This window comes from Pseudomonas sp. P129, assembly GCF_020312195.1.
Taxonomy (GTDB): Bacteria; Pseudomonadota; Gammaproteobacteria; order Pseudomonadales; family Pseudomonadaceae; genus Aquipseudomonas; species Aquipseudomonas fragariae.
The window spans coordinates 344457-436375 of sequence record NZ_JAGPYS010000004.1 but is presented as its reverse complement, the minus strand read 5'-3'; the positions used below and the strand labels follow the sequence as shown (position 1 = coordinate 436375).

At 59.2% G+C, this 91919-nt stretch carries 78 protein-coding genes, 1 tRNA gene and 3 pseudogenes (1 of these 82 only partly in view); 53 read left to right on the top strand and 29 right to left on the bottom strand.

Going from position 1 to position 91919, the window contains the following annotated elements; all coding sequences use genetic code 11:
* Positions 1-149: 149 nt before the first annotated feature.
* The 5 genes from KBY02_RS13875 to KBY02_RS13855 all read right to left on the bottom strand — a co-directional run bounded on the left by KBY02_RS13875 (position 150) and on the right by KBY02_RS13855 (position 3839).
* Positions 150-225, bottom strand: a tRNA-Gly gene (locus KBY02_RS13875).
* Positions 226-291: 66 nt separating this feature from the next.
* Positions 292-852, bottom strand: coding sequence for a CDP-diacylglycerol--glycerol-3-phosphate 3-phosphatidyltransferase (gene pgsA / locus KBY02_RS13870; protein ID WP_003400851.1), 561 nt, complete (start codon positions 850-852; stop codon positions 292-294).
* 32 nt (positions 853-884) lie between these two features.
* Positions 885-2708: an excinuclease ABC subunit UvrC gene (uvrC, locus tag KBY02_RS13865; RefSeq protein WP_003400849.1), complete on the bottom strand. Its 1824-nt coding sequence runs from the start codon at positions 2706-2708 to the stop codon at positions 885-887.
* Positions 2709-2710: 2 nt separating this feature from the next.
* Positions 2711-3355: a UvrY/SirA/GacA family response regulator transcription factor gene (gene uvrY, locus KBY02_RS13860; RefSeq protein ID WP_002553344.1), complete on the bottom strand. Its 645-nt coding sequence runs from the start codon at positions 3353-3355 to the stop codon at positions 2711-2713.
* A gap of 169 nt (positions 3356-3524) precedes the next feature.
* Complete coding sequence (locus tag KBY02_RS13855; protein ID WP_003400847.1) at positions 3525-3839, bottom strand: helix-turn-helix domain-containing protein; 315 nt, start codon at positions 3837-3839, stop codon at positions 3525-3527.
* A gap of 129 nt (positions 3840-3968) precedes the next feature.
* Here KBY02_RS13855 and KBY02_RS13850 point away from each other — a divergent pair, with 129 nt between their 5' ends.
* The 9 genes from KBY02_RS13850 to KBY02_RS13810 all read left to right on the top strand — a co-directional run bounded on the left by KBY02_RS13850 (position 3969) and on the right by KBY02_RS13810 (position 12181).
* Positions 3969-4202, top strand: a complete 234-nt coding sequence (locus KBY02_RS13850) for a DNA-binding protein (protein ID WP_003400846.1) — start codon at positions 3969-3971, stop codon at positions 4200-4202.
* Entirely contained in the window at positions 4180-4404 is a 225-nt protein-coding gene (locus KBY02_RS13845) for a hypothetical protein (RefSeq protein WP_141251105.1), read from the top strand. The genes KBY02_RS13850 and KBY02_RS13845 overlap by 23 nt, the downstream gene beginning before the upstream one ends.
* A gap of 64 nt (positions 4405-4468) precedes the next feature.
* Positions 4469-4609, top strand: a complete 141-nt coding sequence (locus tag KBY02_RS13840; RefSeq protein WP_158226673.1) for a hypothetical protein — start codon at positions 4469-4471, stop codon at positions 4607-4609.
* A gap of 356 nt (positions 4610-4965) precedes the next feature.
* Positions 4966-6048, top strand: coding sequence for a 3-deoxy-7-phosphoheptulonate synthase (locus tag KBY02_RS13835; protein WP_096134898.1), 1083 nt, complete (start codon positions 4966-4968; stop codon positions 6046-6048).
* A gap of 81 nt (positions 6049-6129) precedes the next feature.
* Entirely contained in the window at positions 6130-6411 is a 282-nt protein-coding gene (locus KBY02_RS13830; protein WP_002553340.1) for a peptidylprolyl isomerase, read from the top strand.
* Positions 6412-6646: 235 nt separating this feature from the next.
* A complete protein-coding gene (locus tag KBY02_RS13825) occupies positions 6647-8515 on the top strand; it encodes an extracellular solute-binding protein (RefSeq protein WP_225650573.1) in 1869 nt (622 codons plus the stop codon).
* The gene (locus KBY02_RS13820) at positions 8516-9580 is read left to right on the top strand and encodes a microcin C ABC transporter permease YejB (RefSeq protein WP_003400842.1); all 1065 of its coding nucleotides are present in this window, start codon (positions 8516-8518) and stop codon (positions 9578-9580) included.
* Positions 9580-10602 carry an ABC transporter permease gene (locus KBY02_RS13815; RefSeq protein WP_225650580.1) on the top strand — a complete coding sequence of 341 codons (1023 nt, stop codon included), beginning with the start codon at positions 9580-9582 and terminating at the stop codon, positions 10600-10602. Before KBY02_RS13820 ends, KBY02_RS13815 begins: the two co-directional genes overlap by 1 nt.
* A 1-nt stretch (position 10603) precedes the next feature.
* On the top strand, positions 10604-12181 hold the full coding sequence (locus KBY02_RS13810; RefSeq protein ID WP_225650579.1) for an ABC transporter ATP-binding protein: 1578 nt from the start codon (positions 10604-10606) through the stop codon (positions 12179-12181).
* Positions 12182-12231: 50 nt separating this feature from the next.
* Here the strand turns inward: KBY02_RS13810 and KBY02_RS13805 are convergent, their stop codons facing one another.
* On the bottom strand, positions 12232-13401 hold the full coding sequence (locus KBY02_RS13805) for a PilT/PilU family type 4a pilus ATPase (protein WP_003400837.1): 1170 nt from the start codon (positions 13399-13401) through the stop codon (positions 12232-12234).
* Positions 13402-13524: 123 nt separating this feature from the next.
* Between KBY02_RS13805 and KBY02_RS13800 the strand changes: the two genes are divergently transcribed.
* Positions 13525-13800 carry a peptidylprolyl isomerase gene (locus KBY02_RS13800; protein ID WP_003400836.1) on the top strand — a complete coding sequence of 92 codons (276 nt, stop codon included), beginning with the start codon at positions 13525-13527 and terminating at the stop codon, positions 13798-13800.
* 74 nt (positions 13801-13874) lie between these two features.
* Here KBY02_RS13800 and pgm read toward each other — a convergent pair whose 3' ends face one another.
* From pgm to KBY02_RS13775, 5 genes are all read right to left on the bottom strand, one after another.
* Entirely contained in the window at positions 13875-15521 is a 1647-nt protein-coding gene (gene pgm / locus KBY02_RS13795; protein WP_011268077.1) for a phosphoglucomutase (alpha-D-glucose-1,6-bisphosphate-dependent), read from the bottom strand.
* A gap of 163 nt (positions 15522-15684) precedes the next feature.
* Positions 15685-18012, bottom strand: a complete 2328-nt coding sequence (locus KBY02_RS13790; protein WP_032657338.1) for an ATP-dependent DNA helicase — start codon at positions 18010-18012, stop codon at positions 15685-15687.
* Positions 18013-18117: 105 nt separating this feature from the next.
* The gene (locus KBY02_RS13785; protein WP_104652739.1) at positions 18118-19524 is read right to left on the bottom strand and encodes a PLP-dependent aminotransferase family protein; all 1407 of its coding nucleotides are present in this window, start codon (positions 19522-19524) and stop codon (positions 18118-18120) included.
* A 91-nt stretch (positions 19525-19615) separates the two neighbouring features.
* Positions 19616-21118 carry a hypothetical protein gene (locus tag KBY02_RS13780; RefSeq protein WP_225650572.1) on the bottom strand — a complete coding sequence of 501 codons (1503 nt, stop codon included), beginning with the start codon at positions 21116-21118 and terminating at the stop codon, positions 19616-19618.
* A 592-nt stretch (positions 21119-21710) separates the two neighbouring features.
* On the bottom strand, positions 21711-22733 hold the full coding sequence (locus KBY02_RS13775; RefSeq protein WP_003400830.1) for a zinc-dependent alcohol dehydrogenase family protein: 1023 nt from the start codon (positions 22731-22733) through the stop codon (positions 21711-21713).
* Positions 22734-23043: 310 nt separating this feature from the next.
* Here KBY02_RS13775 and KBY02_RS13770 point away from each other — a divergent pair, with 310 nt between their 5' ends.
* Positions 23044-23958 (top strand): LysR substrate-binding domain-containing protein, encoded by a 915-nt coding sequence (locus tag KBY02_RS13770; RefSeq protein ID WP_003347707.1) that lies wholly within the window; start codon positions 23044-23046, stop codon positions 23956-23958.
* A gap of 240 nt (positions 23959-24198) precedes the next feature.
* Here the strand turns inward: KBY02_RS13770 and KBY02_RS13765 are convergent, their stop codons facing one another.
* Both KBY02_RS13765 and KBY02_RS13760 read right to left on the bottom strand, forming a co-directional pair.
* The gene (locus KBY02_RS13765) at positions 24199-29337 is read right to left on the bottom strand and encodes a RecQ family ATP-dependent DNA helicase (RefSeq protein WP_024641467.1); all 5139 of its coding nucleotides are present in this window, start codon (positions 29335-29337) and stop codon (positions 24199-24201) included.
* Between the two features lie 749 nt (positions 29338-30086).
* Complete coding sequence (locus tag KBY02_RS13760; protein ID WP_225650578.1) at positions 30087-31031, bottom strand: GlxA family transcriptional regulator; 945 nt, start codon at positions 31029-31031, stop codon at positions 30087-30089.
* 193 nt (positions 31032-31224) lie between these two features.
* Here KBY02_RS13760 and KBY02_RS13755 point away from each other — a divergent pair, with 193 nt between their 5' ends.
* From KBY02_RS13755 to KBY02_RS13720, 8 genes are all read left to right on the top strand, one after another.
* The gene (locus KBY02_RS13755; RefSeq protein ID WP_011268082.1) at positions 31225-32169 is read left to right on the top strand and encodes a choline ABC transporter substrate-binding protein; all 945 of its coding nucleotides are present in this window, start codon (positions 31225-31227) and stop codon (positions 32167-32169) included.
* A 73-nt stretch (positions 32170-32242) separates the two neighbouring features.
* The gene (locus KBY02_RS13750) at positions 32243-33130 is read left to right on the top strand and encodes a 3-keto-5-aminohexanoate cleavage protein (protein ID WP_104684296.1); all 888 of its coding nucleotides are present in this window, start codon (positions 32243-32245) and stop codon (positions 33128-33130) included.
* A 43-nt stretch (positions 33131-33173) separates the two neighbouring features.
* The gene (locus KBY02_RS13745; protein WP_104684298.1) at positions 33174-34139 is read left to right on the top strand and encodes an L-carnitine dehydrogenase; all 966 of its coding nucleotides are present in this window, start codon (positions 33174-33176) and stop codon (positions 34137-34139) included.
* A 108-nt stretch (positions 34140-34247) separates the two neighbouring features.
* The gene (locus tag KBY02_RS13740; protein WP_104684300.1) at positions 34248-34724 is read left to right on the top strand and encodes a thioesterase family protein; all 477 of its coding nucleotides are present in this window, start codon (positions 34248-34250) and stop codon (positions 34722-34724) included.
* Positions 34725-34965: 241 nt separating this feature from the next.
* Positions 34966-35685 carry a GntR family transcriptional regulator gene (locus KBY02_RS13735; RefSeq protein WP_024660041.1) on the top strand — a complete coding sequence of 240 codons (720 nt, stop codon included), beginning with the start codon at positions 34966-34968 and terminating at the stop codon, positions 35683-35685.
* Positions 35682-36695: an ADP-ribosylglycohydrolase family protein gene (locus tag KBY02_RS13730; protein ID WP_003400821.1), complete on the top strand. Its 1014-nt coding sequence runs from the start codon at positions 35682-35684 to the stop codon at positions 36693-36695. The genes KBY02_RS13735 and KBY02_RS13730 overlap by 4 nt, the downstream gene beginning before the upstream one ends.
* A 160-nt stretch (positions 36696-36855) precedes the next feature.
* Positions 36856-38325 carry a purine-cytosine permease family protein gene (locus KBY02_RS13725; protein WP_096126506.1) on the top strand — a complete coding sequence of 490 codons (1470 nt, stop codon included), beginning with the start codon at positions 36856-36858 and terminating at the stop codon, positions 38323-38325.
* Positions 38315-39241 (top strand): PfkB family carbohydrate kinase, encoded by a 927-nt coding sequence (locus tag KBY02_RS13720; protein WP_104684302.1) that lies wholly within the window; start codon positions 38315-38317, stop codon positions 39239-39241. Before KBY02_RS13725 ends, KBY02_RS13720 begins: the two co-directional genes overlap by 11 nt.
* A gap of 109 nt (positions 39242-39350) precedes the next feature.
* Here KBY02_RS13720 and KBY02_RS13715 read toward each other — a convergent pair whose 3' ends face one another.
* The 3 genes from KBY02_RS13715 to KBY02_RS13705 form a co-directional block, all read right to left on the bottom strand.
* Positions 39351-40646, bottom strand: coding sequence for a type II toxin-antitoxin system HipA family toxin (locus KBY02_RS13715; protein ID WP_058398254.1), 1296 nt, complete (start codon positions 40644-40646; stop codon positions 39351-39353).
* Positions 40639-40956, bottom strand: coding sequence for a helix-turn-helix domain-containing protein (locus KBY02_RS13710; protein WP_003400813.1), 318 nt, complete (start codon positions 40954-40956; stop codon positions 40639-40641). Before KBY02_RS13710 ends, KBY02_RS13715 begins: the two co-directional genes overlap by 8 nt.
* Before the next feature lie 103 nt (positions 40957-41059).
* Positions 41060-42265 carry an MFS transporter gene (locus KBY02_RS13705; protein ID WP_104684304.1) on the bottom strand — a complete coding sequence of 402 codons (1206 nt, stop codon included), beginning with the start codon at positions 42263-42265 and terminating at the stop codon, positions 41060-41062.
* Positions 42266-42375: 110 nt separating this feature from the next.
* Here KBY02_RS13705 and KBY02_RS13700 point away from each other — a divergent pair, with 110 nt between their 5' ends.
* From KBY02_RS13700 to KBY02_RS13690, 3 genes are all read left to right on the top strand, one after another.
* Entirely contained in the window at positions 42376-43002 is a 627-nt protein-coding gene (locus KBY02_RS13700) for a TetR/AcrR family transcriptional regulator (RefSeq protein ID WP_024660035.1), read from the top strand.
* 79 nt (positions 43003-43081) lie between these two features.
* Positions 43082-44935 (top strand): ABC transporter ATP-binding protein, encoded by a 1854-nt coding sequence (locus KBY02_RS13695; protein WP_104684306.1) that lies wholly within the window; start codon positions 43082-43084, stop codon positions 44933-44935.
* Positions 44936-44993: 58 nt separating this feature from the next.
* On the top strand, positions 44994-45866 hold the full coding sequence (locus KBY02_RS13690; protein ID WP_032657361.1) for a LysR family transcriptional regulator: 873 nt from the start codon (positions 44994-44996) through the stop codon (positions 45864-45866).
* Positions 45867-45920: 54 nt separating this feature from the next.
* Here KBY02_RS13690 and KBY02_RS13685 read toward each other — a convergent pair whose 3' ends face one another.
* The 3 genes from KBY02_RS13685 to KBY02_RS13675 form a co-directional block, all read right to left on the bottom strand.
* On the bottom strand, positions 45921-46346 hold the full coding sequence (locus tag KBY02_RS13685; RefSeq protein WP_024660034.1) for a VOC family protein: 426 nt from the start codon (positions 46344-46346) through the stop codon (positions 45921-45923).
* A gap of 178 nt (positions 46347-46524) precedes the next feature.
* On the bottom strand, positions 46525-47394 hold the full coding sequence (locus KBY02_RS13680) for a nickel/cobalt efflux protein RcnA (RefSeq protein ID WP_096134904.1): 870 nt from the start codon (positions 47392-47394) through the stop codon (positions 46525-46527).
* Between the two features lie 7 nt (positions 47395-47401).
* Positions 47402-47695, bottom strand: coding sequence for a metal-sensing transcriptional repressor (locus KBY02_RS13675; RefSeq protein WP_096134905.1), 294 nt, complete (start codon positions 47693-47695; stop codon positions 47402-47404).
* A 163-nt stretch (positions 47696-47858) separates the two neighbouring features.
* Here KBY02_RS13675 and KBY02_RS13670 point away from each other — a divergent pair, with 163 nt between their 5' ends.
* The 5 genes and pseudogenes from KBY02_RS13670 (at position 47859) to KBY02_RS13655 (ending at position 50907) form a co-directional block, all read left to right on the top strand.
* Entirely contained in the window at positions 47859-48440 is a 582-nt protein-coding gene (locus tag KBY02_RS13670) for a TetR/AcrR family transcriptional regulator (protein ID WP_011268097.1), read from the top strand.
* 56 nt (positions 48441-48496) lie between these two features.
* Positions 48497-49599, top strand: a pseudogene (locus KBY02_RS13665) (alkene reductase).
* 72 nt (positions 49600-49671) lie between these two features.
* Entirely contained in the window at positions 49672-49806 is a 135-nt protein-coding gene (locus KBY02_RS26185) for a hypothetical protein (protein ID WP_003400790.1), read from the top strand.
* Positions 49803-50189, top strand: coding sequence for a nuclear transport factor 2 family protein (locus tag KBY02_RS13660; protein WP_003400789.1), 387 nt, complete (start codon positions 49803-49805; stop codon positions 50187-50189). Before KBY02_RS26185 ends, KBY02_RS13660 begins: the two co-directional genes overlap by 4 nt.
* A 61-nt stretch (positions 50190-50250) precedes the next feature.
* Positions 50251-50907: an NAD(P)H-binding protein gene (locus KBY02_RS13655; protein ID WP_060401070.1), complete on the top strand. Its 657-nt coding sequence runs from the start codon at positions 50251-50253 to the stop codon at positions 50905-50907.
* Positions 50908-50923: 16 nt separating this feature from the next.
* On the opposite strand, the gene KBY02_RS13650 is transcribed toward KBY02_RS13655, so the two are convergent.
* Entirely contained in the window at positions 50924-52021 is a 1098-nt protein-coding gene (locus tag KBY02_RS13650) for an NADH:flavin oxidoreductase (RefSeq protein WP_096134906.1), read from the bottom strand.
* 139 nt (positions 52022-52160) lie between these two features.
* Here KBY02_RS13650 and KBY02_RS13645 point away from each other — a divergent pair, with 139 nt between their 5' ends.
* Positions 52161-53045, top strand: a complete 885-nt coding sequence (locus tag KBY02_RS13645) for a LysR family transcriptional regulator (RefSeq protein WP_058398251.1) — start codon at positions 52161-52163, stop codon at positions 53043-53045.
* Positions 53046-53071: 26 nt separating this feature from the next.
* Here KBY02_RS13645 and KBY02_RS13640 read toward each other — a convergent pair whose 3' ends face one another.
* The 4 genes and pseudogenes from KBY02_RS13640 to KBY02_RS13625 all read right to left on the bottom strand — a co-directional run bounded on the left by KBY02_RS13640 (position 53072) and on the right by KBY02_RS13625 (position 60635).
* On the bottom strand, positions 53072-54028 hold the full coding sequence (locus tag KBY02_RS13640; RefSeq protein WP_003400783.1) for a diguanylate cyclase: 957 nt from the start codon (positions 54026-54028) through the stop codon (positions 53072-53074).
* Positions 54029-54046: 18 nt separating this feature from the next.
* The gene (locus KBY02_RS13635) at positions 54047-58108 is read right to left on the bottom strand and encodes a CHASE domain-containing protein (RefSeq protein WP_225650571.1); all 4062 of its coding nucleotides are present in this window, start codon (positions 58106-58108) and stop codon (positions 54047-54049) included.
* Between the two features lie 494 nt (positions 58109-58602).
* Positions 58603-59364 (bottom strand): annotated as a pseudogene (locus KBY02_RS13630) (transporter substrate-binding domain-containing protein); the annotation flags it as partial.
* A gap of 368 nt (positions 59365-59732) precedes the next feature.
* Positions 59733-60635, bottom strand: a complete 903-nt coding sequence (locus tag KBY02_RS13625) for a LysR family transcriptional regulator (RefSeq protein ID WP_003400772.1) — start codon at positions 60633-60635, stop codon at positions 59733-59735.
* 142 nt (positions 60636-60777) lie between these two features.
* Here KBY02_RS13625 and KBY02_RS13620 point away from each other — a divergent pair, with 142 nt between their 5' ends.
* The 5 genes from KBY02_RS13620 to KBY02_RS13600 all read left to right on the top strand — a co-directional run bounded on the left by KBY02_RS13620 (position 60778) and on the right by KBY02_RS13600 (position 63922).
* Entirely contained in the window at positions 60778-60975 is a 198-nt protein-coding gene (locus KBY02_RS13620; protein ID WP_003400770.1) for a tautomerase family protein, read from the top strand.
* Positions 60976-61061: 86 nt separating this feature from the next.
* Complete coding sequence (locus KBY02_RS13615) at positions 61062-61415, top strand: putative quinol monooxygenase (RefSeq protein WP_003400769.1); 354 nt, start codon at positions 61062-61064, stop codon at positions 61413-61415.
* Positions 61416-61491: 76 nt separating this feature from the next.
* The gene (locus KBY02_RS13610) at positions 61492-62106 is read left to right on the top strand and encodes a nitroreductase family protein (protein WP_024641488.1); all 615 of its coding nucleotides are present in this window, start codon (positions 61492-61494) and stop codon (positions 62104-62106) included.
* A gap of 85 nt (positions 62107-62191) precedes the next feature.
* Entirely contained in the window at positions 62192-62776 is a 585-nt protein-coding gene (locus KBY02_RS13605) for a carboxymuconolactone decarboxylase family protein (RefSeq protein ID WP_011268111.1), read from the top strand.
* 198 nt (positions 62777-62974) lie between these two features.
* Positions 62975-63922, top strand: a complete 948-nt coding sequence (locus KBY02_RS13600; RefSeq protein WP_024641489.1) for an alpha/beta fold hydrolase — start codon at positions 62975-62977, stop codon at positions 63920-63922.
* Between the two features lie 126 nt (positions 63923-64048).
* On the opposite strand, the gene KBY02_RS13595 is transcribed toward KBY02_RS13600, so the two are convergent.
* Positions 64049-64948 (bottom strand): LysR family transcriptional regulator, encoded by a 900-nt coding sequence (locus KBY02_RS13595; RefSeq protein ID WP_024639538.1) that lies wholly within the window; start codon positions 64946-64948, stop codon positions 64049-64051.
* A 110-nt stretch (positions 64949-65058) separates the two neighbouring features.
* Between KBY02_RS13595 and KBY02_RS13590 the strand changes: the two genes are divergently transcribed.
* The 14 genes from KBY02_RS13590 (at position 65059) to KBY02_RS13525 (ending at position 78318) form a co-directional block, all read left to right on the top strand.
* Positions 65059-65688, top strand: a complete 630-nt coding sequence (locus KBY02_RS13590) for an NADPH-dependent F420 reductase (protein ID WP_024641491.1) — start codon at positions 65059-65061, stop codon at positions 65686-65688.
* Between the two features lie 30 nt (positions 65689-65718).
* Complete coding sequence (locus KBY02_RS13585) at positions 65719-66552, top strand: DODA-type extradiol aromatic ring-opening family dioxygenase (RefSeq protein ID WP_011268115.1); 834 nt, start codon at positions 65719-65721, stop codon at positions 66550-66552.
* Positions 66553-66556: 4 nt separating this feature from the next.
* Positions 66557-67228, top strand: a complete 672-nt coding sequence (locus tag KBY02_RS13580) for a phospholipase/carboxylesterase (RefSeq protein WP_003400760.1) — start codon at positions 66557-66559, stop codon at positions 67226-67228.
* A gap of 33 nt (positions 67229-67261) precedes the next feature.
* A complete protein-coding gene (locus KBY02_RS13575; RefSeq protein ID WP_003400759.1) occupies positions 67262-67663 on the top strand; it encodes a DoxX family protein in 402 nt (133 codons plus the stop codon).
* Positions 67664-67734: 71 nt separating this feature from the next.
* Positions 67735-68844 carry an S-(hydroxymethyl)glutathione dehydrogenase/class III alcohol dehydrogenase gene (locus tag KBY02_RS13570; protein ID WP_003400756.1) on the top strand — a complete coding sequence of 370 codons (1110 nt, stop codon included), beginning with the start codon at positions 67735-67737 and terminating at the stop codon, positions 68842-68844.
* A 70-nt stretch (positions 68845-68914) separates the two neighbouring features.
* Positions 68915-69493 (top strand): S-(hydroxymethyl)glutathione synthase, encoded by a 579-nt coding sequence (gfa, locus tag KBY02_RS13565; protein WP_003400750.1) that lies wholly within the window; start codon positions 68915-68917, stop codon positions 69491-69493.
* Positions 69494-69866: 373 nt separating this feature from the next.
* Positions 69867-71498, top strand: coding sequence for an ABC transporter substrate-binding protein (locus KBY02_RS13560; protein WP_225650570.1), 1632 nt, complete (start codon positions 69867-69869; stop codon positions 71496-71498).
* Entirely contained in the window at positions 71495-72445 is a 951-nt protein-coding gene (locus tag KBY02_RS13555) for an ABC transporter permease (RefSeq protein ID WP_003400748.1), read from the top strand. Before KBY02_RS13560 ends, KBY02_RS13555 begins: the two co-directional genes overlap by 4 nt.
* A gap of 4 nt (positions 72446-72449) precedes the next feature.
* Positions 72450-73382 (top strand): ABC transporter permease, encoded by a 933-nt coding sequence (locus KBY02_RS13550; RefSeq protein ID WP_003400747.1) that lies wholly within the window; start codon positions 72450-72452, stop codon positions 73380-73382.
* On the top strand, positions 73379-75022 hold the full coding sequence (locus tag KBY02_RS13545; RefSeq protein WP_116828378.1) for a dipeptide ABC transporter ATP-binding protein: 1644 nt from the start codon (positions 73379-73381) through the stop codon (positions 75020-75022). Before KBY02_RS13550 ends, KBY02_RS13545 begins: the two co-directional genes overlap by 4 nt.
* 244 nt (positions 75023-75266) lie before the next feature.
* Positions 75267-76139, top strand: coding sequence for an ectoine/hydroxyectoine ABC transporter substrate-binding protein EhuB (gene ehuB, locus KBY02_RS13540; RefSeq protein WP_011268119.1), 873 nt, complete (start codon positions 75267-75269; stop codon positions 76137-76139).
* A gap of 57 nt (positions 76140-76196) precedes the next feature.
* Complete coding sequence (gene ehuC, locus KBY02_RS13535) at positions 76197-76874, top strand: ectoine/hydroxyectoine ABC transporter permease subunit EhuC (protein WP_024641501.1); 678 nt, start codon at positions 76197-76199, stop codon at positions 76872-76874.
* Positions 76875-76877: 3 nt separating this feature from the next.
* On the top strand, positions 76878-77528 hold the full coding sequence (ehuD, locus tag KBY02_RS13530; RefSeq protein WP_024639544.1) for an ectoine/hydroxyectoine ABC transporter permease subunit EhuD: 651 nt from the start codon (positions 76878-76880) through the stop codon (positions 77526-77528).
* Positions 77521-78318, top strand: a complete 798-nt coding sequence (locus tag KBY02_RS13525; RefSeq protein WP_024660024.1) for an amino acid ABC transporter ATP-binding protein — start codon at positions 77521-77523, stop codon at positions 78316-78318. Before ehuD ends, KBY02_RS13525 begins: the two co-directional genes overlap by 8 nt.
* Before the next feature lie 67 nt (positions 78319-78385).
* Here KBY02_RS13525 and KBY02_RS26565 read toward each other — a convergent pair whose 3' ends face one another.
* Positions 78386-79090: a methyl-accepting chemotaxis protein gene (locus KBY02_RS26565; protein ID WP_412548786.1), complete on the bottom strand. Its 705-nt coding sequence runs from the start codon at positions 79088-79090 to the stop codon at positions 78386-78388.
* 201 nt (positions 79091-79291) lie between these two features.
* Positions 79292-80314 (bottom strand): annotated as a pseudogene (locus KBY02_RS26560) (methyl-accepting chemotaxis protein); the annotation flags it as partial.
* Positions 80315-80630: 316 nt separating this feature from the next.
* Here KBY02_RS26560 and mexE point away from each other — a divergent pair.
* The 5 genes from mexE to KBY02_RS13495 all read left to right on the top strand — a co-directional run bounded on the left by mexE (position 80631) and on the right by KBY02_RS13495 (position 88559).
* A complete protein-coding gene (mexE, locus tag KBY02_RS13515; RefSeq protein WP_003411228.1) occupies positions 80631-81872 on the top strand; it encodes a multidrug efflux RND transporter periplasmic adaptor subunit MexE in 1242 nt (413 codons plus the stop codon).
* A 12-nt stretch (positions 81873-81884) separates the two neighbouring features.
* Complete coding sequence (locus tag KBY02_RS13510; RefSeq protein ID WP_225650569.1) at positions 81885-85076, top strand: efflux RND transporter permease subunit; 3192 nt, start codon at positions 81885-81887, stop codon at positions 85074-85076.
* Positions 85076-86473 carry an efflux transporter outer membrane subunit gene (locus tag KBY02_RS13505; RefSeq protein ID WP_024660022.1) on the top strand — a complete coding sequence of 466 codons (1398 nt, stop codon included), beginning with the start codon at positions 85076-85078 and terminating at the stop codon, positions 86471-86473. Before KBY02_RS13510 ends, KBY02_RS13505 begins: the two co-directional genes overlap by 1 nt.
* A 142-nt stretch (positions 86474-86615) precedes the next feature.
* Positions 86616-87710, top strand: a complete 1095-nt coding sequence (locus KBY02_RS13500) for a tetratricopeptide repeat protein (protein WP_011268125.1) — start codon at positions 86616-86618, stop codon at positions 87708-87710.
* 486 nt (positions 87711-88196) lie between these two features.
* Positions 88197-88559, top strand: coding sequence for a histone-like nucleoid-structuring protein, MvaT/MvaU family (locus KBY02_RS13495; RefSeq protein ID WP_002553302.1), 363 nt, complete (start codon positions 88197-88199; stop codon positions 88557-88559).
* 473 nt (positions 88560-89032) lie between these two features.
* On the opposite strand, the gene KBY02_RS13490 is transcribed toward KBY02_RS13495, so the two are convergent.
* The gene (locus tag KBY02_RS13490; RefSeq protein WP_024660021.1) at positions 89033-89641 is read right to left on the bottom strand and encodes a DUF4946 domain-containing protein; all 609 of its coding nucleotides are present in this window, start codon (positions 89639-89641) and stop codon (positions 89033-89035) included.
* Positions 89642-89741: 100 nt separating this feature from the next.
* Between KBY02_RS13490 and gloA the strand changes: the two genes are divergently transcribed.
* Entirely contained in the window at positions 89742-90263 is a 522-nt protein-coding gene (gene gloA, locus KBY02_RS13485) for a lactoylglutathione lyase (protein WP_003315308.1), read from the top strand.
* Between the two features lie 94 nt (positions 90264-90357).
* Here gloA and ahpF read toward each other — a convergent pair whose 3' ends face one another.
* On the bottom strand, positions 90358-91919 hold the 3' portion of the coding sequence (ahpF, locus tag KBY02_RS13480; RefSeq protein WP_225650568.1) for an alkyl hydroperoxide reductase subunit F. Its footprint extends 1 nt past the window's final position; the window shows 1562 of its 1563 coding nt (coding positions 2-1563); its start codon straddles the right edge of the window (only 2 of its three bases are visible, at positions 91918-91919); it ends in the stop codon at positions 90358-90360.

The following is a 91919-nucleotide window of genomic DNA, read 5'->3' as shown; positions in this document are numbered from 1 at the left end:
TGGATGTAGGCCATAACGAAAAATGCTCCGTACCTTTCGATACGGAGCATTTTCTTTGACCGCTGCAAAGATTGCTAGGTTTTCACACAGTCTGCTAGGCGTCTTTTTTGCTGATTCACTAAGCCTGGTGGGTTTAGTGAATCAATGTTTGGAGCGGGAAACGAGACTCGAACTCGCGACCCCGACCTTGGCAAGGTCGTGCTCTACCAACTGAGCTATTCCCGCATTGTCTTGATGACGGGCGCTATTCTAGCGGTTCAGATAGCGGCGTCAAGCCTTTGATTCAAAAACTTATTTTTTTTCTGCAGTGGTCCTGAGGTGCGGCCACGCGGCTCTCAGGTATTGCACCATGGACCACAGGGTCAGCCCCGCAGCGATAAGCAGCAACGCATAGCCGAGAATGACCCACAGGGTGATGGCCGGCGGGTTGCCGAGCAGAATGACCAGCGCGAGCATCTGCGCCGCTGTCTTCCACTTGCCCATGTTGGAAACGGCAACCTGCGCACGCGCGCCGATTTCCGCCATCCATTCGCGGAGTGCAGAAATTACGATTTCACGGCCGATGATCACCGCTGCGGGCAGCGTCAGCCATAGATTGGCGTGCGCCTGAACCAGCAGCACCAATGCCACGGCCACCATCAGTTTGTCGGCTACCGGATCGAGAAAGGCGCCAAAGGGCGTGCTTTGTTCAAGACGGCGGGCCAGATACCCGTCGAGCCAGTCGGTCGCCGCAGCGAACGCAAAGACTGCACTGGCCGCCATGTAGCTCCAGTGATAAGGCATGTAGAACAACAAAATGAAGATCGGAATCAGTAAAACGCGTAGTACGGTGATCAGATTAGGGATATTCATCGGCACAACTGGCTACGAGGTGAACGAGCATTCTACTCGCTGTGCAGGTTTGCATAAATCGACTCTGCCAGCTTTTTGCTGATTCCGGGTGCTTTTGCTATCTCATCGATGCTGGCACGGGACAATTCCTGCAATCCGCCGAAATGCTTGAGCAGGTCACGACGCCGGGTCGGCCCGACACCCGCCACGCCCTCAAGGGTCGATGTGCGCCGGGTCTTGCCGCGGCGGGCACGGTGGCCGGTGATTGCGAAACGGTGTGCCTCGTCGCGAATCTGCTGGATAAGGTGCAGGGCCGGAGAGTCGCCGGGCAGCGTGAATTCATGTGCTGAGTCGTTCAGGTACAGGGTTTCGAAACCGGCCTTGCGCGTGGTGCCCTTGGCCACACCGAGCAGGATGAGCTCAGGAACCTGTAATTCATTGAGCACGTCGCGCGCCATGGACATCTGCCCCTTGCCGCCGTCCACCAGCAGCACGTCAGGCAACTTGCCCTCCCCGGCCTTGATGCGGCTGTAACGTCGGGTCAACGCCTGGTGCATGGCGGCATAGTCGTCGCCCGCCGTCACGCCTTCAATATTGAAACGCCGGTAATCGGACTTGATCGGGCCTTCGGGGCCGAACACCACGCACGACGCTACGGTCGCCTCACCGCTGGAGTGGCTGATGTCGTAGCATTCCAGGCGCATTGGCGGGTCTTCGAGCCCCAGCACCTTGGCCAGCGCTTCGAACCGCGACGCAACATGCTGACGGTTGGCCAGCCGCGCGGTCAGCGCCTGCTCGGCATTGGTAACCGCCATTTGCTGCCAGCGCGCCCGCGTGCCGCGCACGCGATGACTGATGACCATCTCGACGCCGCGCAGCTCTTCGACGGCGTCGACGAACGCAGGGAAATCGTCGTTGATGACATTGACGATGACTTCGCCGGGCAGCTCACGGTCGATGCCGCCGAGGAAATACTGAGCCAGGAATGCCGACATCACTTCGCCGACCTCCTCTTCTATGCCCACCTGCGGGAAGAAGTTCTTGCTGCCCAGCACCCGCCCGCCCCGCACGCTGATCAAGTGCACGCAGGCACCGCCAGGGTTGACGAACGCGGCGACCACATCGACATCGCCGGTGCCGCCATCCATGCTTTGCTGATCCTGGACGCGGCGCAACAAGGCCACCTGATCACGCAACTCGGCTGCGCGTTCGAAATCGAGCGCCATCGCGGCTTTTTCCATCGACGCGTTCAGCTCGTCGCTCAAGGCATTGCTGCGCCCTTCGAGGAACATTACCGAGTGACGTACGTCCTCGGCATACACCTCAGGCTCGACCAGCCCGACACACGGCCCTTTGCAGCGTTTGATCTGATATTGCAGGCAAGGACGGGTGCGGTTCTTGAAGTAGCTGTCCTCGCACTGCCGTACCTGGAAAGTCTTCTGCAGCAGACTGAGGCTCTCGCGAATCGCGCCCGCACTCGGGTAAGGCCCGAAATAGCGACCCTTGGCCTTCTTGGTGCCACGATGAATGCTCAGCCGCGGAAAGGCGTTGTCGGACAGAAACACATAGGGATAGGATTTATCGTCACGCAGGAGAATGTTGTACGGGGGCCGCCACTCCTTGATGAGGGTCTGCTCCAGCAACAGCGCTTCGGTTTCGTTGCCCGTGATGGTGGTTTCGATCTGGGCGATACGCGACACCAGCGCTCCGGTCTTGGGCGCGTGTCCGGTCTTGCGGAAGTAGCTGGCAAGACGCTTCTTGAGGTTCTTGGCCTTGCCGACGTAAAGCAGTGTGGCTTCGGCGTCGAACATACGGTAGACGCCGGGGCGACCGCTACAGGTCGCGAGAAATGCACTTGGATCAAATGTCTGGGTCATGTTCAGGCGCTGGCATCAACCATGCCGTGACGTACAGCGAGCAAAGCCAGTTCAACATCACTGCTGATCGAGAGCTTTTCAAAGATACGGTATCGGTAGGTATTAACGGTTTTCGGTGACAGGCACAGCTTGTCCGAGATGGTCTGGACTTTCTGACAGCCAACAATCATCAGGGCAATCTGGATCTCGCGCTCGGACAGCAGATCGAACGGCGAATTGTTGACCTGCGGCTGAAATGACTTCAATGCCAGTTGCTGGGCAATCTGCGGGCTGATGTAACGCTGACCGGCAAACACCAGGCGAATGGCCTGGACCATTTCAGCGAGCCCGGCGCCCTTGGTCATGTAACCGGCAGCGCCGGCCTGCAGCAAACGGGTCGGGAAAGGATCTTCTTCACAGACGGTGACAGCGACGACCTTGATATCCGGGTGGCTGCGCAGCATCTTGCGCGTCGCTTCCAGACCTCCGATACCCGGCATCTTGACGTCCATCAGCACGACGTCCGGCTTGAGCTCGCGCGCTTTTTTCAGGGATTCCTCGCCGGAATCGGCCTGTCCGACAACCTGCAGACCATCAATGTCGGCCAGCATGCGTGTGATGCCTGTCCGGACAAGATCATGGTCATCGACAACTAGCACCTTAATCAAGCAGACACCTCGCGCAACGGTCATAACGAATGCCAATCACCATAACAAAAACAACGAGGCAGACCTAGCACTGCGAACACCGTCTCACATCAATATGATGGCAGGCGCATCCGGGAGGGCTGCAAAAATCTCGACAGGACGGCGGAGCCGCGCGCGTCCCGGTCTTGTATCAGTTACCCGAAGGAAGCTTTGCAGTGCCCGGTGATGGCGCCGACAGCTCGGCAATTGTGGTGGTCAGGCGTCTGATAGCGTCCTGATCTTCCTTGCCCAGCACCCGGTAATTGCCCAGGATCTTTTCTTCGATGAGACTGAGATTGTCGATCGGCACCGGCGTTCGCGTCCCCGTTAACACATAGAGCACGTCAACACCTTTGGCCGCAACCGCAGCCAGGTAATCGGCCTTGGGCGCGCGATCGCCATTTTCATACTTACCCTGTGCGTTGGCCTCGACCCCTCCTATTTCGCCAAATGTACGCTGAGACATCCTCAGGCGCTCTCTTTCCTTTCTCAGCCGGCAACCGATTCCACTCATTTGAACCTATGATCCTGTCGAAGCCATCCTAACGAATGTTAGAATCCTGCGGAATTGAATAGATTTGAACGGTTTTGAACTATGCCCGGAATACGTAGCGCCGCACAAGCCAAGGCCTGGCTGGACCAACAGGGCAAATCTGTTCAGGAGTTCGCTCGTGAAAATTGCATTGATCCGGCGACCACTTACCAGGTACTGGCAGGACGCAAGAAAGGAAGGCGTGGTGAAGCGCATAAGGTAGCTGTACTGCTGGGCATGAAAATCGGGACGATCCCGAACTCGGAAGCCCTGCATGAAGAAGCACGTGAAGAGTAGCCGATTATTACCTGGTGAAAACTACCTGGCGACAACGCATCCCGGACAAAACGCCAAAGCCGTTGTCTTCACTCAGGTATACAGGGTTGCAGGTAAAATAGCTCGCCCGGATACCGCATGCCATCAACCGTTGAGCGGTTCGCTGTCGCTACCGGGATTCCACTTGCCTGCCTTCGCGAAAATCGATAATCCCGCTGATTGAATTTTCCAATTGAAGGCGCCTGCTTTCCTGAAGTAAGCTTGCGTTCAATCTACGGAGACCCACCATGCTGCAATTCACTTCACCGCCATTCGACGTTGCTACCGGCATTGCTTGCCGTGCACGCGCCGTGGCTGTGCAGATGGCTTCGGTGAGCGCATCCGTTGATTCTTATTATGGGTATTGGTTTAGCCACTGGCGCGCCTGATACCCATCCGGCGCCCACGTTAAGGGGACGCCAACCAGAGAATTCTCTAACCCCCGGTCGGCTTCCCGACCGGGGGTTTTGTTTTTTCAGGGAAACGTATTTCAACGGTCTGTTCCAGAACAGCCGTAAACAATCAACCTGCATCGCATCGAGGATCACGACATGAACTACGCCACTTATTACCGTAACGACATCGATTTTGCCTGGCGATTTAGCCACCTCCGTTCGGTACAGCCTGCCGCCTCCGTTCGGTCACTGCCAGGTGGCAAACACATACCCCCGGTTCTAGAAGCCCTTTGTCGAACACCCCAATAGGGTCTGCGCGGGAGCGTCCCGCCAGCCCAGGAAGCCAGAACATGAATTCGTCCGTTGCCGTAAACCCGTCCGATCTGTCCAGCCATGCCGTCAAACTGGCGGACAACAGCCCCGCCTCGAAACGCCTGCCAGGTACTCTGGAATTGAAGATGCGTCTGCCCCTCGACGCAGCGCTCACCGAACAGGTTGCCGGCCATCGCCGCGCCGTACGTGCCATCCTTGAAGGTCAAGACTCGCGACTGCTGGTCATCGTCGGCCCCTGCTCGATCCACGACCCTCGATCCGCCCTTGAATACGCTGAGCGACTGGCCGGCCTTGCCGCACAAGTCAGTGATCAGATGCTGCTGGTAATGCGCGCCTACGTCGAAAAACCGCGCACGACGGTGGGCTGGAAAGGCCTGGCTTACGATCCGCGCCTTGACGGCAGTGACGACATGGCCGAGGGCCTGACGCTGTCGCGGCAATTGATGCTGGAGGTGCTGGGCCTGGGCCTGCCGATCGCCACCGAGATACTGCAACCCATGGCGGCCGGCTACTTCGACGACCTGCTCAGTTGGGTCGCGATTGGCGCTCGGACCACCGAATCGCAGATCCATCGGGAAATGGCCAGCGGCCTGCCCATGGCCGTCGGTTTCAAGAACGGTACTGACGGCGGCGTGACGGTGGCCAGCGACGCGATGCGCTCGGCTGCGCATCCGCATCGCCACTTTGGTATGGACCGTCATGGCCACCCGGCGATTATCGAGACGCAAGGCAATCCGGATACGCACATCGTGCTACGCGGCGGCCACGGCGGGCCCAATTACGATCGCCAGAGTGTGGCCAAGGTGCAGGCGAGCCTGAGCAAGAATAATGTCGCGTCGCGAATCATGGTCGATTGCAGCCACGCCAACAGTGGCAAGGACCCGCTGCGTCAGCCAGGGGTGTTCGAGGACGTTCTGGAACAGCGCTTGTCAGGCAACACCTCGCTGATCGGCATGATGATCGAGAGCCACCTGTTCGACGGCTGCCAGGCATTGGGCGGGACGCTGCAGTACGGCGTTTCGGTCACCGACGGCTGCCTTGGCTGGGAAGGCACCGAACAACTGCTGCGTCGCGCGGTTGACCGTCTGCGTTACAGATAAACAGAGCGACGGAACTTTGTCGGGAAATACCGCACTGAATCCGGTAGGCTGTTTCTTTTTTTTCACAGGAGATTATTCCCCATGGCTAAAGCCACTGCCCGCCACATCCTTGTTTCGAGCGAAGAAAAATGCAACGAACTCAAGGCTCAGATCGAAGGCGGCGCTGATTTCGCAGAAATCGCCAAGGCCAATTCCAGCTGCCCGTCGAGCCGTCAAGGCGGTGACCTGGGTTCGTTCGGTCCAGGCCAGATGGTCAAGGAATTCGACACTGTCGTATTCAGCGCTCCGGTGAACACCGTTCAGGGTCCGGTAAAAACCCAATTCGGCTATCACCTGCTGGAAGTGACCAGCCGTCAGGACTGATCCTGCCGCGCCGGGTGCCAGACGGCTCATCTTCGGATGGGCCGTTTTTGTATGTGGTCGTTTTCAACAACACAGTGACCCGGCATGCGCGCCGTGGCTTGGCGAGGCGGCCATTTGTCTGTAGAAGATAGCGCGATGCAGGGCCATGAGCTCTGCCATGTTTTTTGTCTCCGCTGCACAGCCAGTCGCCTTTAACCCTGACGTTCGCCTGCGAACGTCAGTCAGGATTCGAGTCATGCGTTTTGTTTTTTCATCATTGCTCGCCTTGACGCTGACCTTCGTTGGCGCTGCCCAATCGCTGTCCGCAGCCCCGCAACACGCCCTGACCGTTTACGGCGAAGCTGCGCGCTATCCCGCTGACTTCAAGCACTTCGATTACGTGAACCCGGACGCGCCCAAAGGCGGCAGCATGCGCCGCTCGGCCATCGAGATCGGCCAGTTCGATCACCTGATGCCCTTCACTGACAAGGGCATGGGCGTTTCGCAGATCAACGGCATGCTCTATTCCCCACTGGCCACGCGCTCGATGGATGAGCCCTACACCGTCTACGGGCTTGTCGCCGAGAAAATGGAGCGTGGCGCGGATGGCCTCTCCCTGCGCTTTTACCTGAACCCGAAGGCACGTTTCGCGGACGGCACGCCGATTACTGCCAGTGACGTGAAGTACACCTACGAGCTGCTGATGACGCAGGGCAACCTGCAATACCGCACCCAGTTTGAAGCGGTCAAGGGCGTGGAGGTCGAATCGCCTTCGCAGGTCCGCTTCGACTTCAAGCAGAGCGATAACCGCACCCTGCCCCTCGACCTGGCTTCGCTGCCGGTATTCCCCGAACACTGGTGGAAAACCCGTGACTTCGCCAGCGGCGCCGGCTTTGAAATTCCGCCCGGCAGCGGGCCCTACCGGATCAGCCATGTGGACCCTGGCCGCACCGTTACCTTTGAGCGCGATGCGGACTGGTGGGGCAAGGACCTGCCGGTCAGCAAAGGCCTGTATAACTTCGACAGGTTCAGCATCGAATACTTCGGCGACACCGATGTTGCACGTACGGTACTCAAAGGCGGCGCCTACGATTACAACCGCGAGTTTTCGGCCACCGGCTATTCAATCCGCTATGACGGCCCGGCCCTCAGCGACGGACGCCTGCAGAAAGCCCAACTGGCCAGAGGCGCGGTGCAAAGCTCGCAGGGTTTCGTCTTCAACCTGAGCCGCCCCATGTTCCAGGACCGCCGCGTGCGCCAGGCGCTGTCGCTGCTCTGGGACTTTGAATGGACCAACCGGCAGATGATGCGCAACATGTACATCCGCCAGAACAGCTTCTTCTCCAACTCGGAGCTGGCCGCCAGCGAACTGCCCACGCCGGCTGAGCTTAAAATCCTCGAACCATTGCGCGGCAAAGTCCCCGACCAGGTGTTCGACAGCGTGTTCGAGACGCCCAAAACCGATGGCACAGGCTTCATTCGCGACAAGCAGCTGCAAGCGCTGGCCCTCATGGAGGAAGCAGGCTGGACGCCAAAGGGCGATGAGCTGGTGAATGCCCAGGGCGAACCCTTCAGCTTCACTTTTCTCAATGCACAAACAGGTTTCGAGCGGATGCTGCTGCCCTACAAACGCACCCTGGCGCAGATCGGTATCCACTTCGACATTCGCCGCATCGATGCCGCGCAATACCTCAACCGCGTCATGGCCCGCGATTACGACATGATCGTCACCGGCGACCCGGTCTCGACATCGCCCGGTGCCGAGCTGTACAGCAGTTTCGGCTCCAAAGTGGCGATGGACCCTGGTTCGAGCAATTACATGGCGCTGCAAGAACCCGCCGTCGATGCGCTGATTGCCGGCCTGCTCAAGGCCGACAGCAAGCAGACCATGACCGACTACGCCCATTGCCTGGACCGGGTACTGCAGTGGAACTACTACTGGATTCCCAACTATTATCCGCCAGGCTCTTCAACCGTCTGGTGGAACCGTTTCGGCATCCCGAAAATTCAGGCCAGCAATAACGAAGCTATCGAAACATGGTGGGAAATCAGCCCGACACCGCTGACCAACGAGCAATTTGCTGAAAAACGCGGCGCTTCAGCCATTGTTTCGGAGATGCAGTGAATGCTTGGCTATATTCTGCGGCGCCTGCTGCTGATCATCCCTACCCTGCTGTGCATTCTGCTGGTCAACTTTTTCATCGTCCAGGCCGCTCCGGGTGGGCCTGTGGAGCAGGCCATCGCTCGCCTGCAAGGGATCGGCGGTGCCACCGTGGGCGCAGGTGCCAGCGAGTCCGCCGGGGCCGGTCACTCCAAAGCGTCCCGCGGGCTGGACCCGGCTTTGATCAAGCAGATCGAACGTCAATACGGTTTCGACAAACCGCTGCACGAACGTCTCTGGCTGATGCTGAAGAACTACGCCCGACTGGATTTCGGCAGCAGTTTCTTTCGCGGCGCTACGGTGACCGACCTCATTCTGCAGAAAATGCCGGTGTCGATATCGCTGGGGCTCTGGGCGACGTTGCTGACCTACCTGGTGTCGATCCCGCTGGGGATTCGCAAAGCAGTCAAACACGGCAGCCAGTTCGATATCTGGAGCAGCACCGCCATCATCATCGGCTACGCCATGCCAGCCTTCCTGTTCGCCATGCTGCTGGTGGTGGTGTTCTGTGGCGGCACGTCGCTGAACTGGTTTCCGGTGCGCGGACTGGTCTCGGACAACTTCGAGCAACTGACCACGATCGGCAAGATCGCTGACTATTTCTGGCACCTCGCGCTGCCGGTCTTGGCGCTGGTGATTGGTGGCTTTGCCACGCTGACCCTGCTGACCAAACATTCCTTTCTCAACGAAATCACCCGCCAGTACGTGACCACGGCCCGCGCCAAGGGCATGAGCGAGCGGCGGGTGCTGTATGGCCATGTGTTTCGTAATGCCATGTTGCTGGTGGTGTCGGGCATTCCGCAGGCGTTCATCAGCGTGTTCTTTGCCGGGTCGCTGCTGATCGAGGTGATCTTCTCGCTGGATGGCCTGGGCCGCATGAGCTATGAAGCCGCTGTGTCGCGGGACTATCCGGTGGTGTTCGGCTCGTTGTTCATCTTCACCGTGTTCGGCCTGCTGATAAAACTGATCGGCGATATCTGCTACACGCTGGTCGACCCCAGAATCGACTTCAGCGCGAGGAATGCATGATGCGCAGCCTTTCGCCGCTGGCCCGTCGTCGCCTGGAACGCTTTCGCAGCAATCGCCGCGGCTGGTGGTCGCTGTGGCTGTTCTGCGGACTGTTTGCCCTGACCCTGGGTGGCGAACTGATCGCCAATGACAAACCGCTGCTGGTCAGCTATCAGCACTCGCTCTATTTCCCGGTGTTCAAGCGTTATACCGAGCAGCAATTCGGCGGCGAGCTGCCCTTCCAGCCCGATTACCGCAGCGACTACGTGCGTACGCTGATCAGCAAAGGTGACGGCTGGATGCTGTTCCCGCCTATTCCGTTCAGTGACGACACGCCCAACTATGACCTGACCACCCCTGCCCCCAGCCCGCCCTCTGCAGAAAACTGGCTCGGCACCGATGAACAGGCGCGCGACGTCATGGCGCGGGTGATCTTCGGCGCCCGGGTATCGATCCTGTTTGCGCTGGCGCTGACCTTTATCAGCGCATTGATCGGCATCAGCGCCGGGGCGTTGCAGGGCTATTACGGCGGCTGGGTCGACCTGTTCGGTCAGCGACTGCTGGAGGTCTGGTCAGGCCTGCCGGTGCTGTACCTGCTGATCATCCTGTCAGGCTTCGTCGAACCCGATTTCTGGTGGCTGCTGGGCATCATGGCGCTGTTTTCCTGGCTGACCCTGGTCGATGTGGTGCGCGCCGAGTTTCTGCGCGGCCGCAACCTCGAATACGTCAAGGCCGCCCGCGCGCTCGGTCTGGGCGACCGAAAAGTGATCATGCGCCACATCCTGCCCAACGCAATGACTGCGACGTTGAGCTATCTGCCGTTCATCCTTACCGGCGCCATCTCGACCCTCACCGCGCTGGATTTTCTGGGCTTCGGCATGCCTGCCGGCAGCGCGTCGCTGGGCGAACTGATCGCCCAGGGCAAGCAGAACCTGCAAGCGCCCTGGCTGGGGCTGACGGCGTTCTTTACCCTCGCGTTGATCCTGACGCTGCTGGTATTCATAGGCGAGGCGCTGCGTGATGCCTTCGACCCGAGGTCCTGACATGTCGGAAAACCTGATCGAAATCCGCGACCTGAGCGTCGCCTTCAACGGGCAAAAAGTGGTCAGCAACCTGAGCCTGGATGTGCGCCGCGGCGAGTGCCTGGCACTGGTCGGCGAGTCCGGTTCCGGCAAGTCGGTTACCGCGCATTCGATCCTGCAATTGCTGCCCCGCAGCGGCACCCTGACCACGGGCAGCATCACCTACCGGGGTCAACAGCTGGTGGGGGCCGACGACCGCACCCTTCGCGAGCTGCGTGGCAACCGGATTGCGATGATTTTCCAGGAACCAATGACCTCGCTGAACCCGCTGCACAGCGTAGCCAAGCAAATCGGCGAGACATTGTTGCTGCATCGCGGCGTCAGTGGGCGTGAAGCGCAGAAACGCATTGTCGAGCTGCTGGAGCTGGTCGGTATTCAGCAGCCGGAAAAACGCCTGAAAGCCTATCCGCACGAACTCTCCGGAGGCCAGCGTCAGCGGGTGATGATTGCCATGGCACTGGCCTGCGAGCCGGAGCTGCTGATTGCCGACGAGCCGACCACTGCGCTGGACGTCACGGTGCAACGCAAGATCCTCCTGCTGCTCAAGGAGCTGCAGCAGCGCCTGAACATGTCGCTGCTGTTGATCAGCCATGACTTGAATCTGGTGCACAGCGTCGCTCAGCGCGTCTGCGTGATGCGCGCCGGCGAAATCGTCGAGCAGTCCGATTGCAAGTCGCTGTTCAAGTCGCCTCAGCATCCTTATAGCCGACTGCTGCTGGACGCCGAACCTGCCGGCGAACCGCTGCCACGCGACACCCGGGAAACGGTGCTGCAAGTCGACAACCTGAAGGTCTGGTTTTCCCTGACCGGCGGCATCCTGCGGCGGCACAGGGAATACCTCAAGGCGGTGGATGACATCAGCCTGAGCATCGAGCGCGGCAAGACCCTGGGTATCGTCGGTGAGTCGGGTTCCGGCAAGTCGACCCTGGGTCAGGCGATCCTGCGTCTGCTGGAGTCACGCGGCAGTATCCGCTTTGGCGGGCAGGCGCTGGATGGCCTGAGTCAGAAACAGATGCGCCCGTGGCGTAAAGAGATGCAAGTGGTCTTTCAGGACCCTTACGGCAGCCTCAGCCCGCGCATGTCGGTGGCGCAGATCATCAGTGAGGGGCTGGAGGTGCACAGCCAGTACAACCCGGCGAAATGCGATGCAGAGGTCATTCGGGCGCTGGAAGAAGTCGGCATCGACCCGCAGAGTCGGCATCGCTACCCCCATGAATTTTCCGGTGGCCAGCGTCAGCGCATCGCCATTGCCCGGGCGCTGGTGCTGAAACCCGCACTGATTCTGCTCGATGAGCCGACATCGGCGCTGGACCGTACCGTACAGAAACAGGTCGTGGCGCTGCTGCGCGAACTTCAGGAAAAGCATGGCCTGACGTATCTGTTCATCAGCCATGACCTGGCAGTGGTCAAAGCCCTCGCCCACGACGTGATCGTGGTCAAGGATGGCAAAGTCGTCGAGCGTGGCGCGAGCCATGATGTCTTCGAGGCACCGCAACATCCCTACACGCAGGAATTGCTGGCGGCCGCGCATCCGGAATGATCTGGCCCACAACGAAGCTTCTGCCCGGGGGGCGTAGGAGCGTCTCCGATTTACGCCTGCGGACCCGGCGCGTCATCATCGACCAGCCCCCACTCGGCGGTGCTTGCCGTGCTGCTGCCGGTCGGGGCCGGCGGCGGTGTGGTGAGGCTCCCGGCGCCGCCTTCACTGTGCAGTTTGAGGCGCAGGCGCACGTTGTTCTGCGAGTCGGCGTTCTTGAGGGCTTCTTCTTCGCTGATCGCCCCTTCGACGGCCAGATTGAACAGCGCCGAGTCGAACGTCTGCATACCGAGGCTGCCGGACTTCTCCATGATGCCCTTGAGTTCGGTCAGTTCATTGCGCTGGATCAGGTCGCGAATGGTCGGCGTGCCCATCATCACTTCCACCGCCGCGCGGCGCTTGCCATCCGGTGTTCTGACCAGTCGCTGGGAGACGAATGCCTTGAGGTTGTTGCCCAGGTCATGCAGCAACTGCGCGCGACGCTCTTCCGGGAAGAAATTGATGATCCGGTCCAGCGCCTGATTGGCGTTGTTGGCGTGCAGGGTCGAGATCGCCAGGTGGCCGGTGTCGGCAAACGCCAGCGCGTGCTCCATGGTCTCGCGATCACGAATCTCGCCGATCAGAATCACATCCGGCGCCTGGCGCAGCGTGTTTTTCAATGCCGCATGGAAGCTGCGGGTATCGACCCCGACTTCGCGCTGGTTGACGATCGATTTCTTGTGGCGATGGATGAACTCGACCGGGTCCTCAATGGTGATGATATGGCCGCTGGCGTTGCGGTTACGGTAGTCGATCAGCGCCGCCAATGAGGTCGACTTGCCCGAACCCGTGGCCCCGACAAACAGCACCAGACCGCGCTTTTCCATGATCACGTCGAGCAGCACGGGCGGCAGGAACAGGTCTTCGAAACGCGGGATGTCCAGTTTGATATTCCGCGCGACGATGGACACTTCGTTGCGCTGCATAAAGATATTGATCCGGAACCGGCCGATGCCCGCCATCGAAACGGCGAGGTTCATCTCCAGTTCGCGTTGAAACTCGAGCTTCTGTTCTTCGTCCATCAGCCCCTGGGCAATGACTGCGACCTCCCCCGGCTTGAAGGTTTCGCTGCCCAGTGGCTTGAGCACACCGTTGAACTTGGCGCACGGTGGCGCTCCGGTGGAGAGGTACAGGTCCGATCCGTCCTGACTGGCCAGAATCTTCAACAGCGCCGGGAAATCCATAATCAATACCGTACAAAATGAAGTAAAGAGACCACGACCGTCAGGACAGCACGTGTGACGCGCGGGCGTCGCTCAGCAAGAGCAGGCATAATGGCAGCCTTTTGCAGCAGGTGATATTGCGACATGAAAGCCCAAGCCCGCCATATTCTGGTGAAGACCGCCGAAGAGGCAGAACAGCTCAAGCTGCGCATTGCCAAGGGTGAGGCGTTTGACGTGCTGGCTAAAAAGCATTCTAGCTGCCCGTCCGGCAAACGTGGCGGCGATCTGGGCGAAGTCAGGCCTGGGCAAATGGTCGGCGCCATCGATCAGGTGATCTTCAAAAAGCCGCTGCGCATCGTGCATGGGCCAATCAAGAGCAAATTCGGCTATCACCTGGTGCAGGTGTTCTATCGCGACTGACGCACAGGTCAAAAGCTGAAAAACCCCGAACCGAGCGCGGTTCGAGGTTTTTCGGGCATCGGCCAGCGCGCTGATCAGTTCGGCGAAATGGCGCCGTCTACCAGCACTTGAGCTTCTGCCACCAGACGCTTGAGGTGATCTTCGCTGACAAAGCTCTCGGCGTAGATCTTGTAGATGTCCTCGGTGCCTGAAGGGCGCGCCGCAAACCAGCCATTTTCGGTCATGACCTTGACGCCACCGAACGCCTGATCGTTGCCCGGTGCATTGCTCAGCACCTGCTGAATAGGCTCGCCCGCCAGTTCAGTGGAAGTCACCTGCTCCGGCGACAGCTTGCTCAGCAGTGCCTTCTGTTGCGGGTTGGCCTTGGCATCGACGCGGGTCGAAAACGGCTCGCCCAGTTCTTCAGTCATGGTCTTGTAGATCTGGCTCGGGTCGCGACCGGTACGCGCGGTCATTTCCGCAGCCAGCAAGGCCGGAATCAGACCGTCCTTGTCAGTGGTCCAGACCGTACCGTCGCGGCGCAGGAACGAGGCGCCGGCGCTTTCTTCACCGCCAAAACCCAGCGAGCCCTCGAACAGCCCCTGAGCGAAGTATTTGAAGCCGACCGGCACTTCGTACAGGCGACGGCCCAGGCGCTTGGCCACCCGATCGATCATGCCGCTGCTGACCACGGTCTTGCCGACCGCTGCATCGGCACGCCACTCGGGACGGTTCTGAAACAGGTAATCGATGGACACGGCGAGGTAGCTGTTGGGCGTCATCAGTCCACCTGACGGGGTCACGATGCCGTGGCGGTCGTGATCCGGATCGCAGGCAAATGCAACCTGATAACGGTCCTTGAGACCGATCAGGCTTTGCATCGCGTGGCTGGAGGACGGGTCCATGCGAATCTGGCCATCCCAGTCGACGGTCATGAAGCGGAACGTAGGGTCGACAAATTTATTGACCACATCCAGATTCAGGCCGTAATGCTCGCCAATCGCCGACCAGTAATTCACTCCGGCGCCGCCCAGCGGGTCGACACCAAGACGCAGGCCCGAGTTGCGGATGGCGTCCATGTCGATCACGTTCTTCAGGTCGGCCACGTAGGTGTTGACGTAATCATGGCGGTGCGTGGTATCGGCACGCAGCGCTTTTTCATGGCTGATGCGTGAAACGCCAGTGACGTTCTCGGCCAGCAGTTCGTTGGCCTTGTTCTCGATCCACTTGGTGACATCACTGTCGGCCGGGCCGCCATTGGGCGGGTTGTACTTGAAGCCACCGCTTTGCGGCGGGTTGTGCGACGGCGTAATGACGATGCCGTCCGCCAACCCTGAGGTACGGCCGCGGTTGTAGCAGATAATCGCGTGGGAAACCGCAGGCGTCGGGGTGTATTCGTCACCTTGCGAAATCATCACCTGCACGCCATTGGCGGCCAGCACTTCAAGCGCGGTGGCTGCGGCCGGGGTCGACAGCGCGTGGGTATCGGCCCCCAGAAACAACGGGCCGTCGATGCCGTTGGCCTTGCGGTAAAGGCAGATCGCCTGACTGATAGCCAGCACGTGCCATTCGTTGAAACCCAGGTCAAACGACGTGCCACGGTGCCCGGAAGTGCCGAACGCAACACGTTGAGTGGGCACCGATGCATCGGGCTGGCCGGTGTAGTAAGCCGTGACCAGTCTCGGAATATCGACCAGTAACTGCGCAGGTGCCAGCTTGCCGGCGAAAGGACTGAGACTCATACAACCTCCACGAAGAAATGAAATACGGAGAAAAAATAAAGACTTGCTGCAGCTGCCAAGATGATCGATGCCGCAGTTTACTGGCAGTTCGACAGCGCCGCTTGAGTATTGATCCCCGGCATCTGCTTCTGTTTCAGCTCAATCGCCAAAACGGCAACCGAGCTCAGGCCATCGACGTTTCGGGCCGCCACCACGCTGGAAACAACTGCTTCACCTTGTGCTCGGCAAAACGGTCATCGATGAGCATCACCACACCACTGTCACTCTGGCTGCGGATAACCCGCCCCGCAGCCTGCACCACCTTCTGCACGCCGGGGTAAAGGTAGGTGTAGTCGTAACCGGCACCGAACAGCGCCGCCATGCGCTGCTTGAACTGTTCGTTGACCGGATTGAGCTGAGGCAGCCCCAGGGTGGCGATGAACGCGCCGATCAGGCGTGCGCCCGGCAAGTCGATACCTTCACCAAACGCGCCGCCCAGCACGGCAAAACCGATGCCCTGACTGCTCAGGGTGAACCGGTCGAGAAACGCGTGGCGCTCACTCTCGCCCATCCCCCGTGCCTGCAGCCAGAGGCTGATGTGCGGGTGGGTGCGCGCCATCAGCTCGGCGACCTGCTGCAGGTAATCGAAACTGCTGAAGAACGCCAGGTAATTGCCCGGCCGAGCATCGAACTGCTTGGCCATCAGTTCGACAATCGGCGCCAGCGAAGCCTGACGATGAGTGAAGCGAGTGGAAATGCGACTGACGATGCGCACATCGAGCTGATCGTGGTGAAACGGCGATTCCACATCGATCCATGCGGTATTGGCCGGCAATCCCAGCAGGTCCGCGTAATAGTGGCGCGGGTTGAGCGTTGCGGAAAACAGTACCGTGCTGCGCGCAGCGGTCAGGCGCGGGCGGATGAAACGCGCAGGGACGACGTTGCGCAGGCTGAGGCGCGACAGAACGCGCTTGCCGCCCGCCTCGCGCCGGGTGATGTCGAAAATGAAATGCTCATCGAACAGCTCGGCGATGCGCGCAAAGCCGATGGCGTCCAGGTAGAACCCCTGCAACGTGCCATCCACGGCCTGCGGGTGCTCGTTGAAATGATCACCGATGGTCGAGATGCTCTGGTTGAGGCTGCCGATGAATTTTTCCGGTGCTGCCGAATAAGCCTGATAGGTACCGGGCTGTGCCTTGTGCAGCGCATTCCATTGGCGATCCAGGCGCTGCAAGGCTTTTTTCACCGGTTCCGGCGCTGTCTGGATCAAGGCTTTCAGCTGGCTCTGGTCAAGGCTCGCGCTGTACATCTGGCGTGCCCGCTCGACCATGTTGTGGGCTTCATCGACCAGCACCGCAACGCGCCACTGATTGAGCTGACCGAGGCCGAACAACAGCGCGCTCAGGTCAAAGTAATAGTTGTAGTCCGCGATGACCACGTCAGCCCAGCGCGCCAGTTCCTGGCTCAAATAATACGGGCAAACCTGATGCTGCAAGGCGACATCGCGTACGCCCGCCTGATTCAGCCACGGCGACGTCAACGCCGCCGAGCGAGCGGCTGGCAGACGATCATAAAAGCCGCTGGCCAGCGGACAGGAATCACCATTACAGGCCTTGTCCGGATGCTCGCAGGCCTTGTCACGCGCCACCAGCTCAAGGACCCGCAGCTTCAGCTCCGGCGCACTGTGATTGATGACTTTCAGTGCATCCAGTGCCAGGCGACGCCCTGGTGTCTTGGCGGTGAGAAAGAAAATCTTGTCGAGCTTCTGGCCGGGTGCGGCCTTGAGCAAGGGAAACAGCGTGCCCACCGTTTTGCCGATACCGGTCGGGGCCTGAGCCATCAGGCAACAGCCGGTACTGACGGCCTTGTACACCGACTCGGCCAGCACCCGCTGCCCGGTACGGAAGGACGCGTGAGGGAATTTCAGGCTGCCCAGCGTCGTGTGCAGCGCCTGCGTATGCGCCAGCTCCTGCTGCGCCCAGCCGAGGAATATCGTGCACTGTCGTTCGAAGAACGCTTGCAACGTGGCCGCACTGAACGGCTCGCGAATCAGGGTTTCCTGCTCGCTGACAATGTTGAAATACACCAAGGCCAGCGTCACTTCCTCAAGCTGCAGGCGCTGGCAAAGCAGCCAGCCGTAGACCTTCACCTGCGCCCAGTGCAACTGACGGTGGTTGGCGGGCATCGCGTCGAGTTCACCGCGATAGGTTTTCACCTCTTCCAGTTGATTGCGACTGGCGTCATAGCCGTCCGCCCTGCCCCTTACCGTCAGCTCGCGATAATCACCACTCAACGACAGCTCGGCCTGGTAATCGGCACCGCGCCGCGCGGCGACCGTGCGGTGCCCGGCAATGCCTTCCTGAGCCGTGGGTGACGGCGTGAAGCGCAGGTCGAGGTCGCCCACCTTGGCGGTAAACTCGCACAACGCGCGCACGGCGACGACATAACGTGCAGGCAGGTCGCTGGCGAGGACAGGCTCGGGATCAGGGTTTACGGGGGCGTTCGGGGTCACTGCGCTGGGGAGCCGTTGGTTGTGAATACTGGACAGGCGTCCAGTTAACAACCTTGCACCATGTCTGGCAAACACAAATGGATCGACGGCCTGCCATGTCGACGCCTATGGCAGACGAGCGTGACTTAATGCCTCTGCCAGCGCGCCCAGCAGCCTGGCAGGTTCACGGGTCCAGTCAGTCGCATAGCTGACCCACAGATGTTGCGAGTAGCGGTTCTGCAAAGTGAACAGCTCGCCAGGACTGACGACGATCGACTGGGCCAGCAACGTAACGAAGACCTGACGCATGTCCACCCGGTACGCACTCTCGGCCCACACGCCGCAGCCGCCCTCGGGCAGCTGATAGCGCAGTGTCCCGCCGGTCTGTTCATCCAGTTGCTGCGTCATCGCCTGCATGCGTCTGCTCAGCGTCTCTCGCAACGCCAGCAGATGCCTGTCCAGACGCCCGCTGCTGCATAACCTGGCGATGGCCCTTTGCCGAAGCGGCGGCAGTTCGAATGCTCGCAGGCAGAAATACTGCTGCCAATGCGCATCCAGGCTTTTGCACAGCAGGTAAGCATAGGGCGCTTCAGGCCCGAGGCTCTTCTCGAATCCGCCGATGATCACCAGCCGCTGCGGGTCGATCCAGTCGCGCAAGGGGGCCTGCCCGGCAGCAAATTGCAGCCCGGCGTGACTGTCGTTTTCCAACACCCAGACCTGATGACGATTGAGCACTTCGGCGACAGCCTGGCTGTTGTCTTGCGGACGCACACTGCCTCGCACCGGGTTCAGCAGCGAGGGCAATACGGCAAGGCCGATGTCATGGCCGCGCAATACGCCGTCAAGCCGGGCCGCATCAAGGCTGCCGGTCTCATCCAGCGGCAGCTCGATAACCCGGATGTCGAACGATTGCAGCAGGCGCAGCAACGCCCAGGCACAGGGCGATTCCACCAGTACCGTGCCACCGCGCAGCCGCAGCGTGCCAAGCACCGCCTTGAATGCGCCATGAAAGTCAGCGGCAACATAGACATTGTCAGCGTGCCAGCAATGCGCTGCATCGTGGGTGTAACGGGCGGCAATTGCCGTGCGAAGTTCCAGCTCGCCGAATGGCTGAAAAACCGGGTCCCGCGGGGGCGGGTAATGCCTGCCCAGCTCGCGCTCCATCGCCGGCAGCGGACTGTCCTGGGCGAGCAAAAGCGCCGGCTCATCGCAACCCAGCAACGCCATGCCGGGACGCCGGGCGTTGGCGTACAGGGCCTGCAAAAGATCGCCGTCTGCGTCAGGCACTACGTGACCGTGCGCATTCAAGCTGCGCGGTACCGAGTAATAACCCGATTTGGGCAGCGAATAGACGCGCCCTTCCTTTTCCAGCAATGAATAGGCGCTTTGCACCGTCGATATCGATACGTTCAGGCGCTGCGCCAGCTGTCGCAGTGACGGCATTTTCAGCGCCGGCTCGCCCTGCTGCTGGTCAACCAGACGCACCAGGTAGCGGTAGACCGCCTGATAGGCGAAATCCGTGTTGTTTTTCATGCAGGTACCCGCCGCTCAACCAGAACAGGCTTCAGAACATCGCTGCATGACCAACGCCGTTTACCGACAGCAGTCATGTTTGGCGACCGGATCAGCGTCCCGAGAGCATCTCGGCCACTGCCTGCCCCGTCGCCGGATCAACGGTCATGATCCGGCGCTTGTCGGGGTCGGCAGCGCGGATTCTGGCGATGATTGACTGCGGGTCGTCGAAGTTCACCCGCTGCTTGCCGTAGAGGTTGTGCAACGACTTGAGGCTCAAACCGCTGATATCCACCAGCCACTGCATGACCTGATCCGGCGCCGTCGAACCCGACAGCGCCTTGTGCAGATCCGGCAGCGCTACCAGCATCCCAGGGTGGCAACTGCGCAGAAACGACTCCAGCCCATGGCCATGATCCACGAACGGCGAAAACAGCATGCACACCAGTTGAGTCTCGTTCAGGCCGAAGCCCTCCTGAGCGAAGCTCGATGCCAGCTCGCGGCGCGCCTCGATGCGCGCCCGACCGGCATAAGCGCTCAGCGTCTGGTCGATCAATCGTGGCGGCATCTGCTTTCTGCGCATCAGTGACGTCGCCAGTTCAAGGTATTCGGCGATCCCGTCGGCATAAGTACGCGCTTGCAGGTACTGCGCCGTCAGGCCGCGCATGTGGGCCATCAACAAAGGGTTGGCGCAATCGGATTCACTGAAGCTGAACGACAGATCATCGAAGCGGAAATCGAGGAATTCGGTCAGCAGGTTCCAGTGTTCGTCCGCCTTGCAACTGACCAGATCGGCAATGGTGATGAACGCCGGCGAGCTGCTTTTTTCAGGCAGCGCCATGGCTCGGCTTGCGGGCGTGCTGTCATCGCCCTCACCGTACAGCTCGTGGTAGTAGGCCTGGCCAATCGTATCGATGACATTGAGCACGCTGGCCAGCGTCTGCTTGCCCCAACTGCCCGAGTATTGCCCGGTACGCTGGGCCAGACGCATGATCCAGGTCGCGTACTGACGCTGCTCTCTGAGCGAATCGCCACTGACCACCGCATCAACCCCACTGCCCCAGCTCAGGGCGCGCCCCAGAAACTCCGCCAGCCCGAGGTAACAGGTATTGCAAAACGTGGTGCGGGCGTCGCCAGCAGACAGGTGCCCACCCAGCAGCATGTCCAGACGATTCTGCTCACGCCCCGCGCTGGAAAAAGGCAGGTCCGGCTCGAAGGCCTGGGTGTACTGATTGTCGATCACCAACATCTCGACACGCGGGTCGTCGTAGAGAAACAACGCAGAATAGGTGCGGTTGATGTTATCCATCACCGCATGAGTCATGCCCGCGTGACGCCGATTGGCAACCCGCAGGCTGAATGTACCGGGCGAGCGGCAGGCAATACTCAACTGGGCAGCGCGCAAAAAGGCCAGTGTGTAGGCACTGTCCTTGCCACCACCGAACGCCACCAGCACCTTGAAGCCGGAAATTCGCTCAATGCCGCCAGCCGCCACAATCAGGCGCTGGATCAACAACTGCAGCGCAGTGCGCTCTGCTCGCGAGAAGTATCCCAACAAGCGTTGCAACACTTGCTGGTAGACATAATTCATTGCCTGTTCGTGGATAGAACTCATTGTGTGTCACCTGCCTGTCGCTCAAGACATGACACGGTGCAGACAGCACATTGAACATCAAGCTGACAACCCAATTTATAGTCGAGCATGACTCATTCCCTGAGTGGTAATTACCGACGCATTATCAGTATCTTTAAAACAATTACAATAGACAGTTTGCATTGAAAAACAGTGCAGTTCAGGGCGAACTTTCAACTGATTAAACACGCTGTTTAAAGGTGTCACCGAACGCCGGCGACAAGCGATTCCCTTTGAACTTAACAGCCTGCAACCCCAGCAGCCAGGCCGCTCAGGCGTCACCACAGGCTGCCGGGCACCCGCCGCCGTTAATATTTCATTCTGACGCGTAGGACATGATATTTATAATATCGCTTTCACTGACAGAACTCATACACTCAAATAAACAATCACGTCGACCCTGTTGCGGGTTTTTATTGTCACTGTTCATTCACAGTTCTGCACGTCTCGGCAAACTGACAGGTGCATCATTCGACGTCGTTTAATGCCTGGCGGCTCTTTTGCAATATGGAATGCAAAAAGCCTTCCGTTCGGAAGGCTTTTCAATAACCCGCGCTGACAAGGAGGTGATGAATCAGACCGCCTCGACTTCCAGCACCGCACGCCCGCCAATCGGGCAGACATCCATGTAACGGTGCGCCTGCACTACCTGGTCGAACGGAAAGCTGCGCGTCTGCAATGGCATAAGCACCTTGTCGCGAGTCATCTGGTTGATGTCCTGCAAGGCACGCTGCAGCGCTTCTTGATCCTGGGTAATGCCCAGCTCGGGCTTGCCGGTGAAATTGCCCAGGCAATGCACGTAGAACTGGATGTTCTTCTGAAATGCGGCACAGGCCGGGAACGGTGTCTGATTACCGCCTTGCAGGCCATACAGCACCAGACTGCCACGCGGCGCAAGCACATCGCCCATGATCGACATCTGCGGACCGCCAAGACCATCGAAGACGGCATCGACACCACGGTTGTCGGTGTACTTGTTGATCGCCATCAACAAGTCCTGTTCTTCGGTGACCACCACCTTGTCGGCCCCCAGGGACAGCAGGTACTCGCGGGCGTCTTCGGTCTTGGTCGCGGCGATGACCCGAGCCCCCAGCGCCTTGCCCAACTGCACGAATGCAGGGCCGGAGCAGTGGCTGGCGTCGGTGACCAGTACGGTCTGCCCGGACTTGATACGCGCCAGATCAACGTATGCAAAGTAAGCCACCAGATACGGCGTGTAATGCACGCTGGCCTGGACCGGCGTCAGCGCATCCGGATAGCGGGTCAGCGCCCGACGCGGCATGACGATGGATTCGCCATAGACCGGGTGCTGATTGGCGTCGGCAGCAGGAAAACTGGCGACCTTGTCGCCCACTTGCAGATCATCCACACCGTCGCCCAGCGCGGTAACCACGCCAGCCATCTCATAACCCAGACCGGCAGGCAGCCGGGCATGGGTAGCCGCGAGATTTTGCCGCCAAAGAACGTCGTACCAGCTGACACCGATGGCCTGAACACGCACCTGTACCTCGCCGGTGACAGGCGACGCGACAGGATGCTCTTCGACTTTGAGCACCTCGGCCGGGCCAAACTGGTGGAAACGGATCGTGCGGGACATTTAGAACCTCGCCTGGTGAACCTTGATGCCACAAACTTTATCCGGGCATTGCCGGCAACACCATCGGTGGCTATTAATAGTCGACATGCCTGTCATCGATTGTGTCCTGTGCGCTGCACGGCGCAGCCAGACAGCGTCCGGGCGTCGATGCGCGTAATGGCCGCCATTGTTCGCATGTCGACGAAACATTGCAAGCCGTGTGGACATTCAGTAACCCCCACAGTAATTTTCGCTGCGCCCGACCCGCATTTGCTCGTACTATCGCACCCTGCTCACGTCCTCAACCGACAAATGGCCCGAGATATTCCGCATGAATCGCAACGACCTGCGTCGCGTCGACCTCAATTTGCTCATCGTTTTCGAGACTCTGATGCATGAGCGCAGTGTCACGCGTGCGGCGGAAAAGCTGTTTCTCGGTCAGCCGGCAATCAGCGCTGCGCTGTCGCGGCTACGCGGCCTGTTCGATGATCCACTGTTCGTGCGCACCGGGCGCAGCATGGAGCCCACCGCCCGAGCGACGGAAATCTTCGCCCTGCTCTCCCCGGCACTCGACTCCATCTCGACAGCGGTCAGCCGTGCCTCGGAGTTCGACCCGGCGACCAGCACCTCGGTGTTCCGCATCGGCCTGTCCGATGACGTCGAGTTCGCACTGTTGCCTACCCTGCTCAAGCGTCTGCGCTCTGAAGCGCCGGGCATTGTGCTGGTGGTCAGACGGGTCAATTACATCCTCATGCCACCCCTGCTCGCCTCCGGAGAGATTTCGGTCGGCGTCAGCTACACCCAGGACCTGCCCGCCAACGCCAAGCGCAAGGTCCTGCGCAGGAGCAAGCCGCAATTGCTGCGCGCCGACTCCATACCCGGCCCGTTGAGCCTCGACGACTTCTGCGCCCGCCCCCACGCACTGGTCTCCTTCGCCGGCGACCTGAGCGGCTTCATCGACGAACATCTGGAAAAACTCGACCGCAAACGCCACGTCGTCCTCGCCGTGCCCCAGTTCAACGGCCTGGCCACACTGCTCACCGGCACCGACATCATCGCCACCGTGCCCGACTATGCGGCGCAGGTCCTGACTGCCGCGGGAGGCGTTCGCTCTGAAGACCTGCCGATTGAAACCCGAACGTTCGAACTGCACATGGCCTGGCGCGGCGCGCAGGATAATGACCCCGGGGAGCGTTGGTTGAGGTCGCGGATTCAGATGTTTTTTGGGGATCCGGATAGTCTTTAGGGGGCGTTGGGCAGGCTGTTTAGCTGGTTATTTCTGGCTTTTCATAGGTCATGGAGATGCAGTACTGCGCACGACACCTGGTATCAAAAATACGACAGCTGCACGGCAGCTATTTCCGGACGGGCGTTGTAAATACGGTATGCGATTTTGGTGTCCTGGCTCCAACCACAGATCAACTCAAATAGCATCGACAGTAGCGCTATTAGCTAAACTACTGCTCGAGGTAGATTAGCGTCAAAGTTATGTATCGCTCATTACGACCCGGCCAGCGATTCTCGGCACGACTAGCTCCCACTCTTGCGAACGATGATAAGCTCGAAACGACTCTTCACACCGGTCAGAACGCCGAACCAAAACAGCCGCCACTTCACACTCCTCAATATCAAGATCTAGGCTGAATGATTTTGCTGTGCGGCCAATAACATAACCGTTGGCGTCCTGAATCAGATATCTATCTTCATGAGCTTTAAACGAAAGCATGTCGCCAGGTTCAAGCGCTGCCAATACCTTGTGTATTGATGCCGTAGGGTTCTGACGCCCAGCATAATCAAGATCAATGTCCTTCAAAGAGAGTTGTAGGTAACGCTTCTCCAGCTCCGCAAGGTATTCTCCTTGGAAGGTTCGCGCCATGACCTCTTCCGTAAGTTGGCTGCAGAAAGGATTGCCTTCTGGGTATTCACACAAGGTTAAAGTCTGCTCGGCGCGAGTCATGCCCACGTAGTAGAGTCGACGCTCATCGCTAAGCGTTTCAGGCTGCGTGGACCAGCCGCCGTCAAGCACGACTACGTGGCGGAACTCCAGGCCTTTGGCGGAGTGGACAGTGCCCAGATAGAGACCCTTTCTAGGTTGCTGACGCAGCTCCCGGAAATAGTCATAGAGCCAATCGAGCAGGATCTCAGCACTTAGCGGACATTGTCCGAACTCGGCTGTTAGCTGATCAAAGGCGACGAGTAACATGTCGTACCATTCTGGCCCGAGCTGCCTCTTACCTAGATATGTCCATGTCTCGGAGGCACTCAGCGGTTCGGTAATCTCTCTTAGTATTTCAACAGCCTGCACGAAGCCACGTTGAGCGGTGAGAGGTAAGACACCTTCCTTGTCGGCTGCCAAACAATATGGAACGCCGTGAGCTTCACACCACGCCTGAAGGGGCAGCAGGTTTTGATGGGTGCGGGCTAGCACGGCACACCCATGCCAATCCTCGCTGTCCAAACTGAGCAGGCGCTGCAACTCTGTCATCGCTGCCTGGGCTTGCAGATTAACCCGTGCGTGGCCCTGAGCGTCTATTTTGAGGCGAAGCACGCGCCCCTCCCGCTCAATGTCGAGGGTTTCCCAGTCACCGCCTTTCGGCATTGCGCGACGAACAGTATCAATCTGAATCGGATGGTCCTTTTTCAGGCGATCTGGGTTACGACCAATAACCCGGTTAGCCGCATCAATGATGCGACCGCTGGAACGGTAGTTGTCGACCAGATAGTTCTTTGTAGCCGAATACTCATCGCGAAAGCGCTCTATATAGCGGTTATTCGTATCCCGCCAGGCGTAGATGTTCTGATCATCGTCACCGACTGCCAAAATGCACAAGCGCCCTTCTTCTTCAGACTTACGCCCGGCCAGCGCACTTACGAGCCGATACTGTAGGTCATCAATGTCCTGGTACTCATCAACGAGGATGTAGCGGTAGCCTCGCATCAATTGCTCGCGCAGATCGTCCTCCCCTTCTACCTGACGCTTGCCTTCAAGCAACTCAACAGCCTCTCCCATCACCTGGGCTAATCGCCCTTCTTCAAGCGTTTCACCTCGCTCGAAGCGAGTGCCCGTCAGGCGCATGGCCATGCGATGATACGTCATCACGTTGACCCCAAAGGCATCAGCGCCAACCAACTTGATCAGGCGCTGCTTGATCTCATTTGCTGCATGCCGGTTGAACGTCAAAGCCACGATACAGCGCGCCGGAACGCGACGAACTCGCAACAGGTAAGCGATTCGATGCACGATCACACGCGTTTTGCCGGAGCCGGGCCCAGCCAGAATCAGGCGATTCACATCATCATCATCGGACACGATGATCCGCTGAGCAGCACTAAGCTTCTCGACAATGCTACGCCAAGATTCCTCACTCGTGGCTAGCTTAAGTACCTCCTCGCGATCTACGAAGTAGCGGCGAATGAACTCCTGTTTGGCTAGTGTGAAATAGTGCTGAACGAGATCCAGGGCATAGCCCATCGAGCCAAGCCCAACCTCGGCATACTCGCGCATGACGTGAACCTGAATACGTTTTTCTCGGTAGTGCTCATCAAGACGCTGATAATCATCTTTCAGGAATCCGGTGCGCTTTCCCCCCTCGACTTCAATCGTCATAGCCCGACGCATGACTGTCATGCCGTGGTTCAGCGTAATCACTTCTTGCTTATGCAGGTACAGCAGTACGTGCTCAACGGCCTTGCGGCGCTGCGACTCTGGGATTCTAGTGCGCAGCTCAAGATCCAGATCAATCAGGCCCATAAGTTCGCCGAACGTAGTATCCACTAACAGGTCTTTGTTGCGTGAACCCGGCGGTAATTTGCCAATCAAAAACGTGAGGACGACAGCGGCCAAAGCACGTCGACGCTCTCCCAGCCCTTGAATAGCTCTCCAGTTGTGTCCGCCGCGGATGCGCAACTTGAGGAAATCCTGAGTGATCTGGCGCAGTTCGAAACTGCTGCGCTGCTGGCTATTGCTGTCGTGATCTTGGGCCAGGCTGCGCAGCAGTCGCAACACGTGAAGCGGTATCAGGTCCTTGTTACCAGAAGCTGTTTTGAGCGTCGAGGTCAACAGTGGCACGTTCAGGTCCTGCCATTCCCCACTCTCGGCCTCAGGCGCCAGTTCCTGCAGCAGGTCGAACAAGGCAGACTCGAGCTGTAAGGTAGCTTGCAGGCGTTGAGTGGAAGGGAACACGACCCCATGTCGGACGTATAAGGTCAGCTTAGAGTCGTTAACCAAAAGCCCCAGGTCCTCCATCTGACGCAGTGTCGCAGTGACTTCTTCGGACGTGAGGCTAGTCAGAGCCATCAAGGCGTCGGTGTTGATTCGCTCGTCGACATTAGCTTCGTACAGATAACTCAAGATAGCCCTGAATTCTTCGAGCCGCCTGGCCGATAACTTAACGGTGGCCAGACGCTTATCGGCCTCCTCCTTAGTCAACTTCAGGCTTGCCGGAAAGATTTGGGTCTGGTTCTCCTCCCGTTTTAAAAACTGCCCTCGCTCAAGCCAGGACACTGCCGTGGCTACCTTGGTTTCAGCATCACGTTCTCCGGCTTCAAAGCTAGTATCAACATGCTCATCCATCAGCACCTCACCGGCAGTGATGACGAGCCTGCTGCCCTTGCGTCGGTCGCTCTCCTTGCGCAACTTGCGCAGGATTTGCTGGATATCACGCAGGGTCAGTTTCGAACCTTCGCACATCCCGAACTGGTTTTCGATGTCCTGAGCGTCATACAGAAGTACGCACCGAGCCTGCCCTTGATCGCGACCGGCGCGACCGGCTTCTTGTAAGTAGTTCTCGAGCGACCCCGGAATATCAGCATGTATCACCAAGCGAATATCGGGTTTGTCGACGCCCATGCCAAAAGCGTTGGTGGCCACGATAATCTTCAGTTCCCCGCCCTTGAAGGCGTCCTGAATATCTTTTTTTTCATGTGGCTCCAGCCCAGCGTGGAAGTACTTGCAAGCCCATCCGTGGCCGATCAAAAAGTCTGCAAGCTCTTCAGCGCCTTTTCGGCTTGAAACGAATATCACCGCGCCACCCTCGCTGGTGCCTAGCTCTTCCTCAATTAACGTCTGAGCATGGTGGCGCTTTTCTGAGCGAGAACACGGCAGGACCTCGAAGTGCAGATTGGTACGCTCGTGGGTACCGATAAAGTGCTTGAAGGTTATGCCCAACTGCTCTTTGAAATGCTGTTCGATGTCCTCAAGCACATCAGGTTTGGCCGTAGCCGTGAAGCAGCCAATCGCTGCGAGCGGACCGTCCCCAGAGAACTGCTTGATGAAGCGCGATACATAGAGGTAATCCGGGCGAAAATCTGCGCCCCATTTGGACAAACAATGCGCCTCATCGAAGATCCAGGCGCCGACCTGACGCTGGGAGATCGCGCGGCGAAAAGCCATATTGCGAAACTGCTCGGGGGATACCAGCAAAATGCCCACATCGCCTAATTGGATCTTCTCCAGCACCTCTGCCCGCTCGGGCATGGTCAACAGACCATTCAAAGTTGCAGCGCATTGGACGTTACGAGCCAGTAGGCCGTCGACCTGATCTTTCATCAGCGACTGCAGCGGCGATATGATGATCGTCAAGCTGCCGTTGCGGTGAAAGCGGTTCAGCGCCGGTAACTGGTAGCACAAGGATTTTCCGCCCCCTGTCGCAAGAATCGCGAGCACGTGCTTGCCCTGCATGCCTGCCAGCACCACGTCATGCTGTAAGGAGCGTCCGTCTGGTTCGGTCCGAAAGTCCTGAATAGGAGCGAAGTAGCGCCTGAGCTCGTGGCGAGGATCATGAGTGGTGCTGCAATAGTCGCATTGGCTCTCCCCGCAGGGAATATCACGCAGTTCAGCAATCAATTTACCTGTTGCAGGAAATTGATGGCGTACCCAAGGTGCCAGAACCGAGTTGCCGCCTGACACGCGCAGCCAGGCCAGCGCATAAGCAAGTGGCCAACGCTGGCTGTCGTCCATGAGGTCGCGTTGCAACAACTGGTTCAGTCGTTTACTGCAAACCTTGGAAGTGCGCGTCAACGTTGGGTCAGTTTCCCTAAGTAGCTCTGGGATCAGGTGACGAATTTCTTTGAGGGATCTAGGCGCCTGACCAGTTATCGAGGTAAAGAACGCCCCCAGGTCGCTATCTGGCATTGGAGCGAGCAGCGCTTGGTAGCAGAGCAGTTCTGATTGCAGATTAATACTCAGATCTTTGAATGCTCGCCGCTGATCATTGAACAGTGTCAAGGTTGAGCGGCAATCGGACAGTGGTGAGTTGAGGCTGTCACGAACGAGTTTGTAATCTTTGACCAGCCGGTGATACGGGTTTTGTGGAAAGGCCAAAGGCGATAGGCGTAGGGTGTCTATCACCGGCAGCTGGTGTAATGCCAGATGCGCAGCTTGCTCTAGAAGTATGGGTAAATCATGGTCGATAACGTTATGGCCAAGTACAAAGCTAGCGCCCTGCCCTAAGCGATCAAGGGCCTCAAGCACTGCAGGCAAGTCCTTGTTGACCTTATGCTCAAGCTCCTCGTCCTTATCAGGACGCATCGCACCAACCATAAATATGCGGTCAGTTTGATTGGGTTTGCCGGGGACGACTTCCAGGTCAAAAATCAGGCTTTTAGGTTGATCCGGTAAAACCATTTGAACAGCATCCTTGTAATAAACCTCTCGCATACTGGCATTTTAACTTCAAATGGCACAGTGCGGATAGGTACGCGAGATTGCGGTGAAGTTCCAACATGGGCAGGTGGTGTCGAGGATTGGGATTTATGAAGCAAGCGAACCCGTCTCAGAAGCGCTTACCGAGAAGCTAGAGAGCAGAAATTTTCTCCCAGTCCCCTGTGTCGATGGCCAGTCATTGGGTAATCATTACGATATCCGGGTGTTCGATGTTCAACATATCAAAGTGCTCTAGTTCGATGCGGTGTTCCTCATCGGGCTGGACGAGCTCGTCGAAGCAAAGCAGACGCTGTTCGAGCGAGTCCTACATATGTGCTTCACCCGTGTGACGACTTATTTCGGCATTGTCTTTCATCAGAAGCTCCCACACAACCTGGAAGATCTCAGACCGTATCTTGAATCGCCATTCATGATCGTTCATATATGCCGTCTGACTGGGGGAAAAATTGAGGGCATATAAAGATTTTTTCAAACTGAAACCACCGGCCCAGAGCCCAGTAAAAATGTTTTTGGGGAAATCCGGATAGCCTCTAAACGAATTATCTCCCCATCGCCTACACCTCTACAGACCGCCCGCTAAACGCGCAAACATAATCACTCAAATCGGCGCTCCTGTTTCTACTGCTACCAACACCAGCCGGAGATTACAGCTATAACCAACACCAAAACCCGCCTACGCAAAGCCCAATCCCGCCCCCTGAAAACAACACTCAAATCCCCTCCCGCCGCCGATCCTCCCTCGGGCATTTCGTAAACCGTGCTCGATAGCTGCGAGTGAAATACGACGGCGATTCGAACCCGCAGGCGATGCTTACTTCCAGCACACTCAGACCGCTTTGCCGCAGCAGTTGCCGGGCTTTCTCCAGGCGCAGGCCCAGATAGAAGTTGCTCGGCGTGTCGTTCAGGTGCAGGCGAAACAAGCGTTCCAACTGGCGCCGGGTGACGTTGATCGCTTCGGCCAGGGCCAGCGTGCTGAGGGGGCGTTCGGTCTGCTGCTCCATCTCTCCGATCACGTGCACCAATTTCTTGTTGGCGATGCCGTAGCGCGTAGCGATCTGCATGCGTTGGTGGTCCCTGCGCGTGCGGATGCGCCCCAGTACGAATTGTTCGGACACCTGAATCGCCAACTCGGGGCCGTGCGCCTGGGCGATCAGGTCGAGCATCAGGTCGATGGACGCTGTGCCCCCTGCGCAGGTGATGCGGCGGCGGTCGATCTCGAACAGTTCCTGGATCACGGTGAGCTGTGGGTAGGACTCCTTGAACGCGTCGATGGCTTCCCAATGCAGGGTCAGGCGATGGCCATCGAGCAAGCCGGTTTCAGCGAGCACGCAGGCGCCAGTGTCGATGGCGCCCAGGGTCACGCCTTCATGATCAAGGCGACGCAGCCATTGCTGCAGGGCCGGGGTCGCGAACTGCAGCGGTTCAAAGCCAGCCACTACCAGCAGGGTCGCGCCTTTTTTCAGCGACTCAAGCGCCGCGTCGGCGTTGACCGACATGCCGTTGCTCGCCTGTACCGCGCCGCCATCGGCGCTCAGGACGTGCCAGCGGTACAGCTCGCCACCAAAGCGGTTGGCCACCCGCAAGGGCTCCAGCGCGGAGATAAAGCCGATGGCCGAGAAGCCCGGCATCAGCAAAAAATAAAAATCCTGGGCCATCGTGGCGCTCTCGTCGGACCTGCAGCGTGGCACGTTGATACTCCCGTTCATGAGCGCATTCAAGAGGCAGGTCGCCGCAGTGCAAAAGTGGGTCGCTGCAGTACGCTTCGGCGCCCTCCAGGCAGGGTAATTTGCTTCCACGGTGCACAAAGACGCCGGCACCCCACAATAACGATCTGCCGAGGGCCCCACCATGAACCGACTGATTGGCTGCAGCGTGCTTGCACTTGGCGCCAGCGCTCTCTTGAGCAGCAATGTAATGGCAGTTGATGCCGCTTCATGCCAGAACGTGCGCATGGGTGTGGTGAACTGGACCGACGTGATCGCAACCAGCGCCATGACCCAAGTGTTGCTCGACGGCCTCGGTTACAAGACCAAACAGACCAGCGCGTCCCAGCAGATCATTTTCGCCGGCATCCGCGACCAGCGCCTGGATCTCTTTCTGGGCTACTGGAACCCGCTGATGACCCAGACCATCGCGCCGTTTGTCGAGGCCCGGAAAGTCAAAGTGCTCGACAAACCGAGCCTGGAAGACGCTCGCGCCACCCTCGCCGTGCCGACTTACCTAGCGGACAAGGGCCTGAAGTCCTTTGCCGATATCGCCAGGTTCGAGAAGGAACTGGGCGGCAAAATCTACGGCATCGAGCCTGGTTCAGGCGCCAATACCCAGATCAAGGCGATGATCGCCAAAAACCAGTTCGGTCTGGGCAAATTCCAGCTGGTGGAGTCCAGCGAAGCCGGCATGCTCGCCGCCGTGGACCGCGCCGTCCGCCGCAAGGAAGCCGTGGTGTTTTTCGGCTGGACGCCGCACCCGATGAACGTCAACGTGGCGATGACTTACCTCAATGGCAGCGACGACGCCCTGGGCCCGAACGAGGGCATGGCCACTGTGTGGACGGTCACTTCGCCGACTTATGCCGAACAGTGCCCCAACGTGCACAAATTGCTGACTAACCTGACGTTCACCGCCGCCGACGAGAGCCGGATGATGCAGCCGCTACTGGATCACAAGGATGCTCTTGAGTCCGCCAGACAATGGCTCAAAGACCATCCGCAAGACCAGGCGCGCTGGCTGGAAGGCGTCACCACCTTCGACGGCAAACCGGCTGCGGCAAACCTTCAATCGAGCAGCCAATAACCCGATTTTGAACGGCCGTTTCGCGAGCATCCGTGGTCGCGAACGGCGTCCTCACGCCTGTAAGGAGCCCCCCATGAACCACGACGTCATCATCACCTGCGCACTCACCGGTGCTGGCGACACGACCGCCCGAAGCCCTCACGTACCGGTCACGCCCAAGCAAATCGCGGCCGCCGCGGTTGAGGCGGCCAAGGCCGGTGCCACCGTGGTGCACTGTCATGTGCGCGACCCGCACACCGGAAAATTCAGCCGCGACGTGGCGCTGTACCGCGAAGTGATGGAGCGTATTCGGGAGGCCGACATCGACATCATCGTCAACCTCACCGCTGGCATGGGTGGCGATCTGGAGATTGGCGACGGTGAGCACCCGATGGAGTTTGGTCCCAATACCGACCTGGTCGGCCCGCTGACACGTCTGGCCCATGTCGAGGAACTGCTGCCGGAAATCTGCACCCTCGACTGCGGCACCCTGAACTTTGGCGACGGCGACGCTATTTATGTGTCCACCCCATCGCAACTGCGTGCCGGCGCCAAACGTATCCAGGCACTGGGCGTAAAGGCCGAGCTGGAAATTTTCGACACCGGCCACCTGTGGTTCGCCAAACAGATGATCAAGGAAGGACAGCTCGATAACCCGCTGTTCCAGCTGTGCCTGGGTATCCCATGGGGCGCACCAGCCGACACCACCACCATGAAAGCCATGGTCGATAACCTGCCAGCCGACGCGGTGTGGGCTGGTTTTGGCATCGGCCGCATGCAGATGCCGATGGCCGCGCAAGCGGTGTTGCTGGGCGGCAACGTCCGGGTCGGTCTGGAGGACAACCTGTGGCTGGACAAGGGCGTGCTCGCCACCAACGGCCAACTGGTGGAGCGCGCCAGTGAAATTCTCAGCCGTCTGGGCGCGCGAGTCATGAGCCCGGCAGAAGGCCGCACCAAGATGGGCCTTACCAAGCGCGGCTAATGCCTCCGAGACATAAATCACCGCACTCTTCAGGAACGTCGCCATGAGCTTTATCACTGAAATCAAAACTTTCGCCGCTCTCGGCAGCGGCGTCATCGGCAGTGGCTGGGTATCCCGCGCCCTCGCCCATGGCCTGGATGTGGTTGCCTGGGACCCCGCGCCCGGCGCCGAAGCAGCGCTGCGTAACCGTGTCGCCAAGTGCTGGGGGGCGCTGGAACAACAGGGCCTGGTACCCGGTGCATCCCAGAACCGCCTGCGTTTTGTGGCCACTGTCGAAGAATGTGTGAGAGACGCCGACTTCATTCAGGAAAGCGCCCCGGAACGCCTGGAACTGAAACTGGATCTGCACAGCAGGATCAGCGCGGCGGCCAGGTCGAATGTGTTAATTGGCTCGAGTACGTCGGGCCTGTTGCCAAGTGACTTCTACGAAAGCTCCGCGCACCCGGAACGCTGCGTGGTCGGTCACCCGTTCAATCCGGTGTACCTGCTGCCGTTGGTCGAAGTGGTGGGCGGCAAAAATACTGCTCCGGCGGCCATACAGGCGGCAATCAAGGTCTATGAATCCCTCGGTATGCGCCCGCTGCACGTGCGCAAGGAAGTCCCCGGTTTTATCGCTGACCGCTTGCTCGAAGCGCTATGGCGCGAGGCGCTGCACCTGGTCAATGACGGCGTGGCGACCACCGGCGAAATCGATGATGCGATTCGCTTCGGCGCAGGGCTGCGCTGGTCGTTCATGGGCACCTTTCTCACCTACACACTGGCGGGTGGCGATGCAGGCATGCGCCACTTCATGACGCAGTTCGGCCCGGCATTGCAGTTGCCGTGGAGCTACCTGCCGGCACCGGAACTGACCGAAAAACTGATCGACGATGTGGTCGACGGCACCACTGACCAGCTGGGTAAACACAGTATCTCGGCATTGGAGCGCTACCGTGACGATTGCTTGCTCGCCGTGCTGGAGGCGGTAAAGACTACCAAGGCCAGGCATGGCATGAGCTTCGCGGAATGAACCTACGGTAGCTGGCTTGCCTTTGATGGGTGGCGGTGGATCTTCCATCGTCCTGCAAAGCACGCCAGCGCCCTCATTTTGATCAGTAATGACCCGGAATCCCCCGACATGCCTGCACTGACCACCTACACCACCCGAGTCCAATCCGACTGGGTCGACTACAACGGCCACCTTCGTGACGCGTTCTACCTGCTGATCTTCAGCTACGCCACTGACGGGCTGATGGACGCGCTGGGGCTGGGTAGCGACAACCGCGAAGCCAGCGGCCACTCGCTGTTCACCCTGGAACTGCACCTCAATTACCTGCACGAAGTGAAACTCGGCGCCGCGGTCGAGGTGCATACCCAACTGATCGCCCACGACGCCAAGCGCGTGCATCTCTATCACAGCCTGCATTTGGCAGGGGATGACATGGAGCTGGCCGGCAATGAGCAGATGTTGTTGCATGTAGATCTGACCGGCCCGCATGCAACAATATTTACCGAGGCAACAAAGGAAAGACTTAACGCTATAAGCGCTGGGCAGTCGGAGCTGCCGAGGCCCAAATTCCTTGGCCGGGTGATCGGGTTGCAGGCTGGAAAATAATCGAAAAAGCCCTCCTATTGCCAAAGCCTTGACCCACATCGGACTGCCCTGGCTGGCACTGGAGGGTGGGTGAGCGCAAGGCTCGCTTCAAAAACCTTGCAGGCGTGACCTGCAAGGTGACTTGTCGAACTGCGAGCATGATGTGCGCAGACGATGAGACCAATCCCTTAAGCACGGTACGTCGCATGACAATGTGCCACGCAAAAACAGCTTGCATTCCGATCCAACATGCAACTATAAAATGTACATGACTAGACAGGTTCGATTCGACAAAAAAACCCAGGTGATCAATGAGCTGATCCGCCGCATCGAAAGCGGCCAGATGAGCTCCGGCGCCCTGCTTCCCGGGGAAAATCTCCTGGCCCAGGAATTCAACGTCAGCCGCGGCACGCTGCGCGAGGCGTTGTCCGAGCTCAAGCGGCGTAACTTCATTGCCACGCAGACCGGCGTGGGCTCGATCGTCACCTACGACGGCTTCAGCCTGGACCAGCGTGCCGGCTGGGCCCAGGCCCTGGCCGATACGGGTGCTGGCGTGCGTACGGAAATCCTGCGCCTGGTGGCGGTGCAACGCCCCGACATGGAAGTGTGCCTGGGCACTTCCAGTCTGGTGGCTCTGGACCGCCGACGTATCGCCGCCGACGGCAGTATCGTTTCCCTGGAGCGCGCCTTGATTCCGGCGGTCGATGGCTTGGAAAACCTGCCGCAAAACGGCCTGCTGGAACAGTCACTGACGGTGACCATGGCCGCGCACGGCTTCATTGGCGACAAGGGTGACCAGTGGATCGGCGCAGGCCCCTTGAACCGTGATGACGCCGCGCTGCTGGCACGCGAGCCCGGCACGGTGTTTCTCAAGGCCGTGCGCACCACCTTTGACCGCCGTGAACGTTTTATGGAGCACGTAGAGAGCCTGTTGGACCCTGTGCATTTTCGCCTTCATCTCGCCTTCGGATCGTCCACATGAGCGCAACATTTCTGCAAGACCGAGGCCTGGGCGCCTTTTATGGCCTGGCCCTGGGCGACGCCTTGGGCATGCCGACGCAGTCGCTGCCGCGCGCGTTGATCCTGCAACGCTATGGCCGTATCACTACGCTGATCGGCGCCGATGCCGACCAGCCGATCGCACCCAACATGCCGGCCGGCGCCATCACCGATGACACCGAGCAGGCCATCCTGGTGGCACAGTTGCTGGTGGCTGGCGGCGGCAGCATTGACCCGACAGCATTGGCCCACAGCCTGATCGAGTGGGAAGCCGCGATGAAAGCCAAGGGCTCCTACGACCTGCTGGGGCCTTCGACCAAGCGCGCGATTGAAATGATCCTTGACGGCCACAGCCCTGAAGAGGCTGGCCGCTTCGGCACCACCAATGGCGCGGCAATGCGTATCACCCCGGTAGGCATCGCGGCCGACGTGAGCAACCGCGAGGCCTTCATGGCGCTGGTGGTGCAAGCCTGTCAGGTCACCCATAACACCACGCTGGGCATCTCCAGCGCGGCGGCGGTCGCGGCCGTGGTGTCCGCCGGGATCAATGGCGCGCCCCTGGCCGAAGCCCTGGAGACAGGCGCCGAGGTAGCCCTGAGTGCCGAACGTCATGGCCATTGGGTTGCGGGTGGGCGTATCGCCGCGCGCATTCAATGGGCCAAGGCACTGTGCGCTGACTGCACAGACGAACAGCTGGCCGACCGGGTTCACGATGTGATTGGCACCTCGGTCGCCTCACAGGAATCAGTGGTCGCTGCCTTCACCCTCGCCCACCGCGTGGCAAGCAGCCAGCTCAGTCCGTTCGATGCGGTGTGCATGGCGGCCAGCCTGGGCGGCGACACCGACACGATTGCCGCCATTCTCGGTGCCATGCTGGGCGCCTGCAACGGCATGCACGCCTGGCCGGCGGCGCTGATCGAGCAAATCGATGCGGTCAACGCGCTCGACCTCGCGCCTTTGGTCGAACAACTGCTGGCCCTGCGCGCCGGATGATGGACCGGGCTGTGCTCGTCCACTGTGAACGAGATCACTTTCGCCCTCAGCCTTCCGGGCGGCGATCAGGCTGACCCGATTTCGGAAAGCCAATTTGCACTGGATTGCACCTGCTGACGTACTGCCACAACCACAATAAAAGGCAATAGGAGCAACGCAAATGACTACATCGTCCCCCTCTCAAGGTGCGGGTCAGCTGGAAACCCGCGGTATCGAGCCGGTTCCTGAAAACGAGTGCAACGGCCACCCGCTGCAGTTGTTCTGGGTCTGGTTCGCCGCCAATATCAGCATCCTCGGCTTGCCGCTTGGTGCCACCCTGGTAGCGTTCCAGGGGCTGGCCATCTGGCAGGCAATTATCGTCGCCATCCTCGGTGCCGCCGGCTCGTTCGCCGTGGTGGGCGTGATCTCCATTGCCGGGCGCCGCGGGCGGGCACCGAGCCTGACGCTGTCCCGGGCCATCTTCGGGGTACGAGGCAATATCGGGCCTACGCTGGTTTCGCTGATGTCGCGTCTGGGCTGGGAAACGGTCAACACCACCACCGCCGCGTTCGTCCTGCTGTCACTGTTCGCGATCCTTTTCGGCACCCCCGTGGAGGCGAAAAACTCGCCTGGCCTGACCCTGGTGTTCATTGCCTTGTTCGTGCTGCTGACCCTGACCGTCTCGGGCCTGGGCCATGCCACCTTGCTGGTCATCCAGAAATGGGCGACTTACCTGTTTGGCGCGCTGAACCTGGTGGTCGGTGGCTTTCTACTCACCCACATCGATTGGAGCCTGGTCTTCGACGCGCCAGCAGCGCCACTGAGTGCCATGATTATTGGCGTTGGCACCATGGCCGCAGGCACCGGTATCGGTTGGGCCAATGCGGGCGCCGACATGTCCCGCTATCAGCACGCCAGCGTCAAGGCCACTCGCCTGGTGGCCTCGGCGGCGTTTGGCGCAGGGATCCCCTTGGTCTTGCTGATCACTCTTGGCGGCCTGTTGTCGGTGGGCAACGATCATCTGGCGTCAGCCACCGACCCGATCATCGCCATTCGCGAAATGTTGCCCACCTGGATGGCCGTGCCCTACCTGATCACTGCGTTCGGCGGCCTGCTGTTGTCCAACAACCTGTCGGTCTACTCGGCCGGCCTGACCACCCTGACCCTCGGCCTGAAGGTCAAGCGAGTACACGCAGTCATCGTCGATATCATCGCGATCTTTGCCGGTTCGATCTATTTCATGTTGATCGCCGACAGCTTCTACGGCCCCTTCATTACGTTCATCTCGATGTTGGCAGTGCCCATTACCGCGTGGGTCGGCATCTTTGTCGTCGACCTGCTGCACCGCCACATCTACTCCCCAAAAGACCTGCTGGACCAGACCCCACGCAGCGCTTACTGGTATCGCGGCGGCGTCGAATGGCGCGCGCTGGGCTCGTGGGCATTAGCAATCGTGCTTGGCTTCAGCTTCACCACCGTGGCCACCACCCCGGAGCATGTGCTGTTCAAAGGCTTTCTCGCCGATTCCTGGCTGGGCCATAACGGCCTGGGCTGGATCGTGACCTTCATTGTCGCCGGTGGCCTGTATGCGCTGCTCGGCGGGGCGCGTGATCGCCGTGTCGTTACCGAAGAGGCTGCCCATGCCCGCTAAATTGTTCTACACCGGCCAGGTCGTGGTTGACCTGGTGATGGCCATCGACCGCCTGCCGCCGTCGGGCGGAGATGTGCTGGCCAGCAGCGCCACGTTCGAGGCCGGAGGCGGCTTCAATGTCATGGCCGCTGCGTGCCGCAATGGCCTGCCCACCGTTTACCTGGGTCGCCATGGCCAGGGCCGCTTCGGCGACATTGCTCGCCAGGCCATGCGCGACGAAGGCGTGGAAATTTCTACGATGCCCGTTTCCGGTGAGGACACCGGCCTAGCCGTTGCCCTGGTGGAAGCCTCGGCCGAGCGCTCGTTCATCTCCTATGTGGGCGCTGAAGGTGGCTTGTCTGCCGAGGATCTGCATGGCGTGCAGGTCAGCGCCGAAGATTACGTATTTGTCAGCGGCTACAGCCTGGCCCACAAAAACAAGGTCACAGCCCTGCTCGCCTGGCTGGGCGGATTGCCCAGCGGCACTGCCGTGGTATTCGACCCAGGCCCATTGGTTGATGCGCTTCATGGCGTCGAGATGCGCGCCGTACTTCCCCTGATCAGCTTATGGTCCAGCAACCGCGAAGAAGCCCTGCGCTTCACGCAAACCCGGACGCCCGACGACGCGATCCACCGCCTGGCGTCCATTCTGCGCGAAGATGCGCTCATAGTGATTCGTGATGGCCCCGCAGGCTGCTGGATCCACCATGCTGGACAGACGCGGCTCATACCCGGCTTTGCCGTCACGGCACTCGACACCAATGGAGCCGGCGACGCTCATGCCGGTGTGCTGCTGGCCGAGTTGGCCAGGGGCAGCGATGTCGACCGCGCAGCGCTGCGCGCCAATGCGGCAGCAGCAATCGCGGTCACCCGCCGGGGGCCGGCAACGGCGCCTGGCCGTGAGGAGATAGATGCGCTGGTGGGGGCCGATGTCTAATCTGGCTTGAGCCGCGCTACACCGTGATGAAGGTAATGACAGGGCAACTTTGCGGATGCTCAAAGTCTTGCACACGGCCCTGAGCGCTCGAAGCATACGGCAGCATCGTTTATGAGAATCGCCCGTGACCGCCGTCGGCCTGACTGTGGTGTAACCGGGCTACGTTCTGATCAATGCGGCTTTGGATCATGCGCAGGGTGTCTAGAGTAATAACCTGCGGGCACAGGTTCTCGGCGATGGCTGTAAACCGGCTCGCTACATCACACATGCCGTCAATCACTCCGGTTGCAGCGTCCGGGGACATCTCGGCTTCCTCGGCAAGCCGAAGCATTTGCGCACGGGAAATCTCCAGCGCCTCTCCCATCACGTCCATCTGATGGTATCCGCTTGGCCCCTCGCAGAAGGTTACGTCGTAAGCCGGCGACAGTCGCCACTGACCGTCCTGCGACATGATGTAGGCGAAATTCTTGGGATGATCGTCTCGGTTGTTGAACGCAACGTTAAAAACGGCACGTTCGAACGCGCGTGCCATCTCTCGTACATCGTTGGTACACATCTGTGTTGCCCGCAAAAAGTTGACATAGTCCAACACACCCGGAGACTGGTAATTTGCCCCCGTAAAGGCGGCCAGGCTTTGCATGGGTATACGTAGACCCTCGCGGCGGTCAAATCGCTTACTGGCAAACGCTGCCAGGCCATCAGGCAGATTGAAGTACTGGGTGTCAGGGGTCTCGATACCGCACATGCGCAGGCACTCGGCGTAGACCATTTCGATGGCGCACACTTCTGCATGTTCTTCTTTGGCCGGAAACTTGATCAACCATGCTTCAAAGCCCGGCGTAGCAGCAGTGGTAAACCCGCCAGTTTCAGGATCGCGATAGACGAGAGCCTTGGGCCTTGCACCTTGAGGCGAGCCACCCACCAGCAGCAATGCCTGCAGGAACTCACCACCGTTTCCATGCAGTACTTGCTTCACGTCGGCGGCGAGCTGTTCCAGCGGGATGTGGACGTCAGATTCCTGCCCTTCGGGCGCCACGGGCTCAAACGACATGGCGCCCATTGCACTGCTACCGATATAGGCCAGCCGCTCCAGAGGGCCGATGCGCGCGGTGGTGCGCCCGCGGCGCCTGAAAAGACGGTCCATCAACAACATGCCCCATCCATCCGGCAACGAGTCGTAAACAGGCCCTGGCAAGTACAGCTGATGGTCCGGGAAGTCTCGACGCAACCTGTCCCCCTCCAGGGGCAGCGTATAGGAGGACAGTTCCAGGCCCCTTTGTCTGGCTTCATTGCTGTATTCGAACACGATCAGCGGGCGACCGGTCAAAGCGGTCGTCGAGACCAGCGTGCCCCACTGCCATCGCTCACCCCAGCCCTCGTAGAAGACGTTAACCTGCTCAAGCATCGCCGGACTTCCTCTTTGTACGGAGACGATTGGCGCTGTTTTCGTAGCGCCGAATGTCTTCGATGCTGTCCAGCTTTGGCAGAAACAAGCCTTCGAGCTCCTTGGTTCGACCAAGAGCCATAGCCACCCGAACGACGTTCTCGAATCCGACATTGCGTCCGGCTTCGAGGTTGGAGACCGTGTTTGTGCCGATGCCGGCACGCCCGGCGAGGTCGGCTTGTGTCATATTCAGCGCCAGTCGCTCTGTGCGCAGGCGCTCGCAAAGGCGCTTGACGATCTCACTAGGCTTGCTGAAGCTTAAATCCAACATAATGTGTATAAAGCTCGATTCAGCCATTTAATTCACAAAATTATAGAATTAACTCCCTGCATCAGCAAGCAGCTTGACGACCATATTCCGGGTCTTGATCAGATCACCCAGCCAAAACATGCTCCCGGTCCAGCCGGCTGCCCCGTGCAAAACCATGAGCACCTGCGCGCAGTGCGATCAACAGGCTCAGCAATAACAGCATCAACAAGACCCAGGGAAAGGAACCTGCTCCCCATTGGCCAAGCAACACGCCACCCAGTAACCCGCCGCCTGCGATGGCGCTGTTCCAGACCACGACGTTCATCGAAAGCGCCACGTCTGCGCCCTCGCCTGCCGCATCGGCGAGCGCAGTTTGCAGCAACGTGGCGGCGCCACCGAAGGTCAGCCCCCAGATAAAAGCGCCGATGTAAATGGCCGGTGCAGAGCCGGAAAACACGCCGAAGAACACTGACACGGCTGCGAAGGTTGCCAGACTGGCAAGTACTGTCTTGCGCAGATGGCGATCAACCAGCCGTCCCGTTACCCAGATGCCTGCCAGCGCGGCGACACCGAATGCCAGCAATACCAGGTCCACATCATTCGCCAGCCCCGCCGCGGAAACGAAGGGAGCAACGTAGGTGTAAAGCAGGTTATGCGCCAGCATCCAGGTGAAGACCACGCCCAGCACCGAGCGTACGCCGGGCGTGAAAAAGACCTGACGCAACGCCATGCGCTGTGAGAAAGACTTGCCCGGATAGTCCGGCACCTTGACCAGCACCCAGATGATCAACAGCACGGTCATCCCGGACATCAAGCCAAACGCCATGCGCCAGCCCATGAACCCGCCGAGCCAGGTGCCCAGAGGCACGCCCAGTGACAAGGCAATGGGCGTGCCGACCATCGCCACGGCCAGTGCGCGGCCTTGCAGTTGCGGCACCACCATGCGCCGTGCGTAACCGGCGATGAGGCTCCAGGCCAGACCGGCCGAGACGCCGGCGAAAAACCTTGCGATCAGGGTCAGTCCGTAACTGGACGACAACGCGGTGACGCTGTTGAAAACCAGAAAGCCGATAATCGTCACCAGCAAGACCGTTCTGCGCCGCCAGCTTTGCGTGGCGATCGTCAGTGGAATGGCGGCCAGCAATGAACCCAGCGCATAAACAGTCACCATCTGCCCGGCAAACGATGCGGACACGTCCAGCCCATCGGCGATCTGCGGCAACAAACCCGCAGGCAAGGTCTCGGTGACGATGCAGATGAACCCGGTCATTGCCAGCGCCAGCAACGCCCCCAGAGGGAGTGTTTCGCCCTGCTTCTCATCTGTAGTCATTGAAAAACCCTCACTAATATACTGATCGGTACAAATATAGGCAGATGAAGTCAGGTGGTCAATGACTTATGTATCGATTAGTATTTAATTAATTCCGAAGGAGACTCGATATGGCTCAGCTGGGGCGTCCGCGTACATTTGACCGTGATGTAGCGATCACTCAGGCGCTGCATCTGTTTTGGGAGCACGGCTACGACGCAACCTCCCTCAGCCAGCTCAAGGCAACCATCGGTGGCGGCATCACGGCACCGAGCTTCTACGCAGCGTTTGGCTCGAAACAGGCCCTGTTCAATGAAGTGATGGAGCGTTACCTCGACACCTACGGCCGGGTCACCGACAGCCTGTTCGATACGAACCTGCCGCCCAGAGACGCGATTGAACTCACCCTTCGTCGTTCAGCGAAAATGCAGTGCGAGCCCGGGCATCCGACAGGGTGCCTGGTGGCGCTGGGGCTAATGAGCGCCTGCTCGGACGAGAGCAAGGCGATTTCCGAACCTCTTGCGCGGGCGAGGGATCTGAACCGCACAGGTATCGTGGGCTGTATTCAGCGCGCCGTTGCGGCAGGCGAGTTGCCTGCAACGGTAATACCGGAAACGCTCGCGGCCGTGTTTGACAGTTTTCTTCTGGGCTTGTCTACACTGGCGCGCGACGGTGTCCCACATGCCACACTGGACGCCGCAGTGACCCAGGTGATGAGGCTGTGGGACAGCCTGGGCACTGGCGCCGACAAACATTGACCCTGAAGCTCAATCTGGAAGAGGTTCGGGAGGCGTCGACGACGCCAGACTCTTTGCACTGATTTTTTTGGAGAACACCATGCTTCGCGCGTTTGAAAAATGGCTTGACCCCTTCCCGCCTGACGAGGTGCCGCCACCACCTGACGGTCTGGCACGGTTTCTGTGGGCCTGCACGCGAGGGGCACGCGGTTACATCCTTGCGTTTGCGCTGCTGTGCGCCGGTGTGTCGATTTACGAAGCCTGGCTGTTTTCCTTCCTCGGGCAGGTCGTGGATCTGCTGTCCACCTGGAAGGCTGGCGGCGACACGGCCGCGCAGGAAAGTAGCGTGCTGTGGGGCATTGGCCTGGTATTGCTGAGCAGCATCGTGCTGGTGGCGTTGCGCACAATGGTGCAGCACCAGGTATTGGCGATCAACCTGCCCCTGCGGCTGCGTTGGGACTTCCATCGATTGATGTTGCGGCAAAGCCTGTCTTTCTTCTCCGATGAGTTCTCCGGCCGCGTCACCACCAAGGTGATGCAGACAGCGCTGTCAGTGCGCGAGGTGCTGTTCACCATCGTCGAAATCGTCCTCGGTATCGGCGTCTACTTCATCGCGATCATCGCCCTGGCCGGCGGCTTCGACCTGAAACTGATGCTGCCTTTCCTTGGCTGGCTGATGCTGTTCGGCCTGGCCATGCTGTACTTCGTGCCACGCTTGGGCAAGGTCGGCCAGGAGCAGGCCAACGCACGCTCGTCGATGACCGGACGTGTCTCGGACGCGTACACCAACATCACCACGGTAAAGCTGTTCTCCCACTCCAAGCGTGAAGCGCATTTCGCGCGCGCAGCGATGGAGGACTTCAAGCTCACGGGCCTGGCCCAGATGCGTCTGGTCAGCCAGTTCGAGATCGTCAATCAGGCACTGGTGGTCGCGCTGATCATGAGTGCTGGCGGTTATGCCCTGTGGCTGTGGCACCAGGGCCAGGTCGGCACCGGTGCGGTCGCGGCGATCACCGCCATGGCGTTGCGCATCAATGGCATGTCGCACTGGATCATGTGGCAGATGACCTCGTTATTCGAGAACATCGGCACCGTTCAGGACGGCATGGAAACCTTGACCCGCGGTCCCAAGGTTGAGGATGCGCCGGATGCGAAGGCTCTGGTCACCCGCGGTGGCGCGGTCACCTTCGATAACGTGAGCTTCAATTACAACGGCGAACGCCAGGTGCTCGATGCCCTGAGCCTGAGCATTCGTCCAGGTGAAAAAATAGGCCTGGTGGGTCGCTCCGGCGCCGGCAAATCCACGCTCATCAACCTGCTGCTGCGCTTTTATGATGTGGACAAGGGGTCAATCAGCATTGATGGGCAGGACATTGCGCACGTCACTCAAGACAGCTTGCGCAGTGCCATCGGCATGGTCACGCAGGACACCTCGCTGCTGCACCGCTCCATTCGCGACAACATCGCCTACGGACGCCCCGACGCGACTGATGAGCAAATCCGCAGCGCCGCAGCCAGTGCACAAGCCGATGGGTTCATCAGCCAACTGAGTGACAAGCAAGGCCACAGTGGCTACGACACGCTGGTGGGTGAGCGCGGTATCAAGCTGTCGGGCGGCCAGCGCCAACGCGTTGCCATCGCCCGGGTGATGCTCAAGAACGCCCCGATCCTGCTGCTCGACGAAGCCACCAGTGCGCTTGACTCGGAAGTCGAAGTGGCGATCCAGGAAAGCCTCGATGAAATGATGCAGGGCAAGACGGTGATCGCCATCGCTCACCGCCTGTCCACGATTGCCGCCATGGACCGGCTGATTGTCATGGATGACGGCCGCATCATCGAACAAGGCACCCACGCCGAACTGCTGGGCAAAAACGGCACCTATGCGCGGCTGTGGCAGCACCAGAGCGGCGGGTTTCTCGGTGAGGATCAGGGTGTGGCCGAGGACATGGGATAAGCAGCAACAACAAAATAAACAAATGTGCTTTCAGTAAAAATACAATTATTCTTTGCCGATGATCAAAGAACTGAAAACGTTTATTGCCGTGGCGAGAGAAGGCACGTTTGCTGCGGCCGGCAGCAAGATCGGGCTCACCCAGGCCGCTGTCAGTGCGCAGATGCAGCGCCTCGAAGCTGAACTGGGCGTCGAACTGTTCGACCGAAAAGGACGTTCAGCCCAGCTCAACCGCATGGGGCAGCAGGTGTTGCTGCAAGGTCAGGACCTGGTGCGCCAGTTCAGCAGCCTGGGCACTACGACAGTCGGGCTACCCGCCAGCGTACTGGTGACCATCGGCGCAATTGCCTCTGTGCAACGCTCCTTTCTGCCGGAAGCGCTCGCTCGGTTTCATCAGCAATTCCCCGCATGCAGGACGCGTGTCATCCCCGGCCTGTCCATGGACCTGGTCAATCAGGTGGACGCTGGCGAGATCGACATGGCAGCGATCATCCGCCCGCCCTTCTCGCTGCAAAGCGACCTGCGCTGGACGACGCTGGTCCGTGAGCCCTATCGCCTTATCGTGCCTGCCGACATGCCGGGGGATGACTGGGCCGAGCTGGTTTCGGCTCATCCATTCATTCGTTACGATCGATCGTCGTTCGGTGGCCGACAGGTTGACCGGTTCCTGCGCCAGACCCATGTCTCGCTGCGCGAAGTCTGCGAGCTCGATGAACTGGATGCGATCATCAAACTGGTCGCCAATGGTGTTGGCGTAGCGTTGGTTCCGGAAACGGCAACCCTGCAGACATGGCACGCCGGTGTGCGCTCTGTCGACTTGAAAGCGCATACGTTCCATCGCGATATCGGGCTGGTACATCGCGCTCGCCGCAGCCTGACCGAACCGGTGAGCGCGCTGGTGCAACTGATTAACGACCACGCTCTGACTCGTTAGCGCTGCGCCTGCTCAAGCAGGCCTGGCGCAACGTGGTGCGCGCCAGGCCTTTTACTATTTTGCGAACAGCTGACTCATGTCCTTGAACGCCTTGAACTCAAGCGCATTACCGCAGGGATCGAAAAGGAACATGGTGGCCTGCTCACCCACCTGCCCCTTGAAGCGAATGTAGGGTTCGATGACGAACTCGGTACCGAAGGATTTCAAGCGCTCGGCCAAAGCTTCCCACTGGGCCCATTCCAGAATGATGCCGAAGTGCGGAACCGGCACGTCGTGGCCGTCTACCGGGTTGCTGTGCACGCTCTCTTGAGAGGCGGTTTTAGGGTGTTCATGGATCACCAACTGATGCCCGTAGAAATCGAAGTCGACCCATTGGGCGCTGGAGCGCCCTTCGGAAAGACCAAACACTTCACCGTAAAAGGTACGTGTCGCGGCCAGGTCATAAACCGGAATTGCAAGGTGGAAAGGAGAAAGACTCATCAGGACTCCGATTGCAGCTCTTGGTGGCGTGTGAAGCCGGGCGGCTTGATCACTGCCCGGCGACTTGTTCAAGTTCCACTCATGCTAAAGCCGGGCGACACCAATAAAAATCAATATATATTTTCAAGAAACACAAATTATTTTTGTGACAGCCGCCACGCCCAAGCATCAGGCCAGCTCACGAGTACAGGCCGATCCAGCCGTTGATTCCTACATACATCCCGACACAAATAATCAGGACGCTGGACAGGTAAGGGGCGCGTCGAGCGGCGGCACTGAGCCAGGGGAAACGATTCGAGACTCTTCGCGCACCGATGGCGGCGGCCGCACCAACGGTGACCAACGTGATGGCAAGTCCCACGCTGAAACAGATCACCATCATCGCGCCCAGCGTGACCTGCTGCACCTGCAGGCACAGCAGCAGCACGGTGATGGCTGCTGGGCAAGGGATAAGCCCCCCGGTCAAGCCGAACATCAGGATCTGGCCATTGCTGACCTCTCGATGGGTGAAGCGCTTGCGGATGTCGTCGGCATGGGCCTTTTCATGGGCATCCTGGTAGCCCTCGGCGCTCAGGCTCAAGCCGCCCAGATCGCTGTGGTCATGGCTGTGACCGTGCTCATGCTCTTTGAAGTCAATGTCGTGCTCATGGCCATGGCCTGTATGCCCGTGACTGAGCCGGGCACTTTCGAACTTATACAGCTGCTCGCCACGCCAGGTGCGCCACAGCATCCACAGCGCGATGGCGATGATCACGGCAGACGACGCGAGCTGAAAATAAGGCTCCGTGGTTTCAGCATCCAGCCCCTGCCCCAGATACATCCCGCCGATGGCCACCAGCCAGACAACGGCGGTGTGCGAGACGGTAGCGGCGACGCCGAGCATCACGGCCTGTTTCAAGGAGCCACGAATGGCCACGATGAACGCCGCCATCATGGTTTTCGAATGCCCGGGCTCCAGCCCGTGCAACGCGCCCAGCAGAATGGCACTGGGGAAATACAGCCAGGCATGCGAACCACCTTGCTGCAACAGCTCGACGAAATTCGGCATGCGAGACCTAAAGGTATTTGGTGATTTGCTTGAAGGCTTCCAGCGGTGCCCGCTCGTCCTTGGCGAGTGAACCTAGCGTGTCTTCGAGGCAGTGATCGATATGATCCTGAATCAACGTGCGCTTGGCCTGGCACACCGCTTTCTCGACCGCGTGCAGCTGCTGGGCGATGTCCACACACTCGCGCCCTTCTTCGATCATGGTGATGATGCCGCGCAAATGACCGTCGGCCCGTTTCAGGCGCTTGATGACAGCTTCGTGGGACTGGTGCGTATGGCCGTGGGGATGGTCGTGTTCACTCATGGCTTGAGTTCCAGTCTGGATAATTCAGACCGGCACTCTATCCCCCCAGGGGGGATAGAGTCAAAGCCTATGCGGTATACATTTGCTGAGGTTTTTTTGCGCAAGCATATCCAGAAAAACTTACTAGACGACTGGTCGGTTTACGTTTAGGATGCTCGGCATTATGAAGAAACCAGCTCAGGACATGCGACAGCACATCATTGATGTGGCCCGCTCGCTCATGACGAACAAAGGCTATACCGCCGTCGGCCTCGCAGAGGTGTTAAGCACGGCTGGTGTACCCAAAGGTTCGTTCTATTACTACTTCAAATCGAAGGAAGAATTCGGTCAGGCGCTGCTGGAAGAGTATTTTTCCGAGTACCTGGGTCGAGTCGACGCCCTCATGGCACGCCCCGGAAGCGGCGCCGAGCGGTTACTGGCCTACTTCAACTATTGGATAGAAACCCAGGGCACCGACTTTCCCGAAGGCAAGTGCCTGGTCGTCAAGCTGGGGGCGGAAGTCTGCGATTTGTCTGAAGACATGCGTGGCGTGCTCGAGGTCGGCACAGCAAAAATCATCAAACGCATCACTGCCTGTGTCGACATGGGTGTCGCCGACGACAGCATTCATCCCGAGGGCGATCATGAAGGATTCGCAGAATCCCTCTATCAGCTCTGGCTTGGCGCTTCCCTTCTGGCGAAGGTGAACAAGTCCACCGAATCTTTCGAAAAAGCACTGACCATGACCAAACGCCTGCTGCGGTAGCGGGCATTTTTTTTGTCTTTTTAAGTAGACGACTGGTCTACTATATGGAGTATTTGATGCATGATCCCCGTACAACTACCGACCTGTTTTCCCCCGTCACCCTGGGCTCCATGGAGCTGGCGAACCGTATTGTGATGGCACCGGTAACACGCAGCCGCTATGGCGAGGATGGTGTTCCCAATGAACTGCACGCAACTTACTACGCACAACGCGCTACGGCAGGGCTGATCGTCGCCGAGGCGACAAACATTTCCGCTCAGGGTCGAGGCTATGCCGCGACCCCGGGAATCTGGAGTGACCGACAAGTCGCAGGCTGGCGCCTGGTGACCGACGCTGTGCATGCAGCAGGAGGCAAGATTGTCAGCCAGCTATGGCACGTGGGGCGATTTTCCAGTGTCGACCTGCAACCCAACGGCGAGGCACCGGTAGCGCCCTCCGCCATCAAGGCCGAGGGCAATACCTACACCGCCGACGGTTTTGTACCTGTCTCCATGCCGCGCGCACTGGAAACCGGCGAATCCCCGGCGTCATCGAGCAATACAAACACGCCGCAGAGAACGCCAAAAGGGCCGGTTTTGATGGCGTTGAAGTCCATTCGGCCAACAGTTACCTGCTGGACCAGTTTCTGCGCGACTCGACCAATCAGCGCACCGACCAGTATGGCGGTTCGATAGAAAACCGCGCTCGCCTGACGCTGGAAGTCACCCAGGCCATCGTGGATATCTGGGGCAGTGACCGCGTGGGTATTCGCTTGTCGCCCGTGACCCCCGACGCCGGTAATACGGCGCCCGACAGCAACGTCATGGGCCTTCATGGCTACCTGATCCAGCAACTGAACACATTCAATCTGGCCTATCTGCACTTTGTCGAAGGCGCCACTGCCACCTCCCGTGAAGTGCCGGAGGGTGTCGACATGGATGCCCTGAGCGCCGGGTTCAACGGTCCGTTCATTGGCAATAACAACTATGACCTGAAGATGGCGATCGAGCGTCGGGCGCAGGGCAAGATCGACGCCGTGGCTTTCGGCCGCTTGTTCATATCCAACCCCGACCTCGTCGCCCGCCTGCGCCATGGTGCCGAGCTGACCATTGCACCACGTGAGTCGTACTACGGCGGCGGTGCCAAAGGCTATATCGACTGGCCAATGGGCAAGTACTAAGCCACTGCCGGCCTCCTCCCCTTCATCAATTCCCAGGATCCCGGAAATACCGCGACAAAGGAAAAACACCACATGAATTATCTCGACAAGAAAACCGTAATCGTCACCGGCGCAGCAACAGCCAAAGCGCTTAACGAGATGGCCATTGCGCCTGAAGATATCAGCCGCGCAGTGGTCAGTTCCCAATCCAGGAGTAACACCCCATGAGCAAGAACATCAAAGCCGTCCCGACCACCGATTACAACGCAGTTATCGCAACGGCCGGCAAGTACGTAGAAGGCTTGCGTACAGGCAGCGTTGCCACTATCGAGGAAGCCTTTCATAAAGATGCGGTGATGTATGGTTTCACCAATGGTCAACTGCTGGGTGGACCGATCAGTAACCTGTACACCTTCGTCGAAACCAATGGTACCGCTCCAGACATCACAACGCGCCTGGACGTCCTTGCCATTACGCCCACCACGGCAGTGGTCCGGGTCGATATGGAAAAGGATGCTATTGGTGCGGACTACAACGACTACCTGACGCTGATCAAAATCGACGACAGCTGGAAAGTGATTGCCAAGGTCTACCATCAATTCGAAGGTTAACGTGGCTGGAATGCGCCGATATTGCTGAGCGTCGGCGCACGGCCAACCAGAGGAAGATTTCATGTCAAAAGTTTTTGTCATCGGCGCAGCCGGAAAGGTCGGCCAGCGCCTTCTGAAAAACCTTGGCGGCGGCGCTCATGAAGTGATCGCACTGCACCGTAAAGAACAACAGTCAGCGGCAATCAAAGCGACTGGCGCCATACCATTGCTCGGCAACCTCACCGATCTGGACGCTTCGCGATTGGCCGCTGCGATGACAGGCAGCGATGTCGTGGTTTTCACCGCCGGGGCTGGCGGCGCGGGCATTGAGCTGACCAATGCCATTGATGGCAAGGGCCTGGAAACCGCTGTTGATGCAGCCGTGCTTGCCGGGGTCAATCGCTTCCTGTTGGTGTCGGCATTTCCTGAAGCAGCACGCGGCACGGACACCTCCGCTGGCTTCGAGAATTACATGCGGGTGAAAAAACAAGCCGATGTGTATCTGGCCTCTTCCGCACTGGACTGGGTGATTCTCAGGCCAGGCACCCTGGTCGACAACCCGGGGACCGGTGAAGTCTGCGCAGGTCCGGCTATCGCATATGGCGAAGTACCGCGCGATGACGTAGCCGCGTTCCTGGCTGCACTGGTCGATCGACCCGGGATATCCCGCCAGATCATCGAACTGACTAAGGGCGCAACACCTATCAACGAGGCATTGCGCACGCTCAGCCAGCGCTGATGTTCGTCACAAACGACTAGACCAGCTCACTGTCCTTGATGTTGGCAATCGGCCCGAGAATGGCTGGATCGAAGTCGCGCAGTGGCGCGCCCTGACGCAACAACTCTGGCAGGTCCGGATTGGCCAGCGCACCCTTGCCCACTGCGATGATGTCCGCACCCTGGCGAAGCACCTGGTCGGCTTTTTGCGGATCGTGCAGGCCGCCATTGGCGATCAGCGCAACATCCGGCGCGTAGCGACGGGCCAGTTCGACCAGGCTGGCTTCACCCTGGGTAAAAGCCGGCTGCCATGCTTCATGTTCGGTCACATGGATGTAATCGACGCCGGCATCGGCCAGCGCGTCGAAAATGATTTCGGCATCGCTCTCGCCCCCCGCCCATTTGTGCTGAAAGTCGTTGACCTTGCCTTGTGAAAGACGCACGCCCACCGGTGCCTGCCCGGCGACTTTTTTCACTGCGGCGATGACCTCGAGCGTCAGTCGCAGGCGCTGTCCGACATCACCGCCCCACTGATCGGTGCGCTGATTGCTGTAGTCGGTCAGAAACTGATCCAGCAGGTAGCCGTTCGCACCATGTATCTCGACACCGTCAAAGCCTGCAGTGCCGATAGCCAGTTGCGCCGCGCGGGCGAACCCGTCAATGGCCTCGGCAATATCCTTGTCACTCATCGCTCGCGGAACCCGGTAGCTGCCCGCGCCGTAATAGAACGCCATCTGTTCGCCCTTGGGACGAATGGCCGAAGGGCCCGCCGACTCGCTGACGAAGCGATTGGCCTGGCTGAGTGCGCCGGCGTGCATGAGCTGCGCAATCATGACACTGCCATGCCGGTGCACAGCATCGGTCGTGGCACGCCATGCCTGCGCCTGCTCGTCATCAGTGAGCCCGGGCTGGAAGCGGTAGCCCTGGGAAAAACGGCGATCGGTGTAGTTGCCCTCGGTGATGATCAGGCCAAAACCGCCCTTGGCGAACCGCTCGTAATAGCGCGTCATGGCCTGCGTTGCACTGCCCTGCTCGTCCGCGCTCACGCGTGTCATGGGCGCCACCGCAAACCTGTTCTTCAGTTTCAGATGACCTCTGTCGAACGGGGCTGTAACGTGTTTGTGTGTCTCGCTCATGCTTCAAATCCTCACTGTGCAGACCGGCTGCGGATTGCCCGCAGTCATTGACAGAACCTGCAGTAACGGTAAGGGCTGGCGCAGCCCATTGGAACCCGGCCGTGCAGATAAGGCGCTTTAACGAAAATGGATAGAATCCATGCAAATATCTGATATAGAAGTGTTCGCCGCCATTGCTTCCAGCAGGAGTCTGTCGGAAGCGGCGCGTCGACTCGGGTTGTCGCCGATGGCCATCTCCAGGCGTCTGGCTGCGCTGGAAAACGACCTGGGCGTCAGGCTGGTGCACCGCACAACCCGCTCGGCATCACTGACGCCGGAGGGCGAAGTGTTTCTGCCGCACGCCAAAACCATGCTGCACGCCAGCGAAACCGCCCGCGCGACGCTGAAAGCCGATGCCGGTACAGCCAGTGGCGTACTGCGAGTCACAGCACCCAGCGTGTTTGGTCAGACCGTCATCATGCCGCTGCTGCCAGCCTTGATGCAGGACAATCCGGCACTGAGCATCGACCTGACGCTGTCGGACAGCATCGTGGACATTGCCGGGCTGGGCATCGATGTCGCCATCCGAATCGCTACGATACGTGACTCTGCCCTGGTGGCCAGATCGCTGGCGCCCAACCCTCGGGTCGTGTGTGCAAGCCCCGACTACCTGGCGCGGCGCGGCCAGCCATCGTTGCTGGACGAACTCCGTCAACACCCGTGCATCACCTTGCATGCGATGCCTTACTGGCCGTTCATCAGAGAGGGAGAACCGGTGGCCATCCGCGCTCAGGGGGCATTCTCGGCCAACAGCGTCGAAGCGGTGCGCACGGCGTGCAAACAGGGCCTGGGGCTGGCCATGCTGACTTATTGGGACGTTCAGCAGGAAATCCGTGAAGGCAGTCTTCAACAGATACACTTCGAGGATGTCATCCCCGAGCAGTTGTCGGTGACGGCCGTATTGCCAACCCGCCAGCGCGTACCTCACCGGGTACGCCTGTTCGTTGACCGTCTTGAGGAAGAGCTCAAGAAGAATGCGGTTTGAAGCAAGATGCCATCGGTATGGCAGACTCAAGGCGCAACCTGTATCGGCTCAAACCGGCTACAGTTTCGCCCCTCATGCTTGGCCCGGTACAAGGCCCGGTCGGCTTCCGCCAGCAACGCTATGGCGATCGAGTCAGGTGCAAGGCCGATTGCAGCGCCCGGGCTCGGGACGGGCAGCGCACCAGCCTCCAGACTTGCTACCCCCACCGACACGGTCACCCGGCCGAAGTCACTGGTTTCATGGGGCTTGTTGAGGCCATGAATGTGCTGCACGATTTCATCCGCCAGACGACAGGCGCCCTCTGCCCCGGTATCCGGCAACAGCACGGCAAACTCCTCGCCCCCATAACGAGCTACCAGATCGGTCGACCTGTGCACGCACTTTTTCAAGGCGTGGGCGATGGCAATCAGGCACTCATCGCCTTGCAAATGGCCATAGTGATCGTTGTAACGTTTGAAGAAATCGATGTCGAGCAACAGCAGCGAAAACGCACCTTGGTTGCGCCGCATGCGCAGCCATTCGCGCGCGATACTCTCGTCGAGGAAACGCCGATTGGCCAGCCCCGTCAGCCCATCGGTCTGGGCCAGCAGGTTGAGCTGGTCCATCGCCATTTTCAGGCGCAGGTGGGTCTTTACTCGCGCCGTGACGATCAAAGGCTGAATAGGCTTGCCGATGAAATCCACCGCCCCCAGCGCCAGTCCGGCTTCCTCGATACGGGTTTCGGTGTGGCTGGTGATGAAGATGACGGGAACGTCTTCCAGCAATTGATCGGCCTTGAGCGTCTCACAGACTTCAAAACCGCTCATTCCGGGCATCTCGGCGTCGAGAAGGATAAGGTCAGGACGCATTTCCCGGACCATCTTCAAGGCCTGGGCACCGCCCGTGGCAAAACGAATCTGCCCCAGACCGTTCAGAATTTTGCTCAATACGCGAATGGCGGAAATATCATCATCGACAATCAGCAGGCTAGGTACAGGTTGCATGGTGGGTGACGCTCCTTTTTATAATTCCGCACGTTCGAGCAGGTGCAGTGCCTGCTCGAACTCCAGCCCTTCAATGGTCTGCCAGAGCTGTTCGACCAGTGCCTGTCCGGCCAGCTCCTGAAGCGCCACAGCAGCCAGCGGAAACTGGTCCAGCGCGGCGATATCATGGTTTTCAAGCAGTTCACGCAAGGTCGACAATGCCTGTCGGGAAACATCGGGATCCGCATCGATACGCGGGGCCAGCGGCCTTTCCTCAAGTACCGGCGTGCGCTCCTGCAATGACCGGAAAGCGGCACTCAGGGCTCGCAACGCTTGCTCCGGGTCCGCAGCGTTGCGCAGCAGGGTTTCCGCCTGCCCGGCATGCAGGCCCACTTGCGTGGCGCCAAGCAGCAGTGCAGAACCGCGCAATTTGTGCAGATCAGCCATTGTTTGATCGGGGTTTTGTCGCGCCCGTGCCAGAACGCTCTCGCTCTCGCCGAACGCGGCAAATTCACTGAAAAAGCGCCGCAGGGACGAGAGAAACAAGGGCACATCATTGCCTAGCCGAGCGGCGACCTCCTGGGTGTCGATACCTTCGATAACCGGCCATGCAGAGCCTGTCGATGCTTCCTGCAGCAAGGTGCCGACCGCCAGCGGAGCACCTCGGACACGCTCGACGGCACGCCGTACCGCCCGAATCAGGGCTGCGGGGTCCAGAGGCTTGGTGAGGAAATCGTCCATACCCGCCAGCTCGGCCTGCCGCCGCTCTTCTGCCAGGGCGCCTGCGGTCAACGCCAGCACGGGCAAGCGTGTCAGGCCCAGTTCGCTGCGCAAGCGCCGCGTCGCCTCATAGCCATCCATTTCCGGCATCTGCACATCCATCAGCACAGCATCGAAGAAATCCGGCGTCTGCCGCAGTCGTTCAAGGGCCAGCAGACCATTGCTGCAGGTCTGGACCACAGCGCCCTGCTGCTGCAACAACAGGCTGGCAACCTCCAGGTTGATCTCGCTGTCGTCCACCAGCAGCAGGTGCAATCCACTCAACCAGAGCGTCATGGAGGTATCCATCCGCGTGGCCTGGATAACCCGTTCGGTGCTGCCCTGATACCTGGCGATACAAGCGTTGACCGCGTTGAACAGGGCCGAGCTGTCCAGCGGCTTGAGCAATACCTTGTCGACCAGAGGGTGCAGTTCTGCCCGGATCTCGGACGATGTCACCAGAATGACCGGAAGCGGCGTCGCCTCGATCAACTGCTGCACCTCCTCAACCTGCGGCTGCTGCCAGTCCACCAACAGTACATCCGGCAATGCCGCGTTAACGTGATTACGCTCCTGCAAGGCAGTGCGCAGGTCATGTTCGCCGGTCAGACTCGCCACACGCCAGCCCAGGCCGCGGCATAAGCGTTGCAACGCCATGGACGATTGCGCGTCGTCGCTGAGCAGCATGACCTCCAGACTGCTTCCCGGGCCGGACGGCTCCAGGTCGCTCTGGCTGATCAGGAACGGCAACTCCACCCAGAACTCGCTACCTGTGCCGAGTTCGCTCTCCACCCCTATACGGCCGCCCATCTGCTCGGCCAGCCCGCGCACCACCGACAAACCCAGTCCGGTGCCGCCAAACCGCCGCGTGGTGGACGCATCCGCCTGAGTGAACGGCGAAAACAACTGGCCGAGCACATCGCCCGGTATGCCGCAGCCGGTGTCCTGCACAGAGAAGCGCAAGCAGCAGGTGTCGGCGTGATCGTCCTCACGGCTGACCGTCACATCGACTCCGCCGACACTGGTGAACTTGAGCGCATTGCCGACCAGATTCATGAGGATCTGGTTGACTCGCAATGCGTCACCTATCAACTGGCCAGGCAGCGATGCCACAACGTTGACAGAAAAGCGCAGGCCTTTTTCCTGTGCCTGGGGCGTGAACAGCTCGCCCAGTTCGTCGAGCAATTGCCGGGGGCTGAAGGGGTTATGTTCCAGGCGCATCTCTCCCGCCTCGATCTTGGCGATGTCGAGGATATCGTTGATGATCCCCAACAATGTCCGGCCGGCAATCTGCAGTTTGGTCAGCAACTGGCGCTGCTGGTCGTTCAAGGCGGTGTTGTGTAGCAGATGGGAGATGCCGATCACGGCATTCATGGGCGTGCGGATTTCATGGCTCATGTTGGCCAGAAACAGACTCTTGGCCGCATTGGCAGCCTCGGCGCTGGACTTGGCCGCGTGCAACTCGGCGCTATGGTGCAGCCGTTCGGTGATGTCCTGAGCAATACCCAGATGACCGATGAGTTCTCCGTCGGCGGTACGGATCGGGGTGATGATCATCAGCACAGGCACCGTCGTGCCATCCTTGCGCACGTAGGTCCATTGCCGGGTTTCCGAGCCTTCGCGGGACGCTTTGTAGCAAAAGACGTCAATGCCTTCGATCAGGGTGCCGTATTCACGACTCAGCTCGGCGGAGCGTGCGGCCACTTCTTCAGGAAGATGAAACACCCCTGGGCCGTTGCCACTGAGCATTTCCGAATTGCTGTAGCCCAGCAGCAATTCAGCGCCCCGATTGAACACAAAGATCTGCCCCTGTGTATCGGTAGCGATGATCGAAACTTCCGAAGAAGCGTCCAGCACACCCTGCAGCAAACCCGCCACTCTGGACAGCTCTGCAGTGCGCTCGCTGACCTGCTGTTCAAGCTGTGCGTTGAACTCCATGAGGTAGCGTTCGACGCGCTTGCGGTCGGTGATGTCGTGCATCATTTTCGCCGCGCCGAGTAGGGTGCCGTCAGTCTCGCGGATGAAACTGCAGGTAATGGTCACATCGATCAACTGGCCGTTCTTGTGCAGCCGCCGGGTTTCCAGCGTCGGCCCGCGCTCACCGCGGGCCACCCTTTCCAACAGCTGTTCGTCTTCGTGAACCAGCTCTGGCGGAACCAGCAGTGGCGCCAATGGGCGGCCCAGCACTTCGTGCTCGTCGTAGCCAAACATCTGCTCGGCAGCCCGGTTCCAGGTGATGATCCGACCGTCCAGGGCTTCACCGATGATCGCGTCGCTGGAGTTTTCGACGATGGTTGCCAGCCTGGCCTGACCGGCAACCACCTGCTGTTTGCGCTGACGGGACAGTAGCAGCGTGCCGACCAGCACCGTCAACATCAGGCTGACCAGCGTGCCGATGATGAACACTCTGCCCGCAGGAACCGGATCGAGGGCCGCGATAAATGCCGGGTGAGCACCTACCTCCATGCGCCACACGCGCCCATAGATCTCCCGCTCGAAAGCATAGGTCTGCAAAACCTCCTGATCATGATCGTTTTCCGGGGTCTGGTAGATCAGTTGCCGACCTTCATTGACGTCATAAAGCTTCAAGTGCAGCCTGTGGTTCAAGGGGTCCAGATTGCTCATCACCTCCCGCATGGCCAACGGTGCATAGGTCCAGCCGATCAGGGACGTTTCACGCTGGGCGATATCGGTGGGGATTTCAGGGGTGCTGTAAACCGGTAACAGGAATAGAAACGCGCGCATGTGATCATCGTTGTCCTGCAGCAGGGTAATAGGCGCCGACAGGGTTGCAGCGCCGCTGCGCATGGCCTGAAGGGCTGCATCGCGACGATGCTCCTCCGAGGCAATGTCCAGCCCCAGCGCCTGGACATTGCGGTCCAGCGGGTCGATGAATTGAATGATGAAACGGTCTCCCTGCCGGGTGCCCGGTCCACTCAATCGACTGAGACTGAAGTCCGGCCTGCCATCCGCCCTGACACGCCTTACGAATTCGGCCTCATCGCTGGCCGCAACGCGGCGGATAAAACCGAATCCGCGCGCGCCCGGGTATTCCTTCTCGATATTGCGCCCTTTGCTGTAACGGCCCATCTGGCTGCTGTTGATATGCTGGAGGTCCAGCATGTGAACGGCACCGCGCAGACCTCGAAGGCGGTACTCATAGACCCTGAGCCGTGCCTGCAAGTTATCGCCGATCCCCTCTCCGGCCTCTTTGAGAGCCTGGCCTATGCGTGCATCAATCGACCTGCGCTGTTCATGGCTGGCGATAAAGCTGACGCTGAGCCCGGCCAACAGAACCACAGCCATCCAGCCAACGAGCCACGTGAGAGAGCTTTTCTTCATCGATCAGACACTCGTTTTCAATCCTGAATACTGTGAGGTGACCAGAGGACACCGTCCGCCTGCCCTGGCGCGTGTCTGCGACCTCAAGCGTAGATTGTCTTCGACCAAGCGCCAGTGACGTCGCCATGGCTGCCGGTTTATCGCGCGCGCGGCCGCACGGCATCTGTCAGCAGCCACCTGCAACTCATGGAATCGACCCAGCTGATGGCTAAATGATAGTTATCCTTTTTAAGGAAACCTTAGCGCCTTTATCGACTGAGCACAGGCACGACTTGACAAGCCATCAGTGCCTTATTTATGCGGGTGTGTTCGACAGGTTGCGGTGTACGACGAAGGAAGGAAGTTGATCGGGCCCGGTCATGCTGGCCAGCCCTGCGGTTTCAGCTTGAATCGTAAGCTTGTTCAGCGTAGCCAGTGCGATTGCCGCTCATGTAGTAAAACGAACCGGCATTGAGCCGGTTCGCCATTCAGTCAATACCGTCAGGCCTCTGCCATCAAGGCTTCCAGCTTCCGCCTTCGACGATGACCGCGTTGGGGTCTGTGCCCTCGGCCAGTTCCAGGCGTACATACTGGTCGTAGAGCTTGAGCAGGTATTTCTCTTCGCCCAGTCTGGCCAGTTCGGTATTGACCCAGTCGCGCAGCTCGATATTGCCTTTTTTGACTGCAGGGGCGATTGGCGCTTCGTCACCGAGTTTCTGCTCCAGCACGCGGTAGCCGGGGTTTTTCTTCGCCCAGCTGAACAGCACCAGATTGTCCTGCGCATAGGCATCGCCACGACCATTGGCCAGCGCCTGCAGCGACTCGGAGTTTTTCTCGAACTTCAGCACTTTCCAGTCAGGGTGATTTTTCGTCAGCCAGATATCAGCGGTGGTGCCGGTGGTGACGATGGTGGTCTTGCTCGCCAGATCGTCCAGGGTCTTGACCGGGCTGGCTTGCGGCACCAGCGCCTGGACTGCAACACGCAGATTCGGATGGGTGAAATCCACCGCCTCCCGACGTTCCGGCGTGACGGTCATGTTGGCCAGAATCAAATCTACCTTGTCACTCTGCAGAAACGGTATGCGGCTGGCGGGCTCGACCACCACGAACTCGACCTTCTTCTCGTCGCCCAGCAGGTCCTTGGCGAAACGCTTGCCCAGGTCAGTGTCGAAACCGACGTACTGGCCCTGCTCGTTGACGAAGCCAAAAGGCGGTTTATCGCTGAACACGCCGACAATCAGCTTGTCACGGGCCTTGATGGTTTCCAGGTAGCTGCTGGACGGTGAAGGGGCAGCCTTGGCCACGGGCTTCTGTTCGGAATGCGTAATCGAAGGTCATTGCTGGCCTTCCACATCGGGATAAACGGACAGAAAACACATCAGGCAGGGCCTTGAACTTACGTATTGATATATAGCTTAACCTTATGTTTTACATAAAATTAATACCTTTTTAGCATAAGCATAGCGCGAAAAAGGTGCCTGCCTGGGCGCCCCATACGCGTCACGTGCCAGTATCAAGTGGAATGAACACTTGCCCAATCAGTATGTGTGGGGCTCCATGAATTGGCGGTAGCGGGTTTTGCAAAACCGGATTGGCCCGAGGTGATGCAGGGCGTCTGCCTGGCTGGAATGTCTTCGCGAAGACGCTACTGCCAGTGCTCACACAACCGCACCAGCTCATCAACCACATACCTCACCTTGGGCCGCAAGTGAGAAACCCTGGGCCATACGGCATGTACTTCAACGGGCTCTGGTTCATAGCCTGCCAGCACCTCAACCAGTCGGCCCGCGTCAATGTCGTCCTTGAACAGGCAGCGCGGCATCTGGCACAGGCCGACGCCGGCGACGGCTGCCAGGATCATGGCCTCGCCATCGCCGATCTGATGTGCGGAAGGTGGCGCGTAGCGAACGGTTTCCTGATCTTCATTGACTCGCCAGGAGAGTGGTTGGCCCCGTCGATGGCCGACGATGCAATGGTGACGATTCAGATCTTCCAGGGTGTCAGGTACGCCAAAACGGGCCAGATAACTCGGCGCGGCGCAAATAGCCCAGCGTTGTCGCGCAAGCCGGCGAGCAACAAGGCCGCTGGTATCCTTGAGTTCTCCAAAACGAACCAGCAGGTCGATCCCCTCTTCAATCGGATCGACCAAGTGGTCAGAAAAAGTCATATTCAACTGCAGCGCGGGATACTTGTTAGCGATTTCAAATAACAACGGGGCGACAACCCGGCGCCCGAATGCCACGGGTATATCGATGCGCAATCGTCCGGACGGTTCGCGGGTTCCCGGAGCCAATCCGCTTTCAGCCGCACCTATTTCTTCGAGCGCGTTCGAGCAGGCGATGAAATAGGCATCGCCATCAGCAGTCAGAGATATTCGACGGGTAGAGCGATGAAACAGCTGGACGCCCAGTCGCGCTTCAAGCCGGGCTATGGATTTGCCGACGGCCGATTTCGAAATACCCAGTCGCCCGGCTGCCTCGGTAAAGCTATTCGAACGCGCTGCCACCACAAAGGTGATGACGCCTTGGAACGAGTCTATGGGAATCATAACTGCCCTGAAAAGTAGACAATAACTCTACCCACTTTAGAGTTTCAGGCAGTTTATCGCCAGACACTTCTACCCTAGCATGGAGGTATGTCTCTGGCTGATCACATCAGACCGAGTTTTCAATCCCAAACAGGAATACATCATGCCCGTCGTACGCGTCAGCTGGTTCGAAGGTAAAGAGCATGCTCAGAAAGCCGCCGTAGCTGCTGAAATCACCGAAAGCATCGTCAAAAACACGGGGACTCCCGCCGAATACATCTACGTCATTTTCGAAGACGTAGCACCGTCGGATTGGGCAGGTGCGGGCAAATTGTTCGGTGAAACTCCCGCCACGCCCTGAACCTGCACACTGCATAAATGCAACGACTGGATCAGCGTTGCATCCTCACCTGCCCCCCTTGGGGGCCGACCGTGGAAGAGATCACCATGCATCCACATATTTCCTGCTTATTCTCGCTTGCAATCAAACCCGGCGACTTTGCCGAGTTCAAAGCGCTGATCGCCCAGGTCGTTGCCGCCACCCGGAAAGAGCCCGGCACCCTGGTTTACGAGTACAGCGTGAATGAAGATCAAAGCGTTGCGCATATCCTTGAGCGCTATAACGTCGAATCCGTTGTCAGCCACGTAGACATCACCTTCGCCCCATTCGGCAAGCGCTTCCTCGAACTGTGCACCATCACCAGTCTGGTTGTGTACGGCACACCAGATGCCGAGATCCGTAAACGCCTGGATCCGTTCGGTGCTGTGTACATGACGCCGTTCGACGGCTTCAGCCGCTAACCGATTTGATCTGCGCAGACTCGACTGCAAAAAACCGGGGCTGCACTTGTTTCCCCCTTACGGCACAGAGAGCACCATGTCTATTATCGCTGACCTCATCAAGTCCCGAATTTCCGCCAACAACTACGACACTGAGCGCAAACTCTCAGATCAAGCGATCACTGATCTGATTGATCTGGCCACCCATGCGCCGTCCGCCTTCAACCTTCAAAACTGGCGTTTCGTAGCCATACGCAGTGAAGAAGCAAAAGCACGTTTGCTGCCCTTGGCCTATGGACAAAAGAAGGTGGTGGATTCAGCCGTGACATTTATTGTGTGTGGCACCCTGAATCCGCATCAAACGATTGCAACGTCGCTGAAGCCTTCGATGGATGCCGGGGTCATCGACAAGGCCATTTATGACATGTGGGTGGGCGCCGTTCAGGGTATGTACGCTGAAAATCCACAACTGCAGCGCGATGAAGCCATCCGTTCAGGCTCGCTGGCCGCCATGACGCTGATGCTTGCAGCTAAAGGCCAAGGCCTTGATTCAACCCCCATGATCGGCTTTGACCCAGCGGCGGTTGCAGAAGCATTCAATCTTTCAGCTACTGAAATCCCCGTGATGCTGGTGACCGTCGGTTATCCAGGCGAGAGCAACTGGCCGCAAAAGCCGCGTAAAGCCGTTCGCGAAGTGCTTGAGTTTATCTAGCACACAAAGTGCGGACGACGCATCGCTTAAACAACCCTGTCAAACCCGACATCACGACGACCAGATCACTCTGAAGGAGCGTCCCATGGCCAACCCGACCGGCCCGCATGACAACATCAGTTCCAAAGTTGAAATCGAGTATCCCGATTTTACAAAACTGCCTGATCAGGTACGGGAAAAATTCGAGAAGCTTCCAACGAAGGTCAACTTCTTTCGAATGCTGGGTTACAGCCCCGGAGCATTTATTCCTGTCATCGACCTGACCAACGCAATATTCAGGGACCTCACCCTCTCCGACTATCATAAGGAGATGATGGTATTGCTGCTGGCTGCGCATGAGAACGTCGCCTATGAGTGGGAGCAGCATGTTTCCATCGCTCAAGTTGCGGGGGTTCGTCCTGATCAGTTCGTCGCCATCGCAGAAGGCTGCCTGGAGGATGCCACAGCGTTCAAAGAGGACGAGCGCGTCCTGCTTCGGTTTGGCCAGGCCATTATCGACAAAGGCAAGGCCCCGGGTGTGCTGTTCAAGCATACCTTGCAGCACTTCTCGCTCCAGGAGCTGAGCGATGCCATTCTCGTCATTGGTTTTTATCGGATGTTGTCAGGCTACATTCAGACCTTCGATATCGCCGTTGATGCCCAGTCGGATGGGAACTGGATCAAAGGCTGATACCGACGTATGCCTGCTTCCTGAAGCATGGATCGATGGCTGTACCGCCATCGACCCACCTCCTCCTTTCAACGGTCGCGGCACGCTGAATGATCGAGCCTGGTCTGCGTGGGCAACGATCAACCCGTACGGCCTGCCAAAGGCCTGGGGCGATGCCAGGACCTGTCCATCACCCTTTTTAATTGCAGGTGTTCCTTCTTGAAATACCCATTAAAAGCCATATCGCTCAACGCATTGCTTGATGAAGATTTCTACTTTCCTCATGAGATCATTGGTCAGCCCTTTCGTACCTCCGACTTTACTGATCTGAAGATAAGCAGCTTCACCACCAGCGACGGCGTTAATCTCGGCTATTGGGAAGCCGGCGCCGGGCAACCGTTGATCTTCATCCCCGGCTGGTCGGCCAACGGCGCAATGTACTTTCACCTGATGCACATCCTGAGCGAGCACTACCATGTGTATGTGCTGGACGTGAGAAATCAGGGCCTTTCCGAGCGGGTCGACTTCGGTAATCGCATTTCACGGTACGCCATGGACGTGAAAGAGTTCGCCGGCCATTTGGGCGTTTCGCAGGCCGACTACTGCGGCTGGTCCATGGGCGCATCGGTGATGTGGGCCTACATCGATCTGTTTGGCACGCAAGGCATTCGCACCCTGAGCATCATTGACCAGGCACCCTCGATTTATTGCCACGCCGACTGGACGGAGCAAGAACGGCTCGAGGCCGGGGCGTTCACCACGTCGCCCGAGCGAATGATCGCATCCTATGCGCAAGGCATCGCCACCAACAGGCTGGTTTCCGCAAGCCGGGTTGTCGAGCGAGCGATGGCGATGGACTCGCCCTACTTCCATAACGTCATCAGCCTCGTGCAAGAGGTGGTTAAAGATGACATGGCATTTACCAGGCAGGTGCTTTTCGATCACACAACCAACGACTGGCGAGACGTCATTCGGTCAAAGATCAATGTGCCGACCGCAATCTTCACCGGTGAGTACAGCGACTGGCTGGAGAGTCAGCACTGGATGAGCTCGGTTATCCGGGACTCGGTACTTCATGTGTACACCAAAGCCGAGCAAGGCGATCACTTCCTGGCGTTCAAGAATCCAGTGAAATTTGCGGCAGACCTGCGCAGCTTTTTGCAGTAACGGCGATTCGGTGGGTGGCCGCACTTCCGGGTTTCTGTGCGTACGGACGTTCCTGATACAGCGCTCCTTTTATCCGGCTGATACCTTCACTGCCCCTTATATCAGCCGGTTTTTTCCAAAGGTCTGTCACTGCTCCCATACTGGATGGGCGAATCGCTCAACCAGAAAGTTGATCAGCGATCTTACCTTCGCGGGTAAATGTTTACGGGTTGGATACACCACGTAGATCCCCAACTCGACCGATTGATACTCGGGAAGTATTTCGACCAGATCGCCTCGGCGTAGATCCTGCGCCACCATAAAACTCGGCTGCAACGAAATGCCACCACCGGCCAATGTGATGGCGCGGCAGGTATCCCCGTTATTACATCGAACCACCGAGCGCGTGTGCACGCTTTCACTGCCTTCGGGCCCCTCGAATTGCCATTCAGTACCGCTGGCAAAGTTGCTGTAGGCCACTACCCCGTGCTCTGCCACATCCGATAGTTTTTCAATGGGTGCGTGGCTGGCCAGATACGCAGGCGACGCACACAGGCACATCCGGGTACTGGCCAGGCGTCTGCCCACCAACGACGAATTATCCATGCGTGCGATACGCACCGCTGCATCAATACCTTCGTCAACCAGATCCACCAGACGATCGCTCAAGCTGATTTCCAGCTCGACCTTGGGGTAGGCGCTCATGAAATCGGCCCAGATCGGAGCCAGGTGCAGCACGCCAAAACTGACCGGGGCGTTGACTCGAAGCACTCCGCTGGCCTCCGGCGAAGCAGACGATACAGCCTTCTCTGCCTCATCCATCATGGCCAGCACCTCACGGGCCTGGTGATAGAACTGACGCCCCTCATCCGTCAAGGAAAGCCGCCGAGTCGTGCGGTGCAACAACCGCGCGCCGAGACGCTCCTCCAGCGTGCTCACGTAACGCGAGATGGCTGCCTTGGACATGCCGAGTGGCTCGGCTGCCCCGACAAAACTGCCCTTATCAACAACGGTGCAGAAGACCTGCATTTCCAGTGCACGATCCATGATTGTCTCACTTAGTGGAACTATTCATCACATTCAGCCCGATTTATCCCTGCCTGGCAATCTATAAACTGGGCCCATCGAAACGCAACTCCACTCAGAGAGAGGCAGTCATGAAAATCACAGTAATCGGTACCGGCAACATGGGCTCAGCCTTTGCGAAACAGCTTTCTGCCGCAGGGCACAGCGTCCGCATCACTGGCCGTGACATCAGCAAGGCGCAGGCCCTGGCCGACCAGCACGCGAATGTCAGCGCTTATGCAGCGTCCGAAGCGTTGGGTGACAGCGAAGTGATCGTGGTGGCCACCGCCTATGCCGATGCGACCGCTGCACTGCAAAGCCTGGGTGACCTGACCGGTAAAGTGGTGATCGATATCACCAACCCGCTGAGCGCCGACTACATGTCATTGACCGTCGGCCACGTCACCAGCGCCTCGGAAGAAATCGCCAGGGCTGTGCCCCAAGCCAACGTTGTGAAAGCGTTCAACACCCTGTTCGCTCAAGTGCTCGCCGATGGTCCGAAGTTCGCCAACGACCAGACCGGCAGCGTATTTGTCGCCAGCGACAGTGAGCGCGCCAAGCAAACCGCTATCGCGCTGGCTCGCAGCCTGGGCTGGAACACCGTGGACGCTGGCGGCCTGGTTAACGCTCGCTATCTGGAGCCACTGGCGGGTTTCAACATCTACCTCGGCTACGGCGCGGGTCTGGGCACTTCGGTCGCTCCGGTCTGGCTGAGCAAGTAAGCAACACATCATCAATCAGGAGCAGTCACCATGAACACTTCATTCCCCCTGCTGTTTGTGTCTCATGGTGCTCCCACGTTCGCCATCGAGCCCGGCCTGGCAGGCCCGAGACTGGCCAGGCTCGGTCGTGAGCTGCCAAAACCTGATGCCATCGTGGTTGTCTCGCCGCACTGGATGACCCGTGGCGAAGTCAGGGTTACGTCGAGCACAGCACCTGAAACCATTCATGACTTTGGTGGTTTTCCGGGCGCTTTGTATACGTTGTCCTACCCGGCTCCGGGCGCACCAGCGTTAGCGAGTCATATTGTTGAGCTGCTGCAGACGGCGGGCTGGCAATCGCGGCTCGATTCCGCCCGCGGCCTGGATCACGGTGCCTGGATACCACTTATGTATCTGGCACCCGACGCAGACATACCGGTCGTTCAGGTGTCCATGCCCGCCACGCTTGATACACGCAGCGCCTGGCAGCTCGGCGCAGCACTCAAGCCACTGCGTGAGATGAACGTATTGATCGTGGCGTCAGGCAGCCTCACCCACAACCTGTACGAGTTCCGCGGCGCAACAAGCCACGGCGCCGACTACGTCAAACAGTTCGCAGCATGGACCGCCCTGACCCTGCAGGCAGGAAACATTGATCAGTTGCTCGACTACAAGCAGTACGCACCTTCAGCCGAACGTGCACATCCGACCGATGAGCATTTCCTGCCGCTGGTTATTGCGCTCGGGGCAGCTGGTCACGGTTATCAGACACAGGTAATGGACGGCGGTATTACCCACGGCGTTCTGGCGATGGACAGCTACCTGTTTACCTCAATTGATAGCGAACGATTCGAGTCAGCTCAAACCGTTCAAGGTGTGAAATAACCTCATGCAAAACATCAACTTCTCTGAACCCGCACGCGAGTCCGAGTCGGGTATTTTTTTCCGTAAGGCATGTAGCACTGTCAACCCAAAGGCACGGTTGCTACTGCTTCACGGAGTAGGATCGAACGAAGCCAATCTCGCCAGTCTGGCCGCGTCGCTGCCCGAAGAGATCGAAATCCTGTTGCTCCGCGGCCCGCTGCAACTGGGTCCTCAAGGCTTCGCCTGGTACCAGGTCAACTTCACCAGCGATGGGCCTTCTTTTAACCAGGAGCAGGCTGAGTCCAGCCGCCAGTTATTGATCCGGTTTATTCAGGCGCTTCCCCCGCTGCCCACTGTGATCGCCGGGTTCAGCCAGGGCGGCATCATGAGCTCAAGCGTCGGCGTCACACAACCTGAGCTGGTAGCAGGTTTTGCGCTGCTGAGCGGGCGGATGCTGCGAGAAATCGAGCCAAAGATTGCGCCACGTGATCAGTTGCAAGGCGTCTCAGCCTTCATCGCTCACGGCCAGCAGGACAACGTACTGCCGATTGACTGGGCACATGAAGCTGACGCCTGGCTCAGCCGGATCGGTGTGCAGCACCAGACTCATTTTTACGACATGGCCCACGAGATCATTCCGCAGGAACTGGCTGACTTCTCGCAATGGCTGGACCGGACACTTTCGCTTTCCAACTGAACCCCACTGCTTATTTAACACAAGGAATTTTCCATGATCGATTCACGCACCGCGCCTTACGCTGCTTTTGTACTGCGCCTGGCATTGGGCCTCATGTTCATCGCCCACGGCCTGACCAAAGTATTGGTCTTTACTCCGGCAGGTACTGCTGGCTTTTTCGAATCCATTGGCTTTCCAGGCTTCCTTGCCTATCCGGTTATGGCCTTCGAAGTGATCGGCGGTTTGATGCTGGTACTGGGGGTCTACGCCCGCTGGGTTGCTGCAATCGCTGTTGTTCAACTGTTTGTCGCCGCCACCGTGCATTTCGGCAACGGCTGGAGCTTCACCAACGCTAACGGTGGCTGGGAATATCCGATCTATCTGTCCGTCACAGCGCTGGTCCTCGCTCTGCTGGGTGATGGCGCGTTTGCTGTGAAATCTTCCAGAACGCAGTGACAGGCACCTATCGATGCTCGGCCCAAAGACAACGATCAAAGGCTCGAGCATCATCAATTGGAGAAAATCACATGAAGTCTCGTGCTGCAGTTGCATTTGAACCTGGCAAGCCGCTCCAGATCGTCGAGATCGACGTCGAGCCGCCACGCAAGGGCGAAGTGCTGATCAAGATCACCGATACCGGTGTATGCCATACGGATGCTTTCACACTTTCGGGCGATGATCCGGAAGGCCTGTTCCCGGTAGTACTGGGCCATGAAGGCGCCGGCATCGTCATGGAAGTAGGCGAAGGCGTGACCAGCGTGAAAGTCGGTGACCACGTCATTCCGCTGTACACCGCCGAATGCGGCGAGTGCCTGTTCTGTAAATCGGGCAAAACCAACCTGTGCACCGCTGTGCGCGCCACTCAGGGCAAAGGCGTGATGCCGGACGGCACTTCACGCTTCTCCTACAACGGCCAACCCCTGTACCACTACATGGGTTGCTCGACCTTCAGCGAGTACACTGTTGTCGCTGAAGTTTCTGTCGCGAAGATCAATCCAGACGCCAACCCCGAGCACGTCTGCCTGCTCGGCTGCGGCGTGACTACCGGCATTGGCGCGGTGCACAACACGGCCAAAGTCCAGCCTGGCGACACAGTCGCGGTATTTGGCCTGGGCGGCATCGGTCTGGCGGCGATTCAGGGTGCGCGTCAGGCCAAGGCAGGACGCATCATCGCTATCGACACCAACCCTGCCAAGTTCGAACTGGCCCGTTCGTTTGGCGCTACCGACTGTGTGAATCCAAAAGATCACGAACAGCCGATCCAGCAGGTGATCATTGAGATGACTGGCTGGGGTGTCGACCACTCCTTCGAATGTATCGGTAACGTGCATGTGATGCGCGCTGCGCTCGAATGTGCCCACCGCGGCTGGGGCCAATCGATCGTCATTGGTGTTGCCGGTGCCGGTCAGGAAATCTCGACCCGTCCCTTCCAGCTGGTCACCGGCCGTACCTGGAAAGGCTCGGCGTTTGGCGGCGTAAAAGGCCGTAGCCAACTGCCGAAGATGGTTGAAGACGCGATGAAAGGCGAGATCGAGCTGGCACCTTTTGTCACTCACACCATGGGCCTGGATCGCATCAATGAAGCGTTTGACTTGATGCACGAAGGCAAGTCGATCCGCACCGTCATCAAATACTGATGTCGTCCACTGTTCCGGGGCAGTTGCCATGGAACCTGTTCCAAGTCACCCCTATAGCTGGAGGTACACTGTGAGCGATGTAAAACTTCACCCTGCGCTGGATAACGGCATCAAATCCGCTGCTACCGACTTTGCAGGCGGCACTCTGCAGTGCCTTTGCCCGACCGACAAGGTTGAGGTCAAAGTCGATGCTCAAACACTGCATAACCACGCCTGCGGTTGCAGTAAATGCTGGAAACCAGCGGGCGCCAGGTTTGCCGTCATCGCGGTAGTCAATCGCGACAAAGTCAGCGTTACCGTCAACGCAGCCAAACTGACCATCATTGATGCAAGCGCTACCATCCAGCGTCACGCCTGCAAAGAATGTGGTGCCCACATGTATGGTCGCATCGAAAACCAGAACCACGCGTTCCACGGTCTGGATTTCGTGCACACCGAACTGTCTCCTCAGACAGGCTGGGCTGCGCCCGGTTTTGCCGCGTTCGTCTCGTCGGTCATTGAAACGGGTACGCCGCCAGCTGAAATGGACGGCATTCGCGAACGTTTCAACACGATGGGTTTGCCAACCTACGACTGTCTTTCCCCGGCACTGATGGATGCCTTGGCAGCACACGTAGCGAAGCAAAATGGCGTTCTTCAGGCGAGCTGAGATAATCCCTGGCGGGCATCACCCACCTTACCAAGCGTGGTGATGGCTTATCCGGAACGCATGCACTGAACCATACAGCACTCACAAAGCCCTCCTGACTCGAGGGCTTTGTCGTTTCCGGGGCGCGCTGCAGACCCGTTACAGAAATTGGCCATGCACCATAAAATACCAATAGAGCATAATTACTAACTTTATAAATCATAAAAACCTATATTAGATTAGAAGAAAAAAGACTTTTACAGCGCGTAATCATAAGAATACGGTCTTAAGAAATCAGTGCTGAAGCACTGTGCCCGACTTGAAGAGGACCTTCCATGCGCCGTACACCACCTTCGACTTTCTCAGATGGATTCGTGACTCGGAGCACAATGCGATGACCCGGCGCCCGCTCCTATCGCGCCTGCTGTTTACCGCCGTCACAGCCATAACCCTGCTTGGCTGCTCACCTTCCGGCCAGGACAGCCAGGCAGCCAAGACACTCAAAGTGGCGTTCTTCAGAGACAACACCACGCTGGTCAGCCTTGACCCGTTTCAGGTGTACTGGCTGGAGCATCGGGTGGTGCTGCGCAATATTGCCGAGTCCCTGACCGATCAGGACCCGCAGACCGGCAAGATCATTCCCTGGCTGGCGGAGCGCTGGGAAATCAGTGACAACGCGCTGGAGTACACCTTTCACTTGCGCAAGGACGTGACCTTCAGCAACGGCACACGTTTCGACGCTCAAGCGGTGAAGACGGCCTACGACGCGGACAAGTCGTTCGCCGCACAATTGCCAGCCACCTTCGGCGCCACTTACCTCAAAGGCTACGACCACGCCGAGGTAATGGACGACTTCACCATCAAACTGGTGCTGGCCCACCCCAATGCGGGCTTTCTGCAAGCCACCTCAACCACCAATCTCTCCATTCTTGCTCCAGAGTCCTACGCACTCAGCGTCAAGCAGCGCTCGCTGGGTGCAATCATCGGCACCGGGCCATTCGTGCTGGAGCGCTATACCCCGGAAAGCGGTTTGCGCCTGATCAAACGCAAGGGCTATGCCTGGCCATCGGCCAATGCGCAGAACAAGGGCGAAGCGCATCTGGACGCAGTCGAGGTCAGCTACGTGCCGGAAGAAAGCGTACGTAACGGCCAGTTCGTTCAGGGGCAGGTCGATATTCTCTGGCCGCGCAACCCGTTCTCCGAGGTGGATCTCAACCTGTTCAAGTCCAGGGGCGCGACCATTCAAAGCCGGTCGCTGCCAGGACCGGCACTGAACCTGTACCCCAACACACGCGGCAATCGCATTCTTGCCGACCGTAACGTGCGCCAGGCTTTGCAAAAGGCAATCGACCGCAAGACCTATGCAGCGACGGTCTACAACCCGCAGTTCCCGGTGGTCTCCGGTGTCTTCGACATCACTACACCGTTTTACAAAAACCAGGCCGACAAGCTTGCCTATGATCCTCAGGGTGCCGAGCGCTTGCTCGACCAGGCTGGCTGGCAAAAAAATGCCGACGGCTATCGCTACAAGGAGGGCAAACGGCTGAAGCTGGCCTACAACCTGTCACCCGCCGAAACCGCTGGCGATGTACTGATCCAGGATCAACTGCGCAAGGTGGGCATCGAGCTCAAGCTCAACGTGGTGACCACCGCCGAATGGGCCGCTGCCAATGCGGCAGGCAATTATGACCTGACGTACAACTACATGACCCGCGCCGACCCGATCATCCTGCAGACCATCATCGACCCGCGCAGCGCCAACAGCTCGACTCTGGCGACCAACCTTTACGCGCCGGAAACACTGCCCAGAGCCCTTGCGCTGTTCGACGCCGGACTGACCGCCACGCAAAGCGAGCAGCGTGCCCGGGCCTATGGCGAGTTGCAGGACTTGCTGATCGACGAAGGCTCGGCGTTCCCGGTCTACGAGCGGGTCTGGCAAGCCGCCACGGCGAAAAACGTACGCAACTTCCACTGGACGGCGGAAGGCTTTGCGCTGTTCAACGACATCGAGTTGGCAACGCCATGAGCCGCTATATCCTCAGTCGCATCGCGCAAGCGCTGCTGGTACTTTGGGGTGCCTACAGCGTCACCTATTTCATTCTGTACCTGCTGCCCGGCGACACTCTGTCGATCATGCTCAGCGCCTCGGGTGTCGAAATCGACTCACTGTCCGCGCAGGACCTCGCCAAGGCCAAGCTCTATTACGGGCTGGACCGGGGCATCTTCGAGCAATACGTCGATTTGCTGTGGGGAGCCATACACGGTGACTTCGGCAACTCGCTGACGCTCAATCGCCCGGTATCGGAGTTGCTGATCGAACGTCTGCCGCAAACCCTGAGCCTCGCGGGGCTGGCCATTGTTCTGTCACTGATCGGCGGGACAGGTCTGGCGTATCTCACTGCCTACGTACGCTGGCAGCCCTTGAAAGTCGCCTTGTCACGCCTGCCGTCGCTGGGCTTCTCGGTGCCGGTCTTCTGGCTGGGCCTGCTGTTCATTCAACTGTTCGCGTTCACCCTTGGCTGGTTCCCGGCGACCGGCAATCAGGGTTTCTCAAGCCTGATACTGCCCGCCGTCACGCTGGCGATCCCCAGCGCTGCGGTGTATGCCCAGGTCCTGCAACGCGGCTTTCAGGGCGTCTGGAAAGAGCCCTACATCATAACCGCCTACGCCAAGGGCCTTACCCGCGCGCAGGTTCAGGCCCGCCATGCGTTCAAGAACGCTGCCCTGCCGCTGCTGACACTGATCGGCCTGCAGGTGGGTAACACGGTATCCGGCGCGGTGCTGGTGGAAACCATTTTCGCCCGCTCCGGGGTCGGTCGACTTGCCCAGGAAGCCGTGCTGCGCCAGGACATCCCGGTGGTACTTGCCATCGTTGCGGTCTCCGCAGCTGCGTTCGTCGTGGTCAATCTGATCGTTGACCTGCTGTATCCCGCGCTGGATCCGCGCATCGCCCATACGCCAAAGGTCTCCTGAAGCCATGACTATCTTCGACAACCGCCTTGCGCGCCTGGCTCGCCTGGTCGTTTCCAGTGAAACCATTGCGGGTAAAACCGCACCTGCCCTGCAGTGGCGACGGCGCAGCAGCCTGAGCCGGATCGTGGAAGCGACGCGCCCCCTGTTGCGGCGCCCTGGTTTTCTGCTGGCCGTGGCAATCGTCGCCTTTGCGCTGCTGGCCGCGCTGGCACCCAACCTGCTGAGCAGCTACGCACCTTATGCCACCTCGCCTGCCGACAAGCTCACCGCGCCCAATGCCGCGCACTGGTTCGGCACCGACGAGTTGGGCCGTGATCTTTATACCCGCGTGGTGCATGGCTCCAGCCTCTCGGTACAGGCGGCATTGCTGGCTGTCGGCATCGCCATGGCCGGCGGCCTGAGTCTGGGGGTGATTTCCGGTTTCGCAGGCGGGCGCATCGATGCGGTGATCATGCGCCTGATCGATGTATTGCTGGCCCTGCCCGGTCTGTTACTGGCGCTGGCGATTGTCACTGCTATCGGTTTCGGCACCCTGCCGGTGGCCATTGCGGTCGGTGTGGGGATCATCCCCGGCTTCGCGCGCACCACCCGCGCCGAAGTGCTGCGGGTCAAAACCCTGCCGTACGTCGAAGCCGCGCGTCTGGGCGGTGCAAGCTGGACGCGAACCCTGCTGCGCCACATCCTGCCGAACGCCTGGGGCCCGGTGGCGGTGTTGGCCACGCTGGACTTCGGCGCGGCGATTCTGGCCACTGCCGGGCTGAGTTTTCTGGGTTTCGGCGCCGAACCACCGGCCGCCGAATGGGGCACGCTGATTGCCAACGGTCGTCATTTTCTGATGACTGCACCCTGGGTGTCGCTGTTGCCGGGGCTGTTCGTGGTCGGCGTGGTGTTCAGCTTCAACCACATCGCCCGCACGCTGGAGGAGACTCAACGATGAATGACACCGCTCAACTGATCGACATTCGTCATCTGAGTGTCGCCTACCGCTTCGATGGCCAGATCAACCAGGCCGTGCGCAACGTATCCTTCCAGGTCGCCCGAGGTGAAACCGTGGCGATTGTCGGCGAATCCGGGTCCGGCAAGTCGACGATGGCCAACGCCATACTCGGCCTGCTACCGGACAACGCCGCCATCACCGGCGGTGAGCTACACGTCGATGGACACGATCTTGGCCATGCTGGCGAACGCGAGAAACGGCGAATTCGCGGCGGCACCATTGGTCTGGTGCCGCAGGACCCGATGGTCAGCCTCAACCCGACCCTGCGCATCGGTCGGCAAATCGCCGAAGCACTGCTTCTGGCTCACGGTCGACGTTATCCGGCAGTGGATGCCGATGTGCTGGAATTGCTGCAGCAGGTCGGTCTGGACAAACCGGTATTGCGCGCTCGTCAGTACCCGCACGAGCTGTCCGGCGGCATGCGCCAGCGCGTGTTGATCGCCATCGCCCTGGCCGGCAATCCTCGCCTGATCATCGCCGACGAACCCACCAGCGCTCTGGACGTGACGGTACAGCGCAGGATCCTCGATCATCTGCAACGTCTGGTGGCCGAGCGTGGTATTTCCCTGCTGATCATCACCCACGATCTGGGCGTGGCGGCCGACCGGGCCGATCGAGTGCTGGTGATGAACAAGGGCGAGCTGGTCGAACAAGGCCCTCCGCAACAGATACTCATCGCGCCTCGCCATGCCTACACACGTGCGCTGATCGCAGCAGCACCCGCGTTCGGGCAACGCAAGAGCCCGGCAACACCGCGCCCGGTAGCGAGCAGCGCCAGGCCACTGCTGACCTTGAACAACATCGGCAAGACCTATCGCCTGCCCTACGTAAAAGGCGAAGACACAGACTTCCAGGCGCTGCAGGACGTCAACTTCAAGGTGTATGCCGGCCAGACCCTGGCCATCGTCGGCGAGTCCGGCTCGGGTAAAAGTACTGCGCTGCGCATTGCGCTGGGCCTGGAAAAGCCCACTCACGGACGAGTTTTACTGGACGACCAGGATGTCACCGACCTGGGCTGGCGCGAATTCAGGCCGCTGCGACGGCGTATTCAGCTGGTGCAGCAAAACCCGTTCGCAGCCCTTGACCCACGCTTCACGTTATTCGAAAGCATCGTCGAGCCACTGGTTTCGTTCGGTCTGCTCAAAGGCCGCGAACTGGAGCAGGCGGCACGCCGATTGATAGAGCGAGTGCAGTTGCCCGTGGCCTATCTGGACCGCCTGCCGCGCGAGCTTTCCGGTGGACAGCGTCAGCGGGTTGCCATTGCCAGAGCACTGGCCCTGCAGCCTGATCTGCTGCTGCTCGATGAGCCAGTCTCGGCACTGGACGTGTCAGTGCAGGCGCAGATTCTCGACCTGCTGGTCGAACTGCAAGCCGAATCGGGCATTGCCTACGTGCTGGTGTCCCACGACCTTGCAGTGGTCGCCAGCGTTGCCCACCAGGTACTGGTGCTCAAGCATGGCAAGACTGTCGAGCAGGGTCTGGCCGAGGATGTTTTTGCCAGACCTGAAGCGGCCTACACCCAGGAGTTGATTGCCGCGATACCTGGCCGGCGTCTGGAGTTGCGAACAGGGACGCACTGACAAATACCTGGTCTTGCATCAATAGGTCGCACGACGCTTGGCATCCATAACGGCGGCGACTGCGTATATGCATATTCTTTATTGATATTTAAATTATTTTTTTAATAGCTATAGAGTTGCACCTTATGCACCAAACGTTGCCGAAGCAGGATGCAGGCAAGACCAGGCTACCTTGCGCACCTGACCCGCATGCTCAGGCCGTATCAGCAAGAAGCCCTATCCCTCCCTACGTCGAGCACCCGCAATGAAAGGCATAAAAACCCTGTCGTTCCCAGCCCTGATGGGTTCAGCGCTGCTGTTGAATGCCGTCATCTCATTCCCTGCCCTGGCCGGACTGCTGGAAAAAGGTCGCACTGACGGCCTGACCGCTGGCATCGCCAATGAACAGCCCTATGCCTACATCGGCACCGATGGCAAAGCCACCGGGGCCAACGTCGAGATACTGCGGGCGATTCTCGAACCGCTGGGCATCAAGCAGATCGAGACGCCTATCACTGACTTCGGTTCGCTGGTGCCGGGTCTGGCGGCAGGTCGTTTCGACTTGATTGGTGCGGGCCTGTTCATCAATCCGAATCGTTGCAAGGTCATCGCGTTCTCCAACCCGGTTACACGATCCGGTGGTGCGTTCATTGTCAAAACCGGCAACCCGCTGAACCTGCACAGCCTCAAGGACGTCGCCAGCAACGCCAAGGTGCGCCTGGCCACTCAACCTGGCAGTAATCAGGTCCAGGAAGCCAAAGACAGCGGTATCGCCAACGGCAACGTGGTGTTGTTCGACAAGGACACCGAGGCATTGGCCGCCTTGCAGGCGGGTCGCGTGGACGTGGTGTATTTTCCCGACGCCGAAGTCATCAGTCTGATCAAGAAAGCCAACAGTCCGGACATCGAGCGCGCCTTGCCTTTCGAGCAGATTCCGGACGCCAGTGGCAAACCGGGCTGGAATTACCACGCCTACGGCCTGCCGAAAAACGACCCGGCTTTTGAACAGGCTTTCAACGAACAACTGGCGAAACTCCGGGCGTCGGGCGAGCTGCTGAACATCCTGCAGAAGTACGGCTACACCGAAAACGAACTGGCTGACCCGGCTATCACCGCAGCCCAACGCTGCAACCCATGACCTGCCGCGCCCCGCGAGGGCGCGCAGTAAACGGCCCTGACCCACACGAGTACGGCCATGCCTGTTGATGCCGCAACACTGGAAACCGCAGGCTTCATTGCCAGACAACTGGCCCACGGCGCCTGGATCACCCTGCAGATCACCGTGCTTGCCGAACTGCTGGTACTGGTGCTTTCGTTTGTAATCGCCCTGATGCGCCTGTCGCCGTTCAGGGCGCTACGCTGGTTCGCTACTGTGTATGTCGAGGTGCTGCGCGGCATCTCGGCATTGGTGCTGCTGTTCTACCTGTTCTTCATCCTGCCGCTGTTCGGCATTCGCCTGTCCCCCATGACCACCGGCGTGCTGGGGCTGGGCCTGACGTTTTCGGCGTATGGCGCGGAGATCATTCGCTCGGCGCTGATCAACGTCAGCCAGGGCCAACGCGATGCGTTGCGTGCGCTGGACTTCGGGCCGATAAACGCGTTTCGGCGAATCATTCTGCCGCAGGCCCTGCCGTTCATGATCCCGCCGATGGGCAATCAATTGGTCGAGCTGCTGAAAACCACATCACTGGTTTCGCTCATCACCCTCACCGACCTGACCTTCACCGGCAGTCAATTGATCACCACGCTGGGCCAGCAGACGCTGATCTGGAGCATCGTGCTGGTCTGCTACTTCGTGATGGCCTGGCCACTGAGCTGGCTGGTCCGACGCTATGAGCAGCACGCCACCGCGTGGCGCAAGGCCAGGGGATGAACGATGGAATTTGATATCGCATTCGCCTGGTCGATTCTGCCGGAGCTGTTTCAGGGTTTGCTGGTGACCGTGCAGGTCGTGGTCCTCGGGTTCATGCTCGCGGTGTTGCTCGGTCTGTTCCTGGCCCTGACACTACGCTCGCAGATAACCATCGTGCATCGCCTGAGCAAAGGCTACTTGAGCTTTTTCCGCAATACGCCGCTGATGGTCCAGTTGTATGTACTGTTCTTCGCCCTGCCGCTGGCGGGCATTACCTTTCCGGCGATCACCACCGGTGTGATCGGCCTTGGCTGCTATTACGCGGCCTACATTGCCGAAGCGTATCGCGGAGCCATTGACGACATCCCGGCCGGACAATGGGAAGCCGCACGCGCCCTGGACTTCAATCGTAGCGACACCTGGCGGCGCATCATCCTGCCGCAGGCGTTGAAACCCATGCTGCCGGTGCTCGGCAATTACCTGATCGGCATGTTCAAGGAAACCCCGCTCCTGGCGGTGATTACCATCCCTGAACTGTTTCAGGCCGCCAAGCAGATCGCCGGCATGACCTATCGTTACAACGAACCGTACACGGTGATGGCGCTGATGTTTCTGGCAATCAGCGTACCGACTTCGTTGCTGTTCAAATACCTGGAAAGACGCAGCCATGTCTGATCTCGCACACACCGCAATCCCGCCCGTCACCACCGCGCAGATACAGCTGAAACACGTGGTCAAGGACTTCGGCCACAACCGGATTATCGACCACTTGGACCTGAGCATTCCTCAAGGTCAAAAAGTCGCCTTGATCGGCCCCAGCGGCTCGGGCAAATCAACGGTATTGCGCCTTATCAAGGGGCTGGAAAACTACCAGCAAGGCAGCATAGAAGTCGCAGGCCAAGCAGTGCCCGCGCGCGCATCCGGATGGCGCTGGCCTGGCGCGCGCAAGGCTCCGGTAGAACATCGGGTAGGCATGGTGTTCCAGCAATTCAACCTGTTCCCGCACCTCACCGTGCGGGAAAATGTCACCGAAGCGCCGTTACGGGTACTCAGACTGCCTCGCGAAGAGGCCCTTGAGCGCGCGCACCAATACCTCGGGCTGGTCGGGCTTGCGCACAAGGCAGATGCCTATCCGAGCCAGCTTTCCGGTGGTCAGCAACAACGTGTAGCGATTGCCAGAGCGCTGGCCATGCGTCCGCAGGTCATGTTGTTCGATGAGGTCACGTCAGCGCTCGACCCCGAGCTGGTCGGCGAGGTCCTGGCGGTGATTCGCTCGATTGCCCACGAGTTTCAGATGACCATGTTACTGGTAACCCACGAAATGAAATTCGCTCAGGATATCGCTGACCGGGTGCTGTTCATGGAGGGAGGCCGCATCGTGGCGGACGGCACCCCGAGCGAAATTCTGCTGAATCCGCAAAACGAGCGGACCCGAAGGTTTCTGCAGCGGGTGGAGCAGCGCTGATTGCCAGCGCCGCTCTTTTTACAGGGTGAGACGTTTGAACTTCGCAACGATTTGAAAGTGGCGACCATCAGATCCGGAAGCGCGCAACCATTTCCTGCAGGTTGCTGCCCAGGCGCGCCAGTTCCACGGTAGACGCCGCGCTCTGCTCAGTGGCCGTGGCCGACTGATCGGCAATATCGCGTACGCTGATGACACTGCGATTGATTTCGTCGGTCACGGCGCTCTGCTCTTCAGCGGCAGCAGAGATCTGTTGACTCATCTGCTCGATGGTCACGATCGAATGAGTGATTTCAAGCAGCGATTCTTCGGCCTGCCGCGCCAGCGCCACGGTGCCTTCAGTGCGTTGACGGCTGGCATTCATCAGCTCCGACGCTGCGCCGGTGCCATCCTGCAAGGACTTTATCAGCGCCTCGATTTCAGTCGTGGATGATTGTGTACGCTGAGCCAGCGAGCGCACCTCATCGGCCACCACGGCAAAGCCACGGCCCTGCTCACCTGCACGTGCAGCTTCGATCGCCGCATTGAGGGCCAGCAGGTTGGTTTGTTCTGCCACCGCCTTGATCACATCGATGACGCCGCCGATCTTGTCACTGTCCTGAATCAGGCGCTGCATGGCCTCGCCCAGTTGTCCCACTTCACCGGCGAGCTGGCTGATTTCACGCGTGGCGTGTTGCACCACGCTGCTGCCATGGGCGGCACGATCGCTGGCCTGTCTGGCGGCCTGCGATGCATCTTCAGTGTTCTGCGCCACTTCCTGGACGGTGGACGCCATCTGGTTCATGGCGGTCGCCACCTGATCGACTTCCAGTTTCTGCTGAGTGACACCCGCGCTGGTCTGCTCGCTGACGGCTGAAAGCTCCTCGGCTGCCGTGGCAATTTGTGTCACGCCATTGCTGATACCGCCAATCAGGGTGCGCAGCGATACAGTCATGTGCTGCATAGTGTTTTGCAGCAGGCCCAGCTCATCCTGGCGACTGGTGCTGAGGTCGTTGGTCAGATCGCCGTCGGCAATCCGACGCGCCGCGATCACAGTCGAATCGAGCGGACGGGTGATCTGACGGGTAATCAGGATCGCCGCGAAGATACCCAGCAGCAATACGATCACCGCCACCGTGAGCAACTGGGTTACCGCGCTGTCTTTTTCTTTATTGGCACTGACCACCTGACCCGCCATCAGTTTTTCCGCACTGGTGACGATGTCCATTGACTGCTGGCGAAGGCTGTCGCGAATCTGATCGTTCTGTTGCATCAGTTGCGAGATGGAGACCATCAACGACTTGTACTGTTGCAGCGCCGCGAGCGCCTCATCCACCGCCGGGCCGGCCTTGTTCGGCAATTGATTGCGCGCGCTGCCCACCTGAGCGATCAGCGAGTCGGCAGCGTCGAAAGTAATCTGCCTGTTTTCAGCAGTCGGGATACTGATATAACGGCGAAACACCAGGCGAAAGTTGGTCATGCCATTGCGCAGGTCGCCGGCAATCTTCACCTGATCGATGCCGCTCTGGTCCAGCGAGCGGGAAACGTCGTCAAAGGTCTTTTGCAGCAGTGTTTCGAAACTTCCGCTGACCTGTTCGGAAATGGTGATGAGCGGCTGCATGGCCTGATCAATTTGCCGATTGTTATCGACCAACTGGCTGAACGTTTGCTTCAAGACACCCGCCTGGTCGCGAATCCCTCTGAGCATATCGGCGTTGACCGGAACGGTCAGAATCTTCAGGCCGTCCTCGATGGTCTTGCCCAGGTTGTCCAGAGCCGACGTGTAGCCCTGCGAATTGCTCGCGTCAGGCTTGGCGGTGTAGGTCTGCGCAGCGATCCTGAGGCTCAGCGCATCGGCCTTCACCTCAGAAACCTTGGCTGCCTTGCCCAGCCGTTCGATCAGCAGGTTGGTACTGAGGTAACCGATCGCGGTGACCGTCAGTACGCCCAGCAGTATCAGACCGAAGCCTACACTCAGCTTTTTGCTGACCTTCAAATTGTCCAGCCATGTCGACTTCATAAATTTTTCCTGGGGATTTATCGTGATACCCAAGGATCGACTGTCCGCGGAACAACTTAATAGTCGCGGCGATTGCAAAGATTGATCGACGAGATAGCAATATGACATGAGCTTTTTTGGCGCTCTGTCAGGGCATCACTTTCAGCTCCAAATACCTGGCCGAAGTCCACTTTCAGGTTCGCTCGGCCAGGGAGTTTCACAGACCTATAGGTACTCATCATTGTCGGTGATAGTAACCTTCGGTTTATTCGATTCGTTAATAACACCCCGTGCGCAACAGAATCCGCCCCATTCTTCACTATTGGCGGAACTTCCCATGCACCAGACAATCAGCCATCTGCGCTATCCTCTCACCGCCCTCGCCTTGATCGTCATCAGTGCCTGCGGCCGTGCGCCGGAAGCCACCAGTGCGCCTGGCGCGGCCAAGGTCAGTGTGGCCAAGGTACTGGAGCAGCCAGTCAACGAGTGGGATGAATTCACCGGTCGTCTCGAAGCACCTGAAACGGTCGAAGTGCGTCCAAGGGTCTCCGGCCAGATCGATCAGGTAGCCTTCACCGACGGCGCGCTGGTCAAGAAAGGCGATCTGCTGTTCCAGATCGATCCTCGCCCTTTCCAGTCGGAAGTCCGCCGCCTCGAAGCCCAGTTGCAACAGGCCCGCGCAGTTGCTTCGCGCAGTGACAGCGAAGCGCAGCGCGGTGAGCGTCTGCGCAGCAACAATGCGATTTCCGCCGAGCTGGCCGAATCGCGTACCACCTCGGCGCAGGAAGCCAAGGCCGGTGTCGCGGCCATCCAGGCGCAACTGGATCTGGCTCGACTGAACCTCAGTTTCACCCGGGTCACCGCACCGATTTCAGGCCGCGTAAGCCGTGCCGAAATCACCGCTGGCAACATTGTTACCGCCGATGTCACCGCCCTGACCAGCGTGGTTTCCACCGACAAGGTCTACGCCTACTTCGACGCAGACGAGCGCGTGTTCCTCAAATACACCGAACTGGCCCGCAAAGGCCAGCGCGGTCAGACCACGCCGGTGTACCTGGGGCTGTCCAACGAACCCGGCAACCCGCACCTGGGCCAGATGAACTTTGTCGACAACCAGGTCAACCCGAGGACCGGCACCATTCGTGGCCGCGCCGTGTTCGATAACGCCGACGGTGCGTTTACCCCCGGCCTGTATGCACGCCTGAAACTGGTGGGCAGCGGCACTTACTCGGCCGTGCTGATCAATGACGAAGCAGTGGGCACCGACCTGGGCAAGAAGTTTGTGCTGGTCATGGACAAGGACAACAAGCCCGCTTACCGGGCTGTCGAGCTGGGGCCGAAAATCGAAGGCCTGCGCATTGTACGCAATGGTCTGGCCAAGGATGACACCATCGTCGTCAAAGGCTTGCAGCGCGTTCGTCCCGGCCAGCCTGTGGACCCTGAAGTCACTCCGATGGCCAGCGCCGACACCCTCGCCGCACTGCTCAAACAACGCCAGGCCCTCGAAGCCAGCAACCTGCCACAAGTGGCGCCCAAAGCGGCCGTCAAAATCGCCAGCGCTGCCGCGCCGCGCGGCTAAGGGACTCGTCCGATGAACTTCTCCAAATTCTTTATTTCACGGCCGATCTTCGCCGCAGTGCTGTCGCTGCTGATCCTGATCGCCGGTGCCATCTCGCTGTTCCAGCTACCGATCAGTGAATACCCGGAAGTCGTGCCGCCAACCGTGGTGGTGCGCGCCAACTTCCCCGGCGCCAACCCCAAGGTGATCGGCGAAACCGTGGCCTCGCCACTGGAACAGGCGATTACCGGTGTCGAAGGCATGCTCTACATGTCCTCGCAGGCCACCGCTGATGGCAAGCTGACCCTCACCATCACCTTCGCACTGGGTACTGACCTGGACAACGCGCAGGTGCAGGTGCAGAACCGCGTGACCCGCAGCGAGCCGAAGCTGCCTGAAGAAGTGACACGCATCGGCATCACCGTGGACAAGGCCTCCCCCGACCTGACCATGGTTGTGCACTTGACCTCGCCGGACAAACGCTACGACATGCTGTACCTGTCCAACTACGCCGTGCTCAACATCAAGGATGAGCTGGCGCGACTGGGCGGCGTCGGTGACGTGCAACTGTTTGGCATGGGCGACTATTCACTGCGGGTCTGGCTTGATCCGAACAAGACCGCCTCACGCAACCTGACCGCCACTGATGTGGTCAATGCGATTCGCGAGCAGAACCGTCAGGTAGCCGCAGGCCAGCTGGGCTCCCCGCCCTCCCCGAATGCCACCAGCTTTCAGATGTCAATCAACACTCAGGGCCGTCTGGTCAGTGAGGAAGAGTTCGAAAACGTGGTCGTGCGCGCCGGTGCCGATGGCGAAATCACTCGCCTCAAGGACATTGCCCGCATCGAGCTGGGTTCCAGCCAGTACGCGTTGCGCTCGCTGCTCAACAACCAGCCTGCGGTCGCGATCCCGATCTTCCAGCGTCCCGGCTCCAACGCCATCGACATCTCCAACGATGTACGGGCACGGATGGCCGAGCTCAAGCAAAGCTTCCCGGAAGGCATGGACTACAGCATCGTCTATGACCCGACGATCTTCGTCCGTGGCTCCATCGAGGCGGTGATTCACACGCTGTTCGAAGCCCTGATTCTGGTAGTGCTGGTCGTCATCCTGTTCCTGCAGACCTGGCGCGCGTCGATCATCCCGCTGGTGGCCGTACCGGTCTCGTTGATCGGCACCTTTGCGGTCATGCATATGTTCGGTTTCTCGCTGAACGCGCTGTCCTTGTTCGGCCTGGTACTGGCGATCGGTATCGTGGTCGACGATGCCATCGTGGTGGTGGAGAACGTCGAACGGAACATCGAGCTGGGCCTGGAACCGGTCGCCGCCACGCACAAGGCCATGGCCGAAGTGACGGGGCCGATCATCGCGACGGCGCTGGTGCTGTGCGCCGTGTTCGTGCCTGCGGCGTTTATCTCCGGGCTCAGCGGACAGTTCTATAAACAGTTCGCGCTGACCATCGCCATCTCGACGGTCATTTCCGCCTTCAACTCGCTGACCCTGTCGCCTGCACTGGCGGCGGTATTGCTCAAAGGTCATGACGCGCCCAAGGATCGCTTCTCGCGGTTCCTCGACAAAATGCTCGGCAGCTGGCTGTTCCGCCCATTCAACCGCTTTTTCGAGAAAGCCAGCCACGGCTATGTCGGCACGGTCGCCAGGGTCATTCGCAGCAGCGGTATTGCCTTGCTGGTCTACGCGGGCCTGATGGTTTTGACCTGGATGGGCTTTGCCAGCACACCAACCGGTTTCGTACCGAGCCAGGACAAGCAATACCTGGTCGCATTTGCCCAGTTGCCGGACGCCGCAAGCCTGGACCGCACCGAGGATGTCATCAAGCGCATGTCGGAGCTGGCCCTTAAGCAGCCTGGCGTGCAGGATGCGATTGCCTTCCCGGGGCTGTCGATCAACGGCTTCACCAACAGCCCGAATAACGGCGTGGTGTTCGTGACCCTCAAACCGTTCGACGAACGCAAGGACCCGAGCCTCTCGGCCAACGCGATTGCCGGTGCACTGAACGGTCAGTTCGCCTCGATTCAGGAAGCCTACATGGCGATCTTCCCGCCACCACCGGTACAAGGCCTGGGCACCATCGGCGGCTTCCGTCTGCAAATCGAGGACCGTGGCAACCTCGGCTATGACGAGCTGTACAAGGAAACCCAGAACATCATCACCAAAAGCCGCAGCGTGCCGGAACTGGCCGGACTGTTTACCAGCTACACGGTGAACGTACCGCAAGTCGATGCCGCGATTGACCGCGAGAAAGCCAAGACCCACGGCGTGGCAGTCAGCGATATTTTCGACACCCTGCAGGTGTATCTGGGTTCGCTGTACGCCAACGACTTCAACCGCTTCGGCCGCACCTATCAGGTCAATGTCCAGGCTGAACAGCAGTTCCGTCAGGATGCCGATCAGATCGGTCAGCTCAAGGTGCGCAATAACCTGGGCGAGATGATCCCGCTGGCGACCTTCGTCAAGGTCAGCGATACCGCAGGCCCTGACCGCGTCATGCACTACAACGGCTTCATCACTGCTGAAATCAACGGTGCAGCGGCACCGGGCTACAGCTCTGGCCAGGCTCAGGCAGCAGTCGAGAAACTGCTTCGCGAGGAACTGCCCACCGGCATGATCTACGAATGGACCGACCTGACCTATCAGCAGATCCTTTCGGGCAATACCGCGCTGTTCGTGTTCCCGCTCTGTGTGCTGCTGGCGTTTCTGGTGCTGGCAGCCCAATACGAAAGCTGGAGCCTGCCGCTGGCGGTGATCCTGATCGTACCGATGACCCTGCTCTCGGCGATTGCCGGGGTGATGATCGCTGGCAGCGACAACAACATCTTCACTCAGATCGGCCTGATCGTACTGGTAGGCCTGGCGTGCAAGAACGCGATTCTGATCGTCGAGTTCGCCAAGGACAAACAGGCCGAAGGGATGAGCCCGCTGGATGCGGTACTGGAAGCCTGCCGCCTGCGTCTGCGTCCGATCCTGATGACCTCGTTCGCCTTCATCATGGGTGTCGTGCCGCTGGTGCTGTCCAGCGGTGCAGGTGCCGAGATGCGCCATGCCATGGGTGTCGCGGTGTTCTCCGGGATGCTGGGGGTCACCTTCTTCGGCCTGCTGCTGACGCCGGTGTTCTACGTGCTTATCCGTAATTACGTCGAACGCCAGGAGGCCCGCAAGGCCGCCAGGGTAAACAGCCAGCAAAACCTGCCTGCGGAGATGCATTGATGAGTGCGTACAAAGTCTTCATCCCGAGCCTGCTGGTCATGGCACTGGCGGCCTGCGCCGTAGGCCCGGACTACCAGGCGCCGGCCACGGCGCCAGCGAAACTGGCCTCCGCCGCCCAGGGCAACTATGACCGCAGCAAAGTGGACAGGGTCTGGTGGCAGCAGTTCGAGGACCCGACCCTCAACAAACTGGTAGCCCGGTCACTGGACGGCAACCGCGATCTGCGCGTCGCCTTCGCCCGGCTCAAGTCGGCGCGCGCCATTCGCGATGACGTCGCCAACGATGTGATGCCAGTGGTGACCAGCCGCGCCAGCAGCGACATCGGCAAGGGTCAGCAACCCGGCATCACCGAGCGCCGGGTCAACAGCGAGCGCTATGACCTGGGCCTGGACATGGCCTGGGAAGTGGACCTGTTCGGACGTATACAGCGCCAGCTGGAAGCCAGCGATGCCGATCAGGACGCTGCAGAGGCCAACCTCTATCAGCTGCAGGTCACGCTGATTGCCGAGGTGGTCGACGCCTACGGTCAACTGCGCGGCGCACAACTGCGTGAAGCCATTGCCCGCGACAACCTGAAAAATCAGCAGAGTTCTCAGGACGTGACCACGCAATTGCGCGATGCGGGCGTGGGCAACGAGCTGGATGTGGTGCGTGCCGAGGCACGACTGGCCGCCGTCGAGGCGACCGTTCCGCAGTTGCAGGCCGAGCAGGCTCGCCAACGGAATCGCATCGCCACGTTACTGGGCGAGCGTCCGGAAAACCTCAGCGTCGACTTGAGCCCTAGCAAGCTGCCGGCCATCGCCAAGGCCTTGCCGATTGGCGACCCGACGCAAGTGTTGCGCAATCGGCCCGACATCCGCGCAGCCGAGCGACAACTCGCTGCCTCGACCGCCCGTATCGGCGTCGCGACTGCCGATCTGTTCCCAAGGGTCAGCCTGAGCGGGTTTCTGGGCTTTACCGCCGGACGCGGCTCGCAGATCGGTTCGTCAGCGGCCAGAGCCTGGTCGCTAGGCCCCAGCATCACCTGGGCGGCCTTCGATCTGGGCAGTGTCCGGGCGCAGATTCGCAGTGCCGACGCCGATGCCGAGGGTGCACTCGCCAACTATGAGCAGCAGGTGCTGCTCGCGCTGGAAGAGTCGGAGAACGCGTTCAGCGACTACGACAAACGCCAGCAGCGGCTGGTCTCACTGATGCGCCAGAGCGATGCGAGTCGCTCGGCGGCCAGACTGGCGTCGGTGCAGTATCGCGAAGGCACGGCGGACTTTCTGGTCCTGCTGGATGCCGAGCGCGAGCGCCTGGCGGCCGAGGACGCTCAGGCGCAGGCAGAAATCGAGTTGTACCGTGGCATTGTGGCCATCTACAAGGCACTGGGTGGCGGCTGGCAACCTCAGGCCTGAACCTGAAAAGCCGGTAAACCCGCCCCGCGCCCGATCAGGCCGCGGGGCTTTTTTTGCCTGAAATCCGGCTGCATCATGATTGCCGTTTGACAGCTGCCAGCCACTCCCCGAAGCTGCAACCCGTCAAGCATTGGAAATCGATATGCCCAGACTTTCTACCACGGGGTTATCGCCTCAACCCACTTCTCGACGTCGCTGGCTGATCGGCGCAGCGGCTGCAGCGCTGCTGGTGCTTTCGCTGGTTTTCTGGTGGTGGCGCATGCCCGTCCAGACGGCCCCGGCCAAGCTCAGTCATACCTATGCCCAGGCGCTGGAGCAGGCACATGACGGCAAACCCGGTGCCGCGCGCGTGCTGTACCAACAACTGGCGCGGACTGACCTGTCTGACGCACAACGCATCAGCCTGCTCGCCGAACTGAGCGACTACCCCAGCCCCCAGGCCCTCAAGTTGCTCGATGCGGCCTTGAGTAACCCGTCCGCGCAAGTGCGCGAAGCGGCCATCGATGTCAGCGTCAGGCTGGTCTCCAACAGCCAGCGCAGTCTGTTGCTCGGCCCGCTGCTGGATGACGCCGAACAATCCGTCAGGTTTCGCGCCACCGGCGCCCTGCTTGGCCTCTCCCCCGATGAGCTGGGCCTGTACTTTGCCGTTCTGCAGCAAAGTGCCGAGGCGTTTCAGGAATCACTCAAGAGCCAGCCGCAAAACGCCCAAAACCAGCTGCAACTGGCCAGGCTGTATCTGCAGACCGGCGACCTGGAACCTGCGCTCGCGGCCCTACAGCGGGCCACCGCGCTGGACCCGGGCAATATCGAAGCAGCGCTGGCGCACATCGAATTACTGGACCGCAAGGGCCAGGCCGAGCAGGCGCGCGGCCTTTTCGCACAGCTGCTGGAGCACAATCCTGGCTCGTCCCTGCTCCAGCATGCGCTGGGCATGTGGCTGCTGAACCACGGCCAGGCTGAATTCGCCGTGCTCAGCCTGGCCAAGGCCACGGAACTGGCACCCGATAACAATGACTATCGCTATGACCTGGCGGTGGCCCTGCACTCGTTGAACGAGCTCGAAGCGGCACAGCGCCAGTTGACCCAGATCGTTCAGAACCAGCCCGCCAATCGCAAGGCCAGGGTGCTGCTGATCCAGTACTGGAAAGAGAACGGCCAGTTGCAAAACGTGCAGATTCTGCTGGCCGAGCTCGAGCAGCAGAACCCGGATGACCCAGTGCTGCAACAGGGACTGTAGGGTCACAAACGCAACGCTGAGACGGGCGAAAGGCCATCTTTGAAGGGTCTACGCGCCTTTCAGCACGTGGCCTTCAGACATTCCGGCCATTTCCTCACCCAACACTCCTTTTGCCTGTGGGATATTTCTTTTTCTAAGCCCTCCACTCTCTCATGGCACGTTTTCCATCCGTGGCTAATATCGGAAATAACTTACAACACCCCTCAGCCTACAACACGGACATCACCCCCTATATCCAACATCGTTCCCCCATGCCATTTAACGAATTTGAGAAAGGCTATTTTCTAACTGAAAAAAAAAGTGCATCATTTGCGGGCGACTGAGTTATAAATACCCTCTATCTGCACAACGACAAGCCGCAAAGGCCAAGTTTCAGCATAGAAACCGCAGGTATCGGGCACCCTCGAGTGAGCGAATCGACCCATCAGTTTTGTCTCATCGCTTTATAGGGCTGACAACAGCCATTACATTGTTGGAGTATATTAATTGTCCAGACTTGCCGAGTTTCGAGCAGCAGAGAAAGCCCTTCAGGAACAGCTTGCACAGCTGGAATCGTTGAAGAATGACGCCGGATTGAAGAAGGAGATCGAATTCGAGCAAAAGCTCCAGGACCTGATGGGCACCTACGGCAAAAGCCTGCGTGACATCATCGCCATCCTTGACCCTTCGAGTGCCACCTCGCTGGTTGCACCCGCAGGGCCCAAGCGTCGCCGTGCACGCGTGGTCAAGGTGTACCAGAACCCGCACACCGGCGAGCTGATTGAAACCAAGGGCGGCAACCATCGCGGCCTCAAGGCGTGGAAAGAGCAATACGGTGTAGACACTGTTGATTCATGGCTGCGTGCCTGATTGCAAGTTGTCACTTGAAGCCCTGCACGTGCAGGGCTTTTTTATCTCCGGCACTGCAGATGAACACCTGCGCATTGCAGCGCTGCGCTCAGGCGTCATCACACAGTGCCTGCCGGTCCGCGCCGGGAATTCATATACATGATTAGGTGAACTGTCCGGTTCGTATACTTCAATGCACCGGGTAAATGCCGCGGGAATAATGACGCCAATAAATCCGGATTATGCGATTCAGCACACAGTTACAAACCTGAACAGTTGCTGAAGTGTGTAGAGTAATTATTCAGGTCGACAGCATGATGAGATACAGCACTATTTGTTTCTCAATGATTCGGTGCGCTGAACAGCATCGAATGCGCAGCCCAGCGCAGCTTCACACTTTTTTCACATGGACTCTCGGATGATGAAGACCGCTAAAGGAATAGCGCCCCATGCCCGCCTCGGCGGGCTTCTTTTTGTCTGCGAAAAGGCAGATGTCACTGCGTAACGTCCAGACGCAGACTCTCGCGAATACGCAGTGCCTCATCCTTGTTGCTCGCATAGCCGTCTGCCGATCCCGCATAAGACAACGACCAGGCCAGATCCTTGCTGGCGGCCGCGACCAGTGTCTGGGTCAGCACGTGCACACCGTTCTGGGTAATGGTGCAGGTGGTTTCGAGCGCGGGCACCACGCTGAGCCGGCTTTCGCGGACATGCGTGCAGGCGCTCTGCAATCCGCTGCGGGCAAAATTGACCTGAACCGACTTGCGCATTTCCAGCAGAACGCCCTGGACGTTGACCTCATGCCCCGGCGTCAGGCGCGTCTGGGTGAGCTCCATGACCATCAGCGGATTTCCACTTTGATCGTTTTTAACCGCGCGCTGTCTGACCTGCACGGAAGGTTGAACGGGCTCGCCCGACTCGGTCGGTAACGACTCGACCTCCCAGCCTGCGGGCCAGACGATCATTGCATCGGCGGCATGGACCTGGGCAGCGCCCAGCAGCAGGAACAGGCACAGGCTTGGCACGGAGCGTCGGTAGTGCGAAAGGATCATGATCGGGTCGCCAGAACGGTTGACCGGAAATTCTGAGCCTGTTGTCGGCATCGAGCAAGGCCGACGCGACGTTATCCAAGCCGGGTTTGGCACTGCTCGCCCTGCCCCGTATCATTTGGCATTATTTGTACATTCTGTTGGAGACACATTGATGAGCTTGCACGAACTCAACACCCTACCGGGCGTCACAGCCAATCCTGAAGCGGCCACCCGGCAGTTTGTGTTCAACCACACCATGCTGCGCGTCAAGGACATCACCAAATCGCTGGACTTCTACACCCGCGTACTGGGCTTCAGCCTGGTCGAAAAACGAGACTTCCCGGAAGCCGAATTCAGCCTGTACTTCCTGGCGCTGGTCGACAAGGCGCAGATCCCGGAAGACGACGCTGCGCGCAACGAATGGATGAAGTCGATCCCCGGCATTCTGGAGCTGACCCATAACCACGGTACCGAAAGCGATGCCACAGCGTCATACCACAACGGTAACAGCGACCCGCGCGGCTTTGGCCATATCTGCGTGTCGGTGCCTGACGTGAAAGTCGCCTGCGAGCGATTCGAAAGCCTGGGCGTCGACTTCCAGAAGCGCTTGTCCGACGGCCGCATGAACAGCCTGGCCTTTATCAAGGACCCGGATGGCTACTGGGTAGAGATCATCCAGCCTACACCGCTCTGAGACTGGCGGTGATCGCTCCGGCAAGGAAGCGATCAGCCTGAAAAACAAAAAGCCCCGTGATCGCTCACGGGGCTTTTTGTTTACCGCTGTCCGATCAAGCCGGTGCGGAGGTACGGATCAGGTGGTCAAAAGCGCTCAGGGAGGCCTTGGCACCTTCGCCCAGGGCGATGATGATCTGCTTGTACGGGGCGACTGTCACGTCACCGGCAGCGAAGATACCCGGCACCGAAGTTTCTCCACGGGAATCGACCACGATCTCGCCACGCGGCGACAGCTCGATGGCACCTTTGAGCCATTCGCTGTTGGGCAGCAGACCGATCTGCACGAAGATACCTTCGAGCGGCACGGTGATCTCTTCGCCTGTGGTGCGGTTCTTGTAGCGCAGGCCGTTGACCTTCTGCTCATCACCCGTCACTTCAGTGGTTTGCGCACTGGTGATCACGGTCACGTTCGGCAGGCTGTGCAGCTTGCGCTGCAGCACCGCGTCGGCACGCAACTGCACGTCGAACTCCAGCAGTGTCACATGGGACACGATACCGGCCAGGTCGATTGCAGCCTCGACACCCGAGTTACCACCACCGATGACAGCGACGCGCTTGCCTTTGAATAACGGACCGTCGCAGTGCGGGCAATAAGCCACGCCCTTGTTACGGTACTGCTGCTCACCCGGCACATTCATCTCCCTCCAGCGTGCGCCGGTGGCAAGGATCAACGTCTTGGCCTTGAGGCTGGCACCGCTGGCAAACTTCACTTCATGCAACTCGCCGGCTGCGCCAGGGATCAGCTTGTCGGCGCGTTGCAGGTTCATGATGTCGACTTCGTACTGCTTGACGTGTTCTTCAAGCGCCACGGCCAGTTTCGGCCCCTCGGTATGCTGTACCGAGATGAAGTTCTCGATGGCCATGGTGTCGAGCACCTGACCACCGAAACGCTCGGCGGCAACACCGGTGCGGATGCCTTTGCGGGCAGCGTAGACCGCCGCCGCAGAGCCCGCGGGGCCACCGCCCACGACCAGCACATCGAAAGCCTGCTTGGCGTTGAGTTTTTCCGCCTGACGCGCACCGGCACCGGTGTCGATTTTGGCCAGAATCTCTTCCAGGCCCATGCGGCCCTGGCCGAACAATTCACCGTTCAGATAGATGCTCGGTACCGACATGATCTTGCGATCGGTGACTTCGTCCTGGAACAGCGCACCGTCGATAGCGACGTGCTTGATACCAGGGTTCAGTACTGCCATCAGATTCAGTGCCTGGACAACGTCCGGGCAGTTCTGGCAGGACTGCGAGAAATAGGTTTCGAAATGGAATTCGCCCTCAAGCGCGCGAACCTGTTCGATGGTTTCCGCACTGACCTTGGGTGGATAGCCGCCGACTTGCAGCAGCGCCAGGACCAGCGAGGTGAATTCGTGACCCATGGGGATACCGGCAAAACGCAGGCTGATATCGTGGCCAGGGCTGCTCAGCGAGAACGACGGAGTACGTGCGTCGGTGCCGCTGTCATTCAGGGTGACGTCCTTGGAAACGCTGATCACATCATTGAGCAGTGCAAGCGTTTCCTGGGACTTCGCGCCGTCATCAAGGGACGCGACGATCTCGATGGGGCGAGTAACCCGCTCCAGATAGGATTTCAACTGGGCTTTAAGATTGGCGTCCAACA

What these genes read in the sequence shown, in the direction of transcription:
- pgsA (WP_003400851.1), bottom strand. Translation starts at nt 852, where the DNA reads ATGAATATCCCTAATCTGATCACCGTACTACGCGTTTTACTGATTCCG.
- uvrC (WP_003400849.1), bottom strand. Translation starts at nt 2,708, where the DNA reads ATGACCCAGACATTTGATCCAAGTGCATTTCTCGCGACCTGTAGCGGT.
- KBY02_RS13855 (WP_003400847.1), bottom strand. Translation starts at nt 3,839, where the DNA reads ATGTCTCAGCGTACATTTGGCGAAATAGGAGGGGTCGAGGCCAACGCA.
- KBY02_RS13850 (WP_003400846.1), top strand. Translation starts at nt 3,969, where the DNA reads ATGCCCGGAATACGTAGCGCCGCACAAGCCAAGGCCTGGCTGGACCAA.
- KBY02_RS13845 (WP_141251105.1), top strand. Translation starts at nt 4,180, where the DNA reads ATGAAGAAGCACGTGAAGAGTAGCCGATTATTACCTGGTGAAAACTAC.
- KBY02_RS13840 (WP_158226673.1), top strand. Translation starts at nt 4,469, where the DNA reads ATGCTGCAATTCACTTCACCGCCATTCGACGTTGCTACCGGCATTGCT.
- KBY02_RS13835 (WP_096134898.1), top strand. Translation starts at nt 4,966, where the DNA reads ATGAATTCGTCCGTTGCCGTAAACCCGTCCGATCTGTCCAGCCATGCC.
- KBY02_RS13830 (WP_002553340.1), top strand. Translation starts at nt 6,130, where the DNA reads ATGGCTAAAGCCACTGCCCGCCACATCCTTGTTTCGAGCGAAGAAAAA.
- KBY02_RS13825 (WP_225650573.1), top strand. Translation starts at nt 6,647, where the DNA reads ATGCGTTTTGTTTTTTCATCATTGCTCGCCTTGACGCTGACCTTCGTT.
- KBY02_RS13820 (WP_003400842.1), top strand. Translation starts at nt 8,516, where the DNA reads ATGCTTGGCTATATTCTGCGGCGCCTGCTGCTGATCATCCCTACCCTG.
- KBY02_RS13815 (WP_225650580.1), top strand. Translation starts at nt 9,580, where the DNA reads ATGCGCAGCCTTTCGCCGCTGGCCCGTCGTCGCCTGGAACGCTTTCGC.
- KBY02_RS13810 (WP_225650579.1), top strand. Translation starts at nt 10,604, where the DNA reads ATGTCGGAAAACCTGATCGAAATCCGCGACCTGAGCGTCGCCTTCAAC.
- KBY02_RS13805 (WP_003400837.1), bottom strand. Translation starts at nt 13,401, where the DNA reads ATGGATTTCCCGGCGCTGTTGAAGATTCTGGCCAGTCAGGACGGATCG.
- KBY02_RS13800 (WP_003400836.1), top strand. Translation starts at nt 13,525, where the DNA reads ATGAAAGCCCAAGCCCGCCATATTCTGGTGAAGACCGCCGAAGAGGCA.
- pgm (WP_011268077.1), bottom strand. Translation starts at nt 15,521, where the DNA reads ATGAGTCTCAGTCCTTTCGCCGGCAAGCTGGCACCTGCGCAGTTACTG.
- KBY02_RS13785 (WP_104652739.1), bottom strand. Translation starts at nt 19,524, where the DNA reads ATGAAAAACAACACGGATTTCGCCTATCAGGCGGTCTACCGCTACCTG.
- KBY02_RS13780 (WP_225650572.1), bottom strand. Translation starts at nt 21,118, where the DNA reads ATGAGTTCTATCCACGAACAGGCAATGAATTATGTCTACCAGCAAGTG.
- KBY02_RS13775 (WP_003400830.1), bottom strand. Translation starts at nt 22,733, where the DNA reads ATGTCCCGCACGATCCGTTTCCACCAGTTTGGCCCGGCCGAGGTGCTC.
- KBY02_RS13770 (WP_003347707.1), top strand. Translation starts at nt 23,044, where the DNA reads ATGAATCGCAACGACCTGCGTCGCGTCGACCTCAATTTGCTCATCGTT.
- KBY02_RS13765 (WP_024641467.1), bottom strand. Translation starts at nt 29,337, where the DNA reads ATGGTTTTACCGGATCAACCTAAAAGCCTGATTTTTGACCTGGAAGTC.
- KBY02_RS13760 (WP_225650578.1), bottom strand. Translation starts at nt 31,031, where the DNA reads ATGGCCCAGGATTTTTATTTTTTGCTGATGCCGGGCTTCTCGGCCATC.
- KBY02_RS13755 (WP_011268082.1), top strand. Translation starts at nt 31,225, where the DNA reads ATGAACCGACTGATTGGCTGCAGCGTGCTTGCACTTGGCGCCAGCGCT.
- KBY02_RS13750 (WP_104684296.1), top strand. Translation starts at nt 32,243, where the DNA reads ATGAACCACGACGTCATCATCACCTGCGCACTCACCGGTGCTGGCGAC.
- KBY02_RS13745 (WP_104684298.1), top strand. Translation starts at nt 33,174, where the DNA reads ATGAGCTTTATCACTGAAATCAAAACTTTCGCCGCTCTCGGCAGCGGC.
- KBY02_RS13740 (WP_104684300.1), top strand. Translation starts at nt 34,248, where the DNA reads ATGCCTGCACTGACCACCTACACCACCCGAGTCCAATCCGACTGGGTC.
- KBY02_RS13735 (WP_024660041.1), top strand. Translation starts at nt 34,966, where the DNA reads ATGTACATGACTAGACAGGTTCGATTCGACAAAAAAACCCAGGTGATC.
- KBY02_RS13730 (WP_003400821.1), top strand. Translation starts at nt 35,682, where the DNA reads ATGAGCGCAACATTTCTGCAAGACCGAGGCCTGGGCGCCTTTTATGGC.
- KBY02_RS13725 (WP_096126506.1), top strand. Translation starts at nt 36,856, where the DNA reads ATGACTACATCGTCCCCCTCTCAAGGTGCGGGTCAGCTGGAAACCCGC.
- KBY02_RS13720 (WP_104684302.1), top strand. Translation starts at nt 38,315, where the DNA reads ATGCCCGCTAAATTGTTCTACACCGGCCAGGTCGTGGTTGACCTGGTG.
- KBY02_RS13715 (WP_058398254.1), bottom strand. Translation starts at nt 40,646, where the DNA reads ATGCTTGAGCAGGTTAACGTCTTCTACGAGGGCTGGGGTGAGCGATGG.
- KBY02_RS13710 (WP_003400813.1), bottom strand. Translation starts at nt 40,956, where the DNA reads ATGTTGGATTTAAGCTTCAGCAAGCCTAGTGAGATCGTCAAGCGCCTT.
- KBY02_RS13705 (WP_104684304.1), bottom strand. Translation starts at nt 42,265, where the DNA reads ATGACTACAGATGAGAAGCAGGGCGAAACACTCCCTCTGGGGGCGTTG.
- KBY02_RS13700 (WP_024660035.1), top strand. Translation starts at nt 42,376, where the DNA reads ATGGCTCAGCTGGGGCGTCCGCGTACATTTGACCGTGATGTAGCGATC.
- KBY02_RS13695 (WP_104684306.1), top strand. Translation starts at nt 43,082, where the DNA reads ATGCTTCGCGCGTTTGAAAAATGGCTTGACCCCTTCCCGCCTGACGAG.
- KBY02_RS13690 (WP_032657361.1), top strand. Translation starts at nt 44,994, where the DNA reads ATGATCAAAGAACTGAAAACGTTTATTGCCGTGGCGAGAGAAGGCACG.
- KBY02_RS13685 (WP_024660034.1), bottom strand. Translation starts at nt 46,346, where the DNA reads ATGAGTCTTTCTCCTTTCCACCTTGCAATTCCGGTTTATGACCTGGCC.
- KBY02_RS13680 (WP_096134904.1), bottom strand. Translation starts at nt 47,394, where the DNA reads ATGCCGAATTTCGTCGAGCTGTTGCAGCAAGGTGGTTCGCATGCCTGG.
- KBY02_RS13675 (WP_096134905.1), bottom strand. Translation starts at nt 47,695, where the DNA reads ATGAGTGAACACGACCATCCCCACGGCCATACGCACCAGTCCCACGAA.
- KBY02_RS13670 (WP_011268097.1), top strand. Translation starts at nt 47,859, where the DNA reads ATGAAGAAACCAGCTCAGGACATGCGACAGCACATCATTGATGTGGCC.
- KBY02_RS26185 (WP_003400790.1), top strand. Translation starts at nt 49,672, where the DNA reads ATGAATTATCTCGACAAGAAAACCGTAATCGTCACCGGCGCAGCAACA.
- KBY02_RS13660 (WP_003400789.1), top strand. Translation starts at nt 49,803, where the DNA reads ATGAGCAAGAACATCAAAGCCGTCCCGACCACCGATTACAACGCAGTT.
- KBY02_RS13655 (WP_060401070.1), top strand. Translation starts at nt 50,251, where the DNA reads ATGTCAAAAGTTTTTGTCATCGGCGCAGCCGGAAAGGTCGGCCAGCGC.
- KBY02_RS13650 (WP_096134906.1), bottom strand. Translation starts at nt 52,021, where the DNA reads ATGAGCGAGACACACAAACACGTTACAGCCCCGTTCGACAGAGGTCAT.
- KBY02_RS13645 (WP_058398251.1), top strand. Translation starts at nt 52,161, where the DNA reads ATGCAAATATCTGATATAGAAGTGTTCGCCGCCATTGCTTCCAGCAGG.
- KBY02_RS13640 (WP_003400783.1), bottom strand. Translation starts at nt 54,028, where the DNA reads ATGCAACCTGTACCTAGCCTGCTGATTGTCGATGATGATATTTCCGCC.
- KBY02_RS13635 (WP_225650571.1), bottom strand. Translation starts at nt 58,108, where the DNA reads ATGAAGAAAAGCTCTCTCACGTGGCTCGTTGGCTGGATGGCTGTGGTT.
- KBY02_RS13625 (WP_003400772.1), bottom strand. Translation starts at nt 60,635, where the DNA reads ATGATTCCCATAGACTCGTTCCAAGGCGTCATCACCTTTGTGGTGGCA.
- KBY02_RS13620 (WP_003400770.1), top strand. Translation starts at nt 60,778, where the DNA reads ATGCCCGTCGTACGCGTCAGCTGGTTCGAAGGTAAAGAGCATGCTCAG.
- KBY02_RS13615 (WP_003400769.1), top strand. Translation starts at nt 61,062, where the DNA reads ATGCATCCACATATTTCCTGCTTATTCTCGCTTGCAATCAAACCCGGC.
- KBY02_RS13610 (WP_024641488.1), top strand. Translation starts at nt 61,492, where the DNA reads ATGTCTATTATCGCTGACCTCATCAAGTCCCGAATTTCCGCCAACAAC.
- KBY02_RS13605 (WP_011268111.1), top strand. Translation starts at nt 62,192, where the DNA reads ATGGCCAACCCGACCGGCCCGCATGACAACATCAGTTCCAAAGTTGAA.
- KBY02_RS13595 (WP_024639538.1), bottom strand. Translation starts at nt 64,948, where the DNA reads ATGGATCGTGCACTGGAAATGCAGGTCTTCTGCACCGTTGTTGATAAG.
- KBY02_RS13590 (WP_024641491.1), top strand. Translation starts at nt 65,059, where the DNA reads ATGAAAATCACAGTAATCGGTACCGGCAACATGGGCTCAGCCTTTGCG.
- KBY02_RS13585 (WP_011268115.1), top strand. Translation starts at nt 65,719, where the DNA reads ATGAACACTTCATTCCCCCTGCTGTTTGTGTCTCATGGTGCTCCCACG.
- KBY02_RS13580 (WP_003400760.1), top strand. Translation starts at nt 66,557, where the DNA reads ATGCAAAACATCAACTTCTCTGAACCCGCACGCGAGTCCGAGTCGGGT.
- KBY02_RS13575 (WP_003400759.1), top strand. Translation starts at nt 67,262, where the DNA reads ATGATCGATTCACGCACCGCGCCTTACGCTGCTTTTGTACTGCGCCTG.
- KBY02_RS13570 (WP_003400756.1), top strand. Translation starts at nt 67,735, where the DNA reads ATGAAGTCTCGTGCTGCAGTTGCATTTGAACCTGGCAAGCCGCTCCAG.
- KBY02_RS13560 (WP_225650570.1), top strand. Translation starts at nt 69,867, where the DNA reads ATGACCCGGCGCCCGCTCCTATCGCGCCTGCTGTTTACCGCCGTCACA.
- KBY02_RS13555 (WP_003400748.1), top strand. Translation starts at nt 71,495, where the DNA reads ATGAGCCGCTATATCCTCAGTCGCATCGCGCAAGCGCTGCTGGTACTT.
- KBY02_RS13550 (WP_003400747.1), top strand. Translation starts at nt 72,450, where the DNA reads ATGACTATCTTCGACAACCGCCTTGCGCGCCTGGCTCGCCTGGTCGTT.
- KBY02_RS13545 (WP_116828378.1), top strand. Translation starts at nt 73,379, where the DNA reads ATGAATGACACCGCTCAACTGATCGACATTCGTCATCTGAGTGTCGCC.
- ehuB (WP_011268119.1), top strand. Translation starts at nt 75,267, where the DNA reads ATGAAAGGCATAAAAACCCTGTCGTTCCCAGCCCTGATGGGTTCAGCG.
- ehuC (WP_024641501.1), top strand. Translation starts at nt 76,197, where the DNA reads ATGCCTGTTGATGCCGCAACACTGGAAACCGCAGGCTTCATTGCCAGA.
- ehuD (WP_024639544.1), top strand. Translation starts at nt 76,878, where the DNA reads ATGGAATTTGATATCGCATTCGCCTGGTCGATTCTGCCGGAGCTGTTT.
- KBY02_RS13525 (WP_024660024.1), top strand. Translation starts at nt 77,521, where the DNA reads ATGTCTGATCTCGCACACACCGCAATCCCGCCCGTCACCACCGCGCAG.
- KBY02_RS26565 (WP_412548786.1), bottom strand. Translation starts at nt 79,090, where the DNA reads ATGGCGTCCACCGTCCAGGAAGTGGCGCAGAACACTGAAGATGCATCG.
- mexE (WP_003411228.1), top strand. Translation starts at nt 80,631, where the DNA reads ATGCACCAGACAATCAGCCATCTGCGCTATCCTCTCACCGCCCTCGCC.
- KBY02_RS13510 (WP_225650569.1), top strand. Translation starts at nt 81,885, where the DNA reads ATGAACTTCTCCAAATTCTTTATTTCACGGCCGATCTTCGCCGCAGTG.
- KBY02_RS13505 (WP_024660022.1), top strand. Translation starts at nt 85,076, where the DNA reads ATGAGTGCGTACAAAGTCTTCATCCCGAGCCTGCTGGTCATGGCACTG.
- KBY02_RS13500 (WP_011268125.1), top strand. Translation starts at nt 86,616, where the DNA reads ATGCCCAGACTTTCTACCACGGGGTTATCGCCTCAACCCACTTCTCGA.
- KBY02_RS13490 (WP_024660021.1), bottom strand. Translation starts at nt 89,641, where the DNA reads ATGCCGACAACAGGCTCAGAATTTCCGGTCAACCGTTCTGGCGACCCG.
- gloA (WP_003315308.1), top strand. Translation starts at nt 89,742, where the DNA reads ATGAGCTTGCACGAACTCAACACCCTACCGGGCGTCACAGCCAATCCT.